At 72.0% G+C, this 81,764-nt stretch carries 75 protein-coding genes and 2 pseudogenes; 48 read left to right on the forward strand and 29 right to left on the reverse strand.

Annotated features, from left to right (window positions below; all coding sequences use genetic code 11):
* The 4 genes from manD to ACE3O1_RS00425 form a co-directional block, all read left to right on the forward strand.
* Positions 1 to 1,199: D-mannonate dehydratase ManD (manD, locus tag ACE3O1_RS00410; RefSeq protein ID WP_374311294.1), on the forward strand; the 1,199-nt coding region annotated here is incomplete at its 5' end.
* Positions 1,189 to 1,848 (forward strand): bifunctional 4-hydroxy-2-oxoglutarate aldolase/2-dehydro-3-deoxy-phosphogluconate aldolase, encoded by a 660-nt coding sequence (locus ACE3O1_RS00415; protein WP_374311296.1) that lies wholly within the window; start codon positions 1,189 to 1,191, stop codon positions 1,846 to 1,848. The genes manD and ACE3O1_RS00415, both read left to right, overlap by 11 nt.
* Positions 1,848 to 2,807 (forward strand): sugar kinase, encoded by a 960-nt coding sequence (locus ACE3O1_RS00420; RefSeq protein WP_374311298.1) that lies wholly within the window; start codon positions 1,848 to 1,850, stop codon positions 2,805 to 2,807. The genes ACE3O1_RS00415 and ACE3O1_RS00420 overlap by 1 nt, the downstream gene beginning before the upstream one ends.
* A 130-nt stretch (positions 2,808 to 2,937) precedes the next feature.
* The gene (locus tag ACE3O1_RS00425) at positions 2,938 to 3,219 is read left to right on the forward strand and encodes a GlsB/YeaQ/YmgE family stress response membrane protein (protein ID WP_374311300.1); all 282 of its coding nucleotides are present in this window, start codon (positions 2,938 to 2,940) and stop codon (positions 3,217 to 3,219) included.
* A gap of 110 nt (positions 3,220 to 3,329) precedes the next feature.
* Here the strand turns inward: ACE3O1_RS00425 and ACE3O1_RS00430 are convergent, their stop codons facing one another.
* Positions 3,330 to 4,448 (reverse strand): glycerate kinase, encoded by a 1,119-nt coding sequence (locus ACE3O1_RS00430; RefSeq protein ID WP_374311302.1) that lies wholly within the window; start codon positions 4,446 to 4,448, stop codon positions 3,330 to 3,332.
* 1 nt (position 4,449) lies between these two features.
* Complete coding sequence (locus tag ACE3O1_RS00435; RefSeq protein WP_374311303.1) at positions 4,450 to 5,595, reverse strand: ROK family protein; 1,146 nt, start codon at positions 5,593 to 5,595, stop codon at positions 4,450 to 4,452.
* A 134-nt stretch (positions 5,596 to 5,729) separates the two neighbouring features.
* On the opposite strand from ACE3O1_RS00435, the gene ACE3O1_RS00440 reads away from it, so the two are divergent.
* The 8 genes from ACE3O1_RS00440 (at position 5,730) to ACE3O1_RS00475 (ending at position 14,998) form a co-directional block, all read left to right on the forward strand.
* Entirely contained in the window at positions 5,730 to 7,115 is a 1,386-nt protein-coding gene (locus tag ACE3O1_RS00440) for an ABC transporter substrate-binding protein (RefSeq protein WP_374311305.1), read from the forward strand.
* Positions 7,112 to 8,155, forward strand: coding sequence for a carbohydrate ABC transporter permease (locus tag ACE3O1_RS00445; RefSeq protein WP_374311307.1), 1,044 nt, complete (start codon positions 7,112 to 7,114; stop codon positions 8,153 to 8,155). Before ACE3O1_RS00440 ends, ACE3O1_RS00445 begins: the two co-directional genes overlap by 4 nt.
* Positions 8,152 to 9,072: a carbohydrate ABC transporter permease gene (locus ACE3O1_RS00450; RefSeq protein ID WP_374311309.1), complete on the forward strand. Its 921-nt coding sequence runs from the start codon at positions 8,152 to 8,154 to the stop codon at positions 9,070 to 9,072. Before ACE3O1_RS00445 ends, ACE3O1_RS00450 begins: the two co-directional genes overlap by 4 nt.
* A 45-nt stretch (positions 9,073 to 9,117) precedes the next feature.
* Positions 9,118 to 10,176, forward strand: coding sequence for a zinc-binding alcohol dehydrogenase (locus tag ACE3O1_RS00455; protein WP_374311311.1), 1,059 nt, complete (start codon positions 9,118 to 9,120; stop codon positions 10,174 to 10,176).
* Positions 10,173 to 11,264 carry a Gfo/Idh/MocA family protein gene (locus ACE3O1_RS00460; protein ID WP_374311313.1) on the forward strand — a complete coding sequence of 364 codons (1,092 nt, stop codon included), beginning with the start codon at positions 10,173 to 10,175 and terminating at the stop codon, positions 11,262 to 11,264. The genes ACE3O1_RS00455 and ACE3O1_RS00460 overlap by 4 nt, the downstream gene beginning before the upstream one ends.
* Positions 11,261 to 12,550: a glycoside hydrolase family 36 protein gene (locus tag ACE3O1_RS00465; protein WP_374311315.1), complete on the forward strand. Its 1,290-nt coding sequence runs from the start codon at positions 11,261 to 11,263 to the stop codon at positions 12,548 to 12,550. The genes ACE3O1_RS00460 and ACE3O1_RS00465 overlap by 4 nt, the downstream gene beginning before the upstream one ends.
* Entirely contained in the window at positions 12,547 to 14,247 is a 1,701-nt protein-coding gene (locus ACE3O1_RS00470) for an alpha-amylase family glycosyl hydrolase (protein WP_374311317.1), read from the forward strand. The genes ACE3O1_RS00465 and ACE3O1_RS00470 overlap by 4 nt, the downstream gene beginning before the upstream one ends.
* A 211-nt stretch (positions 14,248 to 14,458) precedes the next feature.
* Positions 14,459 to 14,998 carry a YaeQ family protein gene (locus ACE3O1_RS00475; protein WP_374311319.1) on the forward strand — a complete coding sequence of 180 codons (540 nt, stop codon included), beginning with the start codon at positions 14,459 to 14,461 and terminating at the stop codon, positions 14,996 to 14,998.
* Between the two features lie 107 nt (positions 14,999 to 15,105).
* Here ACE3O1_RS00475 and panB read toward each other — a convergent pair whose 3' ends face one another.
* From panB to ACE3O1_RS00490, 3 genes are read right to left on the reverse strand one after another with little or no spacing between them, the layout of a single operon-like run.
* Positions 15,106 to 16,017, reverse strand: a complete 912-nt coding sequence (gene panB / locus ACE3O1_RS00480; protein ID WP_374311321.1) for a 3-methyl-2-oxobutanoate hydroxymethyltransferase — start codon at positions 16,015 to 16,017, stop codon at positions 15,106 to 15,108.
* Complete coding sequence (gene panC, locus ACE3O1_RS00485; protein ID WP_374311323.1) at positions 16,014 to 16,865, reverse strand: pantoate--beta-alanine ligase; 852 nt, start codon at positions 16,863 to 16,865, stop codon at positions 16,014 to 16,016. Before panC ends, panB begins: the two co-directional genes overlap by 4 nt.
* Positions 16,862 to 17,614, reverse strand: coding sequence for a DUF2520 domain-containing protein (locus ACE3O1_RS00490; RefSeq protein ID WP_374311325.1), 753 nt, complete (start codon positions 17,612 to 17,614; stop codon positions 16,862 to 16,864). The genes panC and ACE3O1_RS00490 overlap by 4 nt, the downstream gene beginning before the upstream one ends.
* Positions 17,615 to 17,771: 157 nt before the next feature.
* Here ACE3O1_RS00490 and ACE3O1_RS00495 point away from each other — a divergent pair, with 157 nt between their 5' ends.
* Positions 17,772 to 18,323: a potassium channel family protein gene (locus ACE3O1_RS00495; protein ID WP_374311327.1), complete on the forward strand. Its 552-nt coding sequence runs from the start codon at positions 17,772 to 17,774 to the stop codon at positions 18,321 to 18,323.
* Positions 18,324 to 18,392: 69 nt separating this feature from the next.
* Here ACE3O1_RS00495 and ACE3O1_RS00500 read toward each other — a convergent pair whose 3' ends face one another.
* Positions 18,393 to 19,151, reverse strand: a complete 759-nt coding sequence (locus tag ACE3O1_RS00500) for a YidC/Oxa1 family membrane protein insertase (protein WP_374311329.1) — start codon at positions 19,149 to 19,151, stop codon at positions 18,393 to 18,395.
* Positions 19,152 to 19,248: 97 nt separating this feature from the next.
* On the reverse strand, positions 19,249 to 19,530 hold the full coding sequence (locus tag ACE3O1_RS00505; RefSeq protein WP_374311331.1) for a DUF6412 domain-containing protein: 282 nt from the start codon (positions 19,528 to 19,530) through the stop codon (positions 19,249 to 19,251).
* Between the two features lie 129 nt (positions 19,531 to 19,659).
* Between ACE3O1_RS00505 and ACE3O1_RS00510 the strand changes: the two genes are divergently transcribed.
* From ACE3O1_RS00510 to ACE3O1_RS00575, 14 genes are all read left to right on the forward strand, one after another.
* Positions 19,660 to 20,343, forward strand: a complete 684-nt coding sequence (locus ACE3O1_RS00510) for a potassium channel family protein (protein ID WP_374311333.1) — start codon at positions 19,660 to 19,662, stop codon at positions 20,341 to 20,343.
* A 124-nt stretch (positions 20,344 to 20,467) separates the two neighbouring features.
* Positions 20,468 to 21,325, forward strand: a complete 858-nt coding sequence (locus ACE3O1_RS00515) for a sulfurtransferase (RefSeq protein WP_374311335.1) — start codon at positions 20,468 to 20,470, stop codon at positions 21,323 to 21,325.
* Complete coding sequence (locus ACE3O1_RS00520) at positions 21,322 to 22,710, forward strand: NtaA/DmoA family FMN-dependent monooxygenase (RefSeq protein WP_374311337.1); 1,389 nt, start codon at positions 21,322 to 21,324, stop codon at positions 22,708 to 22,710. Before ACE3O1_RS00515 ends, ACE3O1_RS00520 begins: the two co-directional genes overlap by 4 nt.
* A 294-nt stretch (positions 22,711 to 23,004) precedes the next feature.
* Positions 23,005 to 24,639, forward strand: coding sequence for a TIGR04028 family ABC transporter substrate-binding protein (locus ACE3O1_RS00525; RefSeq protein WP_374311339.1), 1,635 nt, complete (start codon positions 23,005 to 23,007; stop codon positions 24,637 to 24,639).
* A gap of 14 nt (positions 24,640 to 24,653) precedes the next feature.
* Complete coding sequence (locus ACE3O1_RS00530) at positions 24,654 to 25,631, forward strand: ABC transporter permease (RefSeq protein WP_374311341.1); 978 nt, start codon at positions 24,654 to 24,656, stop codon at positions 25,629 to 25,631.
* A complete protein-coding gene (locus tag ACE3O1_RS00535; RefSeq protein WP_374311343.1) occupies positions 25,628 to 26,581 on the forward strand; it encodes an ABC transporter permease in 954 nt (317 codons plus the stop codon). Before ACE3O1_RS00530 ends, ACE3O1_RS00535 begins: the two co-directional genes overlap by 4 nt.
* Positions 26,578 to 28,224, forward strand: a complete 1,647-nt coding sequence (locus ACE3O1_RS00540) for a dipeptide ABC transporter ATP-binding protein (RefSeq protein ID WP_374311345.1) — start codon at positions 26,578 to 26,580, stop codon at positions 28,222 to 28,224. The genes ACE3O1_RS00535 and ACE3O1_RS00540 overlap by 4 nt, the downstream gene beginning before the upstream one ends.
* On the forward strand, positions 28,221 to 29,255 hold the full coding sequence (locus tag ACE3O1_RS00545) for a putative FMN-dependent luciferase-like monooxygenase (RefSeq protein ID WP_374311347.1): 1,035 nt from the start codon (positions 28,221 to 28,223) through the stop codon (positions 29,253 to 29,255). The genes ACE3O1_RS00540 and ACE3O1_RS00545 overlap by 4 nt, the downstream gene beginning before the upstream one ends.
* The gene (locus ACE3O1_RS00550) at positions 29,252 to 29,875 is read left to right on the forward strand and encodes a CMD domain protein (protein ID WP_374311349.1); all 624 of its coding nucleotides are present in this window, start codon (positions 29,252 to 29,254) and stop codon (positions 29,873 to 29,875) included. Before ACE3O1_RS00545 ends, ACE3O1_RS00550 begins: the two co-directional genes overlap by 4 nt.
* Positions 29,872 to 30,498 (forward strand): alkylhydroperoxidase domain protein, encoded by a 627-nt coding sequence (locus ACE3O1_RS00555; protein ID WP_374311351.1) that lies wholly within the window; start codon positions 29,872 to 29,874, stop codon positions 30,496 to 30,498. Before ACE3O1_RS00550 ends, ACE3O1_RS00555 begins: the two co-directional genes overlap by 4 nt.
* Complete coding sequence (gene msuE, locus ACE3O1_RS00560) at positions 30,495 to 31,079, forward strand: FMN reductase (protein ID WP_374311353.1); 585 nt, start codon at positions 30,495 to 30,497, stop codon at positions 31,077 to 31,079. Before ACE3O1_RS00555 ends, msuE begins: the two co-directional genes overlap by 4 nt.
* A gap of 151 nt (positions 31,080 to 31,230) precedes the next feature.
* On the forward strand, positions 31,231 to 32,268 hold the full coding sequence (locus ACE3O1_RS00565) for a PLP-dependent cysteine synthase family protein (RefSeq protein ID WP_374311355.1): 1,038 nt from the start codon (positions 31,231 to 31,233) through the stop codon (positions 32,266 to 32,268).
* The gene (locus ACE3O1_RS00570; RefSeq protein WP_374311357.1) at positions 32,265 to 33,425 is read left to right on the forward strand and encodes a cystathionine gamma-synthase; all 1,161 of its coding nucleotides are present in this window, start codon (positions 32,265 to 32,267) and stop codon (positions 33,423 to 33,425) included. Before ACE3O1_RS00565 ends, ACE3O1_RS00570 begins: the two co-directional genes overlap by 4 nt.
* A gap of 178 nt (positions 33,426 to 33,603) precedes the next feature.
* Positions 33,604 to 35,634: an NAD(P)-binding protein gene (locus tag ACE3O1_RS00575; RefSeq protein ID WP_374311359.1), complete on the forward strand. Its 2,031-nt coding sequence runs from the start codon at positions 33,604 to 33,606 to the stop codon at positions 35,632 to 35,634.
* Between the two features lie 127 nt (positions 35,635 to 35,761).
* Here ACE3O1_RS00575 and ACE3O1_RS00580 read toward each other — a convergent pair whose 3' ends face one another.
* Positions 35,762 to 36,820 carry an SDR family NAD(P)-dependent oxidoreductase gene (locus ACE3O1_RS00580; RefSeq protein ID WP_374311361.1) on the reverse strand — a complete coding sequence of 353 codons (1,059 nt, stop codon included), beginning with the start codon at positions 36,818 to 36,820 and terminating at the stop codon, positions 35,762 to 35,764.
* 48 nt (positions 36,821 to 36,868) lie between these two features.
* On the opposite strand from ACE3O1_RS00580, the gene ACE3O1_RS00585 reads away from it, so the two are divergent.
* Together ACE3O1_RS00585 and ACE3O1_RS00590 are read left to right on the forward strand one after the other, a co-directional pair.
* Positions 36,869 to 37,432 (forward strand): TetR/AcrR family transcriptional regulator, encoded by a 564-nt coding sequence (locus tag ACE3O1_RS00585; protein ID WP_374311363.1) that lies wholly within the window; start codon positions 36,869 to 36,871, stop codon positions 37,430 to 37,432.
* A 23-nt stretch (positions 37,433 to 37,455) separates the two neighbouring features.
* Positions 37,456 to 37,767 carry an ATP-dependent DNA ligase gene (locus ACE3O1_RS00590; protein WP_374311365.1) on the forward strand — a complete coding sequence of 104 codons (312 nt, stop codon included), beginning with the start codon at positions 37,456 to 37,458 and terminating at the stop codon, positions 37,765 to 37,767.
* Between the two features lie 147 nt (positions 37,768 to 37,914).
* Here ACE3O1_RS00590 and ACE3O1_RS00595 read toward each other — a convergent pair.
* Positions 37,915 to 38,217: pseudogene (locus ACE3O1_RS00595) on the reverse strand (hypothetical protein); the annotation flags it as partial.
* Positions 38,218 to 38,227: 10 nt separating this feature from the next.
* Entirely contained in the window at positions 38,228 to 38,869 is a 642-nt protein-coding gene (locus tag ACE3O1_RS00600; RefSeq protein WP_374311367.1) for a TetR/AcrR family transcriptional regulator, read from the reverse strand.
* Positions 38,870 to 38,979: 110 nt separating this feature from the next.
* On the opposite strand from ACE3O1_RS00600, the gene ACE3O1_RS00605 reads away from it, so the two are divergent.
* Both ACE3O1_RS00605 and ACE3O1_RS00610 read left to right on the forward strand, forming a co-directional pair.
* The gene (locus ACE3O1_RS00605) at positions 38,980 to 39,786 is read left to right on the forward strand and encodes a sugar phosphate isomerase/epimerase family protein (RefSeq protein ID WP_374311369.1); all 807 of its coding nucleotides are present in this window, start codon (positions 38,980 to 38,982) and stop codon (positions 39,784 to 39,786) included.
* Positions 39,786 to 40,916: a Gfo/Idh/MocA family protein gene (locus tag ACE3O1_RS00610; RefSeq protein ID WP_374311371.1), complete on the forward strand. Its 1,131-nt coding sequence runs from the start codon at positions 39,786 to 39,788 to the stop codon at positions 40,914 to 40,916. The genes ACE3O1_RS00605 and ACE3O1_RS00610 overlap by 1 nt, the downstream gene beginning before the upstream one ends.
* Before the next feature lie 199 nt (positions 40,917 to 41,115).
* On the opposite strand, the gene ACE3O1_RS00615 is transcribed toward ACE3O1_RS00610, so the two are convergent.
* From ACE3O1_RS00615 to ACE3O1_RS00630, 4 genes are all read right to left on the reverse strand, one after another.
* Positions 41,116 to 41,751 carry an NADPH-dependent F420 reductase gene (locus tag ACE3O1_RS00615; RefSeq protein ID WP_374311373.1) on the reverse strand — a complete coding sequence of 212 codons (636 nt, stop codon included), beginning with the start codon at positions 41,749 to 41,751 and terminating at the stop codon, positions 41,116 to 41,118.
* A gap of 58 nt (positions 41,752 to 41,809) precedes the next feature.
* Positions 41,810 to 43,213, reverse strand: a complete 1,404-nt coding sequence (locus ACE3O1_RS00620; RefSeq protein ID WP_374311375.1) for an aspartate aminotransferase family protein — start codon at positions 43,211 to 43,213, stop codon at positions 41,810 to 41,812.
* A 200-nt stretch (positions 43,214 to 43,413) separates the two neighbouring features.
* Entirely contained in the window at positions 43,414 to 43,779 is a 366-nt protein-coding gene (locus ACE3O1_RS00625; RefSeq protein WP_374311377.1) for a hypothetical protein, read from the reverse strand.
* 137 nt (positions 43,780 to 43,916) lie between these two features.
* The gene (locus ACE3O1_RS00630; protein ID WP_374311379.1) at positions 43,917 to 45,086 is read right to left on the reverse strand and encodes an ROK family protein; all 1,170 of its coding nucleotides are present in this window, start codon (positions 45,084 to 45,086) and stop codon (positions 43,917 to 43,919) included.
* A 132-nt stretch (positions 45,087 to 45,218) separates the two neighbouring features.
* Between ACE3O1_RS00630 and ACE3O1_RS00635 the strand changes: the two genes are divergently transcribed.
* Genes ACE3O1_RS00635 through ACE3O1_RS00650 form a run of 4 tightly spaced genes read left to right on the forward strand, consistent with a single transcriptional unit; the run spans position 45,219 to position 50,772 of the window.
* Positions 45,219 to 46,520 (forward strand): ABC transporter substrate-binding protein, encoded by a 1,302-nt coding sequence (locus ACE3O1_RS00635; RefSeq protein ID WP_374311381.1) that lies wholly within the window; start codon positions 45,219 to 45,221, stop codon positions 46,518 to 46,520.
* A gap of 1 nt (position 46,521) precedes the next feature.
* Complete coding sequence (locus ACE3O1_RS00640) at positions 46,522 to 47,517, forward strand: carbohydrate ABC transporter permease (RefSeq protein WP_374311383.1); 996 nt, start codon at positions 46,522 to 46,524, stop codon at positions 47,515 to 47,517.
* A 1-nt stretch (position 47,518) separates the two neighbouring features.
* Positions 47,519 to 48,409, forward strand: a complete 891-nt coding sequence (locus tag ACE3O1_RS00645; RefSeq protein ID WP_374311385.1) for a carbohydrate ABC transporter permease — start codon at positions 47,519 to 47,521, stop codon at positions 48,407 to 48,409.
* Entirely contained in the window at positions 48,406 to 50,772 is a 2,367-nt protein-coding gene (locus ACE3O1_RS00650) for a glycoside hydrolase family 3 N-terminal domain-containing protein (protein WP_374311387.1), read from the forward strand. Before ACE3O1_RS00645 ends, ACE3O1_RS00650 begins: the two co-directional genes overlap by 4 nt.
* A gap of 192 nt (positions 50,773 to 50,964) precedes the next feature.
* Here ACE3O1_RS00650 and ACE3O1_RS00655 read toward each other — a convergent pair whose 3' ends face one another.
* Positions 50,965 to 51,273: a hypothetical protein gene (locus ACE3O1_RS00655; RefSeq protein ID WP_374311389.1), complete on the reverse strand. Its 309-nt coding sequence runs from the start codon at positions 51,271 to 51,273 to the stop codon at positions 50,965 to 50,967.
* 289 nt (positions 51,274 to 51,562) lie between these two features.
* A complete protein-coding gene (locus ACE3O1_RS00660) occupies positions 51,563 to 52,570 on the reverse strand; it encodes a LacI family DNA-binding transcriptional regulator (RefSeq protein WP_374311391.1) in 1,008 nt (335 codons plus the stop codon).
* A gap of 144 nt (positions 52,571 to 52,714) precedes the next feature.
* Here ACE3O1_RS00660 and xylA point away from each other — a divergent pair, with 144 nt between their 5' ends.
* From xylA to ACE3O1_RS00695, 7 genes are all read left to right on the forward strand, one after another.
* Positions 52,715 to 53,902, forward strand: a complete 1,188-nt coding sequence (gene xylA / locus ACE3O1_RS00665) for a xylose isomerase (protein WP_374311393.1) — start codon at positions 52,715 to 52,717, stop codon at positions 53,900 to 53,902.
* A 108-nt stretch (positions 53,903 to 54,010) separates the two neighbouring features.
* Complete coding sequence (gene xylB, locus ACE3O1_RS00670; protein WP_374311395.1) at positions 54,011 to 55,315, forward strand: xylulokinase; 1,305 nt, start codon at positions 54,011 to 54,013, stop codon at positions 55,313 to 55,315.
* A 219-nt stretch (positions 55,316 to 55,534) separates the two neighbouring features.
* Entirely contained in the window at positions 55,535 to 56,368 is an 834-nt protein-coding gene (locus ACE3O1_RS00675) for a transposase (RefSeq protein ID WP_374311397.1), read from the forward strand.
* 48 nt (positions 56,369 to 56,416) lie between these two features.
* Positions 56,417 to 57,154 (forward strand): GTP pyrophosphokinase family protein, encoded by a 738-nt coding sequence (locus ACE3O1_RS00680; protein WP_374311399.1) that lies wholly within the window; start codon positions 56,417 to 56,419, stop codon positions 57,152 to 57,154.
* A gap of 66 nt (positions 57,155 to 57,220) precedes the next feature.
* Entirely contained in the window at positions 57,221 to 58,423 is a 1,203-nt protein-coding gene (locus tag ACE3O1_RS00685; protein WP_374311401.1) for a cation:proton antiporter, read from the forward strand.
* Positions 58,420 to 58,905, forward strand: coding sequence for a glutaminase (locus ACE3O1_RS00690; RefSeq protein ID WP_374311403.1), 486 nt, complete (start codon positions 58,420 to 58,422; stop codon positions 58,903 to 58,905). Before ACE3O1_RS00685 ends, ACE3O1_RS00690 begins: the two co-directional genes overlap by 4 nt.
* A 72-nt stretch (positions 58,906 to 58,977) precedes the next feature.
* Positions 58,978 to 59,778, forward strand: coding sequence for a tryptophan-rich sensory protein (locus ACE3O1_RS00695; protein WP_374311405.1), 801 nt, complete (start codon positions 58,978 to 58,980; stop codon positions 59,776 to 59,778).
* Here the strand turns inward: ACE3O1_RS00695 and ACE3O1_RS00700 are convergent, their stop codons facing one another.
* Positions 59,779 to 60,525 carry a GMP synthase gene (locus ACE3O1_RS00700; protein WP_374311407.1) on the reverse strand — a complete coding sequence of 249 codons (747 nt, stop codon included), beginning with the start codon at positions 60,523 to 60,525 and terminating at the stop codon, positions 59,779 to 59,781. It abuts the gene before it with no gap.
* Positions 60,526 to 60,629: 104 nt separating this feature from the next.
* Between ACE3O1_RS00700 and ACE3O1_RS00705 the strand changes: the two genes are divergently transcribed.
* Genes ACE3O1_RS00705 through ACE3O1_RS00720 form a run of 4 tightly spaced genes read left to right on the forward strand, consistent with a single transcriptional unit; the run spans position 60,630 to position 65,856 of the window.
* The gene (locus ACE3O1_RS00705) at positions 60,630 to 61,259 is read left to right on the forward strand and encodes an RNA polymerase sigma factor (RefSeq protein ID WP_374311409.1); all 630 of its coding nucleotides are present in this window, start codon (positions 60,630 to 60,632) and stop codon (positions 61,257 to 61,259) included.
* The gene (locus tag ACE3O1_RS00710; RefSeq protein WP_374311411.1) at positions 61,249 to 61,716 is read left to right on the forward strand and encodes a hypothetical protein; all 468 of its coding nucleotides are present in this window, start codon (positions 61,249 to 61,251) and stop codon (positions 61,714 to 61,716) included. Before ACE3O1_RS00705 ends, ACE3O1_RS00710 begins: the two co-directional genes overlap by 11 nt.
* A gap of 53 nt (positions 61,717 to 61,769) precedes the next feature.
* The gene (locus ACE3O1_RS00715; RefSeq protein WP_374311413.1) at positions 61,770 to 63,410 is read left to right on the forward strand and encodes a S8 family serine peptidase; all 1,641 of its coding nucleotides are present in this window, start codon (positions 61,770 to 61,772) and stop codon (positions 63,408 to 63,410) included.
* 4 nt (positions 63,411 to 63,414) lie between these two features.
* The gene (locus ACE3O1_RS00720) at positions 63,415 to 65,856 is read left to right on the forward strand and encodes a CHAT domain-containing protein (RefSeq protein WP_374311415.1); all 2,442 of its coding nucleotides are present in this window, start codon (positions 63,415 to 63,417) and stop codon (positions 65,854 to 65,856) included.
* A gap of 229 nt (positions 65,857 to 66,085) precedes the next feature.
* On the opposite strand, the gene ACE3O1_RS00725 is transcribed toward ACE3O1_RS00720, so the two are convergent.
* Positions 66,086 to 66,838 (reverse strand): LysR substrate-binding domain-containing protein, encoded by a 753-nt coding sequence (locus ACE3O1_RS00725; RefSeq protein ID WP_374311417.1) that lies wholly within the window; start codon positions 66,836 to 66,838, stop codon positions 66,086 to 66,088.
* Between the two features lie 540 nt (positions 66,839 to 67,378).
* On the opposite strand from ACE3O1_RS00725, the gene ACE3O1_RS00730 reads away from it, so the two are divergent.
* Positions 67,379 to 67,777, forward strand: a complete 399-nt coding sequence (locus ACE3O1_RS00730) for a DUF1304 domain-containing protein (protein WP_374311419.1) — start codon at positions 67,379 to 67,381, stop codon at positions 67,775 to 67,777.
* Positions 67,778 to 67,791: 14 nt separating this feature from the next.
* On the opposite strand, the gene ACE3O1_RS00735 is transcribed toward ACE3O1_RS00730, so the two are convergent.
* Both ACE3O1_RS00735 and ACE3O1_RS00740 read right to left on the reverse strand, forming a co-directional pair.
* Positions 67,792 to 68,199: a transferase gene (locus ACE3O1_RS00735; RefSeq protein WP_374311421.1), complete on the reverse strand. Its 408-nt coding sequence runs from the start codon at positions 68,197 to 68,199 to the stop codon at positions 67,792 to 67,794.
* Positions 68,200 to 68,342: 143 nt separating this feature from the next.
* On the reverse strand, positions 68,343 to 69,719 hold the full coding sequence (locus tag ACE3O1_RS00740; protein WP_374311423.1) for an aspartate aminotransferase family protein: 1,377 nt from the start codon (positions 69,717 to 69,719) through the stop codon (positions 68,343 to 68,345).
* Between the two features lie 86 nt (positions 69,720 to 69,805).
* On the opposite strand from ACE3O1_RS00740, the gene ACE3O1_RS00745 reads away from it, so the two are divergent.
* Entirely contained in the window at positions 69,806 to 71,470 is a 1,665-nt protein-coding gene (locus tag ACE3O1_RS00745) for a PucR family transcriptional regulator (protein ID WP_374311425.1), read from the forward strand.
* 48 nt (positions 71,471 to 71,518) lie between these two features.
* Here ACE3O1_RS00745 and ACE3O1_RS00750 read toward each other — a convergent pair whose 3' ends face one another.
* From ACE3O1_RS00750 to ACE3O1_RS00790, 9 genes and pseudogenes are all read right to left on the reverse strand, one after another.
* Positions 71,519 to 71,860 (reverse strand): cupin domain-containing protein, encoded by a 342-nt coding sequence (locus ACE3O1_RS00750; RefSeq protein ID WP_374311427.1) that lies wholly within the window; start codon positions 71,858 to 71,860, stop codon positions 71,519 to 71,521.
* Positions 71,857 to 73,290 (reverse strand): NAD(P)/FAD-dependent oxidoreductase, encoded by a 1,434-nt coding sequence (locus ACE3O1_RS00755; RefSeq protein ID WP_374311429.1) that lies wholly within the window; start codon positions 73,288 to 73,290, stop codon positions 71,857 to 71,859. Before ACE3O1_RS00755 ends, ACE3O1_RS00750 begins: the two co-directional genes overlap by 4 nt.
* A gap of 172 nt (positions 73,291 to 73,462) precedes the next feature.
* Complete coding sequence (locus tag ACE3O1_RS00760) at positions 73,463 to 75,118, reverse strand: amidohydrolase (RefSeq protein WP_374311431.1); 1,656 nt, start codon at positions 75,116 to 75,118, stop codon at positions 73,463 to 73,465.
* 61 nt (positions 75,119 to 75,179) lie between these two features.
* Positions 75,180 to 76,091, reverse strand: coding sequence for an ABC transporter permease (locus ACE3O1_RS00765; protein ID WP_374311433.1), 912 nt, complete (start codon positions 76,089 to 76,091; stop codon positions 75,180 to 75,182).
* Entirely contained in the window at positions 76,088 to 77,029 is a 942-nt protein-coding gene (locus ACE3O1_RS00770) for an ABC transporter permease (RefSeq protein ID WP_374311435.1), read from the reverse strand. Before ACE3O1_RS00770 ends, ACE3O1_RS00765 begins: the two co-directional genes overlap by 4 nt.
* On the reverse strand, positions 77,022 to 78,206 hold the full coding sequence (locus ACE3O1_RS00775; protein ID WP_374311437.1) for a spermidine/putrescine ABC transporter substrate-binding protein: 1,185 nt from the start codon (positions 78,204 to 78,206) through the stop codon (positions 77,022 to 77,024). The genes ACE3O1_RS00770 and ACE3O1_RS00775 overlap by 8 nt, the downstream gene beginning before the upstream one ends.
* 67 nt (positions 78,207 to 78,273) lie before the next feature.
* A complete protein-coding gene (locus ACE3O1_RS00780) occupies positions 78,274 to 79,461 on the reverse strand; it encodes an ABC transporter ATP-binding protein (RefSeq protein ID WP_374311439.1) in 1,188 nt (395 codons plus the stop codon).
* 587 nt (positions 79,462 to 80,048) lie between these two features.
* Positions 80,049 to 80,846 (reverse strand): DNA-formamidopyrimidine glycosylase family protein, encoded by a 798-nt coding sequence (locus ACE3O1_RS00785; protein ID WP_374311441.1) that lies wholly within the window; start codon positions 80,844 to 80,846, stop codon positions 80,049 to 80,051.
* Positions 80,839 to 81,764, reverse strand: a pseudogene (locus tag ACE3O1_RS00790) (ATP-dependent helicase); the annotation flags it as partial. The pseudogene ACE3O1_RS00790 and the gene ACE3O1_RS00785, both read right to left, overlap by 8 nt.

The following is an 81,764-nucleotide window of genomic DNA, read 5'->3' on the forward strand; positions in this document are numbered from 1 at the left end:
CCAGCCCCGGTCGCAACTTCGTGACGCTCAAGATCACGACCACGGACGGCATCGTCGGGTGGGGAGACGCGACCCTCAACGGGCGCGAGCTCTCGGTCGCGTCGTACCTGCGCGACCACGTCGCCTCGATGCTGATCGGGCGCGACGAGGACCGCATCGAAGACACCTGGCAGTACCTGTACCGCGGCCCGTACTGGCGCCGGGGGCCCGTCACGATGGCGGCGATCGCGGCCGTCGACATGGCGCTGTGGGACATCAAGGCGAAGAAGGCCGGGATGCCGCTGTACCAGCTGCTCGGAGGTGCGAGCCGCACCGGCGTGCGCGTCTACGCCCACGCGTCGGGGACCGACTACCAGGCGCTCGCCAACGCGATCACCGGCTACGAGGAGCTCGGGTTCACCGCGGTGCGGGTTCAGACCGGGGTTCCCGGTCTCGGGCAGATCTACGGCGTCTCCTCCGCGGGCCCCGGCGTGCGATACGACTACGAGCCCGCCAAGCGCGCGGCCGATGGGCGGCCGAGCGAGGAGACGTGGGACACCCGCAGCTACCTTTCGCACATGCCCGACGTCTTCCGGCGCATCCGCGAGGACTTCGGCACCGGGCTGCGCGTCCTGCACGACGGCCACCACCGGATGTCGCCGATCGAGGCCGCCCGCTTCGCCAAGGACATCGAGCCGTATGACCTCTTCTGGCTCGAGGACTGCACGCCGGGGGAGGACCAGTCGGCACTGCGCCTGGTGCGCCAGCACTCGACCACGCCGCTCGCGATCGGCGAAGTCTTCAACACCGTGTACGACTACCAGACCCTCATCACCGAGCGGCTTATCGACTACGTGCGCTCGGCGGTGACCCACACCGGCGGCATCACCGCGATGAAGAAGCTGCTTGACTTCGCGGCGATCTACGGCATCAAGTCGGGCATCCACGGCCCGACGGACATCTCCCCGGTCGGCATGGCCGCCGCGCTGCACCTCGATCTCGCCATCCACAACTTCGGCATCCAGGAGTACATGCCGCACAACGAGCAGACGCTCGAGGTGTTCCGCACCTCGTTCACGTTCGACAGCGGCTTCCTCCACCCCGGTGAGGAGCCTGGCCTGGGCGTCGAGCTGGACGAGGATGCGGCATCGGCCTTCGAATACACCAAGGCCTACCTCCCCGTGAACCGGCTGCAGGACGGCACCGTCCATGACTGGTGAGGTCGCAGGCGGCCGCGTCCCGCTGCCGCAGCGGACCGCCGAGGCGCGGCTGATCGTCGTCGCGCGGGCGAAGCGGGCGGAGGACTACGATCGCGTGCTCGACGTGCTCGTCGAGGCGGGCATCCGCAGCATCGAGCTGACGCTGACCACCCCCGGCACCTTCGAGCGCCTGCCGGCGCTGACGGATCGCTACGGCGCGTCCGTCGACTTGGGCGTGGGCACGGTCACGAGCGAGGCCGAGCTCGCTCGCGCCATCGGCGCGGGCGCGCGCTACATCGTCACACCCGTCACCTCCGCAGCGCTCGTCGCGCAGGCGCGCGAGGCCGCCGTGCCGATCGTGCCCGGAGGCCTCACGCCGACCGAGCTGTTCGCGTCGTGGTCGGCGGGCGCGTCGGCGGTGAAGATCTTCCCCGCCGGACAGGTGGGCGCCTCGTACCTCAAGGATCTGCGCGGCCCGTTCCCCGACCTCGTGGCGGTGCCCTCCGGCGGCGTCGACCTCGACGGGGCAGCCGCCTGGCTGGCGGCTGGGGCCGCAGCGGTGAGCGTGGGCGGCCCGCTGCTCGGCGACGCGTTCGCCGGCGGCGACCTGGCGGCGCTGGGCACGCGGGCGGAGGCGTTCGTGTCACTGTGCGCGAGGACGGCGCACTGATGTCGACCGGCACGCCGTCGGTGGTCACGCTCGGCGAGACCATGGCGCTCGTCCGCACGACCGAGATCGGGTCGCTCCGGCACGCGTCGCAGCTCGCGCTGGGCATCGGCGGTGCGGAGAGCAACGTCGCGATCGGGATGCAGCGGCTCGGCGTCCGGTCGTCCTGGCTCGGCCGCGTCGGCGACGACCCGCTCGGCGAACGCGTGATCCGCGAGCTGCGCGCGGAGGGGGTGGACGTGCGAGGCATCGTCGATGCCGGAGCGCCCACGGGCCTCATGGTGAAGGAGCGGCCGTCGGCGGCGTCGACCGCGGTCCACTACTACCGGGCGGGTTCGGCGGGGTCCCGGCTGGATGCCGGGGACCTTCCCGACGACTGGGTGGAGCGCGCCGGCCTGCTCCACGTCACCGGCATCACGGCCCTGATCTCGGCGTCCGCACGCGCGGCGCTCGAGGCCGCCGTCGACCGCGCGAAGGCCGCCGGCGTCACCGTGAGCTTCGACGTCAACTACCGGTCCGCGCTGGCCGGTGCCACGACCGCGGGCCCGCTGCTGAGGTCGATCGCCGAGCGCGCGGACCTCGTCTTCGGGGGCGCGGAGGAGCTGGCGCTGCTGTTCCCCGGCGCGGATGCCGAAACGGCGGCGCACTCCCTGCTGGCGGCGGGCGTGCGTCAGGTCGTGTGCAAGCTCGGAGCGGACGGTGCCAGGGTCTTCCTCGCCGACGGCGAGGTCGAGGCATCCGGATTCGTCATCGAGCCCGTCGACACGGTCGGCGCAGGGGATGCCTTCGTGGCCGGCTACCTGAGCGCGCTGCTCGGCGGGCTGGCCGTGCCGGACGCCCTCGTGCGGGCGAACGCGTGCGGGGCGATGGCCTGCCTGACGCCGGGAGACTGGGAGGCGGCGCCCTCCCTGCGCGATGTCGAGCGCTTCCTCGGGTTCGGCGCAGACCCCGTCCAACGGTGACGCCCGCACGCGCGCCGCGCGATGATACGCCTATCGGGCCGAAGTTTCCATAGGCGGAGCGACGCAGACGCCTCCCGCTAACGTCCTACTGTTACCGCCCGGCACCACGGGCGGCAAAAGGGAGGACATCATGCTCTGGACCATCCTGGGCCTCATCATCATCGGCCTCATCGCCGGACTCATCGCTCGCGCCGTCATTCCCGGCAAGCAGAGCATGGGCATCCTGCTGACCATCGTGCTCGGCATCGTCGGCTCGTTCGTCGGCGGCTTCCTCGGCTACCTGCTGTTCGGTGCCGACCCGAACGGCGGCTTCCTGCAGCCCGCGGGCATCATCGGATCGATCCTCGGTGCGATCATCGTGCTCGGCATCTACGTCATGGTCTCGCGCCGCCGCGGCGTGAGCCGTACCTGACGCACCCCCCGCCCGGTCATCCGGGCGCAGTCGCCAAGACACGCCGTTCGCTCAGCTGAGCAGCGGCGTGTTTTGGCGACTCCTGTGTTTTGACCACTCGTGCGTCGGGCTCAGGCAAAGCGCCGGGCGAGGTCGGCCCCGGCGGCGAAGAGCCACCGCGCGGGCTCGGTCAGCGCCGCGTCAGTCGAACCAGCGAGGTCGGTGAGCGAGACGGCGTGGGCGAACCCTGACACGTCGGCGTCGTGGGAGATCCTCCCGGCGACGAGCGCCGCGGGGGCGCCGGCCGATCGCGCGAGCGCCTGCACGAGGCTCGGCGCCTTCCCCGCCGCCGATTGCCCGTCGAACGAGCCCTCGCCGGTGACGACGACGGATGCCGCGGCCACCGCCTGCGGCAGCCCGATTAGTTCGGCCACGGCGTCGGCGCCCGGAACGAGCGTCGCGCTCCACGCGAGCAGGGCGAACCCTGTGCCTCCGGCCGCCCCCGCCCCCGGCGCGGCCGGATCGACGTCGACGAGCCCGGCCAGCCGGGCGAGGCCGGCGTCGAGGAGTGCGATGTCCTCGGGCCCGGCGCCCTTCTGAGGGCCGAAGACGGCCGCAGCGCCGCTCTCGCCGAGCAGCGGGTTGGTCACGTCGGTGAGCACGTTCACTCCACCCGCCGGGAGGGAGGGCAGGCCGGTGAGGTCCACCGCCGACAGCGACCCCAGACCGCGGCCTCCGGGTGAGATCGGCCGGGATGCGGCATCCGTGAACCGCGCCCCCAGTGCCGTGAGCATGCCGGTGCCGCCGTCGGTCGAGGCGCTGCTGCCGATACCGAGCACGAGCCGCGAGACTCCGTGGCCGAGGGCGGCGGCGATCGCCTCGCCGAACCCGCGGGTGCCGGCGTCGAGCGGGCGGAGCGCGGGCGGCGAGCCCAGCAGCTCGATGCCCGACGTCGACGCCAGCTCGACCACGGCGGTGCCTTGCGGCGCGTCGGCGGAGCCCGGCAGGAGGAGCCAGGATGCCGCGACCGCCCGCTCGTCCGGGCCGGTCACCGTCACCGGCATCCGGACGGACCCGGGAACAGCCGCCGCGAAGGCGTCGAGCGTGCCCTCCCCGCCGTCCGCCATCGGCAGGAGCACGATCTCGGCGCGCGGATCGACCGATTCCCAGCCGGCGCGGAGCGCGGCGGCGGCGTCGGCGGCGCCGAGGGAGCCCTTGAACGAGTCCGGGGCGAGGACGACGACGCCCATGTCAGCGGCTCAGCACCGCGTCGACCGCGGCCGCCGAGTACTCGCGGTCCACCACGAGCGCGGCGAGGCCGACGGTGGCCGCCTGGGCCCCCAGGGTCGAGAGACTGACGGTGAGGTGCCGCGTCGCGCGGGGGAGCGACCGAGGGTAGAGGGTCTCGCGCACGCCGGTGAGGAGCGGAGCGGACGCCATCCTCCCGCCCAGCACCACCTCGGCCGGATTCAGCAGCGACACCATGGTCGCGACCACCTCGCCGATCACCCGCCCGGCCTCCTGCGTCAGGCGGGCGGCGTCGGTGTCGCCGGCTGCGAGATAGGCGCCCACGTCGGTTCCGGATGCCGCCGGCTTGCCGAGCGCCGTCAGCGCCGTGGCCACCGCCCGGCCCGAGGCGACGGCGGCGAGACAGCCGTGCGCGCCGCACTGGCAGACCAGGTCGTCGTAGCCGGCGATCTTGACGTGACCGATGTCGCCCGCGCCGCCGTCGGTGCCGCGGTACACCTGGCCGCCGATCACGATGCCGGTGCCGATACCCGACGAGACCTTGATGAAGCAGAGCGAGCGCGATCCGGGGTGCGCGACGCGCTGCTCGCCGAGAGCCGCGGCGTCGGCGTCGTTCGCCACGAGCACCGGGACCCCGAGGGCATCGCCCAGGTGCTCCGCGATCGGGTAGGCGTCCCAGCCCGGCATGATCGGCGGCTGGCTCGGGCGCCCCGTGTCGGGATCGACGGGTCCGGGGACGCTGATGCCGATCGCGGCGACCCGCTCCACGCCCGGCGTCGACGTGAGGAGCGCCTTCGCGCGCTCGGCGAGGGCGTTCAGGGTGTGGTCGGGGCCGTCGGCCACGGCGACGTCGACCCGCTCCTCGGCCAGCACGCGGCCGGCGAGGTCGGTGAGGGCGACGGTCGTGTGCGTCGTGTCGACGGATGCCGCGACCACCGCGGCGTGGGAGGTGTTGAACTCCAGGCGCTTCGACGGGCGGCCGCCCGTGACCCGCTCGATGCCCTTCTCGACGATGAGGCCGGCATCCAGGAGGGCGTCGATGCGCGTGGAGACGGTCATGCGGGACAGCCCGGTCATGTCGAGCACGTCTCCGCGGGTGAGGGGACCGCGGTCGCGGATGAGCTCCAGCACGTCGCCGGGTCCGGGCATCCTCGTCTCCTTCGTTGGCTACTCAGCCTATTATGCTTGACAGTTAGACAAAACGCATCTAACTTCTAGACATATCGGTCGCGGTGAAGCGGCTGAGAACACTCTGCAACACGTGAAGCGCGAGGAGGCGCACGGTGAAGATCCGTTCCACAGCAGTGACCCTGGCCGCGATCGGCGCGACAGCCCTCGTGCTGTCGGGCTGCACGTCCGGCGGCGACAGCAACGACAGCGACTCGATCACCTTCTGGGTGCAGGAGGATCTCCCCGACCGCGTGGCAGCGACGGAGGACATCGTCGCCGCCTTCGAGGACGAGTCGGGCATCGAGGTCGAAGTCGTCTCGGTCGCCGAGGACCAGTTCGCCCAGCTCATCACCTCGTCGGCTGCGGCCGGCGACCTGCCCGACGTGATCGGGGGCATCTCGCTTCCGCAGGTGCGCACGCTCTCGGCCAACGAGCTCGTCGACACCGACGCCGTCGGCGCCGTCATCGAGGCGCTCGACGCCTCGACGTTCTCCGAGAAGGCGCTCGAGCTCACCGCCGACGGCGACACGCAGCTCGCCGTGCCGAGCGAGTCGTGGCTCCAGATGCTCTTCTATCGCACCGACCTGTTCGAGGCGGCCGGGCTCGACGCGCCCGACACCTACGACAAGGTCCTCGAGGCCGCTGCCGCGCTCGACTCGGCGGAGCTCGCCGGCTTCGTCGGTGCGACCGCTCCGGGCGACGCGTTCACCGAGCAGACCTTCGAGCAGGTCGCCCTCGGCAACAACTGCCAGCTCGTCAACGCCGACGGCGAGATCGAGCTCGACTCGTCGCAGTGCGTGGAGTCCTTCGAGTTCTACGGCGACCTCATCTCGAACTACTCGGTGCCCGGCGCCCAGGACGTCGACACCACGCGTGCCACGTACTTCGCCGGCGAGGCGGCGATGTTCATCTGGTCGAGCTTCGTCCTCGACGAGATGGCGGGCCTGCGTGCCGACGCCATGCCGAACTGCCCCGAGTGCGCCGACAACCCCGCGTTCCTCGCCGAGAACACCGGCGTCGTGACCTCGATCGCCGGCCCCGACAACGACGGGGCCGCCCAGTTCGGCGAGATCACGTCGTGGACGATCACCGACGGAGCGAACGCGGAGGCGTCGCAGGCGTTCATCGAGTACATGATGGGCGACGGCTACGAGGACTGGATCGCGATCGCCCCCGAGGGCAAGGTCCCGGTGCGGTTCGGGACCGCCGATTCGCCGACGCAGTTCTCGGACGCGTGGGCGACGTTCCCCGCCGGCGTGGACACCAAAGCGCCGCTGTCGGACTTCTACACCCCTGAGGTCCTCGAGCAGGTGGCAGCCGGCCCCGAGAACATCGCCCGCTGGGCGATCCCCCAGGGCCAGGGCGATCTGCTGGGCGCGCTCCAGGGCGAGCAGCCCGTCGCGACCGCGGTGAGCGAGGTCACCCAGGGCGGCGACGCCGAGCAGGCGGCGGCGGCCGCGGCCGAGGCGGCGCGATCCGTCCAGGAGTCGCTCCAGTGACTCAGCTCTCCGCAGGGGGTGCGGACCTCTCCGGTCCGCCCCCCGGCGTGAGCGACGACGAGGAGGACGTGCGCCCCGGCGAGCACGTCCTCCCCACCCGCAAGGGGAAGTCGCGACGCAGCCGGGAGGAGAACCGGGCCGGTCTCCTCCTCATCAGCCCGACGCTGATCATCATCACGATCGCGGTCATCATCCCGATCGTCTGGGCCATCGCGCTGGCGTTCCAAGACGTGCGCCTCATCAACATCCGCGAGACGGGCCTCTTCGGCTCGTACACGCTCGACAACTTCATCGAGGTCATCACCTCTCCGGGCTTCCTCACGGCGCTGTGGACGACCATCGTCTACTCGGTGTTCGGCACCGCCCTGGCGATCGGCATCGGTCTCATCGCGGCTCTCGCCCTGCGCAAGCCCTTCCGCGGACGAGGCCTCATCCGCGCCTCGCTGCTGCTCCCCTACGTCGCGCCGGTCGTGGCCGCCACCTTCGTGTGGACGACGCTGCTGAACCCCCAGTTCGGCTTCGTCAACTGGTTCGGCCAGACGGTGCTCGGCTGGGAGGAGCCGGTCGCGTTCCTCTCGCAGCGATCGCTGCCGGTCTCGATCTTCGGCTGGGAGGTCGAGCTGCCCATCGCGCTCATCACGGTCATCTGCTTCGAGGCATGGCGCTCGTTCCCCTTCGCCTTCCTCTTCCTCACCGCACGCCTGCAGGCCGTGCCCGAGGTCCTCGACGAGGCGGCCCGCATCGACGGCGCCACCCCGACCCAGCGGTTCTGGCACATCCTGTGGCCGCAGCTGCTGCCCACGATCGCGGTGCTCACGGTGCTCCGCTTCATCTGGACGTTCAACAACTTCGACGACATCTACCTGCTCACCGGCGGCGGTGCGGGCACGCAGGTCGTCGCGGTGCGGGTCTTCGACTACATGACCGCCCGTGGAGACATCGGTGCGGCCGCCGCGCAGGCCCTCGTGCTCGCCGCGATCCTGGCGGTCCTCGTGGGCGTCTACCTCAAGCTGTTCGGCCGGCAGGAGGAGCAGGCATGACCGCCACGACCCTCGAGAAGAGCACGAGCCGCACGCGGCCCCGTGGCGGGTTCAACCGCGACCGTTTCGAGAACGCGCTGTTCCGGATCCTGAAGCCGATCGTGATCGTGCTGCTGCTCGTGGTCGCGGTCTTCCCCTTCTACTACATGGTCCTGCTGAGCTTCCGGTCGCTGGATTCGCTCCTTCAGGACCCGGGGGCGCTGTGGATCTCGATCGACGAGCTCGACCTCTCGACGTACCTCGAAGTGCTCATGCCGGTCTCCGACGGAGGCCAGGGCTTCATCGTCTTCATGCGCAACTCGCTGCTGGTCGCGCTCAGCACGGTCGTGCTGACTCTGATCGTGGCGATCCCGGGCGCGTACGCGGTGAGCCGCCTGCAGTTCTTCGGCCGCCGTCAGGTCTCGGGGCTGTTCCTCGCGGTGTACTTCTTCCCGGCGATCCTCCTGGCCGTCCCGCTCTTCGTGTTCTTCACGCAGGTGGGACTGCGCGGCTCGCTCGTGGCGCTCGTGATCGTCTACGTCTCGCAGGTCGCCGCGGTGTCGATCTACACGCTGCGCAACTACTTCGCGACGGTGCCGGTCTCCCTCGAGGAGGCGGCGGCCATCGACGGATGCGGCCGCCTGCAGACCATGTGGAAGATCAGCCTCCCCCTGGCCATGCCGGCGCTGGTGTCCAACGGCCTGTTCATCTTCATGATCGCGTGGAACGAATTCCTCTTCGCCCTGCTGTTCCTGGTCGAGAAGCGCGACTCGTGGACGGTCTCGCTCGGCCTGTCGCAGCTCTCGGGGAGCATCGAGGTGCCGACTACTGTCCTGATGGCCGGATCCGTCATCCTCACCCTGCCGATCATCGTCCTGTTCTTCGCCTCTGAGCGGCTCCTGGTCGGCGGCCTCACCGCCGGAGCCGAGAAGGGCTGAGCGGCCTGCGGCCCGCACACCTCACCCGAAAGGAGCGCACGTCCCGTGCCTCAGATCGTCCAGTTCACCGAACCCGGCCGCGTCGAGCTCGTCGAGACCGAGGCTTTTCCGCTGGTCGCCGGATCGGTGCGCGTCGCCACCTGGTACTCCGGCATCTCGGCCGGCACCGAGCTGACCGCCTTCCGCGGCACCAACCCCTATCTCCACGCGACGTGGGATGCCGACCAGCGGCTGTTCCGGCCGGGCGAGCCGAGCTTCGCCTACCCCGTCCAGGGGTGGGGATACTCCGAGGTCGGGCAGGTGGTCGAGGTCGCCGACGACGTCACGACGCTGTCGGCCGGTGATCTCGTGCACGGGATCTGGGGTCACCGCAGCGACGCGGTGCTGCCGGCATCCGCTCTGGAATGGCGCCGGATGCCGGAAGGCGCCGACGCGATCCTCGGCACCTTCGCACGCGTCGGCTCGATCGCACTGAACGCGGTGCTCGCCGCCGATGTGCGACTGGGCGAACGGGTCGCGATCTTCGGGCAGGGGGTCATCGGCCTGCTCGCCACGCGCCTGGCGACCCTGTCGGGCGGCCGCGTCTACGCCGTCGACACCGTGGCGGACCGGCTCGCGAAGGCGAGGGAGTTCGGCGCGGTCGAGGCGATCGACGCGTTGCGCGAGGGCGGGGCGGGCGCCTACATCCGCGAGCTCACGGGAGGCGGCGCCGACAGCGCGATCGAGCTCTCGGGCGCGGATCGGGCGCTGCACGAGGCGGTGCGCTCGGTGGTCGTCGAAGGCCTGGTGGCGGCATCCGGCTTCTATCAGGGCGGCGCGACGGGCCTGCGCCTCGGCGAGGAGTTCCACCACAACCGCGTGCGGATCGTCGCCAGCCAGATCTCGGGCGTGCCGGTCGGACTCGGCGGCCGATGGGACCAGTCGCGGCTCGTCCGCACCGTCATGGAGCTCATCACCGCGGGCACGGTCGATGCCGGAGCGCTCGTGAGCGATGTGGTGGACGCCGCCGCCGTGGGCGAGGTCTTCGGCCGACTGGATGCCGGAGACCCCGCGATCCTGCAGGCCGTGCTGCGATTCGAGGCTGCGCCGGAGCACGCCCGATGACCGACCTCCCCGACTATCGACCGAGCGTCCCTTCCGATCCCGCACGGGTCGGCCTCATCGGCGCCGGGGCTATTGCGCGCTCTGCGCATCTGCCGGCATATGCCGCATGGGGAATCCCCGTGGTCGCCGTCGCCTCGCGCACGGAGGAGTCCGCCCGTGCGCTCGCTGCGGACTTCGGCATCGGCGCCGTCCACGCGTCGGTCGCGGAGCTGCTCGCCGATCCGGACGTCGAGGTCGTGGACATCGCGACGGGCCCGGCCGGACGGCTCGACCTCATCGCGGCGGCCGTGGACGCCGGCAAGCACGTGCTCGCCCAGAAGCCCCTGAGCGTGGACGAGGCGGAGCTGCCGCGACTGCGCGAGGTCCTCGCGCGTGCCGACGAGCGCGGCGTGCGGGTGGCCGTCAACCAGAACGCCCGGTGGGCCCCCGCCTGGCGCCTGGCGACGCTGCTCGTGCGCGACGGGGCGATCGGCGAGATCGTCGGCGTGACGCACCTGCACGACAAGCCGCTCCCGCCCCTGGCGGGCACCCCTTTCGACGACGTCCCGCACATGCTCATCGCCGACTACCTCGTGCACTGGATCGACATCACCCGGTGCTGGCTCGAGGGCTCCCGCATCGTGTCGGTGACCGCGCAGGACTCTCGCGTGCCCGGGCAGCCCGGCGACGCGAGGAACCCGTGGCATGCCGGCATCCAGCTCGTCACGTCGACCGGGGCGAGCGCGTCCCTTCGCATCGTCGGCGATGCGCGCACGCGGTCCGGCGGCTGTCCGTTCTGGATCCACGGCACCGAGGGCACGATCCGCGGAAGCGTGCTGCTCGGCAGCGACTTCCTCGAGCTCGAACGCGGCGACTCCCGCGAGCTTCTCGCGCTCGAGGGCCAGTGGTTCACCGACGGATTCGCCGGCGCGATGGGCGAGCTGCTCACGGCCGTCGCCGACGGGCGCGAGCCCGAGAACTCGGCGGCGCACGTCCTCGCGACGGTCCGTCTGGGGTGGGCCGCGGCGGCCTCGGCCGGGGCGGGCGGCGTGCCCGTGCGCCCGGCGGATCTCGATCTCAGTCCCACTCGAAAGGCCGAACCAGCATGACCGTCGTCGACGACCTTCCGGTCGGGCCCGATGCCCGCGTGTACACCGAGGGGTGGCAGAGCTGGAGCCCCACCACGTGGTACGAACGGCAGACGCCCGCTCACCGGCCCGCCGAGGGCTGGGAGCACCCCATGCGGTTCCGCCCCGGCGCGCCCCTGCGCGGCGACGACCTGCAGGGCGAGGGGCTGCTCGTGGTCGATCCCGGGGACGGCGAGCCCGCGCGCGTCTACGCGACGCTCGACGCCTCCGTCGAGGTGCCGTCGATCCGCGCGCGGTGGCGACCCGGTGGGATCGTCGTGGACGCCGACGGGCCCGTGCAGCAGTGGACGACGGATGCCGCGTCCCTCGCCGGCAGCGCACATCCCGCGCTGACCGGGTTCGGCGACAGGTTCGGTGCAGCGGCCGGAGCACGCGTCGGGACGGTGCCGCGGGTGTGGTGCACCTGGTACCGGTACTTCGAGGAGGTGACGGCAGCCGACGTCGCCGAGAACCTGCGGGCGATCGAGGAGCTCGACCTGCCCGTCGACGTCGTGCAGATCGACGACGGCTGGAGCCTGGGGACGGGGGAGTGGACGAAGCCGAACCCGCGGTTCGGATCGCTGGGCGATTCCATCCGGGCGATCCGCGACAGCGGCCGCCGCGCGGGAGTGTGGCTCGCGCCGTTCTCGGTCGGATCGCGGTCGGATGTCGCGCAGCGCCACCCGGAATGGCTCACCGGGCCCGCCGGGCACAACTGGGGAGACGACCTCATCGGCCTGGACCTCACGCATCCGGGCGTGCGCGACCACCTCGCCGAGGTGTTCACGGGCATCCGCGCCCTCGGGGCCGACTACCTCAAGCTCGACTTCCTCTACTCCGGGGCCGTTCCCGCTCGCCGCCACGACGACGTGTCGGCGATCGAGGCATACCGGTCCGGACTCGCGCTCATCCGGGAGGTCATGGGCGAGGATGCCTTCCTCCTCGGCTGCGGAGCCCCGATCCTCCCGAGCGTCGGCCTCGTCGACGCGATGCGGGTGGCCTCCGACACGTTCCACGAAGGCGGCGAAGACGGATCGCAGGGCCTGCGCGGCCGGATGTCGCTCGAGGCCCGCGCGTGGCAGCACGGCCGGCTGTGGACGACCGATCCCGACTGCCTCGTGGCGAGGCCGGAGTTCGCGCTCCGCGACGAGTGGGCCGAGGTCGTGCTCGCCGCTCCCGGCCTGCGCGGGTTCTCGGACCGCATCGCCGAACTCGACGACCACGGACTCGACCTGGTCCGGCGGCTGCTGAAGGAGGAGACGCGGTGACCGACGTCGACCTGAACGCCCTGCGCGACCGGCTGCGGCCCCTGGTCGCCGGGCTCTACCCCGACTCCGCCGACGAGGTGCTCGAGGCGCTCGTGGACCTCGCGCGGCGGTGGGCGCCGCAGCTCGGTCCCGCCGACAAGGGGCACCCCGATCAGGGCACGGCGTACCTCATCACGTACGGCGACGCGTTCCGGCGCGAAGGCGAGGCACCGCTGCACACGCTGGCGGACGTGCTGAGGACGCACGTGCGGGATGCCGTGACCGACGTGCATCTGCTCCCGATCTACCCGTGGACCTCCGACGACGGGTTCGGCGTGGTCGACCACCGGGAGGTGAATCCCGATCTCGGCACGTGGGGCGACATCGCCGACCTGCGCGCCGACCACGCCCTGGCGCTCGACTTCGTCGCCAACCACCTGTCCAGTTCCAGCCCCTGGTTCCGCGGATGGCTGGAGCGAGACCCGCGGTACGCGGGCTACTTCCTCGAGCCGGGCCCCGACTTCGACGTGACGCACGTCGTGCGCCCGCGCACCACCCCGCTGCTGCACGAGTACGCGCGGTCCGACGGCACCGTCGCGCACGCGTGGACCACGTTCGGCCCCGATCAGGTCGACGTCGACCCGAGCACGCCCGCGGTGCTGCTCGACCTCACCGACGTGCTCCTGGGCTACCTCGCGCACGACGCGACGACCGTGCGACTCGACGCCATCGGGTTCCTCTGGAAGCAGTCCGGCACCTCGTGCATCCACCTGCCCCAGACCCACGACGTCATCCGCGTCTGGCGGGTGCTCGTGGACGCGCTGGCACCGGGCACGCTGCTGCTGACCGAGACCAACGTGCCGCACGCCGACAACATCACGTACTTCGGCGACGGCTCCGACGAAGCGCACATGGTGTACCAGTTCGCGCTCCCGCCCCTCGTGCTGCACGCCTTCGTCACCGGTCGCGCGCGCGCCCTGTCGGACTGGGCGGCGAACATCGGCCCCGTCAGCGACACCGCGACGTGGTTCAACTTCCTCGCGAGCCACGACGGGATCGGCATCCGTCCGACGCAGGGCCTGCTCACCGACGAGGATCGGGCGCTCCTCGTCGAGCGCACCCTCGCGCGAGGGGGCCGCGTGTCGATGGCGCGCCGACCCGACGGATCGGAGGGCGTCTACGAGCTGAACACCAACTACCTCGACGCCCTCGTCGATCCGGCGGACGCGGATCCGGATGCCTCGGCGGTGGTGCGAGGGCTCGCCGCGCACGCGATCCTCCTGTCGGTCATCGGTGTGCCCGCGATCTACTATCACTCGCTCCTGGGCTCCGGTCAGGACCGGCAGGGCATGGCGGAGAGCGACATCCCGCGCCGCATCAACCGCGAGGTGCTCGACGCCGACCGGCTCGCCGCCGAGCTCGGATCCTCGCCTCGCCGCGAGGGCATGCTCGAGGGGCTGCGGCGCCTGCTCGAGGTGCGCCGATCGCTGCCCGGCTTCTCGCCGTTCGCGAGTCAGACGGTCGAGCAGCTCGACCCGCGGGCCTTCGTCGTACGCCGGGCAGCCGGCACCCCCGATGAGATCGTCGCCGCCGTCAACGTCAGCGACGACGTGGTCGTGCTGCCGGGGCTGTCGGGGTACGACGTGCTGTCCGAGCGCGAGGTGGCGGGTCTCCTCCTCGAGCCGTTCGGCTTCGCGTGGCTCCGCCCGACTCGCTGATCCCGTTCGCACTCGCGTCATGATCGGCGCCCCGGCGACCTCATACGTATGGATGCCGGCTACCGGATGCCGGCGTCTTCGGAGGACGAGGTTCTATCCGGGGGGATGCGCCTCGTCTGCTCGGGGGTGCCGGCCGCGCCTGGCCGGCACCCCTCGCGAAACCGGGCCACCGCGTGCAGGAGCCTGCGGCCGACCCGCCTACTCTGGAGCCATGGCGCTCGGAGCGACGATCCACACTTTCACGGTCCAGCTAGCCGACGTCGATCGGGGCGTGTACGAAGAGCTCGCGCTGCGCGTGGCGCGGCATCCGTCCGAGACCGGCGCCTTCATGCTCACGCGCGTCCTCGCGTACTGCCTCGAGTACGAGGAGGGGATCGTCTTCACCGAGGGCGTCTCGGCGACCGACGAGCCCGCGGTCCTGGTGCGGGATCTGACGGGGCGGATCACCGCGTGGATCGAGGTCGGCGCGCCCGACGCCGAGCGCCTGCACTACGGCAGCAAGCTCGCCGACCGGACCGTCGTCTACACCCACCGCGATCCCGCGAAGGTGATGGCGCCGTGGGAGGGCAAGCGCATCCACGACGCCGGCGCGATCCGCGTGCACTCGTTCGACCCGGGATTCGTGGATGCCGCCGTCGCCGCCATCGACCGCCGCAACACCATGACCCTGTCGGTGACGGAGCGCGAGCTCTACCTCGACCTCAACGGCACCTCGCTGAGCACCGCCGTGCACGAGCACCGCCCCACCTGATCCGGTCCCCAGGATCTCTGGGATTGGGGCGCGTTCCGATCCTCGGGGCGCGATCTGTGCGCCCCAACGGACGGGCTGCGCCCCAAACCCGGGACTGAGGGGCGGGGTCAGGCGCGCCGCGCCCGAGGGGGCGCGCTGGAGTCGAGGATCGCCCGCAGGCGGGCTGCCTCCTCCGCCGGCATACCGTACCCGTGCTCGGGCTGCGGATAGGCGCGCGTGCGCACCTCGTCGGCGTACGCGGTGACTCCGGCGAGCATCGCGGACCGCACGTCGGCATAGCGCTTCACGAAGCGCGCCGCGTGGCCGTCGTAGATGCCGAGCAGGTCGTGGAACACGAGCACCTGCCCGTCGGCCGCGGGTCCCGCGCCGATCCCGATGACGGGCACCTCCAGGCGCGGCATGACCGCCTCGGTGACGGCGGATGGGATCGCCTCGAAGACGATGGCGAAGCATCCGGCATCCTGCAGCGCCACCGCGCTCTCGCACAGCGCGACCGCCTCTTCGGCGGTGCGGCCCTGCGCACGATACCCGCCGATGGTCGCCGCCGTCTGCGGGGTGAGGCCGACGTGGCCCATCACCGGGATGCCGGCCGCGACGATCGCGCGGGCGCGGTCGACCGATGAGCCGCCGCGCTCGATCTTGACGGCGTCGCATCCGGTCGTCTTGATGAACCGCTGGGCGGTGGCGACGGCCTGCTCGTCCGATCCCTCGTACGAGCCGAACGGCAGGTCGGCGACGAGGAGCGGGGTGGTGAGACCGCGGCGCACGGCGGCGGTGAGCATGATCATCTCGTCGACCGTGACGGGGACGGTGCTCTCGTGCCCGAGCACGGTCATCGCGGCCGAGTCGCCGACGAGCACCATGTCGACCCCGGCCGCCTCGGCGATCTGGGCACTCGGGTAGTCGTACGCGGTCACCATGACGATCGGCTCGCGGTTCGCCTTGAGTGCGGCGAGCCCGCCGAACGTCATGCGGGGCCGCGACGCGGGCGCGGCGGGGGTCAGCGGTCCTGTGCTCATGGCGCGGCCTCCAGGATGCGGTTGTCGATCAGTCTCGCAGGTCCGACGCGGGCGGCGACAGCCAGGAGTGCGGCGCCCTCGACGCGGTCGAGCTCGCGAAGGTCGTCGGGCGAGCGCAGTTCGAGATACTCGGGCTCGATCCCCGCGCCGGAGAGGACAGCGGATGCCGCGCTCAGCACGGCTGCGGCATCCGTTCGTCCCTCTGCCACCGCGCGCTCCGCCGCGTCCAGCGCGCGGTTGAGCGCGGTCGCCTGCTGACGGGCGTCCGGGTCGAGGTAGACGTTGCGCGAGCTCATCGCCAGGCCGTCGGCCTCCCGGACGGTGGGGCACGCGACGATGCGCACCGGCATGTCGAGGTCGCGCACGAGGCGCCGGATCACGAGCACCTGCTGCGCATCCTTCTGGCCGAAGTAGGCGTCGTCGGGCGCGACCATCTGGAAGAGCTTGGTCACGACGGTGGCGACGCCGTCGAAGTGGCCGGCTCCCCGCGCGGCGCCGTCGAGCACGTCGGTGATGCCCGCGATGTGGATAGACGTCGAGAATCCGTCCGGGTAGACCTCGGCCACCCCGGGGGCGAAGAGCACGTCGACGCCGGCCTCCTCGGCCAGCCGGGCATCGCGCTCCTCGTCCCGCGGGTACGCGGCGAGGTCCTCGCTCGGCCCGAACTGCGTCGGATTGACGAACAGCGACATCACCACGAGATCGTTCGCCGCCCGCGCGGCGCGGACGAGCGACAGATGACCGTCGTGCAGGGCGCCCATCGTCGGCACGAGGCCGATCGTGGCGCCGAGCGAGCGCGCGTCGCGCACGGCGGCGCGGACCTCGGCGACGGTGCGGACGATTCTCATGCCGGGAGCTCCTCGGTGCGCGCCAGCGCGCGGGTGCGCTCTGCCAGCTCGTCGAACAGCGCGAGGAGCTCGGGTGCGTGCGTCGCGATCGCGTCGCGCTGGAGCGCGACGGTGGCCTCGTCGCCGCGGGCGATCGGGCCGGTCAGTGCCGCGCGGGGCCCGCGCTCGGCCCAGTTCTCGACCGTTCCGCGCACGAGCGGCGCCAGGTGTGCGCGGAAGCCGGCGGGGAGGCCGGATGCCGCAGCCACCCGCTCGGCGGCGGCTTCGAGCGTCACCAGGAAGTTCGAGGCGATGGATGCCGCCGCGTGATAGCCCGCGCGCTGTTCGTCGGTCACCTCGAACGGGCGGCCGCCGATCGATTCGGCGAGCTCGACGGCCAGCGCGAGCGCCTCGGGCGAGGTTCCCGCGACCGCGCAGCCCACGCCGGTGAAGGCATCCGCCCCCTCGGCGCCGGCGAACGAGCGCAGCGGGTGGATGCTGAAATCGACGCCGCTGCCGGCCACGGGGGTCGCGCCCGACGTGTGCCCGAGCAGGGGGGTGCGGGCGCGAAGGGTCCCGGCGGTCGCGGCGATTTCCCGGTCGGGTACGCACAGCAGCACCACGTCGGCGGGTGCGACGGGCTCGCCGCGGCCGAAGGGCCCGGCCACCGCGTACCCGGCGGCGGCGAGAGCGAGGGCGGCGGCCCGACCGACGCGGCCCGGTCCCACGACGCTGATGCGCGCGACGGTGCGGGGATCCGGGATGCTCATGGTCGTGGTCCGCGGAAGGGCTGCGGCACCCGACGAGTATCCCACCCGCGACGCTCCGCACGGAAACCGGAGTGCGCCGGGTGGCAGGTCACTCGGCGTGGGTGATGCCGGTTCGGGCCCGCGCGCGCCAACGTTGACTCCACGGAAGGAGTGCCCGATGAGCGAGCCCCCGATCGAACGGCTGAGCCGGTCCCAGCGCCGCCGCGTCGTCGCCTGGGGACTGCTGCGCGCCCTCATCTCCGCCGTCGTCCTCGTCACGCTCTACTTCGTGATCCCCCTCGAGTGGTTCGACGCCCTCCCAGTGGCTCTCGCGTTCGTCGTGGCCGGCGGCATCCTGGTCGGCGTGTCAGTGTGGCAGGTGATCGCGATCATCCGGTCCGCAGAGCCGGGGCTGCGAGCGATCGAGGCGCTGGCGGTGATCGCCCCGCTGTACCTCCTGGTGTTCGCCGCGATCTACTTCCTCATGGTCCACAACGACGCGTCCGCCTTCACGCAGCCGCTGACCCGCATGGACGCCCTGTACTTCACCGTCACGGTGTTCGCGACCGTCGGATTCGGCGACATCACCGCGGTGAGCAACACCGCACGCGTGATCGTCACGATCCAGATGGTCCTGACCCTCATCCTGCTGGGCGGGGGGGTGCGCCTGCTCACGATGGCCGTGAAGCACGGCCGCGGCGACAAGCCCGACGAGCCGGTCGAGAGCTGACGCCGAGAGAGCACGGATCACCGCTTTCCGCGCGCGCGGAAAGCGGTGATCTCCGCGCTCTCGGCGGAGTCAGGTCGCGAGCGGGTACCGGCGTCGCAGGATCAGGCGCTGCAGGAGCGTCCATACGACGGTGGTCGCGAGGTACAGCGCGGCGGCGAGCGGCACGAACAGCGCCACCACGGCGGTCGTGAACTGCAGCGCGCCGACGAGCCGGCCGGTCGCTCCCGCCAGGGGCGAGGCATCGGCCACCGGCGAGGCATCCGCACCGGGTGCGGGGCGGAACCGGCGGCGCGTGATCTCGGCCGTGATGACGATCACGGCGATGAGCACCCCGAACACCGCGAAGGTCGCGGCGCTCGCCGTGCCGCCGGCGACCGCGACGGCGAAGCCGGTGCCCAGCGGCACCCCGGCGAGGTCCTGCGCGAGCAGAGCGTTGGGATGGCCGGCGATGGCGGCGAATGCGAACAGCGCGTAGACCACGCCGAGCACGGGCGCCTGCGCGAGCATCGGCAGGCACCCGGCGAACGGCGAGACCCCTTCGTCGGCGTAGAGCTTCATCGTCTCGCGCTGCAGCCGCTCGCGGTCACGGGCGTGGCGTCGCTGCAGCTCGCGCAGGCGCGGGGCGAGGCGGCTGCGGTTCTGCTCCGCCTTGGCCTGCGCGACCCCGGCGGGGACGAGCGCCGCGCGCACCAGCAGGGTCAGGAGGATGACGGATGCCGCGGCCGCGGCCTCTCCGGCGAGAGGTTCGAGCAGGTCGGTGAGCAGGAGGAGTCCGGAATAGGCGGCATCGAGGATCGCCGCGACAGGGGGGAAGGCGTAGATGTCCATGGGAAGTCCGTTCGGTCGGTGTCTGGTGGCGGCGGAGGGCCGCGACAGCACCGGGTGCGCCGAACTGCGCCCGCGGACGGGCGGGGGCGGACTCGGGTCAGGCGGCCGGAGCCGCCGCGCCGGGGGCTCGCGGACGCGAGTGGCCCGGAGCATCCGGATGGCTCTGCGTGAGCCGCACCGAGACGTCGATCGCACGCAGGGGGTGCGCCGCCGACCCCGCCGCAGACACCGGCAGGTCGACCAGGGTGAGGGTGATGGCGAGGACCGCGACGACCGCGACCGCGGCAGCGGCGAACGCCAGCGCGCTCGGCTCGCGGATCGCCACGCCGGCCAGCACCTCGAGCAGGAGGCGCAGCACGATGCCGATCGACTCGGTCACGGCCACCGCCTCTCGTCGGGATCCACGCTCACGCTAACACCGGGCGCATGATGCGGCGACAGGTCGCAGCATCCGCTCCCGTTGAAGATCACCCCCGGACGGCGATGGCCGCGGTGCCACAATCCAGGCATGTCCGCACCTCGCTCCGAACTCAAGAACACCGCCTACGAGATCTTCATCGGCGTGCTGTCGGTGCTCTCGATCTTCAACCTCGTCCTTGTCTACGCCTTCGTGCGAGATCCCGGGCTGCAGCAGATCCTCACCGTGATGAACGTGCTCTTCAGCGCGATCTTCCTGGGCGACTTCCTCTACCGGATCTTCACGGCACCGTCGGCGAGCGCCTACTTCTTCCGGCACTTCGGCTGGGCGGATCTGCTGGCGAGTCTGCCGTTCCCGCAGGCGAAGATCCTGCGGGTGTTCCGCCTGGTGCGCGTCACGCGCCTCCTCCGCCAGCTCGGCATCCGCGCCGTGTGGAACACGATCGTGCGGGACCGCGCGAACAGCGCCCTGCTGGTGCTGCTGCTCATGGGCATCCTCGTGCTGGAGTTCGGCAGTCTCGTGATCCTGCGCATCGAGCAGTACGCCCCGGGCGCCAACATCACATCGGCATCGGATGCGCTCTGGTACGTCATCGTGACGATCTCCACGGTCGGCTACGGCGACCAGTTCCCCGTCACCGACGCGGGCCGGCTGGCGGGGACGGTCGTGATCGTGACCGGCGTCGGCATCTTCGGCACCTTCACCGGCTACCTGGCGAACCTGTTCCTGGCGCCGCGCAAGCGCGACAAGGCCGTCGCGGCCGAGGCGGAGTGAGGATGCTGCGCCGCATCATTCCCGCGTGACGCCGTGTTGCGTCGCATCACGGCGTGTGACGTCGCGTCGCGGCGGATGACACGGGACGGTTCCGCGCGCTCGCGGACGGCATGAGCATGGGCGCATGGCCTCCCCGCTCATCACGCCCCTGGAGCTCTCCCATCTGCTGCGCGAGCATCGCCCCGTCCGGCTGCTCGACGTGCGCTGGCGTCTCGACGTGCCCGAAGGGCGGCCGGCCTACCTCGACGGGCATCTGCCGGGTGCCGTGTACGTCGACCTCGACCGCGAGCTCGCCCGGCGCGACGACCCGCGCCAGGGGCGGCATCCGCTCCCGCCGCGCGAGCAGCTGCAGGAGGCCGCCCGCCGCTGGGGAGTGAATGACGGCGACACCGTCGTGGCCTACGACGACCTGCATTCGGTCGCCGCCGCGCGCGCGTGGTGGGTGCTGACGCGGTCCGGCCTCGCCGACGTGAGGGTGCTCGACGGCGGCCTGCGCGGCTGGCTGACCGAGCGCCTGCCGCTGGAGACCGGCGACGTGCTGCCCCGCCGCGGCGACGTCGTGCTGCACGAGATCACCGGCGGCGTGGTCGACATCGACGAGGTCGAGGACTGGCCGTGGAAAGGGGTGCTCCTCGACGTGCGGGCGCCCGAGCGCTATCGGGGCGACGCTGAGCCGCTCGATCCCGTCGCCGGCCACATCCCGGGCGCGGTCAACCTGCCGACGACGTCGCATCTCGTCGCCGGGCGGTTCCGATCACCCGAGGAGATCCGCGCGGAGTTCGCCGCGGCCGGCGTCGCCGACGGCGTCGCGGTCGCGGCCTACTGCGGGTCGGGCATCGCCGCATCGCACACGGCGCTGGCCGGCGCCATCGCGGGCATCCACGTCACCGTCTACCCCGGATCGTGGAGCCAGTGGTCCCACTCCCGCGGGCGCCTGGTCGCCGTCGGGCAGACGCCCGCGGCGGAGGTCACGCGGCTGTGACCGAGCCGCTCATCGTCGGCGCGATGGTCCGCACGATCGGCGCCTATCCGTCCGGCTGGCGGCACCCGGGGGCGCACGCCGATCCGCAGGGGGATGCCGCCGTGCTCCGCCGGATCGCGCGGCTCGGCGAGGATGCGGGCCTGGACTACCTCTTCTTCGGCGACTGGCTCGCCACGGGTCCGGACCTCGAGTTCCGCGATCCGTACCTGCTGGCCCGGATCGACCCGGTGAGCGCCGTGCTGTACCTCGCGGGGGTCACCGAGCGCATCGGGCTCATCGCGACCGTGAACTCCACCTACGCCGACCCGTACGCGACGGCGCGGGCCACGGCATCCCTCGACGTCCTCACGGGCGGCCGCGCGGGAGTGAACCTCGTCACGGGCGCCGAGCCGCGCGCCGCCGCCAACCACGGGCGCGACGCACACGCCGACAACCCCGCCCGCTACGACCGCGCCGAGGAGTTCGTGCGTGCGCTGCGGCTGCTGTGGGAGTCGTGGGGCGAGGGCGCCTGGATCGCGGATGCCGCCGCCGGCGTGCTCATCGACCCCGAGCGGCTGCGTCCCGCGGGGTTCGCCGGAGAGCACGTGCGCGTCGAAGGGCCGCTCAACGTCGCGCGCCCGCCCCAGGGCCACCTGCCGCTCGTGCACGCCGGGACGTCGCCGCGCTCGCGCGCGCTGGCGGCGACCGAGGCCGACCTCGCCCTCATCGCCGCGCCCGATCTGGGCTCCGCCGTGTCAGCCCGGACCGAGCTGCGCGGCCTCGCCGAGGCATCCGGTCGCGATCCCGACGAGCTGAAGGTCGTGGTGCCCGTGCTGCCGGTGGTGGCGGAGACGGATGCTGCGGCCCGTGCGATCGTCGAACGCCTGCTGCTGCTCGTGCCGATCGACGACGGCGGTGGCCACGCCGGGCGCGAAGCCTTCCCCGCGAACCGGTCGCTCGGCTCGTTCCTGGATGCGGTCGGCGTGGCACCGGACGACCCGGCGCGCGTCGCGGCGGTGGACGACCGGGTGCCGGCCGAGACGGCGCGGCGGTTCGCCGAAGCCGGTGCGACCACGCTGCGCCTCGTGCAGGATCGCACCGGGCTCGCGGCCGGACGCGATCTGACGTGGCGGCACCTCATCGCCGCGCACGCCGTGCCGGCCGCGTTCGTCGTCGGAGGTCCGGCGGTCATCGCCGACCACTTCGAACGCTGGCGCGACGCGGGCGCGGCCGACGGGTTCAACGTGCTCTCCGCCTTCCAGCCGGCGCAGTTCGAGGCCTTCACGGCCCTCGCCGCGCCCGAGCTGCGCCGCCGCGGCCTGCTGGGCCGCAGCGGCGAGACCCTCCGCGAGCGCCTCTCGCTCGCCGCGCCGCGCCCGGCGCACGCGCCCGCCGCCGTCGCCTGAGCTCCCCTCAGCTGACCCTCAGGGCGAGGCCACCAGACCCCGCACCGTGCGCCGAATCGCGGAGATGTGCAGAATCACGGATGCCTCAGCCCGGCGGCATCCGTGATCTCGCACATCTCCGTCATTCTGCGCGGGCCCGCGACCGGTGTGTTACGCCGCGTGAACCGACGTGACGCCCCGGTGCGAGAGGTGACGGGCGGTGACACCGGGCCGAGCGGGAGCCTTCGCGGCGTCCGTAGCGTGGCCACACCTTCCCGCCGCACCAGGCGTCCGAAACCCACCCGAGGAGTACCCATGTCCCGTCCCGCAGCACGCGCCCTGGCCGGCGTCGTCGCGGTCGCCGTCGCGGCCTCGCTCACCGCCTGCGCCTCCGGCGCGGCCTCGAGCGACCCGCAGGCCGCCGCCGGCGATCCCGTCACCGGAGGCACGCTCACCTATCTCGAGCACCAGACGTACACGAACCTCTACCCGCCCCAGGCCGGCTTCTACCCCAACGGCGGACTCGTCAACAACATCGCCGCCCGCCTGACGTGGCAGAACCCCGAGACGCTCGAGATCGAGCCGTGGGTTGCCACCGAGTGGACGGTGAACGAGGACGCGACCGAGTACACCTTCGACCTGCGCGACGACGTCACGTTCTCGGACGGCACCCCGCTGGACGCCGCGGCGGTGGCGAAGAACCTCGACACCTACGGGCTCGGCAACGCCGACCTGGGACTCACCGTCTCGGAGGCGATCAACAACTACGCCTCGAGCGAGGTCATCGACGACGACACCGTGACGTTCCGCTTCTCGGCCCCGGCGCCCGGCTTCCTGCAGGCTACGTCGACCATCAACTCCGGTCTTCTCTCGCCGGACACGCTGGATCTCACGCTCGAGGAGTTCGGCGCCGGCAACGCGACCGACATCGTCGGCTCCGGGCCCTTCGTCATCACCGACGAGAAGCTCGGCACCGAGCTCACCCTCGAGGCGCGCGAGGACTACGACTGGGCGCCGCCGAGCTTCGACCACCAGGGTCGGGCCTACCTCGACGAGATCCACCTCATCGTGACCCCCGAGGACAGCGTCCGCATCGGCTCGCTGCTCGCCGGCCAGGCGGACTACATCCGCTACGTGCAGGCCTTCGACGAGGAGCGCGTGGCGGCGGCCGGGTTCGACGTGCACGCACCGCAGACGCGCGGTGTCAACAACGCTCTCAGCCTGCGGTTCACGAATCCGCTGCTCAGCGACATCCGCGTGCGCCAGGCGCTCGTCGCGGCGGTCGACGCGCAGGAGGTCGTCGACACGATCTTCACCGAGAACTACCCGGTCGCCACCTCCGCACTCAGCTCGTCGGCCGTCGGCTACAAGGACGAGTCCTCGCACTACGCGCACGACCCCGAGACGTCGGCCGCGCTGCTCGACGAGGCGGGCTGGACGGTCGGCGGCGACGGCATCCGCGAGAAGGACGGCGAGCGGCTGTCGCTCACCGTCTACGAGGCCGCGCCCCAGCCGCTCTCGAAGCAGACGCTCGAGCTCGTCGCGCAGCAGCTCAAGGAGGTCGGCGTCGAGCTGAACGTGAAGGCAGCGGATGCCGGAACCTACGCCGAGGACATCACCGACCCGCTCAAGACGCCGCTGTACCACTCGATGGTCGGTCGCGCGGACCTCGACGTCATCAAGAGCCAGTACCACACGAAGAACCGCAACGTGCTGCTGTCGGATGACGCGGAGCTCGACCGCCTCCTCGAGGTCGTCGCGTCCACGCCCGATCCCGACGAGCGCATCGCGGCGTCGCAGGCGGTGCAGGACTACCTCGCCGAGCAGGCGTACGTCATCCCGCTCTTCGAGGAGCCGCAGGTGTACGGCACCGCTCCCTACGTCCACGGCGTCGAGTTCGAGTCGGTCGCGCGGCCGCTCTTCTACGACGTCTGGCTCGAGAAGCAGTAGGCGGTCGAGCCGACATGCGCTACGCGCTGAGACGCGCCGGGCAGGCCGCGATCGTTCTGGTCGCGGCCTTCACGGCCACCTTCATCCTCCTGCAGCTGCTGCCGGGAGACGCGATCCTGATCAAGTACGACGACCCCTCGCTGGGGCTGAACGCCGAGCAGATCGAGCAGATCCGCGTCGCGTACGGCGCCGACTCGTCGTGGTGGGAGCAGTACTGGGCCACGCTGACGGGCTACCTGCAGGGCGACTTCGGCTACTCGACCCAGTACGGCACGGGCGTGCTCGAGCTGATCGCCGAGGCGCTGCCCGCGACGGCCGCCCTCGCGGGGCTCGGATTCGTGCTCGCCGCGGTCATCGCCATCACGATCGCGTTCCTGTCCACGCTCACGCCGTTCGCGTGGCTGCGGTCCGCACTGCGGTCGCTGCCGGGGGTGTTCGTCTCGGTGCCGGTGTTCTGGCTCGGCATCCTGCTCATCCAGGTGTTCTCGTTCGGCCTGGGGTGGGTGCCGATCGTCGGCGCCGACCCCGTGGCCGGCCTGATCCTGCCGGTGATCACGCTCGCGGTGCCGATCTCGGCGCCGCTCGCGCAGATCCTCGTCCGCAGCATCGACGACGTGCAGCTGCAGCCGTTCGTCACCGTCGTCCGCGCCAAGGGCGCATCGCCGTCGTGGGTGCTGTGGCGCTCCGTGGCGCGCAACGCGATCCTGCCGACGCTCACGATCGCCGGCGTGCTGTTCGGCGAGCTGATCGGCGGCGCGGTGGTCACCGAGACCGTCTTCGGCCGCGCCGGGCTCGGACGGGTGACCGAGCAGGCCGTCGCGAACCAGGACATCCCGGTGCTGCAGGGGATCGTCGTGCTCGCGGCCTTCACCTTCGTCGTGGTGAACCTCGCCGTCGACCTGCTCTACCCGGTGCTCGACCCCCGCCTGCGCCGAACCGCCCGGGCCGCGCGCACCGAGACCGTCCCGACCCCCGTGGAGGCGACCGCATGAGTGCTCCCGTGATTCCCCCGGACGTCGCCCACACCGCCCGCGCGGCGGGGGACGAGGCATCCGGCACCGTCGTCGACCCGCTCGCCCGCGACGCCGGCGCGCCCGCCGCCCAGCCGGAGCGCCGCTCGAACGCCGCGCGCCTGTTCGCGGTGGGGCGCCGCCCGTCCTGGACGCTCGTCCTCGCGATCATCGTGGTTGCGGTCGCCGTGCTGTGGGCGATCGTCCCCGGCCTGTTCACCACGCAGAACCCGATCGAGGGCGTGCCGGCCGACAAGCTCCTGCCGCCCAGCGCGGCGCACTGGTTCGGCACCGACGCGATCGGCCGCGATCTGTACGCGCGGGTCGTCCACGGGGCGATCCATTCCCTCTCGGGTGCGCTGATCGCCGTCACCGTGGGCCTCGCCGCCGGCACGCTGATCGGCGTCGTCGCGGGCGCGGTCGGCGGCGTGCTCGACGACATCCTGATGCGGGTCGTCGACGTGCTCCTGTCGATCCCCGGCCTGCTGCTGTCGCTGTCGATCATCATCCTGCTCGGCTTCGGCACCGTGAACGCCGCGATCGCGGTCGGTGTCGGCAGCATCGCCTCCTTCGCCCGGCTCTCGCGATCAGAGGTGGTGCGGGTGCGGCGAACCGACTACGTCGAGGCGGCGTTCGGCAGCGGCGGGACCTTCGCATCGGTGCTCGCGCGACACGTGCTGCCGAACTCGCTCACTGCGGTGATCGGACTGGCCGCGCTGCAGTTCGGCGCCGCGATCCTCGCCATCTCGACGCTCGGCTTCCTCGGCTACGGCGCACCGCCGCCGACGCCCGAGTGGGGCCTGCTCATCGCGGAGGGACGCAACTACGTCGCCACCGCGTGGTGGCTCACGACGCTCCCGGGTCTCGTCGTGGTCATCGTCGTGCTCAGCGCGAATCGGATCAGCCAGTCCATCGGAAGGGGGCCGCGATGAGCGTGCTCGGCATCGAAGACCTGCGCGTCTCGTACGCGACCCGGACCGGTCGCCGGGAGGTCGTCCACGGCGTCGGCTTCGACGTCGCCGAGGGCGAGGTCGTCGCCCTGGTGGGCGAGTCCGGCTCGGGGAAGTCGACGACCGCGCATGCGCTCCTGGGCCTTCTGCCCGAGGGCGGCCGTGTGGACGGCGGAACGATCTCGCTCGCCGGGGTCGACATCTCCGGCTGGTCGCCGAAGCGCCTGCAGAGCGTGCGCGGCGTGCAGATCGGGCTCGTGCCGCAGGATCCGGGCGCGTCGCTGGATCCGGTGCGCCCGATCGGCGTGCAGGTGGGCGAGATCCTGCGCCTCCACCGGGGCACGTCCGGCAGGGAGCGCGACCGCGCCGGCGTTCGCGGGCGGGTGCTCGAGCTGCTCGAGCGCGTGGGCCTCGACGACCCGGCGCTGCGGGCGCGGCAGTACCCCCACGAGCTGTCCGGCGGCATGCGGCAGCGCGTGCTCATCGCGATCGCGATCGCCCTGCGTCCGCGGCTGATCATCGCCGACGAGCCGACGAGCGCCCTCGACGCCACGGTGCAGCGGCGCATCCTCGACCTCATCGACGACCTCCGGCGCGAGGAGGGGACGTCGGTGCTGCTCGTCACCCACGACCTCGGCGTCGCGGCCGACCGGGCGCAGCGGATCGTGGTGCTGAAGGACGGCGTGATCGTCGAGCAGGGGCCGAGCTCCGGCATCCTGGCGGCCCCGTCCGACGCGTACACGCGTCAGCTGCTCGCCGACGCCCCCTCCCTTGCGACCGAGGGGTTCCGCCGTCCGGCGGCGCCGCTGTTCCTTCGGGATGCCGCGGCCGCGGCCGCCGAGCAGCCTTACGCCATCGTCGCGGAGGGCCTGGTGAAGGACTTCGCCGCGCGCCGCGGGGAGGCGTTCCGCGCGGTCGACGACGTGTCGTTCCGCGTCCGCCGCGGCACGACCCACGCGCTCGTCGGCGAGTCGGGATCAGGCAAGACCACCACCGCGCGCCTGGTCACTCGGTTCCTGCACCCGGACGCTGGGCGCATCGAGCTCGACGGCGCCGACATCGCGGGGCTGCGGGGCTCGGCCCTCCGGGAGCTGCGCCGGCGCATCCAGCTGGTGTACCAGAACCCGTTCTCGTCGCTCGACCCGCGGCAGACCGTCGGGGCGATCGTCGCCGAGCCGCTGCACAACTTCCGGGAGGGTGCGCGGGTGTCGCGCCGGGAGCGCGCGGCGTCGCTGCTGGACCGGGTCGCACTGCCCGCGGACGTCATCGACCGCTCGCCGCGCGAGCTCTCCGGCGGGCAGCGGCAGCGCGTCGCGATCGCCCGCGCCCTCGCGATCGACCCCGACGTGGTGGTGCTCGACGAGGCGGTGTCCGCCCTCGACGTCACGGTGCAGGCCCGCATCCTGGAGCTCCTCGAGTCGCTGCAGCAGGAGCTGGGCCTCACATACCTGTTCATCTCGCACGACCTCGCGGTGGTCCGCCGCCTCAGCCACACGGTGTCGGTGCTCCGGCGCGGGCGCGTGGTCGAGGCCGGCACCACCGAGGACATCTTCACCAGCCCCGCCCACGACTACACGCGCGAGCTGCTGGCAGCCGTGCCCGGACGATCGGAGGTCGCCGCATGACCGCCCCCACCCTCGCGTTCTTCACGCGCCTGCTCGACGATGCCCCCGCGGCCGAGCGCTACCGGCTCGCGACCGACCAGGTGCGTCACGCCGAGCGCTTCGGCATCCAGCGCGCCTGGGTCGCGCAGCACCACTTCCGCGCGGCGGAGGGCGGACTCCCGTCGCCGTTCGTCTTCCTCGCGCACGCGGCGGCGGCCACGAGCGAGATCCGCCTCGGCACGGGCGTGATCACGCTCACCCTCGAGGATCCGGTCCGCGTGGCCGAAGACGCCGCGGTCGCCGATCTGCTGACCGGCGGCCGGGTCGACCTCGGACTCGGCAGCGGCGGCACGCCGTCGTCGTTCGCGCCGTTCGGCCAGCACGTCGCCGACAAGGCGGCGGTGTACGACCGCAAGCTGGCCGTGCTGCTCGACGCCCTGGAGGGTCGCGAGATCGGCGGCGGCAACACGCTGTATCCGGATGCCTCGTCCCTCGCCGAACGGGTGTGGCAGGCCACGTTCTCGGCACCGGGCGGCACGCGGGCGGGCGCGCACGGTCACGGTCTGCTGCTCTCCCGCACGCAGCCGCGGCCCGCCGATGCCCTCCACGCGCCGCTCTCCCGGCTGCAGGACCCGATCGTGGACGCGTACCTCGACGCCCTCCCGCGCGGTGTCGCGCCGCGCGTCACGGCGTCGCGCACCGTCTTCGTCGCCGACGACCGCGCCGACGCGCTGCGGTTCGCGGAGGTCGGGCTGCGCCGGGCCGCGGAGGGGTTCCGCCGCGCCGGGCAGACGATCCCGGGCGTCACGCTCGACGAGCTCATCGCCGCCCTCGACACGCACCTCGGGACTCCCGAGGAGGTCGCCGAGTCGCTCGCCGCCGACACCACGCTCAGCCGCGCGACGGAAGTCGCCTTCCAGGTGCACTCGGTCGATGCGCCGCATGACTACGTGCTGCGGTCGATCGAGCTCTTCGCGAGCGAGGTCGCACCCGCCCTCGGCTGGACCACCCGTGACGCCTCTCTCAGCTCTCTCGGAAAGGAGAACGCATGACCACCCCCACCCTCGACACGGTGGACCGGCTCGCCGGCCTTCGCGCCGACGACGACGTCTTCCACCTGCGCCGGCGGCGTCCGGTGACGCGCGAGCAGCTGCAGGCGAGCTCCGACGCCCTGTTCGCCCCGCTCGACGACAGCGAGTTCGCGCTCACCGAGCGCCTGCTCGTCGCCGCCTTCGCGACGCGGGCCACTGCCGACGACGCGACAGCCGCGCACTACGCCGCGCTCGCTGCGGAAGCGGATGCCTCGCGCGCCGCCATCGTCGCCGCCGAGGCATCCGCCGCCGCCACCGCCGGGCCGTTCGGCACGTACGCCGAGGAGGGACTCCGCGGCGAGAGCACCGACGGCCGCCGCTACGAGCCGGCGCTCGCCGCCCGCGACGCGCTGGGAGAGCGGCTCACCGCTGCCCTCGCCCACGCGCACCTGCTCACCGCGCGTCCCCGCGAGTCCGGTGCCGCCGCCCTCGACCGGCTGCTCGACGCCGGCTGGAGCGTCGACGGCATCGTCACGCTGTCCCAGCTCGTCTCGTTCCTCGCCTTCCAGCAGCGCGTGGCCGCCGGCCTGCGCGTGCTGTCCGAGGCATCCGCTCCCGCCCTCGAGGAGGTCCCGGCATGACCGGCACCACGACCGACGCCCGCACCTACGTCTACGACGCTCCCCACCCGCACGCGTTCACGCGCGCCGAGGTCGGGTGGGTGCCGTGGCTGGAGCCGTTCCCCGAGGACGAGCTCACCGAGCGTCACCACGCCGGGCTCGTCGATCGCTCACGGGCGTCCAGCGACTACTTCCGGCTGCTCGTGCGCGACCCCGAGATCCTGCGGGCGCGCACCCTCGTCGACAAGGACATCTTCTACAACGTCGGCGAGGGACTGCCTCGAGCTGAGCGGGAGCTCGCCGCGGCCGCGGCCTCCCGTGTCAACGGCTGCGTCTTCTGCGCGTCGGTGCACGCCCGGTTCGCCGCGCACTACTCGAAGCGGGCCGACCTCGTGGACCTGCTGCTCGACGAGGGCATCTCGGCCGAGCTCGGCGAGCGGTGGGACGCGATCGTCGCGGCTGCCGCGGCGCTCACGGCGACCCCGATCGCGTTCGACGCGGTGCATGTCGAGCGGCTGCGGGCCGCGGGTCTGGACGACCTCGAGATCTCGGACGTCATCCACGGCGCCGCGTTCTTCAACTGGGCCAATCGCCTGATGCTCTCGATCGGCCGCCCCGTCGCGCCCGCCGCGGAGACGCCGTGACCGACGCGGCGCGACCGCTGCGGGTGGTCGGCGTGTCGGGATCGCTGCACGCGCGGTCGCGCACGCCCGCGCTGGTGCGCGCGACCCTCGACGAGGTGGCGGCACGCGTCGACGCGCAGACCGAGCTGATCGAGGTGGCCGCGCTGGGCCCGTCGTTCGCTGGTGCCCTGCGCCGCGACGACGTGGCGCCCGAGGTGGAGCTCGCCCTCCAGCGCATCGAGTCGGCCGACCTGCTCGTCGCGGGGAGCCCCGTCTACCGCGCGTCGTTCACGGGCCTGTTCAAGCACCTGTTCGACTTCGTCGGGCAGTACGAACTGGTCGGCACGCCCGTGCTGCTGGCGGCGACCGGCGGCGGGGAGCGCCACGCGCTCATCCTCGAGCATCAGCTGCGCCCGCTGTTCGGGTTCTTCCAGGCGCTGACCCTGCCGATGGGGGTCTACGCGTCGGACGGCGATTTCGAGGCGCGCGAACTGGTCTCGGCCGACGTGCGGCGCCGGGTCGCGCAGGCGGTCGGGCGGTCGCTGCCGCTCATCGAGCAGTCGGCGCGGCTTCGGCCGTCCGAGTATGTCGCCACGTGGTGAGCGGCCGACGGATCGGTGACGGCTGAGCGGACGTCGGGCTAGACTCGTCCCCGTGTTGACCTGTCGCTGTTGTCGCTGAGTGCCCCGGCACACCTCCGCGACCCCGACAGCTCCCTCCGCGCCACCGCGCGGCGACACCGAGGACACATCCGTGCGTTACGCCAGAAGCGTGGCCGATCTCGTCGGCAACACCCCTCTCGTCCAGCTCACCCGCGTCACCGAGGGCATCTCCGCCACGGTGCTCGCGAAGGTCGAGTACTTCAATCCGGGCAGCTCCGCCAAGGACCGCATCGCCCGCAACATCATCGACGCCGCGGAGCGCGACGGGCTGCTGAAGCCCGGAGGCACGATCGTCGAGCCGACCAGCGGCAACACCGGCGTCGGCCTCGCACTCGTCGCCCTCGCGCGCGGCTACCGCATGATCTTCGTGGTGCCCGACAAGTTCGCGGGCGAGAAGGTCGCGGTGCTCCGGGCCTACGGGGCCGAGGTCGTGATGACTCCGACGAACGTCCCGCCCGACGACCCGCGCTCGTACTACGGCGTGTCCGACCGCCTGGCCCGTGAGATCCCCGGCGCGTTCAAGCCGAACCAGTTCGCGAACCAGAACGGGCCGCGCGGTCACTACGAGACCACCGGCCCCGAGATCTGGCGCGACACCGACGGCCGCGTGACGCACTTCGTCGCCGGTATCGGCACGGGGGGGACGATCACCGGCACCGGCCGCTACCTGCGCGAGGTGTCGCACGACGCCGTTCAGGTGATCGGGGTGGATCCCGAGGGCTCGATCTACTCCGGCGGACCGGTGCACGGCTACCTCGTCGAGGGCGTGGGCGAGGACTTCTGGCCTGAGACCTACGACCCGGACGTCGTTCACGCCTACGAGCGGGTGACGGATGCCGAGTCCTTCGCCATGACCCGGAGGCTCGCCCGTGAGGAGGGCCTCTTCGTCGGCGGCTCGAGCGGGATGGCGGTCGTCGGTGCGCTCCGCGTCGCCCGCGGCCTTCCCGCAGACGCAGTGGTCGTCGTGCTGCTGCCCGACCACGGCCGCGGCTACCTCAGCAAGATCTACGACGACGACTGGATGCGCGAGCGCGGGTTCGACGTCGACGACGACCCCGGCGCCGCCGACCGCGACACCTCCGCCGACCGCGACACCTCCGCCGACCGACCCGAAGGACCCCGCGCATGAGCGACCCGACCGACCTCCGAGGCTTCGACACCCGAGCCGTGCACGCGGGGCAGACCTTCGACCCGACGACCGGCGCGGTCATCCCGCCGGTGCACTTCTCGACGACGTATGCCCAGGACGGCATCGGCGGGCTCCGTGAGGGCTACGAGTATGGACGCAGCGGCAACCCCACACGCACCGCGCTGGAGACGCAGCTGGCCGCGCTCGAGGGCGGGGCGCACGGCCTGTCTTTCGCGTCGGGACTCGCGGCCGAGGATGCGCTCCTGCGCGCGGTGCTCGCCCCCGGCGACGAGGTGCTGCTCGGCGACGACGTCTACGGCGGCACCTACCGGCTGATCGCCCGCATCCTGGGCCCCTGGGGCGTCGGAGTCCGCGTGGTCGACATGCGCGATCTGGGCGCCGTGGAGGCCGCCCTGCGCGAGCGGCCCGCCCGCATCGTGTGGGTCGAGACGCCGAGCAACCCGCTGCTGCACATCACCGACGTCGCCGGTCTCGTGCGGCTGGGCCACGACGCCGGAGCCCTGGTCGTCGTGGACAACACGTTCGCGTCGCCCGCCCTCCAGCAGCCGCTGGCCCTCGGTGCGGACGTGATCGTCCACTCCACCACGAAGTACCTCGGCGGTCACTCCGACGTGGTCGGCGGCGCGCTCGTGCTCGACGACGACGCCCTCTTCGAGAAGGTGAAGTTCCTGCAGTTCGCCGCCGGAGCCGTCTCAGGCCCCCTGGATGCCTGGCTCACGACGCGCGGCATCAAGACCCTCGCTCTGCGCATGCAGCGCCACAGCGAGAACGCGCAGGCCGTCGCCGAGTTCCTGGAGCGCCACCCGAAGGTCGCCCGCGTGCACTACCCCGGCCTGCCCAGCCACCCCGGCCACGAGCTGGCCGCGCGCCAGATGCGGGCGTTCGGCGGAATCGTCTCGGCGGAGCTCGGGGACGCGGCATCCGCTCGTCGTTTCGCGGAGTCGACGCGGCTGTTCCAGCTGGCGGAGTCGCTGGGCGGCGTCGAGTCCCTCATGAACTACCCCGACGAGATGACCCACGCCTCCGTGCGGGGCACCGACCTGGCCGTCCCCGAGGAGCTCGTGCGCCTCTCGGTCGGGATCGAGAGCATCGACGACCTCCTCGCCGACCTCGACCGCGCTCTCGCCCGGGTCTGACCCCCCCGTGCCGGCCCCCGCCGGGTCTCGCGCCCGCACGGCGCATAACTCCTGCACTTTCCGTGCCGCCGCGACCGGCGGGCCCGGAATCACGCGGGGGACGTCGCTGCACCCGCGCAAAGTGCAGGATTTATGCGCCCGGCGCCCGCCGACACCCGGGTGCTCGTAGTCTCGGAGGATGAGCGCGCAGCACGGTACAGCGGTCCCGACAGCGGGTTCGGTGCTCGCCGCCCCGCTGCGGATCGGCGGGGTGACGGTGCCCAACCGCATCATGCAGACGGCGCACTCGAAGCAGTACTCCGACCGGGTCGAGTCCGATCGCGAGACCGCCTACTTCGTGCGCCGTGCGCGCGGCGGGTGCGGGCTGTTCGTCGCCGGCAACCACTTCGTTCATCCCTCCGGCTCGATCCGTGGCTTCCAGGACGCGTTCCGCCCGGAGTCGGTTCCCGCGAGCCGCCGCATGACCGAGGCGATCCGGGATGCCGGAGCCCGCGTCATCGTGCAGCTCAACCACCACGGCGCGCAGGCGCAGCCCGACCGTCCGGACGGTCCCGGCACGGTGTATTCCCCATCACGCATACTGTCCCCGTCCACCGCCCACGCGACACGGGCCATGGACTCCGCCGACATCCGGGCGGTCGTCGAGGGCTGGGCGATCTCGGCCGAGCACGCCCGCGACGGCGGCTTCGACGGGGTCGAGATCCACATGGCGCACGGCTATCTCCTGCACCAGTTCCTCTCGCCCCTCTACAACGCCCGCGCGGACGCGTACGGCGGAGATCTCGAGGGCCGCACGCGATTCCCGCGCGAGGTGCTGCGCGCCGTCCGCGATCGTGTGGGCGAGGACTACCCGGTCGGCATCCGCATCGTCGCGAACGAGTTCCATCCCGAAGGCCTCGATGGCCCGGCGATGCTCGAGGTCATCGCGCGGCTTCGGGCGGAGGCGCGGATCGACTTCCTCGACCTCGCCGCGGGCGGATATCACAACGTCCACTACGTCTTCCCGTCATCGCCGATGCCCTACGCCTGGCTGCGAGAAGACGTGGCCGCGGTCAAGGCCGCGAACCCCGACGTCGCCGTGTTCGGCGTCGGCGCCGCGCGTTCGGTCGAGGAGGCGGAGGAGGTCGTCGCCTCCGGCATCGCCGACATGGTCGCGCTCACCCGGGCGCAGATCGCCGATCCCGACCTCGGGCGCAAGCTGCTCGGCGATCCGCAGGCGGCGGGGAGCGGCATCCGCCATTGCATTCGCCTGAATCAGGGATGCCTCGGCCGCGGCAGCCGCGGACTCCCCATGTCGTGCACGGTGAACCCGCTCGCCGGGCGGGAGAGCGAGCGTCCGGACCGTCCGCGCGCCCAGACTCCGCAGCGGTGGATCGTCGTGGGCGGCGGCCCTGCCGGGATGCGGGCCGCCGTGGAACTCGCGTCGGACGGGCACGACGTCACCCTGCTCGAGCGCGGCGCCGAGCTCGGCGGACAGCTGCAGCTGGCACGGCGCGTGCCTGGCCGGGAGAGCGTCGGGCTGCTCGTCGACGACCTCGTGCGCGATCTCGCGACGTCGGGTGTCGACGTGCGGCTCGGGGTGACGGCCACCGCCGACGACCTGCGCGCCGCCGGGGTGGACGGCGTCGTGCTCGCGACGGGTGCGATCGCGCCCGCGACGACCTCGCTCGCCCTCGGCGGCGCCTACCGCGGCGGGTTCCCCGCGGGCGCCACGGTCGACGCCTTCTCGGCGGCGGCCGACCCCGCCCGCCTCGGCCGCCGCATCGCGGTCGTCGACGCGGACGGCACGGCGTACGCGGCCGGAATCGTGCTGGCGCTCCTCGCGGCGGTCGAAGAGCTCGAGCTCGTCACGCCGTTCGAGACCGTGTTCCCGCACGTCGGCGCCGGCTACGACCGGCCCCTGCTGCTCGAGCGCCTCGGCGCGCACGGCGGGTTCCGGCGGCGCACCTCGACCCTCGTCGACGTCGTCGCGCCCGGACTCCTCGACGCGAGCGACACGCTCACGGGCGAGCGGGTGCGGCTGGACGACCTCGACTCCGTGGTGGCGATCGAGCCGCGCGCGTCGGTTGAGCTGCCCGGGTCGACGGATGCCGCTCCCCGCGTGGTCACGATCGGCGACGCGTTCGCGCCCCGCACGATCGACGCCGCGATCTTCGAGGCGGTCGAGCTCGCCTACGACGTCGCCGGCCTCGCCGTCGTCCGCGGCTGACCCCCGCCCCGACCCTTCGCCCCGACCTGGCCGAGAGACTGCCCGGTCGCCCGACACGCCGGGCTGCGGCATCCGCTCTCGGCGTGCCGGGTCGACGGTGCAGTCTTTCGGCTCAGCGGCCGACAGGTCAGGCCGCCGACCACCCGCCGTCGCTCGCGAGCACGACGCCGTTGACGTTCACGCCGTCGTCCGAGAGCAGGAAGGTGATGGATGCCGCGAGCGCATCTGCCTCGACGGGGTCGGGCATGACGGCCATGGCCGTCTGGATCCGGTCGGCGCCGAGCGGCGATCCGAAGCTCGCCTCGATGTTGGTGATCGTGGGTCCGGGGGCGACCGCGTTCACGCGCACGCCGCTGGGTCCGTACATGAAGGCGGTCGACTTCGTCAGGCCGACGACGGCGTGCTTGGACGCCGTGTAGGCGACGCCGGCCGCCGAGCCGCGAAGCGCGGCCTCCGACGCGGTGTTGACGATCGACCCGCCGCCCTGGGCGAGCATCACCGGAACGACCGCGCGCATGAGCTTCATCGTGCCGTCGACGTTCACGCGGAAGACGCGCTGCCACACGGCATCCGTCACGTCCGCGACGGGGGTCATGTCGTCCATGATCCCGGCGATGTTGGCCAGGCCGTCGATGGTGTCGCCGGCCGCCTCGACGATGCGGGCGATGCCGGCGTCGTCGGTGATGTCGGCGACGAGCGACACGATGTCGGCATCGGCGTGGGCGGCGACGAATTCGTCCAGGCGCTCCTGGCTGACGTCGACCGCGATGACGCGTCCGCCCTCGCGGGCGATGCGCGACGCGGTGGCACGGCCGATGCCCGAGCCGGCACCGGTGACGATCACCGTGCGGTTCGAGAAGCGGCCCTGGTCGATGCGCTCGGTCCACTCGCGCAGCACGACGCCGGCGTCAGCAGCGGCGTCGGTGTCGACGGATGCCGCGGCCCCGCCGCCTTCGGGCACCTCGCCCGCGGCGACCCGGCGCACGAGGTCGTCGAGCATCTCCTGCGTGAAGGCGCCGCGGCTCATCTTGACGAGGCGCTTGATCGCGAGTCGACGGACGGGCTTGAACACGTCGGGGGTCTGCCCGCCTTGGGCGAGCATGTCGGTCAGGATCGCGTTCCCGGCCGGGTCAGCCAGCCAGTCTGCGATCGAGGAGTCGCCGGTGAGCGGCTTCGGGTTGCCCATGATTCTTCCTTTCAACCGGACATCGATGTCCGGTATTAGGCTACACCCGTGCCGACCCCCGCATCCCCCCGTGCGAACCGCGGTCCCGCCGCTGCTGCCGAGAACCGTCGTGCCCTCATGGCCGCCGCTCGCGAGGTCTACGCCGAAGGCGGCCTCAACGTGCCGTTCAGCGCCGTCGCCAAGCGCGCAGGCGTGGGCCAGGGCAGCCTCTATCGCCACTTCCCCGACCGCACGACGCTCGCCGTCGCGGTGTTCGAGGAGAACGTCGGCGACCTCGAGGACTACACATCGCCTCCGGACCGCACCATCGACGACCTCCTGGACCGCGTGGTCGACCAGGCCGTCGTGTCGACGGCGCTCATCGACCTCATCACGGCGGATCTGCACGATGCACGCGTCGTGCCGCTGGGCGACCGGTTCGCCGCCGTCGTGTCACGCCTGGTCGGGCGCGAGCGCGCGGCCGGCAGGCTCGGCGACCACATCGAGGCCGAGGACGTCATGATGGCGATCGGCATGATGGCGACCGAGATCGCGCGCGCCGACCCTCCGGCGCGTCCAGACGTCGCCGATCGTGCGCGGGCATTGTTCCGCGCGGCCTTCGCGCCGCGCTGACCCCCGCCCCGTATGCTCCTCGCATGGGGAGGTTCATCTACGACACCGCCGCGAACGCGGTCGACATCGACGACCGCACGCTGGCGCACCTGCGCATCGTCGTCATGAACAAGCTGCGACGCTCCGAGCCGTTCATGTTCGACGTCGAGGTCGGCGACGGAAGCGGACGCCGCAGCTTCTGGGTCCACCCGTCGGTGCCGCTGCAGTTCCACTTCTTCGGAAGTCGGATGCCTCGGATCAATCGCCTCTGGGTGGAGGAGCTGATGCAGACCGCGAGCGGACCCAACGGCCTGACGATCATTCCCGAGCCGCCGGAGGAGACGGAGCCCCGCTGAGCGTCCTCAGCTCGGGGAGACGTCCTGCGGGCCGACCTCTTCGCCGGCGATGCGGAGCCTGTCGACGTCGAGCGTCTCGACCTCGACGTTCCCGAGCGACACGTCGCCCGACGCGGCCGCGCCGCCCTCCGCCGTGGGCACCGGGCCGGTGTCGAAGTGCTCTGCCACGAGCGAGATGCCGCCGGACGAGTTGGCGGAGTTGGCGAGATCCTCGATCCAGGCGCGGCTGAGTTCGGGCGGCTCGGGGTCGTCGAAGACGAAGCGCAGCGGGATCGAGGGGTGCAGCCAGATCGTGCTGCGGCCGCGGGGCTGGTCGTCGGGGTGGCGCCAGGAGAGCGTGAAGCTCTCACCGCGGCGGAGCTTCGTCGCGATGACGACCTTGAGGTGGGCCAGTGCCCGATCCTCGATGTGGATCGGCGTCCCCGACCCTCCGTAATAGATGGTCCCCACGCTCGTGATCCTAGTCCTGCGGGCCGCCGTCCACGGGAGGTGGGGCGAGCAGACGCGCCAGCACGTCGAGGGCCTCCGCCTGCGGCACGTCTTCGTCCAGCATCCACTGCGTCTGCAGGCCGTCGGATGCCGCGATCACAAGGGAGGCGACCGCCTGCGGGTCGACGTCCGCGCGCATGCGCCCGGCGGCCTGGGTGCGCTCGACGCGCTCGACGAGGTCGGCGCGCACGCGGGCGAAGCGCTCGGTGGCGAACGCCGTCGCATCGGGATGTCCACTCTCGAGCGCGGCAGCCACCAGCGCCGAGTAGAGCTGCACGAGACCCGGCACGGCATGGTTCCGCTGCGCCGACTCGGTCATGATCTCGACGGGAGAGGCCTCGAACGGATGCGGCTCGGCTTCGCCGTGCCGGCGCTCGGCCTCCTTGTACACCTCGACGAGCAGCTGCTCCCGCGACGTGAAGTAGTGCGTGAGCGCCGCGTGCGAGACGCCGAGCTCGTGCGCGATGGCCCGCAGGCTCGTCCCCTCCGAGCCGCGTCGCGCGAAGACGTCGATCGCGCGGTCGAGGATCTGCTGCCGACGGGCGAGCCCCTTCGCGTACGGACCCCGCGCGCGCGACGCGGCGGGGTCGTCGGCTGCGGACTCGTCGGGCATGCAGGCATCCTATCCGTTTGAAAACCTCCGCATGGAGGTTTTCTGCTATCGTGCTGACGAACGCCCGTCGCGGGCGTCCCCGTCATCGTCGACCGCCGAGGAGAGGTTCCATGCCGGCACTCACTTCCGTCCAGCTGTTCACCGTCAAGGACGCCCTCGAGACCGACCTCGACGGCACCCTCGCCGAGGTCGCCCGTCGCGGGTTCACCGCCGTCGAGCCCTACGACTTCGTGCGTCGCGCCGAGCCGCTCGCAGCCTCCCTCGCCGCGAACGGCCTCGTCGCCCCGACCGGCCACGCGTTCCTCGCGTCGGAGTCCTTCGTCAACCCCGACGGCAGCGGAACGACCCTCCCGGTGCCGTCGCCCGACGAGGTGTTCGACGCCGCCGAGACGCTCGGCATGGGCACCGTCATCGACCCCTACACGGAGCCCGCACGGTGGCAGACGCGCGAGCAGGTCGAGGAGACCGCGCGCCTGCTCAACGCGGCGGCCGAGATCGCGGCGGTGCGCGGACTCCGCGTCGGCTACCACAACCACGCGCACGAGCTCGAGGCGCGCTTCGACGGCGTGACCGGGCTCGAGCTCCTGGCTGGGCTGCTCGACCCGAGGGTCGTGCTCGAGGTCGACCTCTACTGGGCTGCGCGGGCAGGCGTCGACCCCGCTGAGCTGCTCACGGCTCTCGGCGACCGCGTCGTCGCCGTGCACGTCAAGGACGGCACGCTCGACCCCGAGGCGATCGCGGCGTACCCGCCCGCCGACCAGGTCCCCGCCGGCACCGGAGCGGTGCCCCTCGCGGAGGCGCTGGATGCGGCATCCGCGCTCGAATTCGCCATCGTGGAGTTCGACGCCTACGCGGGCGACCTGTTCGAGGGCATCGAGCAGAGCCGCGTCTTCCTCGACGAGCGGGCGGCCCGCTGATGGCGGCCCCCGTCGGCGTCGGCGTGATCGGCGCCGGGAACATCAGCGACCAGTACCTCACGAGCCTCACGGCCTTCCCCGACGTGACCGTGATCGCGATCGCCGACCTCGTCGAGGAGCGCGCACGCGCGCAGGCCGAGAAGTACGGCGTCCCGAAGGCCGGCGGCATCGACGTCGTGCTCGGCGACCCCGACATCGAGATCGTCGTCAACCTGACGATCCCCGCGGTGCACGTCGAGGTGTCCGAGGCGATCATCGCCGCCGGCAAGCACGTGTGGACCGAGAAGCCGATCGGCGTGGACCGTGCGTCGTCGCTGGGACTGCTGGAGAAGGCGGATGCCGCGTCCCTGCGCGTCGGCGTCGCTCCCGACACGGTGCTGGGCCCGGGTGTGCAGACGGCCAAGCGAGCGATCGCGCGGGGCGACATCGGGCGTCCGCTGTTCGCCCAGACCACGTTCCAGTGGCAGGGGCCTGAGATCTTCCACCCCAACCCGGCGTTCCTGTACGCCGTGGGCGGGGGCCCGCTGCTGGACATGGGCCCGTACTACGTCTCCGCCCTCGTGCACGTGTTCGGTCCGGTCGCGGCCGTGTCGGCCCTCGGGCTGAAGGGGTCGGAATCGCGTGCCGTGCAGGTCGGCCCGCTCGCGGGTGACGAGTTCCCCGTCGAGGTGCCCTCGACCGTGTCGGCGCTCATCCAGTTCGAGGAGGGCGGGCAGGCGCAGAGCCTCTACAGCACCGATTCGCCGCTCCTGCGTCAGGGGATCGTCGAGATCACCGGCACCGAGGGAACACTCGTCATCCCCGACCCGAACACGTTCGGGGGAGCGCTCACCATCACCCGCCCGCTGCGGGAGATGATCGTGCCGCCGGCCCCCGTCGTGCAGGAGATCGTCGACCTCCCGCAGGAGGGCGTGCTCGCCGGCCGCGGGCTCGGGCTGCTCGACATGGCCCGCTCGATCCGCGCCGGGCGCCCGCACATCGCGACCGGACGTTTCGGCTACCACGTGCTCGACACCCTCCTGGCGATCGAGGAATCGGTCGAAGCCCGCGAGTTCGTCGAGGTCACGAGCACCGTGACCGAGGTCGGCTCGCTCGACGCCGACTTCGACCCCTTCGCCGCGACGCTCTAGGCGGCGCCGGGCGGGTATCCGCTCCCGTCCGGCGGCCGCGGGTCACGCCCCACGGCGCACGCACGGCGCATAACTCCTGCACTTCGCCGCCGAGGATGGGCCGAGTCCGCGGATTTCCGCGGCCGCCCGGCTCATCGCGCGCGGATCTGCAGGAGTTATGCGCCGTGAACGGCCGAGCCGACAGACCGGATGCCGCGGCTCAGCGGGTCGCGCGGGCCAGGTTCTGCTCGAGCTCGGCCCTGGTCTGCCGCGTCACGTACGCGGGCTGGTCGCGCTCGACGCGCCAGCTCTCGTCCACGGAGCCGATGTCGACGGTGTCGAAGCCGAACTCGTCGTACAGCTCGGTGACGAAGGCCGCGGCATCCGGATGATCGCTCGCCGTCGCGAGAGCGCGGCGATCGGGCGTCCCGGCGGGGGAGCCGGTCGTCAGGATCTCGCCCGAGCCGATGTGGTTGAACGCCTTCGCGACCTTCGCGGCGGGCAGGTGCGCCTGCAGCAGGCCCGTCGTGGTCGCCTGCTTCTCATCGAGCTCGGCGATGCGTCCGTCGCGCTCCCAGTAGTAGTTGTTCGTGTCGAGCACGATCTTGCCCGCGAGCGGTGCCACCGGCACTTCCTGATACGCCCTGAGAGGCACCGTCACGATGACGACGTCACCGGATGCCGCGGCATCCGTCACCGTTCCCGCCGAGGCGTTCTCGCCCAGGTCGTCCACGAGCGCCGTGAGCGTCTCGGGTCCGCGCGAATTGCTGATCACGACCGTGTAGCCGCGGTCCACGAGGCCGCGCGCGAGGGTCGATCCGATGTGTCCTGCTCCGATGATTCCCACTGTGGTCATGCCGGGGCACAACGCCGTGACGCCCGACGGGCCATCCCGCCGGGCGGCACGAAGCGACTCAGAGCCGGGTCCAGGCCTCGGTCAGCACCGAGCGCAGGATCTGCTCGATCTCGGTGAACTCGCTCGGGCCGATCGTCAGCGGCGGCGCGAGCTGGATGACCGGATCGCCGCGGTCGTCGGCGCGGCAGTAGAGGCCGGCGTCGAACAGCGCTTTGGAGAGGAAGCCGCGCAGCAGCCGCTCGGACTCGTCGTCGTCGAAGGTCTCCTTGGTGGCCTTGTCCTTGACGAGCTCGATGCCGAAGAAGTACCCGTCGCCGCGCACGTCGCCAACGATCGGGAGGTCCTTGAGCTGCTCGAGCGTGGAACGGAACAGCGGCGAGTACTCGCGCACCCGCTCGGGCAGGCCCTCCTCCTCGAAGATGTCGAGGTTCTCCAGCGCGACGGCGCTCGAGACGGGATGCCCGCCGAAGGTGTAGCCGTGGTAGAACGCGCGGTCGCCGTGGGCGAAGGGCTCGTAGATGCGGTCGCTGATCACGGTGCCGCCGAGGGGGGAGTAGCCGCTCGTGACGGCCTTGGCGAACGTGATCATGTCGGGCTGATAGCCGTATGCGTCGCACGCGAACATGTGGCCGATGCGGCCGAATGCGCAGATGACCTCGTCGCTGACGAGCAGCACGTCGTACTTGTCGCAGATCTCGCGCACCCGCTGGAAGTAGCCGGGAGGCGGGGGGAAGCATCCGCCCGAGTTCTGCACCGGCTCGAGGAAGACCGCGGCGACCGTGTCGGGTCCCTCGAACTGGATCATCTCCTCGATGCGATCGGCCGCCCACACGCCGAACTCCTCGAGGCTGCCGGTGGGCGCCCCCATGTCTTCAGCGCGGTAGAAGTTCGTGTTCGGCACGCGGAAGCCGCCCGGCGTCAGGGGCTCGAACATCGACTTCATCGCGGGGATGCCCGTGATCGCGAGCGCGCCCGAAGGGGTGCCGTGATACGCGACCGAGCGCGAGATCACCTTGTGCTTCGTGGGCTGCCCCTGGAGCTTCCAGTAGTACTTCGCGAGCTTGAACGCCGTCTCGACGGCCTCGCCGCCGCCGGTCGAGAAGAAGACCTTGTTGAGGTCGCCGGGGGCGTAGCTCGCGATGCGGTCGGCGAGCTCGATCGCGGCGGGGTGCGCGTAGGACCAGATCGGGAAGAACGCAAGTTCCTCGGCCTGCTTCGCCGCGACGTCGGCGAGCCGCTTGCGGCCGTGCCCGGCGGCGACCACGAACAGGCCCGCGAGCCCGTCGATGTACCGCTTGCCCTTCGAGTCCCAGATGTGGTGGCCTTCGCCCTTGACGATGATCGGGACGCCGGGGCCCTCGGTCATCACCGACTGGCGGGCGAAGTGCATCCAGAGATGGTCCTTCGCCATCTGCTGCAGCTCGGCCTCGGTGCGGGCTTGGCGTTCGGTCGTGGTCGACATTGTGGGCCTTCCGTCGGGCTTTTCCCCGACGATACCCGCGTGCCCGCGCGGCGGCCATGACGGTTCGTCCGGTTCGCAGGCCGGATGCGGCGGACCGTCCGCCGGGCCACGTCAGGGCCGACCTCGGTCAAACGGTGGGGACTTTTCGGCACCGCGGGCCCCGCACACCGGCTAGGAGACCGATTTCTCCCGCGCGTTCGTCAGATCACGCCGGCGTTCGGCATAGGCGACGACGGCGCAGGCGTCTCGGGATCGGGCGACGGAGCCGGCGGCTCGGGGAAACCGGGCTCGGCGGGCGCCGGGAACGTCGGCTCCTGCGGGTTCGGCGCGAGGGGCTCGTCCGGCGACGGCGCGAGGGGCTCGTCCGGCGAGGGGGGGTTGGGCTCGGCCGGGAACGGGGCCGGGTTCTCGTCCGGGATCGACGGCGCGGGCTTGCCGGGGACCGTCCCCGGCTCCGTCGTCGGGTCGCCGGGTATGCCGGGGGTGCCCGGATCTCCCGGGACGCCGGGCATGCCGGGGGCGCCGGGCACGCCGGGGTTGCCGGGGAAGGTGTTCGGATCGCTCATGGGGATGACCTCCAGCCTCCAGCGTGCGCCGGGAAGCGGCATCCCTCACCCCCGTTGACCGAGGCTCGGGAGGGGTGTATCGCCGAGCCGACTCGGCCGGCGACGCCGGCGACGCGGCCCAGCCACCGAGCCCGGGCTCAGCCGGCGAACGCGGCGGGGTCCGCGAGGAGCGGCTCGAAGGCGGCCTCGGCGGCCCCGATGAGCAGGCGGTCCTCGGCGAGGGAGGCGACGCGGATGTCGAGCCCCTCCATGTTCGCGGGCATGGCCTGCGCTCCCACCGCGGCCGCGAGGGCGGCCAGGTCCGTCGCGGCGAGGGTGGCGAGGAATCCGCCGAGCACCACGACCGAGGGATTGAGCACGTTGACGGCGTTGGCGAGGGCGGTCGAGAGGATGCCGCGCTGCCGCGCCACCTCGGCGGCTACGGCCGGATCCTCCGAGGCGGCGAGAGCCTCGGCGAGGGTCGGCTCGTCGGCGGCGCCGAGACCCACGGCCTCGAGGAGCAGGGTCCGGCTGACTTCGTCCTCGAGCACGCCCGCGTCGGCGCGCCGGTCGGAATCCGCGGCGATCCCGGGACGGTTCTGCCCGAACTCGCCGGCGTAGCCGCCCGCGCCGGCCACCGGCATCCCGTGCACGATCAGCCCGCCGCCGATGCCGCTCGCCCCTCCGTTGAGGTAGACGACGTGGTCGATGCCGCGGGCGGCGCCGTAGAGGTGCTCGGCCAGCGCGCCGAGCGAGGCGTCGTTGCCGACGACGGCGGGAAGGCCCGTGGCCTCGGCGACGAGGTCACGCACCGGCGCGTCGGTCCACAGCAGGTGAGGCGCGTTGCGGACGAGTCCGTCGGCGGCGCGCACGAGCCCGGGCACCGCCAGGCCGACCGACACGATCCGGGCGCCGGTGAGGGGTCCGCTGCGCCAGTCGTCGATGCGGTCCGCGACGAGCTTCGCGGTCTCGGCCGGTGTCAGCAGGTGGTCGAGCTCGACGCGCTCGCGGCGGACGATCTCGCGATCGAGCCCGACGGCGGCGATGGTGAGGGCGTCGACCTCGGGGTTCACCGCGACGGCGAGCACCCCGGCGGCGACGGCGACGACGGGCGACGGGCGGCCCACACGGCGCGAAGGGTCGGGTGCCCGCTCCTCGACCAGGCCCGCCCGCACCAGCTCGGCGACGAGGTCGGCGATCGTCGAGCGGTTGAGGCCGGTCGCCTCGGTGAGCGATGCGCGCGACAGCGGTCCGTCGAGGTGGACGAGTCGCAGGAGGCGCGCGAGGTTGCGCTGGCGCACCCCCTCGGCGGGCGAGGGATCGGTCACCCCCTCACTGTAGGGCCGGGCGCGGCATCCGCTTCGTATTTGTTGCTCTTGACTCCAAATACATCCCCACGTACTCTGACAGCGTCCACAGCACTTTCGACGCAGATGTCGAAACTTTCGAGAGGTTCGAAGATGAACACACGCAGCAGGACCAGGCTCGTGGCGGCCCTCGCCGCGGGCGGCCTCGCGATCGGCGCCCTCAGCGGGTGCGCCGGTTCCGGCGACGGCGGAGACGGCTCCGGCGACGGCGAGGACGTCACCCTCACGTGGTGGCACAACGCCACCTCCGGACCCATGCCCGCGGTGTGGGAAGAGGTCGCCGCCGAGTTCGAGGCCGCGAACCCCGGAGTCACCGTCGAGCAGACCGGATACCAGAACGAGGAGCTCCAGCGCACGCTCATCCCCAACGCACTGGCCGCCGGCGACCCGCCGGACCTGTTCCAGGTGTGGCCGGGCGGCGAGCTGCGCGACCAGGTCGACAACGGCTACCTCATGGCGCTCGACGAGGTCATCCCCGACACCGTGGAGTCCGTCGGCGCGACGGTCAACCCGTGGCAGGTCGGCGGTGAGACCTACGGCATCCCGTTCACGTTCGGCATCGAGGGCTTCTGGTACAACACCGAGCTGTTCGAGCAGGCCGGCGTCGAGGTGCCCACGACGCTCGATGAGCTGATCGACGTCGTCGGAGAGTTGCGGGATGCCGGTATCACGCCGATCGCGGTCGGCGCCGGCGACAAGTGGCCGGCCGCGCACTGGTGGTACCAGTTCGCCCTGCACTCGTGCTCGCCCGAGACGCTCCAGGCCGCCGAGACCGAGTTCGACTTCTCGGACGAGTGCTTCGTCGAAGCCGGCGAGCAGCTGCAGGACTTCCTCGGGATCGAGCCCTTCCAGGAGGGCTTCCTCGGCACGCCGGCGCAGACCGGCGCGGGCAGCTCGGCAGGTCTCGTCGCGAACGGCCAGGCCGCCATGGAGCTCATGGGCCACTGGAACGCCGGTGTGATCGGCGGCCTCACGCCCGACGAGGAGATCCCCGAGTTCCTCGGCTGGTTCCCCTTCCCGGGCATCGAGGGCTCCGCGGGCGACCCGACGGCGGCACTGGGCGGCGGCGATGGATTCGGATGCTCCGCGGAGGCCCCGCCGGAGTGCGCCGACCTGCTCGCCTACATCATGAGCCCCGAGGTGCAGGCCAAGTTCGCCGCGAGCGGCTCGGGCATCCCGACCGTGGCCGAGGCGCAGGAGTCCCTCGAGGACCCCAACCTCAAGATGGTCGCCGAGGGACTCGCGGCATCGTCCTTCGTGCAGCTCTGGCTGGACACCGCCTACGGCACCACGGTCGGCAACGCCATGAACGAGGGCATCGTGAACCTCTTCGGCGGCGCCGGCACTCCGCAGGACGTCGTCACCAAGATGGAAGACGCAGCGGCGACGCTCTGACATGACCGCTCTTCTCTCGCCCGGGTCCGCGGTCTCCGCGGGCCCGGGCCCCGCACCGGCCCCGCGACGCGCTCGTCGCCGCGAGGGGCGCAAGCGCTTCGAGATCCTCGTGCTCGTGGCACCGGCCCTCGTGCTGTTCGTCGGCTTCGTGATCGTCCCCGTGATCCTGGCGGCGGTCTACAGCTTCTACAACCTGCCGGCGGCGTTCCAGTGGGACGACCTGGCCGACCCGGAGCGGTTCGTCGGGTTCGACAACTACGTCCGCGCGCTCACGACGCCCGAGTTCCTGCGGGCGATCGGCAACAACTTCTTCATCCTCGTCATGTCGCTCCTCGTGCAGGGCCCGATCGCGATCGGCATCGCGCTGCTGCTCAACCGCGCGATGCGGGGACGCGGCGCGCTGCGCCTGCTGATCTTCGTGCCGTACGTGCTGGCCGAGGTCATCGCCGGACTGTCCTGGAAGCTGCTGCTGCAGCCGACCGGTGCGGTCAACGCGATCCTCGAGGCGGTGGGCCTGGGCGCGCTGACCCGCAACTGGCTGGCCGACCCGTCGATCGCGCTGTGGACGATCTTCTTCATCCTCACCTGGAAGTACATCGGCTTCGCGATCCTGCTGTTCCTCGCCGGGCTCCAGGGCGTGCCCGACGAGCTCGCCGAGGCGGCGCAGCTCGACGGAGCGTCGTGGTGGCAGATCCAGCGCTACATCACGATCCCGCTACTCGGCCCGACCATCCGCATCTGGGCGTTCCTGTCGATCATCGGCTCGCTCCAGGTGTTCGACATGGTCTGGGTGACCGTCGCGCCGACCGTGCGCGGCATGGCCACCGAGACCATGGCGACCTACATGGTGCAGCAGGGCCAGTTCGCCGGGCAGCCCGGCTACGGCAGCGCGATCGCCGTCATCCTCTTCCTCATCTCGCTCGTGGTCGCCCTCGTGTACCAGCGCTTCGCGCTGCACCGCGACCTGCGCGGCGCCCTCACCAGTGGAGTCCGCTGACATGACCGCCACCGCAACGATCGTCACCGGCGAGCCGCGTGCCGCGGAGCCCGCCGGCCGCCGGTTCGACTGGGGCCAGCCCTTCGTCTACCTCATCGCCCTCGTGATCGCCGCCGTCGCCGTCGGCCCGGTGCTCTACGTCTTCATCGGCGGCTTCCGCACCACGGCCGACCTCAATGCGAACCCGGCCGGTCTTCCGGACCCGTGGACGATGCAGAACTGGGTCGCCGTGCTGTCGGCGCCCCGGTTCTGGGGCAACGTCTTCGCGAGCACCGTGCTCGCCGTCGCCACCACGGTCGGGGTCGTCGTCGCCGGGATCATGGCGGCGTTCGTGATCGCGCGCTACAGCTTCCGCGGGCGCGAAGCGCTCTACACCGTCTTCGCCGCGGGGCTCATGTTCCCGCTGACCGTGGCGGCGCTGCCCCTCACGCTGCTGCTGCGCACGATGGGCCTGCACGGCACCTATCTCGGCGTGATCATCCCCGGCATCGCGTTCGCGCTGCCCACGACGATCATCATCCTCGTGCCGTTCCTGCGCGCCATCCCCGCCGAGCTCGAAGAGGCGGCGGTCATCGACGGCGCCTCGCGGCTGGGGTTCTTCTGGCGCATCCTCCTGCCGCTGTCGAAGCCGGCTCTGGTGACCGTCGGCATCCTCGCCTTCGTCGGCAGCTGGAACGGCTACCTCCTGCCGCTGCTCGTGATCAGCACCGGCACGCTGCCGCAGGAGCTCTGGCCGCTGCCCCTGGGAGTGACGCAGTTCTCGTCGCAGTACTCGCAGGACACCGGCGCCGTGCTCGCCTACACGTCGCTAGCGATGATCCCCGCGCTGGTGTTCTTCCTCGCCATGCAGAAGCAGATCGTCGGCGGCCTGACGGGGGCGGTGAAGGGATGACGCTCCACGACCACGTGCGCACGGACGCACCCTGGCACGACACCTCGCTTCCGCTCGACGACCGCGTCGACTCCCTCATCTCAGCCATGACGGTCGCCGAGAAGGTCGGGCAGCTCTACGGCGTGTGGGTCGGGGCATCCGACGACGGCGAAGACGTCGCACCGCACCAGCACGATCTCAGCGAGGAGGTCGATCTCGACGCGCTCCTGCCGTCCGGGCTCGGCCAGCTCACCCGGCCGTTCGGCACCGCGCCGGTGGACCCGGCCGTCGGCGCGCTGTCACTCATGCGCGCCCAGCAGCGGATCGTCGCCGCCGGACGCTTCGGCATCCCGGCCATCGCGCACGAGGAGTGCCTCGCCGGCTTCGCCACGTGGGGCGCGACGGCGTATCCGGTGCCGCTCGGCTGGGGCGCGACGTTCGACCCGGATCTGATCCGGGAGATGGGCGGGCGCATCGGCGCCGACATGCGATCGGTCGGGGTGCACCAGGGACTCGCGCCCGTGCTCGACGTCGTGCGCGACGCCCGCTGGGGGCGCGTCGAGGAGACGATCGGCGAGGACCCGTACCTCGTCGGCACCGTCGCGACGGCCTACATCCAGGGCGTGGAGCGGGCGGGCGTGATCGCGACGCTCAAGCACTTCGTCGGCTATTCGGCGTCGAAGGCCGGCCGCAACCTCGCGCCCGTGTCGGTCGGACCCCGCGAGCTCGCCGACGTGCTCCTGCCCCCGTTCGAGATGGCGCTGCGCGAGAGCGGCGTGCGCTCGGTGATGAACTCGTACACCGACCTCGACGGGGTGCCGACCGCCGCCGACGCGACGCTGCTCACGACCCTGCTCCGCGACACGTGGGGGTTCGACGGCACCGTCGTCGCGGACTACTTCTCGATCGCGTTCCTCAAGGAGCTCCACGGCTTCAGCGCGGAATGGACGGATGCTGCGCGCGACGCGCTCGCGGCGGGTATCGACGTCGAACTGCCGACGGTGAAGACCTTCGGGTCCGCGCTGGTGCGGGCCGTCGAGGACGGCGCCGTCGACCCCGCGCTGATCGACCGCGCACTGCGGCGCGTGCTGCGGCAGAAGGGCGAGCTCGGGATGCTGGACCCGGACTGGTCGCCCGTGCCGGCCGTGCTCGGCGGCCGGGCCGAGGCATCCGCCGACGACGTGCGCGGGCTCGTCGACCTCGATCCTGCGGGCAACCGCGCGCTCGCCCGGCGGATCGCCGAGGAGGCCGTCGTCCTGGTCCGGAACGACGGACTGCTCCCCGTTGCGCGAGCGACGCGGATCGCCGTCATCGGCCCGACCGCGGCAGACCCCTACGCCGTGCTCGGGTGCTATTCGTTCCCGGCCCACGTGGGGGTGCGGCATCCGGAACTCCCCCTCGGCATCGCGCTGCCCACGCTGCGCGACACCGTGGCGGCCGAGTTCCCCGAGGCCGACGTCGTGTGGGCGGAGGGCACGTCGATCGACGGCGGAGACACGGACGGGTTCGCCGCCGCACGGGAGGCGGCCGCGGGGGCCGACTTCGTGGTGCTGGCGCTCGGCGACCGTGCCGGGCTCTTCGGCCGCGGCACCAGCGGCGAGGGCTGCGACGCGGCCGACCTGACGCTCCCCGGAGCCCAGCAGCAGCTGATGGACGAGATCCTGGCCACCGGCGTGCCCACGGTGGTCGCCCTGCTCTCAGGCCGCCCGTACGCCCTCGGTCGTGCGCCCGAGGAGGCATCCGCCATCGTGCAGGCGTTCTTCGCCGGCGAGGAGGGCACGGGTGCGATCGCCGGCGTGCTGAGCGGCCGGGTGAACCCGAGCGGGCGCCTGCCGGTGAGCATCCCACGCGACCCCGGAGCCCAGCCGTCGACCTACCTCGCGGCGACGCTCGCGCGCCGGAGCGACGTGTCCAACATCGATCCCGGACCGGCCTTCGCGTTCGGCCACGGCCTCGGCTACGCCCCCGCGGTGTGGTCGGACGCCACGGCGACCGCGGCGGAGATGAGCCCGGACGGCTCGGTCGCGGTGTCGATCCACCTCGGCAATGCCGGCGACCGCGACGGCGTGGAGGTCGTGCAGCTCTACCTGCACGACCCGGTGGCGTCCACGGTTCGTCCGGTGCAACGGCTGATCGCGTACGCCCGAGTCCCGCTTGCTGCGGGGGAGCGGGTGCGCGTGACGTTCGAGGTTCCGGCCGACCTGGCGTCCTTCACGGGTGCGGACGGCCGGCGGGTGGTGGAGCCGGGAGACATCGTCCTGGGCTTCGGCCGCTCCAGCGCCGAGATCGTCGCGACCCGCACCGTGCGCATCACCGGAGCCCCGCGCCGCGTCGACCACACCCGCGCCCTGCACGCCGCCGTGACGGTGACGCCCGACGCGTGAGGGCCGGTGGCGAGGTCGAGGGTGCGGCTGCGGAACTCCACGGATCTGAATGGCACCCGGCGCCATGGCCGCGGATTCGCGGACGCAGGCGCGGCGAGGCGCCGGCATCCGTGGAGTTCTGCCGGCCGTCACCGGCTGGAGAGTGGGGTCAGGCGTCGGCCGGGCGAGGGTCAGGCGTCGACCGGGCGAGGGTCAGGCGTCGGCCGGAGCGACAGCATCCACTGCCGCGGCGAAGTCGAGCGTCTGGAGCACCTCGACCGCCCGCGCGTACCGCGGCCCCGAGAGGGCGACGAAGACGGCACCGACCACGTCGACGAATCCGACGGTCGTGCCGTGCACGAGGACCACGTACCGGTCGATGTCGACGCGCTCCCACCGCACGGCCGAGCCCTGCGGGGCCGGTGGCTCGGGACGCCGCGTCGGCAGCTCCTTCAGGGAGCGCAGGGCGCGCGAGCGGACGGCATTGCGACGCGATGACGAGGCGGGGCTCTCCAGGACCATGATCACGACTCCTCTCGTCGTTCCTCGATCCTCCCCGCGACCCGCGCGGGATGCACAGGGCTTGACGTCGAGCGGGAAGGAGGGGTAGCGCATTCCGCATCCCGTCGAGGCTGCTCAGTCCCACCCTGAGCCTCTCCCCCTGCTCATAACTCCTGCACTTCCGGGCCGGAGGGCGGCCGCGCTCGCGTCTTTCCGGGGGAGCGGGTTCGCAGCGCCTCCGAAGTGCAGGAGTTATGCGCCGTGAAGCGGCCGAGCGCATGCCGCGTCCTGCGCGTCCGGCGGCCCGGCCTCAGCCGGCGAGCGGAGCGGTGCTGCCGCGCACCACGAGGTGCGTCGCGAGGTCCATGCGGAGGGTGTCGACCGTCGCGCCGTCGGCGAGTCGAAGGACGAGGCGCGTCGCCTCCTCGCCCATCCGGCGCAGCGGCTGGTGCACCGTCGTGAGCTGCGGGCTCATCCAGCGGGCGAGGGCGATGTCGTCGTACCCGACGACGGACAGGTCGCCCGGCACGCTGAGCCCGGCGGCGGATCCGGCGGCGATCACGCCCAGCGCCTGCAGGTCGCTGCCGGCGAAGAACGCGGTCGGCGGATCGGCCAGTTCCAGCAGGTCGCGCGCATGGCGCTCGCCGCCACCCGGATGGAAGTCGCCGAACCGGATCAGCGCGGGGTCGATCGGCAGCCCGGCCGCGTTCATCGCCGACCGATAGCCGTCCACGCGGGCCAGGGAGCACATCATGTCCTCGGGTCCGGTGATCGCAGCGATCCGGCGGTGCCCGAGCTCGATCAGATGGCGGGTCGCCATGAGCCCGCCCGACCAGTTCGCCGATCCGACCGAGGGCACGTCGGGGGACGGGTCGCCGGCGGGGTCCACGATGACGAACGGGATGCCGCGGGAGCGCAGCTTCTCGCGATAGCGCTCCTCGATGTCGGAGAACACGAGCACGACGCCCACCGGGCGGCGGCGCAGCACGCCGTCGATCCAGTCCGCGGACGGCGCGTGGCGGTCGCCGCTCACGGTCAGCACGACCGACAGCCCGGCAGCGTGTGCGACATCCTCGACGCCCTCGATGACCTCCATCGACCAGCTCGGCTCCAGCTCGTGGAAGACGAGCTCGACGACCTCGCTGCGCTGCGCCGAGGTGCGACGTCGATAGCCGTGGCGGTTCAGATGCTCCTCGAGGCGCGCCCGCGTGGCGGGAGCGACGTCGGTGCGACCGTTGAGCACCTTCGACATCGTCGCGAGAGACACGCCTGCCTCGGCGGCGATCTCGGCGAGGGTCACGCGGGGTGCGTCGGTCATGGCTCGATGCTAGCCCTCGAAAGTATCGGAATGTCGACGCCGTGTTCCGATCACTCGAGCCGCGGGCGGCGGGTGGACGCGGCATCCGATCTGGTATAGGTTGTCTTCAACAACATTTCGTTCACCGTCGAACCCAGGAGCGTCATGCCCACCCCCACTCGCGACGACAAGTTCTCGTTCGGTCTCTGGACCGTCGGCTACAACGGCACCGACCCGTTCGGCGGCCCGACCCGCAACCCGCTCGATGTCGTCCATGTCGTCGAGAAGCTCGCCGAGCTCGGCGCCTACGGCCTCACCTTCCACGACGACGACCTGTTCGCCTTCGGATCGTCCGACGCGGAGCGTCAGACCCAGATCGACCGCCTCAAGGGCGCGCTGGCCGACACCGGCCTCGTCATCCCGATGGTGACGACCAACCTGTTCTCGGCGCCCGTGTTCAAGGACGGCGGCTTCACCGCCAACGACCGCGACGTGCGCCGGTTCGCGCTGCGCAAGGTGTTCCGCCAGCTCGACCTCGGTGCCGAGCTCGGCGCCAAGACGTTCGTCATGTGGGGCGGCCGCGAGGGCGCCGAGTACGACTCGGCCAAGGACATCCGCGCGGCGCTCGAGCGCTACCGCGAGGCCGTGAACCTGCTCGGCGACTACGTGACCGACAAGGGATACGACATCCGCTTCGCCATCGAGCCGAAGCCCAACGAGCCGCGCGGCGACATCCTGCTGCCCACGCTCGGCCACGCGATCGCGTTCATCGACTCGCTCGAGCGTCCCGAGCTCGTGGGCCTGAACCCCGAGGTCGGGCACGAGCAGATGGCGGGGCTGAACTTCGCCGCCGGCATCGCGCAGGCGCTGTACCACGGCAAGCTCTTCCACATCGACCTCAACGGCCAGCGCGGCATCAAGTACGACCAGGACCTCGTGTTCGGCCACGGCGATCTGCACAACGCCTTCGCGCTCGTCGACCTGCTCGAGAACGGCGGCCCCGGCGGGGTCCCCGCCTACGACGGCCCGCGCCACTTCGACTACAAGCCCTCGCGCACCGAGGACGAGAAGGGCGTGTGGGAGTCCGCCGCCGCGAACATGACGACCTACCTGCTGCTCAAGGAGCGCGCCGCGGCCTTCCGCGCCGACCCCGAGGTGCAGGAGGCGCTCGCCGCCGCGAAGGTCGGCGAGCTCTCGACCCCGACGCTGAACCCCGGCGAGTCCTACGACGACTTCCTGGCCGACCGCTCGGCCTACGAGGACTTCGACGCCGCGGCGTACCTGGGCGGCAAGGGCGGCGGTTTCGTCCGCCTGCAGCAGCTCGCGACCGAGCACCTGCTCGGCGCCCGCTGACGCCTCCCCCCTCCCCCGTCCGTTTGTGCGGGCGAATGTGCGCTGCGACGGCGTCGCAGGCAGTCATCCGCCCGCACGAACGGAGACCATTCGACCGAAGGAGTCCGGATGCCGCTGGTGATGGGAGTCGATTCGTCGACGCAGTCGTGCAAGGTCGTGGTGACGGATGCCGCGACCGGCGAGGTCGTGCGCGAGGGGCGCGCGTCGCATCCGAACGGCACCGAGGTCGACCCGGCCGCGTGGTGGATCGCGCTTCAGGCCGCGATCGGCGAGGCCGGCGGGCTCGACGACGTGGAGGCGTGGGCCGTCGGCGGCCAGCAGCACGGCATGGTCGTGCTCGATGCCGACGGGCGCGTGATCCGCCCGGCCCTGCTGTGGAACGACACCCGCTCGGCCCGCGCGGCAGCAGACCTGGTCGCGGAGTTCGGCGCCGACACGCTCGCGCAGCGCACGGGCCTTGTGCCGGTCGCGTCGTTCACGATCACGAAACTCCGCTGGCTGCGCGACGCCGAGCCCGAGAACGCGGCGCGGGTCGCCGCCGTGGCGCTCCCGCACGATTGGCTCACGTGGCGCCTGCGCGGCTTCGGTCCCGCCGGCGAGTCGCCGCGCGGTCCGGTGCTGGACGAGCTCGTGACGGACCGGTCGGATGCCTCGGGCACGGGCTACTGGGACCCCGATACCGGCGGCTACGACCGTGAGCTCCTCGTCGCGGCGCTCGGCCGCGACGCGATCCTGCCGCGTGTGCTCGGCCCCGACGAGTGGGTCGAGGACACCGACGGACGCCGCGTCGGCGGCGGAGCCGGAGACAACGCCGGTGCGGCGCTCGGACTGGGCGCCGGACCCGGCGACGTCGTCGTGTCCATCGGCACGAGCGGGACGGTATTCGCGGTGAGCGACGCCCGCACGATCGACCCGACGGGGACGGTCGCGGGCTTCGCCGACTGCAGCGGACGGTTCCTGCCCCTCGTCGCGACACTCAACGCCGCGCGGGTGCTCGACGCGATCGCCAGGCTGCTCGGCGTCGACCACGCCGAGCTGTCTCGCCTCGCACTCCGGGCCGAGCCCGGTGCGGCCGGGCTCACGCTGGTCCCGTACTTCGAAGGCGAGCGCACGCCGAACCTCCCCGACGCGACGGCGTCGCTCACCGGCATGACGCTCGCCTCGACCACGCGGGAGAATCTCGCGCGGGCGGCCGTGGAGGGCATGCTCTCGGGCCTTGCCGCCGGGCTCGAGGCGCTGCGCGGACTCGGCGTGCCCCTCGAGCGGGCACTGCTCATCGGCGGCGGAGCGCAGTCCGAGGCGGTGCGCGCGATCGCTCCGCAGGTGCTGGGGCTGGCCGTCGAGGTCCCCGCACCCGGCGAGTACGTCGCCCTCGGCGCCGCCCGGCAGGCGGCAGCCGTGCTCGCGGGCTGAGGCGCCGCCGCGGCATCCGCCGAAGGAGCGGGAGAAATTGCATCCTCGGGCGGCTGAAGCCCCATTTCGGCCTGAATCTCCCCGCGGATTCACCGACAACGGCGCCGATCGCAGACGCGGGGCCCCACGCCCGAGCCTCACGCCCGAGCCCGACGACCCCGCCGGCACCCCAGCGCCGGCGCTCCCCGCGCGAAGCGCGCGTCGGGGCAGAATGAACCCGTGGCTGAACGTTCCGACCTCGACGCGATCGCGGCCGAGCTGTACGCGCTTCCGCCCGCCGAGTTCACCGCGGCGCGCAACCGCGAGGCGGGCATGGCCGACCGCTCCATCGCCGCGCAGGTGAAGGCGCTGCGCAAGCCGACCGTCGCCGCGTGGGCGGTGAACCTGCTCGCGCGCGAAGGTCAGCTCGCCGACGCGCTCGAGCTGTCGGCGGCGCTCCGTGAGGCGCAGGAAGATCTGGACGCGACCGAGCTCGCCCGCCTCGGCCGGCAGCGGCGCCAGCTGGTCGCCGCTCTCGCGACCCAGGCCGTCGCCCTCGCGAAGGACGCCGGCGTCGCGGTGAGCCCACCCGCACGGGAGGACGTCGAGAAGACGGTGAACGCAGCGGTGATGGATGCCTCGGCCGCGGCCGCCGTGATGACGGCTCGTCTCGTGGCTCCGCTCGAGGCCGGCACCTTCGAGGGGGCCGATCTCGCCGATGCGGTCGGCGGATCCCTGCCAGGTGCCCCGACCCCACCCACCCGTGACGACCTCGCCGAGCGGCGCGCGCGCAAGGCCGCGGAGAAGGCCGCCCGCGAGGCCGAGCGCGTCGCGAACGAGGCGGAGCGCGAACTCGTGAAGATCGACGCGCAGCGCGCGAAGCTCCAGGAGCGGGTGGACCACGTCAGCGAGCGGATCGACGACCTGCGCCGCGATCTCGAACGGCTCGAGACCGACCGTGCGACCGCCGAGTCGGCACTGACGGGCGTCGAGGAGAAGCGGCGGGACGCGGCATCCCGTGCGCGCTCGGCCGCCGCCGAGGCGCAGCGCGCCCGCGACGCCCTGGAGGACTGAGGCCGGCCTCACAGGAGTCTCGTAGCCGGCCTCAATAGCGTGGTCGGCATGGCGAACACGGCGCCCTCGGCGCACGCAGCGAGTCCAGATGAGACGGCGATCACGGTGTCGGCGGCAGAGCTGCGGGAGCTGCGCGACGAGTTCGAGCGCTTCCTGATGGAGTACCGGTTCGGCATGCAGGAGGTGGAGACGAAGCTCGGGATCCTGCGGGACGAGTTCCAGCTCGTGCACGACTACAACCCCATCGAGCACGTCTCGAGCCGCGTGAAGTCGCCCGACAGCCTCGTCGAGAAGGTGCAGCGCAAGGGCGTCGAGCCCGACTTCGCATCGATCCGCGAGAGCATCACCGACATCGCCGGCGTGCGCGTCACGTGCAGCTTCGTCGCCGACGCCTATCGGCTGTTCGACCTGCTGACCGCGCAGGACGACATCGAGGTCCTGCAGGTCAAGGACTACATCGCCCACCCGAAGTCGAACGGCTACAAGAGCCTGCACGCGATCGTCTCGGTGCCGGTGTTCCTCTCGAGCGGTCGCGTCGACGTTCCCGTCGAGGTGCAGTTCCGCACGATCGCGATGGACTTCTGGGCCAGCCTCGAGCACAAGATCTACTACAAGTACGACACCAACGTCCCCGCGGAGCTCCTCGACAGCCTCAAGGATGCCGCCGATACGGCCGCGGAGCTCGACGAGCGCATGGAGCGGCTGCACCGCGAGATCCGGGGCGTACCGCACCTCCCCTCCCCGCGCCTGCGTCCGGCCGGTCCACGGCGCGCGATCGAGGCCTAGAGCCGCCCCCGATCATCACCCCGCCCGGGTGGGTCGAGCGCGCCCCGCCGTCGCTAGGGTGTGTGCGTGGACGACCTTGAGCCGACACTGCTGATCATCCCCATCCTCGGCGTGCTCGCGCCGCTCCTGGCGCGGGGTCTGAGCCGATGGGTGCGGGTGCCGATCGTGGTGTTCGAGCTGGTGCTCGGGATCCTCGTCGGGCCGAGCGTGCTGGGCTGGGCGCAGCCGGATGCCTTCCTCGACATCCTCGCGGAGTTCGGCCTGGCGATGCTGTTCTTCGTCGCGGGATCCGAGATCGAATTCGCCGCCTTCAAGGGCCGCACCGGCAGGCGGGCGTCGATCGGCTGGCTCCTGAGCCTCGCGATCGGCGTGGGGATCGCGTGGGTGTTCGTCCCCGGCGAGGAGGCAGTGATCATCGGCATCGCGCTGTGCTCCACGGCTCTCGGCACGATCCTGCCGATCCTGCGCGACGCGGGCGAGCTCAAGACGCCGTTCGGCAGGGCCATCGGCGCGATCGGTGCCGTCGGCGAGTTCGGGCCGCTCATCGCGATCTCGCTGTTCCTCGGCGGGAAGTCGCCGGGCATCGAGAGCGTCGTGCTGATCCTGTTCGCCCTGGTGGCGGGGCTGGCCATCTGGCTCGCGCTGCGGGTGCCGCGCGGCGCGATGCACCGGTTCGTGAGCTCGACGCTGCACACGTCCGGGCAGTTCGCGATCCGGGTGGTGCTGCTCATCCTGTCCGCCCTCATCGCGCTGAGCGTGGTGCTCGACCTCGACATCCTCCTCGGCGCATTCGCGGCCGGCATCGTGTGGCGCCTCCTCATGCGCGACGCCGCCGAGCCCGACCGTGCGGCGGTCGAGAGCAAGGTCGAAGCCGTCGCGTTCGGCTTCCTGGTGCCGATCTTCTTCATCTACACCGGAGTGACCTTCGACCTGTCCGCGCTCCTGGCCCAGCCGGTGCTGTTCCTGCTCCTGCCGGTGGTGCTGCTCGCGCTGCTGATCGTGCGCGGGCTGCCGTCGATGCTCGCGGCGCCCGAGGGGTCGACCTTCCGGGAGCGCGCCTCGGTCGCGCTCCTCGGGGCGACCGCGCTCCCGATCATCGTGGCCGTCACGGCGATCGGCGTGGAGGAGGGCATCCTGTCCTCGGCGGCGTCGGCCCTGCTCGTCGGCGCCGGCATGCTGTCGGTGCTCCTCTTCCCGCTCATCGCGATGACCCTGCGCGGCGAGCGCCGAGCCCTGAGCGCCACCCCGGTCGAGGACGACGCGGCGTGAGCGCCCCGGAGCTCTTCGCGGCGGCGCGGGCCCGGCTCGCCGACGCCCCGCGCGAAGGACTCGGCGAGCTCGTGGAACCACGGCGCATCCTGGGTCTCGGCCGCGCTCCGCGGATCGTGCCCCGCGGCACGGCGTGGCACCTCGGCGTGCTGCTCCTCACCGACGACGCCGTCCTCGCCACCGGCGAGATCCTCCGGGCGCGCACCGAGGCCCGGCGCGGGTACACGGCCGAATCCCAGCGGGTCCGGGCCGAGCTCGCCGCCGCCGCCCGCCGCGGCGGGTTCGACGAGGGTGCGACCGTGCACCTCGGGTGGCGGATGCTGCAGCCCGACGCCGTCGACAGGGGCGAGGCATCCGGTCCCCTCGCCCTCGTGGACGGCGTGCCCAGCGTCAGGTGGAGCGCGGCGGGCGGCTACCAGCAGCTCGCCCGGTACCTCGACGAGCGCATCGCGCTGCTGCTCGACCCGCCCGGCGGCGCCTGAACCCCGGGTATACCGGCCCGCGCCGGGTGTCAACCGGATGCTGCGCGTCGCACGCCCTCGTACGGTGGGGGAATGGCAGCCAGGGATATCGTCCGCCAGGTCGTGGTCATCAGCGCGTTCTGCTTCATGATCGTCGCCGCGATGGTCGGGACGGGGCTCCTCGGCGGCACGCCCGTGCAGGACCTGCAGGACGGTGCCCTCGACGCCGACGGGTCGTACCTCGCTCCGGCGACGTCGGCGTTCTCGATCTGGTCGGTGATCTACGTCGGGCTGTTCGCCTACACCGTGTGGCAGGCCCTTCCGCGGCAGCGCGAGCGCTCGCGCCAGCGCGCGCTCGGCTGGCTGATCGCGGGCACGATGGTGCTCAACGGGCTCTGGCTCGTCACCGCCCAGTTCGCGACGCTGCCCCTCACGGTGGCGGCGATCGTGGCGCTGCTCGCGCTGCTCGCCGTGACGTTCCGCCGGGTGGTGCTCCAGCCCGGCCGCGGGTGGGCGGACGCGCTCCTCATCGACGGGGTGACGGGGCTGCACCTGGGATGGGTCACGCTCGCGACCGTCGCCAACACGGCGGCCTGGCTGACCACGATCGTGCCCGAGGACGCTGCGGCGTCCGCGACCCTGTGGGGCGTGCTCGTGCTGGTCGTCGTCGCCGTGATCGGCGTCGGGATCGCGTGGGCGAGCCACTGGCGCGTCGCGCCCGGCCTGGCGATGGCGTGGGGACTGGTCTGGATCGGCGTGGGCCGGCTCGCCTTCGAACCCGAGAGCACGCCGATCGGGGTGACGGCCATCGTCGTCGGCGTGATCGTCATCGCCGTCCCGCTCGTCGGCACCGTGGTGCACCGGGCGGCCGACGTCCGCAACGCCGAGGTGTGATCAGGCGGCGGGACCGAACCGCCGGGCGAAGGCGCGCAGCAGCCGGACCGGCTCGGTGACGGATGCCGCGAGCACGCGTCCTGCGATGGCGTCGTAGGCGTCCGCCTCGAAGTAGCCGTCGTCGCGATACACCGCCATGCGCTCGGTGAAGGCTCTGGTCGTCGGCTCGGGGTGGAACTGCGTGGCGTAGAGCCGGTCGCCCACGACGTAGGCCTGCACCGGGCAGGCGTCGTTCACGGCGAGGAGCGTCGCTCCCGTCGGCGGGGCCGCGGTGCCCTCCTTGTGCGCCGTGAGGGCGGTGAAGCGGTCGGCGAGACCGCCGAACAGGGGGTCGGAGGCGGCAGCGGGCGTGAGCTGGACGGTGACGGGGCCGGTGTCCTCCGGATACGCGCGGCTGACCTCGCCGCCCAGCATCCGCGTCACCACCCCGATGCCGTAGCAGGTGAAGAGCGCGGCAGGGCCGTCCGCGCCGGCCACCCGGGCAGCGATCCGCTCGAGGTCGGCCTCGAGGCGCCGCTGCACGTCGGTCTTGGTCGACTCCGGGTCGGCGATGTTGAACGGGCTGCCGCCGACGAGGAAGCCGCTGTAGCGGTCGAAGACGTCGTCGGGGAGCGGCTCGCGCACGAGGTCGTGGTGCCCCACGGCGTCCTCGTCGAGGTGCATGGCGGTGCGGAAGGACTCGTACTCGGCGGCCGCTGCACCGAGCTGCGGCCGCACGCACACGTAGAGCAGCGGCGCGGTCGTCATGGCGTGAAGTCTAGGCGGCGGCATCCGCTCGCGCGATCCGGCGATCCGGTCGTGACGGCATGTATCAGCGGCGGGGTATCGCACTCCGGGTAGGTGTGGACACAATGGGCCTTGTGACGCGCGCACACCCCGACGCACGCGCCGACTCCGTCGAGCCGGCGCGATGGGAGCGTGCCGCCGCGCTGTTCGTGCGGTGGCGCGAGGGCGACAGCCGCGCGATGGACGAACTCGTGCGCCTCATGACGCCGCCGCTGTGGCACGTCGTGCGGGCGTACGGCCTCGACCACGCACTCGCGCAGGACGTCGTGCAGACGACGTGGCTGACGCTGGTGCGCCGTCACGAGACGATCCTCGACCCGCTGGCCATCTCGGGCTGGCTGACGATGTGCGCGCGCCGCGAGGCGTGGCGCGTCGGCAAGCAGCACCGGAAGGCCGACGCGACCGAGGCGGAGTCGCTGGAACCCCATCTGCCCGTCCACGAATCAGCCGAGCAGACCGCCGCCACCGACGACGAATCCCGTCGCCTGTGGAACTCGGTGGCGACGCTCAACGAACGATGCCAGCGCCTGCTGCGGATCGTCGCGTTCGAGGACCGGCCCGACTATGCGCGCATCGCCCAGGACCTGGCGATGCCCATCGGGTCCATCGGACCGACCCGCCAGCGCTGTCTGGCCAAGCTCCGCGCCGTCCTGGAGGGCGAGGGGATGGGGGGAGGAGATGACGATGGAGCCTGAGGACTTCGCCGCAGACGCGGCGCTCTTCGCACGCATGCGCCGCATGTGGGAGGAGGTGGATCCCGCGCCCGCCGACCTGGTCGACCGCATGGTCGCCGCCGTCGCGGTCGAGGATCTGTCGCGCGAGTACGCGCTGCTGACGCTCGTAGAGGGGGCGATGGCCGCGGTCCGCGGCGACGCCGACACCGCCACGCTGCAGTTCAGCGACGGCACGACCAGCGTGCTGCTCCACGTCAGCGCGACCGAGAGCGGCGCGCGCCGGATCGACGGATGGGTGGATGCCGCCGCCCTCGCGATCCGGATGGTGCAGGGCGAGCGCGAATGGTCGGCCGACCCGGGGGAGCACGGACGTTTCGCGTTCGACGAGGTCACGCCGGGTGTGGCGCGGCTGCGCCTGGTCGTGAAGGATGCCACTGGGGAGCTGCGCGAGTTCCAGACACCTCAGTTCGAGGTGTGAGCACGCCGGACTACTGCGCCTGCGCGCGCGGTGTCCGCTGAGAGGAGTCCTGCATGTCCGACCCGACGACGCCCGATATCCCGCCGCGGCGGCCGCCGAACGAGACCTGGCAGAGCCGCTACGAGGCCACCAAGCCCCTGGGCGTGGGGCTGGACCCCTCGGTCGAGCCCGAGCCCGGCATCCCGGCCTATCCGACCGACTACGCACCCACCCATCTGCTGGTGAGCGCGAGCGAGGAGCTCGGACGCGTGGAGCGCGAGCTCAACGCCGCGGCCCGGCAGTTCGGCTGGTCGGTGCGCGTGCGGCCGTTGCGCGGCGGGCGCATCGACCTCGGCGAGGCCGAGTCGTCCGCAGGGGCCGACCGTCAGGCGGGTCGCGTCCCTCCGCTGTTCCGCGCCGACATCCTGCAGGATCCCAAGGCGGGCGTCGACGACCAGCCGGTGCCGCCGGTGGACGCGTGGCGGCTGCTGAAGGCCGCGCGGGCGTCGCTGCCGCGCGGCGTGGGGCTCGACCACGTCCTCTCGCTCGGGCCCTACGGACGCACCAATCCCTACGGACGCACCAATCCGTACGGGCGGACCAACCCCTACGGGCGCACGAACCCGTACGGCCGCACCAACGCTCCCGGCCCCGACTCCTACGCGGAGCCGGGGAGCGGCGGTCGCGAGATCGTCACCTACATCGGCCCGCGCCCGCCCCGCACGCCCGACGCGCATGTGAAGGGGAGGCGTCCGGTCGTCGCCGTGTTCGACACCGGATGCGGCGAGCACGAGTGGCTGAAGGCGCCCGTGGTGCTGCGCGACCCGATGTCACCGGCAGGACCCATCGGGCTCACCGACCCGGACACGAACCCCGAGGTGTACCCCGACCAGGCAGGGCCGCTCGACGGGTTCCTCGACGACGCGGCCGGCCACGGCACGTTCGTCGCGGGCGTCGTCCACCAGCTGTGCCCGGACGCCGAGATCGTCGCGGTGCGGGTCGCGAACAGCCAGGGCACGGTGCTCGAGGGCGACTTCCTCGAGGCGGTGCGGCTGCTCGTGGAGTGGATGAAGCATCCCCAGGGCAAGCAGATCGACGTCATCAACATCTCGCTGGGGTACTACCACGAGACTCCCGACGACGAGCACTACGACGCCACGCTCGGCGCGCTCCTCGTGGAGGCGCGCGCCCTCGGGTGCGCGATCGTCTGCTCCGCCGGCAACGACTCCACCGAGCGACCGGCGTTCCCCGCGGCGCTGTGGCTGTATCCGGGGGCGCCCGCCGATGCCACGGAGCCCGAGAACGCGGCGCCGCACATGTCGGTGGGTGCGCTCAACCCCAACGACCGGTCGGTGGCGCTGTTCAGCAACGTCGGCGACTGGGTGCGCACCTACGCGCCCGGCGTCTCGGTGTTCAGCACCTCGCCCGGGTTCGTCGGCGGAGTGCAGGCCGGAAGCCGCGACGACCTCAGCCACATGCACGGGATCGTCGGAACCCTGCCCCGGCAGAGCCTCGACCCCGACGACTGGCGGAGTGGTTTCGCGATCTGGAGCGGCACCTCGTTCGCCGCGCCGTACATCGCCGGGCGGCTCGCGCAGGCGATCGCGGCCGACCTGATGCACGGTTCGCTGAAGACCCCCGACGAACGCAGCAAGGCGCTGCGGGAGGCCGCGGTGAAGCTGGAGTTCACGCCGACGGAGTTCACGCCAAGATAGGGGGGTGACCCGCTCGGCGGACGAGCTGCATCGGCAGGCTGTCGACCTCGTGAACCGCGGCCGCTTCGACGCGGCCGCGGAGGCGCTTGCGCGCGCCGAGGAGGGCACCGACGATCCGAATGTGCGGGCTCGCATCGCCGGCACCCGCGCGTACGTCATGGCGCGCACGGGGCACGTCGGCGACGCCGAGCGGACGTGCCGCCAAGCGCTCGCGATCGAGGGTCTGAGCGACCACACCGTGGCGATCCTCGCGGGGCAGCTCGGCGCGCTCGCCCAGGAGGCCGGCCGCCTGCCCGATGCGGAGCGGTGGCTGACCCGCGCGATCGATGCGCTCGCCGACGATCCGATCGCCCAGGCCAACACGCGGGTCAACCGCAGCCTGGTCCGCATGCAGCACCGCCGGCTGGAGGCCGCCGAAGACGACCTGCGCCGCGCGATGACCGCGTTCGCGGACGCCGGGATGCCGGTGGCCGCGGCGCAGGCGAAGCACAACCTCGGCTATGTCGCGATGCTCTCGGGCGATCTCGTGGGAGCGCTGCAGGCGATGGTGAGCGCGGCCGCGAACGCGGGGGACACGGCCGTCGGGGCCGCCGTCGGGGATCTCGACCGCGCCGAGGTCCTGCGCGATGCGGGACTCACGACCGAGGCGGAGGCGATCCTCGAGCGGGTCGCGCTCACCTTCGGCGATCTCGACATGCCGCTCGACCGCGCCCAGGCCGAGCTGAGCCTCGCCCGTTCGCTGCTGCACCATGCGCCGGAGCGGGCCGCCGTCGTCGCGGGGGCGGCCGTCGATCGCTTCCGTGATCTCGGGAACGACGCGTGGCGGGTGCGGGCGGAGGGCGTGCGGCTGCGGGCCCTGATGCGAGCGGATGCCGCCGGCAGTCCTTCGACGGCCGAGATCGCCGAGGTCGCGGCCGCGCTCGATCGCCACCGGTTCCGCAACGAGGCCGCCGCGCTGCGGCTCGCCGAGGAGCTGTCGCGCGCGGAGCGCGGAGAGCCCGCAGTGCGGCGCATCCGACCGTCCGCCTCGGCATCCATCGACGTGCGCCTGCTCGCCTACGAGGCGCGTGCCGCCCGGGCACGGGCGCTGCGGAGACCGGCGCTGGTACGTCGGCACGCGGCATCCGGTCTTGCGACGCTCGCCGACTGGCAGCGCTCCTTCGGCAGCCTCGATCTGCAGACCTCGGTGGGCATGCACGGCACCGGGCTCATCTACGCCGGTCTGGCGTCGGCTGTCGAGTCGGGCGACCCGGACGTGGTGTTCGAATGGTCCGAGCGCGCTCGCCACCTCAGTCAGCAGGTGGTCCCGCTGCGCCCGCCGCCCGATCCCGAGCTCGCCGACGAGCTCTCGGAGCTGCGCATGATCCGCGCGGACGACTCCAGCGACCAGTGGCTGGCGCAGCCGCGTGCGGCCGCCCTGCGCGAGCGGGCGCGGGGCCGCCAGTGGTCGGCGACGGGCGCGGCAGCGCTCGAGCAGCCCGCGACGCTCGACGACCTGCAGGCCGCGCTCCCCGCCGATACCGCCCACATCGCCTACGTGTACTCGCGCGCTGCGCTGGTGGCGCTGGTGGTGACGTCCGACGCCGCCGAGGTCGTGCCGCTCCCGTCGTGGGACAGCGATCGCACGCTGGCGGGCCTGCGCGCGGACCTCGACATGGCGGCATCCGTCCGCAGCGGTCCCATGGCGGCCGTCGTGCGGCGCGCGCTCGACAGCCGGCTGGCGGCACTCTCGGCCGCCCTGGTGGACGAGCCGGTCGCGCGCGCGGGGCGGCGGCGCGTCGTCGTGACCGCTCCCGGTGTCCTCAGCGGGATCCCGTGGAGCATGCTCCCCGGCCTGGGAGGACATCCGTTCACGGTCGCGGTGTCCGCGTCGCGGTGGATGCGGATGCGGCCGCCCGTTTCCGCTTCGCCCCGGTCGGCCGGGTTCGCGGCCGGACCGCGCGTGCCCCGCGGGCGCGAGGAGATCGAGGCTGCGGCAGCCGCGTGGGAGCGGGCCTTCGTGCTCGGCGACGGCGAGGCATCCGTCGACCGGGTGACCGCGCTGGCGTCGTCGGTCGATGTGCTCCACGTGGCCGCGCACGGCCGGCATGCCGTGGACAACCCGCTGTTCTCGGGCCTCGAGCTCGGTGACGGCACGCTGTTCGGCTACGACATCGACCTCATGCCGGAGGTGCCCGACACCGTCGTGCTGTCGGCGTGCGAGGTCGGCCGCTCGTCGGTGCGGTGGGGCGAGGAGGCGGTCGGGATGACACGCATCTGGCTGCACGCGGGCACGCGGTGCGTGATCGCCGCGCCGGTCATCGTCGCCGACGACGCGGCCTGCGAGCTGTTGGGCGCGATGCACGGCGGGCTCGCCGCCGGGGCGTCGGCGTCGGACGCGCTCGCCGACGCGGCCGCGAGCACCGGCATCGTGGCGCCGTTCCAGGTGCACGGCGCCGGGTTCTGACGGGATTCCGGCCCGGCTCGAAAAGTCGCCGAGCCGATGTATCAGGCAGTGCCGGTGCGGCTCATGATCATCGGGACTGCTCACGCAGGCCGAAGTTCTGGGGGACTCGGCAACTGGGAGCGGAGAGCCGGAATCTTGGGGAAGCGTCTGGGGACGTGCGGCTCTCAGAGCAGGAACACGGGGGATGTCGCAGAGGCCCAGGTCGGCGACATCCCCCGCCTTCGTGTGCTCAGCGGGAGGAGTTCGCGGTGCGGCCGCGCACGATGCCGATGAAGGCCTCGACCTCGGGCGTCGTGCGTTCGGCGTGCCAGGCCAGGGCGACCGACGACGTCGGCGCGTCGCGCAACGGCCGGTAGTCGGCGTCCTTGCGGTGGTGCAGGCGAGCGAGCGACATCGGGACGATGACGACGCCCACCCCCGCCGCCACGGTGGCGATCGCGTCGGCCGTGTCGGCCGGCGGCGGAAAGGCGGGTGCGACGGTGCCGGGCACGGTGAGGCCGAGCACGTCGTCGGCCGGGACGATCATCGTCTCGCCGGTCAGATCGTCGAGCGAGAGCTCGTCGACGGCGGTGAGGTGCGACTCGGCGGCGGTGACCACCACGGGGACCTCGTCGTACAGCGCGATGACGTGGAGGTCGGTGTCGTCGAGCGGGAGGCGGACGATCGCGGCGTCGACCTCGCCCGCGAGGATCGCGCGACGCTGGTCGGCGACGGCGAGGGGCAGGAGCTCGAGCGCCGTGCGCGGCATCCGCTGCTTCCAGACGTCGATCCACTTGCCCGGCGTCGCACCCGGGATCGCCCCGAGGACGAAGCGCTCGGCCGGGGGCGCCGGAGGCTCGGGCGAGGGCGCCGGCGACGGGCGAGGCGTGCGTTTCGGCTTGGGCTGCGCCTTGGGCTGCGCTCTCGCCTTCGGCTGCGCTCTCGCCTTGGCGTGGGGCGGCCGCTTGCCGCCCTTACGCGCGCTCGAACCGCCCTTCGCCATGGGACTCAGCGTAGCCGGGGCGATCGCGTTCCCCGCCGGTGCGCGCCCTTGCCGAAGTCGTATGTGAGTTCGTGCTCACAGGGCCCCATGTGAGTTCGTGCTCACAGGGCCCCATGTGAGTTCGTGCTCACACAGGTGGGTGGCGGCGCGTCCCGCTGGCCGGATTCGGCGCTGCCGCGCGGCTCCGCTCCGCCGCGCGGCTCCGCTCCGCCGCGCGGCTCCGCTCCGCCGCGCCGAACTGCGCCTGTTGTGGTCGGTGCATCGCGATTCGGCGCGGCCGAGCCGGCGGACGGATTGCTGAGCCGCGCCGAACTGCGCCTGTTGTGGTCGGCGCATCGCAATTCGGCGCGGCTGAGCGGAGGAAGGGCTGCAGAGCCGCGCCGAATGGCGCCGCGGGCGGTCCGTGCAACGGGGGGGGGCGTCCCCGGCGAACATGTGAACGCGAACTCACATACGAAAACGAGAAGGTCGCCGATGGCACCGCGCGGCCCACGCGGGCGACGCCAGAGGGCGAAGGCGTCCCAGCGATAGGGTTCGCTCATGGTCGCGATCCTCGCCACGGTCTTCGCCGCACTCGCCGCGCTGCTCCACGTCTACATCTTCGTCATGGAGAGCGTGCAGTGGTCCCAGCCCCGCATCTGGAAGCGCTTCGGCCTGCGCGACCAGGCGGCGGCCGACATCACGAAGCCCATGGCCTACAACCAGGGCTTCTACAACCTCTTCCTCGCGGTCGGCACGGCGATCGGCCTGGTGCTGTTCCTCTCGGGCGGCGAGGACTCCGCGCTACGCGCCGCAGGCCTCGCCCTCGTGCTGTTCTCACTCGGGTCGATGGTCGCCGCCGCCCTCGTGCTGCTGACCACCGGATCGAAATACCTCCGCGCCGCAGCGATCCAGGGCACTCTGCCCCTCATCGGCTTCGTGCTGTTCCTGTTCGCCTAGCCCGGAGGTCCGGCCTACGCGGCCAGGCGGAGTCCGCGCGGATCGGTCGCGACGCGCTCGCCGTCGCCGATCGTCTCGTCGTCGCCGATGAGCGAGCCGACGGCGACCCGGGCCTCGCTGCCGACGTGCGTCCGCACGCCGATCTTCGCTCCCGCGCCGATCGCGGCGCGCGGTCCGATGTGCGCGTGAGGCGCGATGTCGGCGTCGGGGCCGATCACGGCATCCGACTCCACCCATGCCCCGCGGCCGACGTGCGCGCCTGCGGCGATCTGCACACCGGGTTCGACATAGGCCCCCGCCTCGACGATGGCGCTCGGATGCACCTTGGCGCCGTGCGCGATCAGGCCACGACCGTTGACGTGCTTGCGGTAACGCAGCGTCTCTCCGCGGTCGTTCTCGATGTCGACGTAGTTCTTGCCCACAGTCCCCTCCTGAGCACCTCATGGTGCCGAGTACAGGAATAACCTCAACTCTTACCTATTCATTCCCGCGCATCGGACGTCTCGGATGCAGGGGGTTGCGCATTCTTCGGAGCCGGGATAGCGGGCGGATTGCCCGGCACCGCTCAGCGCACGAAATCGTCCGCGTGCGACAGGGCGCGGTCGATCACGCCGAGGCCGCGGACCAGTTCGTCCTCGCCGATGATCAGCGGCGGCGCCACGTGCACACGGTTGAAGTGGGTGAAGGGCCAGACGCCCTCGCGCTTGCACGCCGCGGCCACCGCGGCGAGGGGAGCGGCATCCGCCCCGCTCGCATTGAAGGGGACGAGCGGCTCGCGCGTCTCGCGATCGCGGACGAGTTCGATCGCCCAGAACAGGCCCCGGCCACGCACATCGCCGACCGACGTATGCCGCGCCGCGATCTCGCGCAGGCGCGGCTCGACCACGCGGGCGCCGAGGTCGCGCACGCGCGCGAGGATTCCGTCGCGCTCGAAGACCTCGAACGTCGCGACGCCGGCGGCGCAGGCCAGCGGATGCCCGGAGTAGGTCAGTCCGCCGGGGAAGGGCAGGGTGTCGAAGTGCGCCGCGATGCGGTCGGAGATGACGACGCCCCCGAGCGGGACATAGCCGGAGTTCACCCCCTTCGCGAAGGTGATGAGATCGGGGACGACGTCGAAGGCCTGGAACGCGAACCACTCGCCCACGCGCCCGAATCCGACCATGACCTCGTCGGCGATGTAGACGATGCCGAACCGGTCGCACAGTGCACGCACGCCGGCGAGGTACCCGGGGGGCGGCACCAGCACGCCGTTCGTGCCGACGATCGTCTCGATGACGATCGCGGCGATCGTCGACGCGCCCTCGAGGACGATCGTCTGCTCGAGGTGCTCCAGCGCGCGCTCGGTCTCCTCCTCGGGGGAGGCGGAGTGGAACGCCGAGCGATACGGGTAGGGCCCGAAGAACTTCGCGGTCGAGCCGTCGGCCGGCTCGTTCGGCCAGCGACGCGGATCGCCGGTCAGCGCGATCGCGGTCGACGTGTTGCCGTGGTAGCTGCGGTACATCGACAGCACCTTGCGGCGCCCGGTGACGAGCCGCGCCATGCGCACGGCGTTCTCGTTCGCGTCGGCGCCGCCGTTGGTGAAGAAGACCTTCTCGAATCCGTCACCGGCGACGCCGGCGATACGCCGCGCGAGCTCCCCGCGCACGTCGTTGGCCATCGACGGCTGAATCGTCGCGAGTCGTCCGGCCTGCTGCTGGATCGCGCGGACGAGATCCGGATGCTGGTGCCCGAGATTCAGGTTCACCAGCTGTGAGCTGAAGTCGAGGTACGCGTTGCCGGCGTAGTCCCAGAACGTGGAGCCCTCGCCCGCGGCGACGGGGAGCGGGTCGATGAGGGCCTGCGCACTCCACGAGTGGAAGACGTGCGCGCGGTCGTCGGCCCGGACGCGCGCATCCGCGTCGAGGTCGGCCTGGACGGGGCTGAGGGAGAGGGTGTCGGTCATCGTCGTTCCGCACTCCCGGACAGATCGACCGGGGATGGTTTAGGCTGGGTGACGCCCAGTTTGTCAGAGTAGAAGTTGGTGCCACGGTGCCCGACCGTCGCGAAGATCGGACGATCCAGACGGATCGTCTGGTAGCAGGATCCGCCCTCGAGACCCTCCCGACCGTGCGCGAGGTGATCGCGCTCGACGCGGTCGTCCAGGGCGTGCCCGAGGTGCTCGTCGGCGACGATGCCCTCGATGCCCGGGTCCGCTGGCTGCACGTCTCCGACAACGCCGGCGTCGCCCGGCTCCTCGACGGCGGCGAGCTGCTCCTCTCGACCGGATCATCCTGGCCCGCCGACCCGGCCGACCTCCGCCGTTTCATCCACGAGCTCGACGATGCCGGCCTCTCGGGGCTGATCCTCGAGCTCGGCACCCACTACCGCTACGTGCCGGCCGTCGTCGTCGAAGCGGCGCGCGAGCGCAAGCTGGCGCTCATCATCTTGCACCGCGAGCTGAAGTTCATCACGATCACCGAGGCCGTCCACGCGCGGATCATCACCGGCCAGAGCGACGCGCTGCGATCGCGCGACGAAGTGCGCGAGCGCTTCACCGCGCTCGTGCTGCGCGGCTCGCCCGCCGACTTCATCGTGCACCAGCTCGCGCAGACGCTCGGCGCTCCCGTGATCCTCGAGAACCGCGGGCACGAGGTCGTCGCGGCCGAGGTGCCCCTGGCCATCGAGGAGGAGCTCTTCACCGAGTGGGAGCTGCGCTCGCGCTCGGCGCATCGCCGTGCCGAGCAGCGGCGCGAGCGCGGCGCCGCCCCCGCACCCGACGAATGGCTGATCGTCCCGGTCGAGGCGCGCGGCGTGCGCTGGGGCAACCTCATCGCCCTGCCCGGTCCCGACCACCCGGCAGGACGCACCGCCGTGCTCGAACAGGGCGCGATCGCGCTCGCCGTGGGCAGGCTCGCCGACGGCGAGTCGGACGAGTGGGGTCGCATCGGCCGCCGCCGGCTGGTCGACGGCCTCCTCGCCGGCCGGTTCGCCGGCGCGGGCGGTGCCGCCGCACGGCTCGAGGCCGCAGGCCTCCCGCTCCGCGGCGCGAGGCTCTACGGCGTCGTCGCGTCGGGTGCGCCCGTGTCGGCGGAGAGAGCGGATGCCGCGGCCCGCGCACTCCGCGGGCGCGTGCTCGCCGGCTCGGCACCCGACGGCGTCGTCGCACCCGCCACCGCCATCCTGCTCTCGCTGCCGGCGGACACCGTGTTCGACGACGCGGCGGCGATCGCGTTCGCGGGAGCGCTCGTCGAGCCCGGCGCGGACGCGGACCGCATCACGGTCTCGGTCGGGCGCGCCGCCGAGGGGATCGACGCCGCCCTCGCCTCGCTGCACGACGCCGTCGACCTCGCGCGCGGCCGGCGTCGCCGCAACGGCAAGGGCCCGCAGCTCCGGCGGGCCGAGAACCGCCCGCTCGTGCAGCTGGTGACGGCGCTGCGCGACGACCACCGCGTGCTCGAGCACGGGGAGCGGATGCTGGCACCCCTGATCGTGCACGACCTGACCCGCACCGGCGACCTGCTCGACGTGCTGGAGGCGATGCTCGCGCATCCGGGCAATCGCACGGCCGCGGCATCCGCTTCTCACCTGTCGCGATCGGTCTTCTACCAGCGCATCGCCCTCATCGAGGAGCTGCTGGGCGCCGACCTCGACGACGGCGAGACGCAGACCGCTCTTCACCTCGCACTGCTCGTGCGCCGCAGCGCCGGCCGCTGACGCGGCGCGCCCCCGGTCGTTGAGCGAATGCAGCGAGACGAAACGTCGCTATGCCAGGTACACCTTGCGCAGCGTCGCGCGCACGGTCCAGACGGTCTTCATGCCGGCCTCGAGTCTCACGATCGAACCCGGCTGCAGTTCGATGGTCGGAAGGGCGGGGTCGACGAACTCCACCGTGGCCGTTCCCGCGACGACCACGAACACCTCGTCGATCTCGACGTCGGACATCGCGCCGGGTGTCATCTCCCACACACCGATGCCCATGTCCTCGTCGAGGTCGACCGCTCCCGTCGAGGGAGACCCGGCGACGATCTGCGCGGCCGGAACCGGGGTCAGCGGCACCTCCACCGCGGTCGCGGTGAGGAGGGTGCCCGGGTCCAGCTCGCTCACGAGTCGAATCCCAGGCCGAGGGCGTCCAGCGTCTTGAGGAGCACGTTGCGCTTGCCGCTGTTGTGGTCGGCGCGGTCGAGCGACCAGCGCGTGGCGTTGATGCCCATCGCGGCCGCCGGCTCAGGCGGGAACGGCAGCGGGCGCTTGCGCACCATCTCGAGCTCGGTGCGCTCGTTCGAGACGCCGTCGAGCAGGTCGAGCATGACGTCGCCGGCGAACCGGGTCGACCCGACGCCGAGCCCGGTGAAGCCCGCGGCGTAGGCGACGCGCCGGTCGCGCGCGGTGCCGAAGAAGGCGGTGAACTGCGTCGACGTGTCGATCGCCCCGGCCCACTGGTGCGAGAAGCGCAGGCCCTCGAGCTGCGGGAACGTCGTGAAGAAGTGGCTCGCCAGCTTCTCCCACGTCTCCGGCCGGTTCTCGTACTCGGGCCTCACCTTGCGGCCGTAGTGGTAGATCGCGTCGTATCCGCCGAACAGGATCCGGTTGTCCTTCGAGATCCGGTAGTAGTGGAACTGGTTCGCCATGTCGCCGATGCCCTGACGGTCGTCCCACCCGATCGAGGCCAGCTGGTCGGCTGACAGCGGCTCGGTCATGAGCACGTAGTCGTACACCGGCACCGTCATCAGGCGGTTGCGCTTGATGAGCGACGGGAAGACGTTGGTCGCGAGCACCGCGCGCGCGGCATCGATGCGCCCGCCCTCCGTGACGACCGAGACGCCGGCCGGGCCGGGGGTCTCGAGGCCGGTGACGCGGGAGCGCTCGAAGATCTCGACGCCGCGCTCCTCGCAGACGCGGGCGAGTTCCGCGGCGAGACGGGCAGGATGCAGCATCCCGCACGCGTTCTTCTCCCACACCGCGGCGAGGTAGGTGGGGGAGTGGACGGATGCCTGAGCCTCGGCCTGGTCGAGGTAGACGACGCCGTCCTCGCCCTCGGCGGCCCATTCCTGCAGCCACTCGAGCTGGTGGGGCTCGATCGCCGGCGCGAGCTGGCCGGTGCGCTCGAAGTGGAAGTCCATGCCGTACTGCGCCTCGGACGCCTCGATCGCGTCGAGGTTGGCCAGGCCGAGCCGCTCGAGGGTCGGCATCTCCTTCGGCCACCGGGCCATGCCGTTCTCGTGGCCGTGGGTGAGGCTCGCCTCGCAGAACCCGCCGTTGCGGCCCGACGCGGCCCAGCCGACGCGCTGGGCGTCGAGCACGACGATGCGCGCATCGGGGTCGCGCTCGCTCGCGAGCAGCGCCGTCCACAGTCCGGTGTAGCCGGCGCCGACGATCACGAGGTCGGCGCGATGCGTGCCGGAGAGGGCGGGCCGATCGGGCAGGAGCTCGGGCGGCAGGTCGTCCCGCCAGAACACCGAGTGCGCGGTGTCCGCCAGTGCATGGCGGACGACGGATGCTGCCGGCCGCTGTCGTTCGAAGACGGTCGTGCCCACGGATATCACTTCCCTGTCGTTCGTGGTTCTTCGATCTTGTCCGGCCGGGGGCGGCCGAGGACAGGCGATTCGGCCGAATCAGGACGATTCGGCCGGATCCGGCCTGATTCCGGCGAATCGCCTGAGCCCGTCGAGGCGCGCGCGCCGGTGGGGCGAGGGGCGGATGCCGCGGCTAGGCGTCGGGCGCCGCGTAGACCCGCTGGCCCTCGACGAAGGTCTGCAGCACCCGCGTCGCACCGATCTCGTCGGCGGGGCCGGCGAACGGGTCGCGGTCGAGCACCGCGAGGTCGGCGAGCTTGCCGACCTCGATCGTGCCGGTGGTCTGCTCGAGGTGGTTCACCCATGCGGAGCCGGCGGTGTAGGCGGTGAGCGAGGTCGCCAGGTCGATCGCCTGCTCGGGGAGGAACGGGTCGTACTCGCCCTCCTCCTGGCCCGGCGCGGCCGTGCGGTTGACGGCGACGTGGATCGCCGCCATCGGATCCGGCGTCGACACCGACCAGTCGCTGCCGGCCGCCAGCACGGCTCCCGAGCGCAGCAGATCGCCGAAGGGGTACTGCCAGGCATCCCGCGGCGAACCGAGGAACGGGAGGGTGAGGTCGACCATCTGCGGCTCGAGCGCCGCCCACAGCGACTGCATGTTCGCCGCGACGCCGAGCTCGCGGAAGCGCGCGATGTCCTCGGGGTGCACGACCTGGATGTGCGCGATGTGGTGCCGGTTGTCGCCCCGGCCGTTGCGCTCGATGGCGCGCTCGACGGCGTCGAGGCATTCGCGCACGGCCCGGTCGCCGATCGCGTGGAAGTGCACCTGGAACCCGGCGGCATCCAGCAGCGGCACCGCCTCGTCGAGCATCTCGGGGGCGACGAAGGAGATGCCCGAGTTGTCGGTGAAGTGCCCGTGCCCGTCGCAGTAGGGCTCGAGCATCGAGGCCGTGAAGTTCTCGGCCACGCCGTCCTGCATGATCTTGATGCTCGTCGCGGCGAAGCGGCCCCCGCGATAGCGGTCGCGGCGCTCGAGCAGCGACGGGATCTGCTCGAGTCCCTTCGTGCGGTCCCACCAGATCGCGCCGACGACGCGGGCGGTGAGCGTGCCGTCCGCGGCCGCCTTCAGATAGGCGGGGCCGGGGTCGCCGGCATCCCCGTACGAGCCGACGATGGCGTCCTGCCACGCCGTGATCCCGTACGAGTGCAGATATCGCTGCCCGACGAGGAGCGCCTCGGTCAGCCGCTCGAGCGGCTCCTCGGGGAGCAGCCGGTTGACGAGTCCCATCGCCCCCTCGTGCAGGGTGCCCGAGGGGTTGCCGTCGGCGTCGCGCTCGATGCGGCCGTCGGCGGGGTCGGGCGTGTGGCGGTCGATGCCGGCCCGGCGGAGCGCCACGGAGTTGACCCACGCCCCGTGCCCGTCCCGGTTCGGGAAGAATGCGGGACGGTCGGGGATCACCGCGTCGAGCGCCGCCGCCGTGGGCGTGCCGCCCGGGAACGCTGACATCTGCCAGCCGCCGCCGAGGATCCACTCATCGTCGGGATGGGCGTCGACGTAGCGTCCGATCGCCTCCAGGTACTCCGCGGCGGTGCCGTACTCGGCGAGATCGCACCGCAGCATGTCCAGTCCGCCCCACACCGGATGCACGTGCGCGTCCTGGAACCCGGGGAGCAGCATCCGCCCCCGCAGGTCCACGATCTCGGTCTTCGGGCCGACCAGGTCGGCGATGTCATCGCCGCCCACCGCGACGATCCGCCCGTCCGTCACGGCGACGGTCCGAGCGCGCGAGCGCACGGTGTCGGCGGTGAAGACGGGACCGCCCGTGAAGACGAGATCGGCGTGCGACATGGAGGACCTCCGGGGTCGGGGGACGGATGCCGCGGCCCGGCCGCGGTGGAGCGTTCGGCGATCAGCCGCCGGTCATCGTGCGGGCGATCTGGGTCGCCGAGTCGCCGGCGCGCTTGAGCACGAGGGCGACCAGGGCGAGCGCCACCAGCGTGAGCAGCAGCATGATCGTCGAGACGGCCGCGATCTCGGGTCGCAGGCCCGACCGCACCGCGCTCAGCACGTAGACCGGCCAGGGCGTCGTGCCCGACACCTGCACGAACGCCGCGACGATCGTGTTGTCCAGGCTCAGGGTGAACGCCAGCAGGAAGCCGGCGAGCACCGCGGGCATCGCGAGGGCGAGGGTCACACGGCGGAACGTCGTGAGCGGCTTGGCGTACAGGTCGCTGGAGGCCTCTTCGAGGTTGGCGTCCTGGCCGACGAGGCGCGCGCGCACGATGTACGAGACGACCGCCGTGGCGAACAGCGACGAGCCGACCGAGAGGCGCACGATGCCGTCGTTGAACATCGTGAGGCCGAGGTCCTGGCCGAGGAACACCATCCAGGGGAGCAGCGCCACCGCGTCGACGATCTCGGGGGTCACCGACACCAGCAGCAGCAGGCCCAGGAACCACCACACCCACTTGCCCGGATAGCGGGCCATCGCGATGCCGGCGAGCGTGCCGAGCGCCGTGGCGATGATCGCGGCGATGAAGGCGGTGATGAGCGAGACCCGCACCGCGTTCTGGATCGCGGGCTTGTCGAGGATCGTCAGGAACGCGTCGAAGCCGAAGCCGTCCCACGACACCAGCAGACGGCCGGTGTTGAACGAGTAGATGACGATGACGATGATCGGCAGGAACAGGAAGAGCATCACGAGGACGCCCCACACGTTGAACGCGACATCCGACCACGACCGCTTCGGACCGCCCCGCTTGGAGCGTGTGCCGGCCGGCTCCTGCGCGCGCAGCATCGTCTCGGTCGCCGTCTGCGTCATGACGCCACCTCCGCGGGGGCCTTGGCCGCGGCATCCGCCACCGCCGGTTCGGTCTCGGGGCCCAGCACCAGGCGGTTGCGCAGGCGGAAGGGCATCGCCGCGAGCCAGATCACGACGGCGGCGAACCCGATCGTGAGCATGATCACGAGCATCAGGAGGACCGCCATCGCCGAGCCGAGCGCCCAGTTCTGGGCGGTCTGGAACTGGCTGGCCACGAGCTGGCCGACCATGTTGCCCTGCGCGCCGCCGAGCACCGTCGCGGTGATGTAGTCGCCCATGAGCGGGATGAACACCAGCAGCACGCCGGCGATGATGCCGGGCTGCGACAGGGGGAGCGTCACGCGGAAGAACGTCGTCCACTTGCCGGCGCCGAGGTCCTTGGACGCCTCGCGCAGCGCCGGTCCGACGCGATCGAACGCGACGAACAGCGGCAGGATCATGAGCGGCAGGTAGTTGTAGACCACGCCGATGACGACGGCCGTGCGCGTGTACATGAGCGCGAGCGGACCGTCGAGCACGCCGATGCCCTGCAGGAGCGTGGACAGCCAGCCCTCCGGCGCGAGGATCACCTGCCACCCGATCGTGCGGACGAGGAAGTTGGTCCAGAACGGCACCAGGACGAGGGCGATCAGGATGCCGCGGCGCGACGGCTTCACCTTGAAGGCCATCCAGTACGCCACCGGCGCCCCGATGAGGAAGCACAGGACGGTGCCGATGATGCCGACCCCCAGAGTGTTCTGGAAGGTCGCGAAGAACGTCGGGGAGATGGCCTCGACGTACCGGTCGAACGAGAGGATGTCGTTCGCGTGGGTGCCGAAGATGCCCGGCTTGTAGCCGAAGCTGAACCACACCACCATCGCCACGGGGGCGACGAAGAACAGCAGGAGCCACGCCCACGCGGGGACGGCGAGCGCGGCTCCCGCAGCAGGCTTACGCACCAGCGGCGGCCTTCATCTCGTTGTAGATCTCCACGCGGGTCTGCTGCGAGTCGTTGAGCTGCTGCTCCTGCATCGTCTCGAGCTGCTCGGGCGTGAAGAAGATCAGCTCGGTGAGCTCGAGGCCGGCCTCGGTGGCGCCTGCCTCCATGTCCTTGCCGCCGACGTTGTAACCGATGTAGTCGAGGTTCAGCGCGAGGCTCTCGGGCGACATCGAGTAGTCGATGAAGGCGTGCGCGGCCTCGGGGTGCGGGGCGCCCGCGGCGATGGCCCAGTTGTCCATCCACAGCTCGGTGATCGGGCCGGGAAGGACCCACTGCCAGCGGTCGGGGTCGCCCGACTCGAGCAGGCCCAGTCGCGCATCGCCGTTCCACGCCTGCATCAGCACCTGGGTGCCCTGCGGGATCGCGTTCGTGCCGGGGTAGGAGTCGAACGCCGCGATGTGCGGGGCGATGTCGTTCACGAGGAACTGGCGCGCGGCCTCGAGCTCGTCGGGGTCCTCGGTGTTCCAGTCCATGTCGTTGGCCCAGAAGTACGAGCCGATGATGCCCGCCGGGTCGTCCGACATCGAGGTCTTGCCGCTGGCCTCGTTCTGCGCGGCGTCGAAGAAGTCGGACCACGTCGCGAGCTCACGGGTGATGACGTTCTTGTCGTAGACGAAGCCGGTCGTTCCCCACGCCTTGCACACCGAGTAGTCGTTGCCCGGGTCCCACGCGCGACCGAGGTAGGCGGGGTCCATGTTCGCCATGTTCGGGAGCAGGTCCTTGTTGAATGCCGTGAGCAGGCCGTTCTCGATCATCTGGGGGATGAAGACGCCGGTGGGCACGACGATGTCGTATCCCGAGGTGCCCTTGGCGGCGATGAGCTTCGCGATCAGCTCCTCGTTCGAGCTGTACGAGTCGAGCGTGACCTTCGGGCCGAGCTCGGACTGGAATCCCGAGACGACGTCGGGGGAGTCGTAGTCGCCCCACGTGTACACCGAGAGGCTGTCCTCCAGGGTGCCGCCCGTCGCCTGCGGCTGCGGCGAACCGCTGCCGCCGGGCGCGCACGCGGCGAGGGCGGCGGCAGAGCCGGCGATCGCGGCGATGCTGAGGAAGCGCCGGCGCGAGAGCTCGCGGACGATGGCCGGGGTCGAGGCCTCGGGCGCGAGGATTCGGAGGGGGTTGCGTGATTCGGTCATCGGGGTCTCCTGGTTCGGGTCGGAGCCGGCGAAAGCGGATGCGGCGGCTGCGGTTGTGCGGGGAGGGTCAGGCGGTCGGCGGGACGACGGCGGTCGGCGGGGCGACGTAGCCGCCCTCCTGGGCGGCGTCGTCGGCGGGGAACAGCAGGACGTGGCGCTCGGCCCACGTGCACAGGACCGCGTCGCCGATCTGCAGGGCTGGCGCATCCGGCGTCGGACGCCGGACGATGAGGCTCTGGTCCTCGCCCAGCTGCACGAGGTACTGCATCGTGTCGCCGAGGTGCGAGACCCCGATCAGGTGGCCGCGCGCGACGTTGGCGTCGGGAACCGCATCGCCGGCGTCGGCCGCGATCTTGATGTACTCGGGACGCACGGCGGCTTCGCCCTGTGCCGCGGCCTGGAGCGTCGCCGCGTCACCGCGCACGAGCGCGTAGGGGGCGGCGACGGCGGCGCCCGACTCGGTCACCGGACCGCGGAAGAAGTTCTGCTGCCCGACGAACGCCGCGACGTAGGCCGACGCGGGGCGCGCGTAGACGGTGTCGGCGTCGGCGAGCTGCTCGATGCGGCCGGCGCGCATGATCGCGATGCGGTCGCTCATCGAGAGGGCCTCGCCCTGGTCGTGGGTGACGAAGACGAACGTGATGCCCAGGCGCGCCTGCAGCAGCTTCAGCTCGAGCTGCATCTCCTCGCGCAGCTGCCGGTCCAGCGCGCCGAGCGGCTCGTCGAGCAGGAGCACCGAGGGGCGGTTGACCAGCGCGCGCGCCAGCGCGATGCGCTGCTGCTGACCGCCCGAGAGCTGCGTCGGCTTGCGGTCGCCGAAGCGGCGCATCTGGACGAGGTCGAGCGCCTGCGTGACCTTCTCGCGGATCTCGGATTTCGGGGTGCGCCGCTGCTGGAGCCCGTAGGCGACGTTCTCGGCGACCGACAGGTGAGGGAACAGCGCGTAGGCCTGGAAGACGGTGTTCACGTCGCGGCGGTAGGGCGGAACCCCGCGCACCGACGTGCCGGAGACGCTGATGTCGCCCTCGTCCGGCTGCTCGAACCCGGCGATCATGCGCAGGGTGGTGGTCTTGCCGCAGCCGGAGGGGCCGAGCAGCGAGATGAACTCGCCCGGCTGGATCGTCAGGGAAAGAGCATCCACCGCGATCTGATCGCCGTACCGCTTGGTCACGCCGTCGAGCACGACCGCGCCACGGTCTGCCTTCGGGGCGGGGATGTTCGCCGGAGTCGTTGCCGCGTCAGTCGCCGTGGTCACCTGGTGAGGTCCTCCTGCAAGCGGGCCCCGCGACGTTGCGCGGCCGGGGTGGGATGTGTGGGGTATTCAATATCGGGACGTGCGCCCCCGCAATGCGCCACACGGCGAACCGGACGATCCGGGGTACGGGAGGCCCCCGTGCGACAGATCGTCCGGAGTTGTGTAACGGTCAGGAAACCGCGGGGTTTCGGTGGGCTCACGACGCCGTCGGCTCTCGTGCCCCGACAGATCGTCCGTCGCGCGTTCCGAGCCGCCTTCGCCCGGGCCTCCGGGCCTCCTCCGGGGGCACGGATCCTGCCCTTCCTGCGACCCCGGTGGGGCCTTCGGGGCATCCCACCGGCGCCCTTCGGCGACGTCCGCAGGTTGAGGCCAGCCGCCTTCTCTGGCGGGCCTTTACGCCCACCGGCGCATAACTCCTGCACTTCGGGCGAGGGGCGGGGGCTGGGCCGTGTGTTTCCGCGGGTCGGCCGTCCCGGCGCGCGGGAAGTGCAGGAGTTATGCGCCGCGGGGGGGCCGGGAGTCCGAACCTCGCGGCTCGGTGCGGGGGACGGAGAGTGGATGCCGCGCCTCGGCCGGGCACGCCGAGGTCAGTCGGGGTCGGTCTGGCAGCGGGGGCACCAGAAGACGATGCGCTCCTTGGTGGGGTCGGCGCCGAGCGATCCGCCCCGGATGAGGGTGCCGCAGCGCCGGCACGGGCGCCCCTCGCGCCGGTACACCCAGGTCGATTGCCCGGGGCGGGAGTCGCCGGTGAACGTGCGGCCGGATCGGTCCCGGTTGGCGCGGATCATGCGCGCTCCGAGATCGACGAGGGACGCGGCATCCGTCCTGTCCGCCGGCGTCGTGGGCAGCACGCCGCGCACGAACAGGATCTCGTTGGCGTACTCGTTGCCGAAGCCCGCGATGTTGCGCTGATCCTGGATCGCGACGTGCACGGCCCGGGAGTCCGCGGCCAGCCGGCGCGCGGCCTCGTCCGGATCCCATTCGGGCGAGAGCGGGTCGGGTCCGAGGTAGCCGACCAGGTCGTCCTCGGCGGAGGTCGGGACGAGCTTGATCTCGGCGAGGTCGAATCCGACGGTCTCCCATTCGGTGCCGTCGGGCGCCGTCGCGCCGATGACGGCCCGAGCCTTGAACGCGGCGTTGCGCCAGCGCTCGCCGCGCCGGTAGACGTGCCACTCGCCCTCCATCTTGAGGTGCGTGTGAAGCGTGAACTCGCCGATGCGGTGAAGCAGGTGCTTGCCGCGGGCGACGACGTCGTGCACCGTCTGCCCCCGCAGATCGGCGGTCGCCAGCTGCGGCACGCGCAGCTCGAAGCGCGTCACCACCGCGCCCGCGAGGGCGTCGTTCAGCCGCCGGGCGGTGCGGAAGACGGTGTCTCCCTCAGGCACGGCTCGGTCCTGCAGCCTGCCGGGCGGCGCGCTCGGCATCGCCCGCGGTGAGGCGCCGCAGCGTCAGTCCCCGCGGCGATTCGACGAAACCGGCGTCGTGGAGCGCGCGGCCCCAGCCGGTGCCGTGCACGAAGGCTCCGTTGACCTGCTCGATCGTGAGGGTGTCCAGCCGGCGGGCCCGGGCGGTCGCTGCGAGGTCGCGCGTCGCCGCCGCGATCGCCGCCTCGTCTCCGGTGAACGCAAGGGCGGACTTGCCGCCGCGCTCGAGGTAGAGCACGAGGGCGCCGTCGACGAGCACGACCAGAGCCCCCGCCTTGCGCCCCGGGCGGTGGCCGACGCCCTCGAGCGCGGGCCACGCCAGCGCGGCGCCGTACGGATTGGCCGGATCGGTCGCCGCCAGGGTGACGGCCCGGAGCGGGGGCGGGTCGGGGAGCCCTGCGAACTCGCGGATGCGGTCGACGGTGGCGGATGCCGCGAACTGCGCCGCGCCGAGCTTCTCGACGACGTAACCGCGGCGGCAGTGACCGGCCTCCTCGAATCCGGCGAGTACGCGATACGCCTGCGCGAAGCCACCGGGGAGGCCCTCGGCCTGCACCGCTCCACGGGTCACCACGCCGTACCGGTCGAGGAGCAGACTTGCGGCGGCGGTCGCCCGCAGCGAGGCGTCGGCCTCGGGCTCGGGGAGCAGCGACCAGCGCCCCCCGAGCGCGGGAGGGCGAGGAGGGACGGATGCCGCGACCGTCCGCACCGCCGCACCCCGGTACAGCCGCGTGCGCGGCGCCTTGCGCGCGACCCGGTGGGTCTGTGACCCGCCCGCGACGAGCGTCCGCACGGGGGCGAATGTGTCGTTCGTCACGCGGCCCGACCATGTGAGCCGCCACAGCGCCTCGATCACGGACTGCTCGTTCTCGGCATCCG

Source organism: Microbacterium sp. (genome assembly GCF_041909575.1).
Classification (GTDB): Bacteria; Actinomycetota; Actinomycetes; order Actinomycetales; family Microbacteriaceae; genus Microbacterium.

Excerpts from the sequence above, each read along its gene's own strand:
- ACE3O1_RS00415 (WP_374311296.1), top strand. The coding sequence starts at position 1,189 with ATGACTGGTGAGGTCGCAGGCGGCCGCGTCCCGCTGCCGCAGCGGACC.
- ACE3O1_RS00420 (WP_374311298.1), top strand. The coding sequence starts at position 1,848 with ATGTCGACCGGCACGCCGTCGGTGGTCACGCTCGGCGAGACCATGGCG.
- ACE3O1_RS00425 (WP_374311300.1), top strand. The coding sequence starts at position 2,938 with ATGCTCTGGACCATCCTGGGCCTCATCATCATCGGCCTCATCGCCGGA.
- ACE3O1_RS00430 (WP_374311302.1), bottom strand. The coding sequence starts at position 4,448 with ATGGGCGTCGTCGTCCTCGCCCCGGACTCGTTCAAGGGCTCCCTCGGC.
- ACE3O1_RS00435 (WP_374311303.1), bottom strand. The coding sequence starts at position 5,595 with ATGCCCGGACCCGGCGACGTGCTGGAGCTCATCCGCGACCGCGGTCCC.
- ACE3O1_RS00450 (WP_374311309.1), top strand. The coding sequence starts at position 8,152 with ATGACCGCCACGACCCTCGAGAAGAGCACGAGCCGCACGCGGCCCCGT.
- ACE3O1_RS00460 (WP_374311313.1), top strand. The coding sequence starts at position 10,173 with ATGACCGACCTCCCCGACTATCGACCGAGCGTCCCTTCCGATCCCGCA.
- ACE3O1_RS00465 (WP_374311315.1), top strand. The coding sequence starts at position 11,261 with ATGACCGTCGTCGACGACCTTCCGGTCGGGCCCGATGCCCGCGTGTAC.
- ACE3O1_RS00475 (WP_374311319.1), top strand. The coding sequence starts at position 14,459 with ATGGCGCTCGGAGCGACGATCCACACTTTCACGGTCCAGCTAGCCGAC.
- panB (WP_374311321.1), bottom strand. The coding sequence starts at position 16,017 with ATGAGCACAGGACCGCTGACCCCCGCCGCGCCCGCGTCGCGGCCCCGC.
- panC (WP_374311323.1), bottom strand. The coding sequence starts at position 16,865 with ATGAGAATCGTCCGCACCGTCGCCGAGGTCCGCGCCGCCGTGCGCGAC.
- ACE3O1_RS00490 (WP_374311325.1), bottom strand. The coding sequence starts at position 17,614 with ATGAGCATCCCGGATCCCCGCACCGTCGCGCGCATCAGCGTCGTGGGA.
- ACE3O1_RS00495 (WP_374311327.1), top strand. The coding sequence starts at position 17,772 with ATGAGCGAGCCCCCGATCGAACGGCTGAGCCGGTCCCAGCGCCGCCGC.
- ACE3O1_RS00500 (WP_374311329.1), bottom strand. The coding sequence starts at position 19,151 with ATGGACATCTACGCCTTCCCCCCTGTCGCGGCGATCCTCGATGCCGCC.
- ACE3O1_RS00510 (WP_374311333.1), top strand. The coding sequence starts at position 19,660 with ATGTCCGCACCTCGCTCCGAACTCAAGAACACCGCCTACGAGATCTTC.
- ACE3O1_RS00515 (WP_374311335.1), top strand. The coding sequence starts at position 20,468 with ATGGCCTCCCCGCTCATCACGCCCCTGGAGCTCTCCCATCTGCTGCGC.
- ACE3O1_RS00525 (WP_374311339.1), top strand. The coding sequence starts at position 23,005 with ATGTCCCGTCCCGCAGCACGCGCCCTGGCCGGCGTCGTCGCGGTCGCC.
- ACE3O1_RS00530 (WP_374311341.1), top strand. The coding sequence starts at position 24,654 with ATGCGCTACGCGCTGAGACGCGCCGGGCAGGCCGCGATCGTTCTGGTC.
- ACE3O1_RS00535 (WP_374311343.1), top strand. The coding sequence starts at position 25,628 with ATGAGTGCTCCCGTGATTCCCCCGGACGTCGCCCACACCGCCCGCGCG.
- ACE3O1_RS00540 (WP_374311345.1), top strand. The coding sequence starts at position 26,578 with ATGAGCGTGCTCGGCATCGAAGACCTGCGCGTCTCGTACGCGACCCGG.
- ACE3O1_RS00545 (WP_374311347.1), top strand. The coding sequence starts at position 28,221 with ATGACCGCCCCCACCCTCGCGTTCTTCACGCGCCTGCTCGACGATGCC.
- ACE3O1_RS00550 (WP_374311349.1), top strand. The coding sequence starts at position 29,252 with ATGACCACCCCCACCCTCGACACGGTGGACCGGCTCGCCGGCCTTCGC.
- ACE3O1_RS00555 (WP_374311351.1), top strand. The coding sequence starts at position 29,872 with ATGACCGGCACCACGACCGACGCCCGCACCTACGTCTACGACGCTCCC.
- ACE3O1_RS00570 (WP_374311357.1), top strand. The coding sequence starts at position 32,265 with ATGAGCGACCCGACCGACCTCCGAGGCTTCGACACCCGAGCCGTGCAC.
- ACE3O1_RS00575 (WP_374311359.1), top strand. The coding sequence starts at position 33,604 with ATGAGCGCGCAGCACGGTACAGCGGTCCCGACAGCGGGTTCGGTGCTC.
- ACE3O1_RS00580 (WP_374311361.1), bottom strand. The coding sequence starts at position 36,820 with ATGGGCAACCCGAAGCCGCTCACCGGCGACTCCTCGATCGCAGACTGG.
- ACE3O1_RS00590 (WP_374311365.1), top strand. The coding sequence starts at position 37,456 with ATGGGGAGGTTCATCTACGACACCGCCGCGAACGCGGTCGACATCGAC.
- ACE3O1_RS00600 (WP_374311367.1), bottom strand. The coding sequence starts at position 38,869 with ATGCCCGACGAGTCCGCAGCCGACGACCCCGCCGCGTCGCGCGCGCGG.
- ACE3O1_RS00605 (WP_374311369.1), top strand. The coding sequence starts at position 38,980 with ATGCCGGCACTCACTTCCGTCCAGCTGTTCACCGTCAAGGACGCCCTC.
- ACE3O1_RS00610 (WP_374311371.1), top strand. The coding sequence starts at position 39,786 with ATGGCGGCCCCCGTCGGCGTCGGCGTGATCGGCGCCGGGAACATCAGC.
- ACE3O1_RS00615 (WP_374311373.1), bottom strand. The coding sequence starts at position 41,751 with ATGACCACAGTGGGAATCATCGGAGCAGGACACATCGGATCGACCCTC.
- ACE3O1_RS00620 (WP_374311375.1), bottom strand. The coding sequence starts at position 43,213 with ATGTCGACCACGACCGAACGCCAAGCCCGCACCGAGGCCGAGCTGCAG.
- ACE3O1_RS00625 (WP_374311377.1), bottom strand. The coding sequence starts at position 43,779 with ATGAGCGATCCGAACACCTTCCCCGGCAACCCCGGCGTGCCCGGCGCC.
- ACE3O1_RS00635 (WP_374311381.1), top strand. The coding sequence starts at position 45,219 with ATGAACACACGCAGCAGGACCAGGCTCGTGGCGGCCCTCGCCGCGGGC.
- ACE3O1_RS00640 (WP_374311383.1), top strand. The coding sequence starts at position 46,522 with ATGACCGCTCTTCTCTCGCCCGGGTCCGCGGTCTCCGCGGGCCCGGGC.
- ACE3O1_RS00645 (WP_374311385.1), top strand. The coding sequence starts at position 47,519 with ATGACCGCCACCGCAACGATCGTCACCGGCGAGCCGCGTGCCGCGGAG.
- ACE3O1_RS00650 (WP_374311387.1), top strand. The coding sequence starts at position 48,406 with ATGACGCTCCACGACCACGTGCGCACGGACGCACCCTGGCACGACACC.
- ACE3O1_RS00655 (WP_374311389.1), bottom strand. The coding sequence starts at position 51,273 with ATGGTCCTGGAGAGCCCCGCCTCGTCATCGCGTCGCAATGCCGTCCGC.
- ACE3O1_RS00660 (WP_374311391.1), bottom strand. The coding sequence starts at position 52,570 with ATGACCGACGCACCCCGCGTGACCCTCGCCGAGATCGCCGCCGAGGCA.
- xylA (WP_374311393.1), top strand. The coding sequence starts at position 52,715 with ATGCCCACCCCCACTCGCGACGACAAGTTCTCGTTCGGTCTCTGGACC.
- xylB (WP_374311395.1), top strand. The coding sequence starts at position 54,011 with ATGCCGCTGGTGATGGGAGTCGATTCGTCGACGCAGTCGTGCAAGGTC.
- ACE3O1_RS00680 (WP_374311399.1), top strand. The coding sequence starts at position 56,417 with ATGGCGAACACGGCGCCCTCGGCGCACGCAGCGAGTCCAGATGAGACG.
- ACE3O1_RS00695 (WP_374311405.1), top strand. The coding sequence starts at position 58,978 with ATGGCAGCCAGGGATATCGTCCGCCAGGTCGTGGTCATCAGCGCGTTC.
- ACE3O1_RS00700 (WP_374311407.1), bottom strand. The coding sequence starts at position 60,525 with ATGACGACCGCGCCGCTGCTCTACGTGTGCGTGCGGCCGCAGCTCGGT.
- ACE3O1_RS00705 (WP_374311409.1), top strand. The coding sequence starts at position 60,630 with ATGGGCCTTGTGACGCGCGCACACCCCGACGCACGCGCCGACTCCGTC.
- ACE3O1_RS00710 (WP_374311411.1), top strand. The coding sequence starts at position 61,249 with ATGGAGCCTGAGGACTTCGCCGCAGACGCGGCGCTCTTCGCACGCATG.
- ACE3O1_RS00715 (WP_374311413.1), top strand. The coding sequence starts at position 61,770 with ATGTCCGACCCGACGACGCCCGATATCCCGCCGCGGCGGCCGCCGAAC.
- ACE3O1_RS00725 (WP_374311417.1), bottom strand. The coding sequence starts at position 66,838 with ATGGCGAAGGGCGGTTCGAGCGCGCGTAAGGGCGGCAAGCGGCCGCCC.
- ACE3O1_RS00730 (WP_374311419.1), top strand. The coding sequence starts at position 67,379 with ATGGTCGCGATCCTCGCCACGGTCTTCGCCGCACTCGCCGCGCTGCTC.
- ACE3O1_RS00740 (WP_374311423.1), bottom strand. The coding sequence starts at position 69,719 with ATGACCGACACCCTCTCCCTCAGCCCCGTCCAGGCCGACCTCGACGCG.
- ACE3O1_RS00760 (WP_374311431.1), bottom strand. The coding sequence starts at position 75,118 with ATGTCGCACGCCGATCTCGTCTTCACGGGCGGTCCCGTCTTCACCGCC.
- ACE3O1_RS00765 (WP_374311433.1), bottom strand. The coding sequence starts at position 76,091 with ATGACGCAGACGGCGACCGAGACGATGCTGCGCGCGCAGGAGCCGGCC.
- ACE3O1_RS00775 (WP_374311437.1), bottom strand. The coding sequence starts at position 78,206 with ATGACCGAATCACGCAACCCCCTCCGAATCCTCGCGCCCGAGGCCTCG.